The following is a 115,343-nucleotide window of genomic DNA, read 5'->3' as shown; positions in this document are numbered from 1 at the left end:
GGTTGATTTATTGATTTGGTCTGAAACCTTGAAGAAACGTTTAAACCACCACAATAAAAAACCTGCTACCACAAATAGAATCAGGATGAGCCATAGTGACTTACTGTCGGAACCAAATACCGATGCGTAGATCGTCAGGGCAAAGATCGGTAAAACTTCACCAAGGGCAGCAATTAACAGGATGGTTTGGCCAAAGGCGCTTCCAGTGACGTCTTTTTCCTTTAAGGCTGCGATGACAACACCAAGTGAAATGGTAGCAAACAAGATTGAAGCTAACCAGAAGTCACTAAATAGTCCAGTTAGTTTACAGAAGTATCCTAGGATTAATGCTAGAATGATAACCGTTGCATACCCCATAAAGGCTAGTTGAACGGATGAAAATCGTGGAGCAGTTTTGCTTGATTTTTTTTCTAGTTCACTGGGATTTTTGTTTTTGGGTTTAAATAAGGAAAAATCGATTTCCATTCCACTCAAAAACAGCAGAACGATCACACCAATCTTGGAAAGAATGGATAAAATGTTTGAGTCGGAAACGATGTTGAATAAACTGGGTCCTAATATGATTCCAACTAAAATTTCAACGACTGCGGTTGGCAGCATTGAAATGTGGAATCGTGCCATAACTAATGGAGTTATTAGGGCCGCAAGTAGAACAATTACTAATGAGATTGAGTCCATATTACGATCACCTTGGTTTATATATTTTGTTCAGTTGAGTTAATATGTTAGAATATTTAATCAAGTTTAGCAAGCAGGAGGGATTATCCGTTGGAAAATTCAATTAAAGATGAAGAACAGAAACACCTTGATTTTGTTGAAAGCAAAATTGAAATGGCAGAGGTCGATGCTGCTAAAAAAATTAAAAAAGCGAAGGGTGACCAATCGGAAATCCAAAAGAACTTTTTTAACGATGTTCGTTTAAAGACAAGTACATATAGTGGACAGATGGAGACGGGTGTCTCGGTTAGACAGCAACAGCAATTACTTTCGGAACGTGAGAACCGCTGGAAGAACGCCGCAAGGGATCTCGATACGCTAAAACGGCTGGATCAAAATCCCTACTTTGCTCGAATTGATTTTCACGAAGAAGGCGAGAAACACACTGAAACCATTTACATTGGCCTAGCGTCATTTACCGATAATCCTGACGATTATCTGGTGTACGACTGGCGGGCACCTATTTCTAGTATTTACTATGATAGTGGAATTGGTGAAATGACGTATGATTCACCGGCTGGTCCCCAAAAGGTTGACGTCAAGTTAAAGCGACAGATTGAAATTAAGAACGGTAAGATTGAAACCATCTTTGATACAGACGAAGCCCTTGGAGACAACTTACTTCTGGAAAATCTCAGTCATCAGTCTGATACCAAAATGAAGAGCATCGTTACCACGATTCAAAAAGAGCAGAACCAGATCATTCGTGATACTGATTCTGATTTGCTTTTTGTTCAAGGAGCGGCCGGGTCAGGAAAAACGGCTGCTGTTTTGCAACGAATTGCATACTTACTTTATCGTTATCGTGGTAATTTGAATTCTGGACAGGTAATTTTATTTTCCCCCAACCAACTTTTTAATGACTACATCAATGAAGTCCTACCCGAGTTAGGGGAACAAAATATGGTTCAGATGACGTATTACCAGTACACCAACCGACGAGTTCCCCACTTGGAGGTTGAAACCATTGGTGAACGTTTTGTCGAAACTCATGAAAAACACCAACAAAAGGTGGTTGACTTCAAAAACAGCTTGGATTTCTTTGATCTAGTTGGAAAGTACGCCCACCATTTAAATAAGGAAAACTTTCAGTTTAAAGACATTAAATTTGAAGATAATGTCTTTATTTCTAAGGAAGATATTAGCGAAATTTACTACAGTTTTAACGAGAACTATAACTTACGGAATCGTTTGGAAGCTACCAAGGAAGAACTGAATAAGATTTTAAATCGTCACATTGGGAGTGAGATGAAAAAGAAGTGGGTCGAAGAAACCATTGAAGGACTTGACCAGCAACAACTTCAGGCCATTTACGCTAAATATGGCGAAAGTATGGATAATCCCGATAAGGAATATAACTTTTTGGCTAAAAAGATTGTCCAAAACGCTTTTAGAAACGTTAGAAAGGCCATTACTCGCGGTCGATTTGTTAGTATCAATCTTCAGTTCGTTAATCTAATCAGAAACGTTCCTAGAATTACCGACTTGAGCAAGTATGGAATTGATGAACAGGAATGGAATGACGGGGTTGAAAAATCAATTGAGCGATTAAAGAATGGCAAAATTAGTGATGCTGATATTTCAATTTATCTTTATTTGTATGATTTAATATCTGGGAAACGTCCTGATATTCACATGCGTTATTTATTTGTCGATGAAGTTCAAGACTATACCCCATTTCAGTTGGCTTACCTCAAGTTTAATTTTCCAAGGGCTAAGTTTACTTTACTGGGAGACCTCAACCAAGCGATCTTCACGCATGAGAGTAGTAACAGCCTTTTGCGGGAAATGAAGACGATGTTTGATCCTGAGAAGACCAAGGTAATCGAACTTAATAAGTCTTATCGTTCAACTGAACAAATCACTGATTTTACCAAGCATTTGATCCCAGATGGCAGTACGATCCAGTCGTTTGCTAGAAGTGGCGAACTTCCTAAAATTAACGTTGTCAAAGATTTTAATAATGGAATAAACGTTTTAAAGAATACGATTCAGGTAAATGATCAGGCGAGTGATACCACGGCCGTCATTGCTAAATCGTTAGATGAGTGTCGACGAGTTCATGATGAGCTAAAAAAAGATGGGATTAAATCCACGTTGATTCAAACCGAAAATCAGCGGTTGGTCAAGGGTGTTATTGTTGTTCCGGCCTATCTAGCTAAGGGACTTGAGTTTGACGCCGTTGTAATGTGGAATGGTTCTAAAGAAGAATATCCAACGGAGCGTGATGACCAGTTAGTGTACACAATTTGTAGTCGTGCTATGCACCGCCTGGACGTGATTTCAGTTGGGGAGTTATCACCAACGTTTAAGGACGTTCCAAAGGATGAGTATGATTTAGTAACCAAGTAGGTGAGTTTTGTTGAAGGATTTCTATGAATTTAGTAAAAATGAATGGAAACAGTTTTATCCAAATGAATCTGCTCCAATTACACAGGCTAATTTGGAAAGATTAAAGGCCTTTAATGATCAGATCTCACTTGACGATGTTTCTGATATTTACATGCCATTGGTACGCTTATTAGAACTGGCTTCTAAGCATTACCAAGATTGGGAGCTTACTGAAAGTGATTTTCTAAAACGTAAAACGCCTAAAATTCCATTTATCATCGGAATTTCGGGAAGTGTAGCTGTGGGGAAATCAACCGCAGCGCGTCTGCTTCAATACCTTTTTACCGATTTATTACCAGATATGAAGACGCAACTAATCACGACTGATGGTTTTTTGTATCCAACGAAAGTCTTAAAAGAAAAGGGCATTCTTGATCGTAAAGGGTTTCCTGAAAGCTATGACATGGAATCATTGATTCAATTTTTGGTTAAGATTAAGGCTGGTGTGAAAGAAGTAAAAGCACCAGTCTACTCTCATCAAACGTATGACATTATTCCTCATCGTTATGATGTCATCACTAATCCCGACATTTTAATCATTGAAGGAATTAACACGCTTCAAATTCCTGATCATCAGAAACTCTATATTGGTGATTTTACTGATTTTTCGATCTATATCGATGCTAATCCAGATCTGATTGAGACTTGGTACCTTAATCGTTTTAAGAAGTTAATGAAAACGGCTTTTCAGGATCCAACTAATTATTACTATAAGTACGCAAAAGAGGAGCCAAAACAGGCGGTTAAAATGGCGGGAAACGTTTGGAAAACCGTCAATTTACCGAACTTAAAGGAGTACATTTTACCAACACGTGAAAGAGCCAACCTTATTATTCATAAAGGTGTGGGGCACATCGTTGATAAAGTTTATCTTAGGAAATATTAAAATAAAAATCGCTCGATCGTTATAATTCAATGATTGAGCGATTTTTTATTGAGAAATAGATTAAATGGTTGCAAAGTTTACAGATGTAGATTATGATTAACATTGAATTTACAGATGTAAACCATGAATTGGAGGTGAATTATTTGGATCAAACCAAAAAAATTGAAGAAATTACGCCCGCTGAATGGCAAATTATGCGGTTGATTTGGACGATGGGAGATAGCTCATCACGAAAAATCATTGACACGATTACGAAAAAACGTGATTGGAAAGAGTCAACGATTAAAACGTTACTTAGTCGATTGGTTAAGAAAGGTTTGTTAACTCGTTCTAAAAAGGGAGGCTATTTCGTTTATTCGCCCACTGTTAACGAACAGAATGCGATGAATCTAAGTGCTGAAGAACTTTTTGAACAAATGTGCGACATGCGTAAGGGCCAGACCATTATGGATTTGATTAACCAAAGTAAGATTAGTAAGAGTGATATTCACAAGTTGGGTGAAGTTTTGAGCCAAAAGCTAAAAACCGCCCCCGATAAAGTGGATTGTAACTGTTTACCAGGCGATATGGGCATGGATTGTCAATAGAAAGGAGCTTTTTAATGAAGGATATGGACAATGGAAAACATGATTCAATGGGGAAAATGAATATGAATCATGATAACCATAATATGAAAAATATGAACCCCAAAGACAGTGATAATAGTCAAATGAACATGAAGGGTAATTCTAAAATGAAAATGGACCATGGTTCGATGAAAATGGATCATGGATCTATGAACATGGGAAACGGTTCAATGGATATGGGTGGCGGCCACATGATGAACATGGGAAACTTCAAACGGCGCTTTTGGATTTCATTGATTATTACGATTCCCATCTTATTACTTTCTCCGTTTATGGGGATGAAGTTGCCGTTTCAGATTACTTTTCCGGGGTCTGATTGGATTGTAATGATTCTTTCAACCATTCTGTTCTTTTATGGTGGTCAACCATTCTTTAGTGGAGCCAAAAATGAGTTGAAAAGTCATGCTCCAGCAATGATGACGTTGATTACACTAGGTATTTCAGCTTCGTACTTTTATAGTTTGTATGCTTTTATTATGAATACCTTCATTAATCCAAACGGTCATGTGATGAATTTCTTCTGGGAACTAGCAAGCTTGATTGTCATTATGCTACTAGGTCACTGGATTGAAATGGATGCGGTCATGAATGCTGGCGATGCGCTTAAAAAGATGGCTGCACTACTTCCAAGCACAGCCCATTTGGTTGAATCTAACGGAGAAACTAAGGATATTCAACTAGACCAGTTAAAAGCCGGCGACATTGTTTTGGTTCAACCGGGTGAAAAAGTTCCAGCTGACGGCGTGGTTGATTCTGGAACTAGTGCTGTAAACGAAGCCTTAGTAACTGGTGAGTCGAAGGCAGTGACTAAGAAAAAGGGAAGTAAAGTAATTGGTGGATCCGTCAACGGTGATGGTAGTATGCAAGTCAAAGTTACCGCCACTGCTAAAGATGGATACCTAGCTCAAGTTATTAAAATGGTGCAAGCCGCTCAAAAGGAAAAATCAAAAGCGGAGACGTTAGCTGACAAGGTTTCGCGCTGGTTGTTCTATGGCGCCCTGATCATTGGAATTTTAGCATTGGTCGTTTGGACGATTTTAAGCGGATTAAGTTATGGACTGCAACGAATGATTACGGTCCTGGTTATCGCATGTCCCCACGCTTTAGGTTTAGCCATCCCACTAGTCGTAGCTAGAAGTACCTCAATTGCCGCTCAGAATGGACTGTTAATCAGAAATCGTCAGTCAATTGAAGAGGTTAAACGTTTGGATTACGTCTTTATGGATAAGACTGGGACTCTGACTGAAGGAGTCTTTCAAGTCAATGATGTAATCTCTGATTCCGATATGAGTAACGAAGAACTTCTGACTAAATTTGCTGATCTTGAAGCTAATTCTAGTCATCCTCTAGCAGCTGGAATCCTAGCCAAGGCTAAAAAGGAGCAAGTTTCCGTCGTCCCAGCCAAGAACGTCCAAGCCATTCAGGGAGTTGGACTAACGGGACAAATTGACGGAAAAGAGTATAAGATTGTGACAGCTAAGTATCTGACTGATAATCACATGGACTACGATCATAAACAATTTGATAATCTTGCTAGTCAAGGTAATTCGATTAGTTACTTGGTAAGTGATGATAAGGTGCTTGGGGTGATTGCCCAAGGAGATGTTCTTCGTCCTAAGTCAATTGACTTAATTAAGGCACTTAGAAGAATGAACATTACCCCCGTAATGCTCACTGGTGATAATGACTTGGCTGCTAAGCGAGTTGCTCATCAATTGGGTGATATTGATTATCGGTCCGAACTACTTCCACAAAATAAGGAAGAAATCATCAAAGAGTATCAGAATAAGGGTAATGATGTCATGATGGTTGGTGACGGTATCAACGATGCTCCGAGTTTATCACGTGCTAACATTGGAGTGGCCATCGGTGCTGGAACCGACATTGCCATCGAATCGGCTGACGTTGTACTGGTTAGAAGTGATCCAGAAGATATCATTGACTTCTTAGACCTTGCCAGAGCAACTAACCGGAAAATGGTTGAGAACCTCTGGTGGGGAGCTGGCTACAATATCATTGCAATGCCACTTGCTGCTGGGATCTTAGCTCCAATTGGAATTATCCTTTCGCCAGCCGTTGGGGCCTTGATTATGTCAGCTTCAACCATCATTGTGGCTGTGAATGCTTTCACCCTTCATATGGGAAAGATTAAAGAATAAACAATTAATTAGTCGATTAAGCAAGAGTGGCTTTCATTTGCCACTCTTTTTTTGTATAATCGATCCATTAAGTAATAAATTAAGTAACAAGGGATGGTGGGTGTTCATGGATCAACAAAAGAAAAAGTATTCCCCAATGATGAAGTTTTCGTTGTTGGCGGTTTCGTTAGTTTTAGCGTCATCACTGTCAGTTTCAGCGGAAGTACCACAATGGCAGCGTGCATTTCCAGGGCATTCATATTCAAGTATTGAGTTAATTGCCACCATGCCAGCTTTAGCAGTGATCATCTTCCTGCTTGGAAGTAGTTGGATTGCTAAAAAGATTGGTGCCAAAAGAACCGTTATACTCGGGTTGCTGGTCAGCGGAATCGCTGGAGTGATTCCCATTTTTGTTACTAATTATTATGTAATGCTTATTTCACGATTTGCTTTTGGAATTGGACTTGGTTTGTTGAATGGACTGGCCGTTAGTCTGATTGGAACCTTCTTTAAGGGAAAAGAAAAGAATCAACTGATGGGAGTTAGAAGTGGATTTGAGATGTTGGGTAATGCCATTTCAGCGTACGTTGCTGGTGCATTACTAGTTGATTTTGGTTGGCATAGTGCTTTTCTAATTTATACCTTGGCATTTCCGGTTGCCATCTTGTTTTTCTTCTTTGTTCCGTCACCACCAAAAGTGGAACATTATCAAGCGGAACGAAAAAACAAATACTTTCCAAAGATTAATACTGATGTTCTTTTCTGGACCATGCTACTTGCTGGATATCAAATTACGTATGTGGGTGCCACCGTTCGAATTGCTGAATTTATTGAAGGAACCGGGATTGGTTCCACGCAACAGTCAGCGGTTGTTATCAGTATTGCCCCAATCTTTGGTTTAGTTGGTGGTATAGTCTTCAGTATGGCACTGATGAAGTTGAAGAAATATTTATTGCCTGTCGGAATTATTGCTAGTGGATTTTGTCAGCTATGGATTGGGTTATCACACTCGTTCTTTAGTGCGGCGCTTGGCTTTTTCCTAGTAACTTTTCTTGATGCGATTGTGGTTTCCTACATTTTAAACATTGCAACTGAAATTTCATCCAAAGGAACTTTGAACTTAACCACTTCAATCTTGTTGATTGGTAGTAATTGTGGAATCTTTTTAGCGCCGATTGCTTTAGGTGGGATTGATTCGGTATTTAGTTCCAATAAGCCCGCATTAACCTTTGTAGTTTGTGGAATTATTCTACTAGCTATGGGAGCCGTTGGTGTATGGGATATTAAATTTTTACGCAGAAAAATATTTAATTAGGGCAGTGCATTTGATGCATCGCCTTATTTATTTTGGTCAAAGGAGCAAAAAACCATGAAAGTTAATTTTAAAAGTTCTCATACTAGTCCCATATCGCTCAAGGCCTTTTTGAGTCAACATGGGATTAGTCATCGGATGTATGCAGACTTAAAGCGAGCGAAAAATGCTTTTAAGATTAATGCTAAGACCGTCAAGCCGTCGGTTAACGTTTCCTTTGATGATGTCGTCTCTGTTTTTCTCCCAAATGAATTATCTGATCCACGAATTGCGGTTAGTTTTGAACCAATTAATGTAATTTACGAAGATGAGAATTGGCTAGTGGTTAATAAAGAAGCTGGGTTAACGTCGGTTCCAGGTCCAAGCAACCAATCCGATACACTGGTGAATCGGATTAAGGGCTATTTAATAAACGAAGAGGCCGCAAATTTACGACCGCACATTATTACACGTTTGGATCGGTTTACTAGTGGAGTGGTCTTAGTTGCTAAAAATCGTTTGGCAAATAGTTATGCCAATGAAGAGCTGAATCGTCATGAAATTGATAAGCGATACCTAGCAATCGTTTCTGGCAAAATGACACAAAAGCACGGGCTCATTGACCAGCCAATTGGGCGAATTGGTGATAACTTTGCGAGACAAGTGACTACGTCGGGAAAGGCCGCACAGACGGAATACTGGGTTAAAAAAGACTTAAGTGATGCATCACTATTAGAAATTAAACTTCATACTGGGCGTACCCATCAGATTCGGGTTCACATGACATCGATTGGTCACCAGCTGCTTGGTGATGAACTTTATCATGGTCCACTTGATCGGGGAATTAAACGCCAGGCGTTACATGCTTTTACGCTTTCTTTCTTTGATCCGTTTCAAGGACGGCAGTTAAATTTTGAAGCCAAGTTGCCTGATGATATGGAAAAGATAATTTCCAAAAATTAGTATGTAAATTTTTTAAAATTTGCTACAATAAAGTTAGTAAAGTAAGGAGAATGTTACGTGGAAGATAACATCCAGTTAGGTGAAAAATCCTTTGATAAAATGATGTTTGTACTTAATAAGCCGGTGAATGAGAAGAATCACCTTGACTATAAGTTCAAAGACTATGAGATGCAGCAAATTGCTGACGACATTTGGGCAATGCCTGCTTACATGAAAAAAGACGATGATTTTACCATTTTCTTCATTATCACCAGGGTTAATAGTGGCGAGATTGTGGTAGCAATGGCAACTGGTCAGTCTGGTAAAAAAGGTCAGTTTAATCTGTCACGACCAGTTAATACGGGTGCCGGATTAAACGAATTATATAAACACGATCAGGACCAAGCGAAAGAAGCTCTTCACTTTTTGAATTTAATTTCAAAAGCTGGCGAGGGTGAATGGCGAATGGTAGAAGACTAAACAGAAAATAGGAGAGTTAACATGGCTCAAATTTATTTAGCAAGTCCATTTTTTAGTAACGAACAAATTCAAAGAATTGAAGTTGTTGAACACGCATTAGAGGCAAATCCAACGGTGACTGATTTTTATTCGCCACGTAAACATCAGGACGCTGAAAATGAGCAGTTTACCCTTCCATGGGCGAACGAGATCTATCATCGTGACATGGAAAATCTAGAAGCAGCTAAAGCAGTGGTGGCTGTGGTTGATTTTGGTGGTAGTAATGTTGATAGTGGTACTGCGTATGAGATTGGTGCGGGGGTTCAAATGGGAAAGCCCGTTGTGGTTTTTCAGCAAAAGGATGAACCACTTAACCTAATGATCTCAGAAAGTTTGCATGCTTACCTGAAAAACGGCGAGCAACTCCAGGCTTATGATTTTACTAAGATGCCAGAGAGTCACTATACAGGGAACATTTTTTAAGTCGAATTAAAGGAGAAAGATTATGAATAATGATCAATTATCTGGAATGAGATTTTTCGAAGTAACGGTGTTAAATGCAGTCATTACGATTCTTGAATTTTTGGGTGGGATCTTCTCGGGAAGTTTGTCACTTCTTTCGGACGCCTTCCATAATTTGGGGGATTCCATTTCAATTGTATTGAGCTATATTGCTCATCGAATAAGTAAAAAACAACAAACCAAACAGAACACTTATGGCTTTAAACGAGCTGAAATTATTTCGGCGTTCTTGAATTCATTGTTTTTGATTTTAATTTCGCTTTTTTTGATTATTGAAGCTGTTAAGCGAATTTCACATCCAGAAACAATTAATGGGCCAGTAATGCTGGTGGTTGCAGTTGTCGGAACTGTGGCCAACTTCTTTTCTGCTTTTTTGTTAAATAAAGGCGCTAAGCACAACTTGAACATGAGAGCTACCTACCTCCACTTGTTGAGTGATTCGTTGTCATCGCTTGGAATTATCATTGGTGGAATCTTAATTGCTTTCTTGAATTGGACAATTGTGGATCCAATTGTGACCATCTTAGTGGCACTTTACATTATGTGGGAGAGTTGGCCCATCATTAGGAAAACGGTGGGGATTTTGATGGAAAGTGCACCCAAACTGAATTACGCTGCCATTAAAAAAGATCTATTAAAAATTGATGGAGTAACCGGTGTTCACCACGTGCACGCGATGATGGTGGATGAAAACAGCATCGTTTTTTCGGCTCACGTTAATATGAAAAATATGCCCTTAGATCAGGTCCAATTAATTTACGATAAGATTAATAAATTATTAAAGAGCAAGTATCACATTGACCATGTCACGATTCAACCAGAAGTTGACCGGGGAAGACATGATGATTTATTTTATGATAATGGCAAAGACATATAAAAAACAGTTTCTTTCTACTAAAGAAAGAAACTGTTTTTTTGTGATTTTAAAGTGATTTATAAAGTGCTGTCTGGATCTAATTTATTGGTTTCGTTAACATACCATTCTGACCAATCCGTGGTGGGGTTACCGTTTTCAAAGTAAGTCTGACTTAATTTACTTAAAAGGATTGCGAAGTCACCATAGTCAAGTTCAATGATGTCAGCGACAACATCTCGTGGACTATTATTACTCAGAGTGACGATTTCACGGTTTAAATCAGCAATTACACCAGATTCACCGTCAAAAGTACTCATAACTTCCAGGTTGTTGTTCCTAAATAGTTTGATGTAGAAAGGAACAAAATCGTTAACAACCTTTTTTTGAGCCTGCTCACTTAAATCACTAAACTTTACATTGTCACTCATATTTTTCCTCCTGTATGATACCGTTACAAATCTAATTTAATTATATCTGTCTGGATACCATTCGTAAAATAGTTTTTTGTAACGAAAACTCAATGAGATTTTTTACTTATATTTTGATATGCTAGAAATATTAAAGAAAAGGGGTGAGTCGCATGTTTGGGAAGAATCAACTGGATCCGGATTCGCGTTTTCGTAATTATAGTGACTTGGTCATTAAGACCTGTATGTTGGCGGGTAAAATCATGATTGAAAATGGGTCAGAAATGACACGAGTTAATGACACCATTAAGCGAATCGCACGAAATGCTGGGATGCCAAACTTGAAGACTTACATTACGATTACTGGAATTATGATTTCCGTTAATGATAATTCAGAAACTCAGATTACTGAGATTGATAAGCGGGCTTTTGACTTAAGAAAAATCACGGCTGTGAACGATTTATCGCGACGCTTTGCGGAACACAAGACAACGTTAGAGCAGTTCTATCAAGAATTGCAACACGTTAGTGATCTGGATACTTATTTTCCGTATTGGATGAAAATGTTAGCGGCTGCGGTCCTTTCAGGATCCATTGAAGTGGTTTTTCGTGGTGATTATTCGGTATTCTTTATTACCTGTCTGATTGGGATGTTAGGTTGGATTATTTTTGACTATTTGAATCGTATCGTGAAAGTTGAGTTTATAAACGAATTTACTGCGGCCATTTCAATTGGCATGTTAGCCATGCTAGCCCGAAAGTTGGGACTTGGAAGTGGTGTGGATAATATGATTATTGGGAGTGTGATGCCGCTTGTTCCTGGCGTCCAAATTACTAATGCGGTCCGAGATTTAATGTCTGGCAACCTTGTTAGTGGACCAGCTAGAGCAATGGAAGCCATTATGGGAGCTTGTGCTTTAGGATTTGGAGTGGCACTTGCTTTGAAGTGGTTTGGATAGGGGTGTTTATGATTGAAATTTTAGTGAAAATAATTGGAGTTTACGTTGCCACCCTTTGTTTTGCAATTTTGATCAACGTGCCACCGCGTGCTCTTAATCTAGGTGGATTGGTGGGGGTTGCCAGCTATTTAGTGTACCTAACCTACAATTCGATTTTTGGTGGTTACGTTGGTGGAAACGTCTTTGGAGCGTTTACGATTGGGATCTTGGGAATGCTGGCAGCTCGGTACAAAAAAATGCCAATCATCGTTTTTAACATTCCAGCGTTAGTTCCGCTTGTTCCCGGTGGACAGGCGTATGAAGTTATGAAATACATTGCAACAGGCAACACGCACTTAGCGTTTGTTTACTTAATGCAAGTTGCGATGATTGCAGGAGCGTTGGCGATTGGGTTCTTACTAGCCGAGTTGGCGATTCAACTGTTCTTTCACATCACCCATCTTTTGAAGGGAATCGTATCTTAATTGAAAGTAAAAGCCACATTGACAAGCGGCCAATGTGGTTTTTAGTTAGTTTGAAGCTGTTTGACAAAGTCTTGATAATCCTGCTCCTCACCGGTATCGGTGATTTGAATATTATCGAGGTTGGCGTTTCTTAGATCACCTTCACTAATATTTAACTCATTAGTAAAAGTCGCATTTCCAATCAAATGAAGATCGTAGTGAACCCCACTGCGTTTTATGTGAGTTTTTACCATCCCACCTGGATTATAAATATTGACGGTTTCGTCAAAGTCCGAATCATGAGTTAAGATTTCGTAAATTAGACTAGTGGCCGTCATTCCAGTCCCACAGGCATTTGTAAGACCTACACCCCGTTCGAAGGTTCGAACGAAAAGTTCATTTTGATCCATAACGTTAGCAAAACTAACGTTGACACCGTCCGTAAAGTACTTGTTTTTTCCGTTTAGCATTTTGCCTAGCTTAACTAAATCGTCTGATTTAACTTGATCCATACTCATAAAACTAATGAGATGAGGATTAGGCACTGCGACCGCTGAATAATCTAATCCAGAAATGAAATCATTGACTGGCTGATCTAACAGTGGGGTTTTGATATTTTCAAGGGGCAGACTCTTAGCGTCAAATGAGATTGGTGAGATCTGAACACTAAAGGCGGGAACTCCAGGTGCAATGTCACTCTCTTTTGTCACATCTAGATCTGCATCGTTGGTTTCAACCTTGAAAGCATCCTGACCAAACTTTTGTGACAAGTACCGAGAAACGGTCCGAAGTCCGTTTCCACACATTGAAGCTTCACTGCCATCGGCGTTAAAGACTCGCATTTTTCCCAGTGCATTGGGATGGCTTGATGAATCAACCACCAAGACCCCATCGGCACCGTTTAAAATCTGATTTTTGGGGTCTGAAATGGTTTGAGCAAGTTTTTTAAGTTGTTGATCGTTTAGTTTTTGGTCTAGTTCAGTTTGATCCAAAATAAAGAATTGATTTTCGGATCCGTGTACTTTAAGTAATTTAGTCATAATTTAGTCTCCTAATAAATTAGTCGGTTGTTGTCAAAGAAGTTTCTGTAAATTAGCTTGACGGCTTTATCTGAATCTTTAATGTCAGTTCCAAGCATCACGGAAATCTTGGAAGCTCCTTGATTAATCATGTGAATGGAGATGCCATTGTCGGTTAGTGGCCGAATGATTTTTTCAATGGTGTGATTATCAGACTGCATTCCCTCGCCAACGATCATGATGATGGCATAGTCATTAATCCAACGAATTTGATCGGGATGAAGGGCATCTTTGATTTCTCTTGTAATTTCTTTGACGATATGGTCATTTAGTTGGGCCTTATCAAAGATAATGGTCAGGTCATCGATTCCAGAAGGCATGTGTTCGTACGACACGTTGTATTTGTACAGAATTTTGAGAATCTTAAGGGTAAAACCCACTTGTTTGTTAAGCAGGTAGCGATGAATGTACAGTGCTGAGAAGTGCTTGGCACTGGCTACCCCAGTAATTACGCGAGTTGGTTGAAATTTATTTTCAGGAACAATCAGGGTTCCGGGTAAATCAGGGGCCGATGTATTTTTCACGTTGATCGGAATTCCGACCTGAATTGCTGGAATGATGGCTTCATCATGAAAGACTGAGAAACCAGCATACGAGAGTTCTCTCATTTCTCTATAAGTCATTACGTCGATAGCTTTCGGGTTTTTAACCACCCGCGGGTCAACCGAATAGATCGCGTTGACATCGGTAAAGTTTTCGTATAGATCAGCTTGAAGCCCACGAGCTACGATTGAGCCGGTAATATCGGAACCACCCCTTGAAAAGGTAGCGATTTGATTATCATCATTGACCCCAAAAAATCCTGGAAAGATCATTTTTTCTTTAACGTCACGAAATCTTCTGATGTTTCCGTAGGTAACGGGATTGATTTGCGCATCGGCAACGTCGCCGGTGACTTTAAAACCAATTTCTTTTGGATCCATAAACCTTGCAGGAATTTTAAGTTGGTTTAAAATCATCGTCAACATTTGCGCGTTGAGGTATTCTCCCTGAGCTTTAAAGGTACTCATTAGATGAGCAGAATCCAGAAACGATTGATTAGGTAATTCTCTTAACTGTGAGACAATTTGGGTAATCTGTTTCGTCTGAACGTTAAATGATTCACCAATTTCTTGATAGCGATCAATAATTTGATTAAGAATGTCAGAAAAGTCTTCATGGTCAAGAACTTTGTTAGCATACTCGATTAATAAGTCGGTAACTTTCACGTCACCTTTGAAGCGAGTTCCGGGAGCAGAAACAACGACTGCCTTCCGATCTGGATCTGATTTGATGATATTAATTACCTTTTGAAATTGGGCTCCGTTAGCTAGTGAGCTCCCACCGAATTTGGTTACTTTCATGAATTATTCATCCTTAAGAATTTAATTAAATTGAATTGTAGCATTAATTTTTAATTTATCAATCTTGGAATCCAAAATATGTGAAATAGTTATTAATTTAGATGATATTAATTGACGAACAGGTCAAAATGGGTTATATTTTTAACAAATTTAAATAGAGGTTGCAGGTAACAAGATTAGCTAATGGAGATTTACTCGTCGAAGAAGTTAGTGAAAGGGTTGTTTGCCGAAGCACTCTGTCAGAGTAGTGGCACTGGTGCTGGGACGTGATTTAATAAATCGCGGACTGTCGCAGATATTCTGCGGGGAGCTATTCAAGAATATTTGATCAAATAATGTCAAATTAATTATTTTTAGATCTTTTTGTTCAACTCCTGAGCAAAAAGATCTTTTTTTATAAATTATTTAAGAGGTGCGAGATGAAGTCGGTTATTGATAAGCAAGATATAAGAAATCATGATTTGTACATTGGTGGGATTAAGGCCAGTGATTTAGCAAAAGAATATGGAACACCCCTAGAGGTTTATGACGTTAGTAAGATCAGGAGTCAAATTGAAAAATTTAAACGGGTTTTTGAGGACCGTAAAGTTAAATACTCGGTTAATTATGCTAGTAAGGCGTTTGCCACGGTTGGAATGTATCAAATTGTGAAGCAAGAGGGAGCTGGAATTGACGTAGTTTCCGGTGGTGAGTTGTACACTGCGCTTCAAGCTGATTTTCCGATGGCACGGGTCAGTTTTCACGGCAACAATAAATCAAAAGACGAACTAACGATGGCTGTTAAAAACGGAGTGGGAACGATTATGTTGGATAATTTCCATGAAATTGAGTTACTCCACGACGTGCTAGAAGAGCAAGATAAAAACATCGACGTGATGTTACGGATTACCCCTGGTATTTCAGCTCATACTCATGAGTACATCCAAACGGGTCAGGTCGACAGTAAGTTTGGGTTCGATCTGGCATCGGGACAAGCTGATGAAGCTTTACAAAAGGTCCTTTCTGAGAAGCGAATGAATATGAAAGGGGTTCATGCTCACATTGGGTCTCAGATTTTTTCACCCGAAGGCTTTGTGGGAGCGGCCGATAAACTTGTTGATGTAATGAAGCACTGGCATGACAATTTTGATTACACGACGCAAGTAATCAACGTTGGTGGTGGTTTTGGTATTCAATACACCGATGAAGAACATCCCGTCGCCCCAGAGGACTTCGTCTCAGCCATTGTGGATGAGATTAAACAAAAAACAACTGAGGCTGATTTACCAACTCCATCAATTTGGATTGAACCGGGACGTTCAATCGTCGGGTCAGCGGGTTATAGTTTGTACACGATTGGTTCCAGAAAAGATGTCCCCGGGATTAAGTCGTACGTTTCCGTTGATGGTGGGATGGGTGATAACATTCGGCCAGCTTTATATGAAGCAGACTATGAAGGCGCTCTTGCAGGCAATGTTGATGGAAAGCCGGTTGAAACCGTCCGAATTGCCGGGAAATACTGTGAATCAGGTGATATCTTGATTAAGAATCAACCGCTCCCAAAGAGCCAACCGGGAGACATTTTTGTAATCTTCAACACCGGGGCTTACGGATACTCAATGGCTTCCAACTATAATCGAAATCCACGGCCAGCCGTTGTGTTTGTTGAAGATGGTAAAGCACAGTTAGCGGTCCAACGTGAGAGTTATGCGGACATGACCCACTTAGATAAGAAATTAAAGGAGAACTAGAAGATGGCACAATTAGATGCACAGTCAATCATTAAATTTATTTCTAACTCAGACAAAAAGACCCCAGTCAAGGTTTATTTGAAAGGTAAGTTAGGAAAAATCAAATTTCCTAAGGGAATTGAGAATTTTACCACTAACAAAACTGGTGTCATTTTTGGCGACTGGGCTAACGTTTCTAAATTTCTTAAAAAGAATAAAAAATTAATCAGTAGTTATGAAATTGAAAGTGATGCACGAAATTCTGCCGTTCCATTACTTGATACCAAGAATTTGGACGCTCGGATTGAACCCGGTGCGATTATTCGTGATCAGGTTTCAATTGGAAAGCATGTTGTCATAATGATGGGAGCATTAATCAACATTGGAGCTGAGATTGGTGATGATTCCATGATTGACATGGGGACCATCCTGGGTGGTCGTGCGATCGTTGGAAAGCATTGTCACATCGGTGCTGGTGCTGTTTTGGCCGGTGTGATTGAACCAGCTAGTGCTAAACCGGTTCGAATTGACGATAACGTCTTAGTTGGTGCTAATGCGGTTGTGATTGAAGGCGTTCATGTTGGTGAGGGTGCAGTGATTGCTGCTGGCTCAGTGGTTTTGCATGATGTTGAACCTAATACCATGGTAGCCGGGGTTCCTGCTAAAAAGATCAAGGACATCGACACTCAGACCAAGTCTAAGACTAAACTTGAAGACGACTTAAGGAAGTGATGAATGTGTCAGATAATACGACCAAGTTGAGTGACGATGATCTCCTTGAAATTTATCGTCATCTTCACCAAATCCCAGAATTAGCAATGCATGAGTTTCAGACCCATGAATATCTAAAAGAAGTCATTGATAAGTTTAAAACGGACTACATGGAAGTTAATGTACCAGAAAAGTTACCAACGGCGATTTTGGTGCTGGTCCATGGAACTGATCCCAAGCGTACCATTGGATACCGAACGGATATTGATGCGTTACCAGTTAAGGAAAAAACGAATTTAACGTTTGTGTCAAAAAATGATGGTGTGATGCATGCGTGTGGTCATGATATCCACATGACGGTTGCGTTGAGTATCCTGAATTACTATGCTGCTCATCAACCCCAAGATAATTTGTTAGTTTTTTTTCAACCAGCTGAAGAAAGTGAAAATGGGGGTAAAGTGGCATACGAGGACGGTATTTTTACCGGGAAGTGGCATCCAGATGAATTTTATGGTCTACATGACAACCCCCAGCTTCCGGTTGGGGCAATCGGTTGTCGGATGGGTACACTGTTCGCTGGGACAACCGAGGTCAACGTTGACTTGATCGGAAAAAGTGGTCATGCTGCTTATCCGCAGGATGCAAACGACATGATTGTGGCCGCCAGTCAATTTATTAATCAGGTTCAGACGATTGTATCAAGGAGTGTTGATCCGATTGAAGGCGGGGTTGTTACCTTTGGAAAAATGGAAGCCGGTACCATTCGAAATGTGATCGCTGGTCATGCTCGAATTGAAGGAACGATTCGGGGTCTGACCCAGAAAATGATTGAGTTGATTGATAAGCGGTTGAAAGAAGTCGCTAATGGGATTTCAGTGAGTTACGACTGCCAGGTTAAACTCAACCTGAATCAGGGCGGTTATTTGCCAGTCGAGAATAATTCGAAGTTAACCAGTAATTTTATTGATTACATGGAAAAGCAAAAAAACGTTGATTTTATTAACACGATGCCCGCAATGACGGGAGAAGATTTTGGTTATTTGTTGTCAAAAATCCCCGGAACAATGTTTTGGTTGGGAATTGGTGACCCAAAGTCTCAGCTTCATGAGGCGACGCTTACCCCCAATCCAAAGGCAATTGCGATTGGAAGTAGAGCCATTATCGGATTTTTGAATTATCGAATGCAACAAGGAACAAAAAAATAGGGGAGATCATAATCATGGTAGAAAAAGCAGATTTATTAACGGCCATCGTCACCCCGTTTGGCAATGACGGTGAGGTTGATATTACACGGCTTAAGAAGCTGATTAAACATTTGGTTGATACGGGGACCAATGGATTTGTGGTCGGCGGAACGACTGGTGAAACTCCGACATTATCTGAAGACGAAAAATTAAAACTGTACGGTGAATTTGGCAAGATTGTGGGCGATCAGTATCCGGTAATTGCAGGGACTGGTTCAAACAATACCCGACAAACGGCTGAGTTTAACCAGAAAGTGATGCAATTAGATGGGATTGATTATGGCTTGGTGGTTGTGCCTTATTACAACAAACCCGACCAACGGGGCATGAAGGAACACTTTAAGTACGTTGCCGATCATTCAGATAAACCAATCATCATCTATAACATTCCTGGACGAACGGGCGTGAACATGAATAAGGAAACGGTCGTGGAATTATCCGAATACAATAACATTGCTGGAATTAAGCAGTGTGGCTCACTTCCTGATATGGAATACATCATTTCCAACACTCCAGATGATTTTCTGGTTTACAGTGGTGAAGATCCACAAGCACTAGCAACTAAGATGCTTGGTGGTGATGGAGTGATTTCGGTTGCTTCCCATGTCTATGGTAAGCAATTAAGGGGAATGTACGATGATTTAGATCAGGAGGATTACAAAGCAGCTGGCAAGCTTCAACGTTGGTTAACACCAAAGATGCAGGCGCTATTTATGTATCCTTCACCATCACCGACTAAAGCAGCTTTAAATGCTAATGGTTTAAATGTGGGTGGTTGTCGTTTACCAATTGCAACCCTAAATCAAGATGAGAAAAAAGAATTGGCAAAAGCACTAGACGTTGATTCTTTAGGAGACATTTTAAATGATTAAAGTATTAGTAGCGGGCTTTCGTGGCTCAATGGGCCAAAAGGCCGTTAAGATGATTGAAAAGAATGGTGATTTTAATTTGATAGGCGTATATGACCCGAAAGCGAACGATTTGAGTCCTGAAAGTTATGATTTACCAAAAGACGTAAAAGTTTATAACGATTTTAATCAGATTAAAGGGCCAGACGTAGACGTTTGGGTTGATTTTACGGTTCCAAAAGCAGCTTATCCCAACACTAAATTTGCCCTGGATAATGGGATTCATCCGGTTATTGGAACCAGTGGGTTAAGTGATGATCAACTAGCTGAGTTGCAAAAATTAGCGAACGATGAAAATGTGAGTGGGATTATTGCCCCTAACTTTGGAATTTCGGCGGTATTGTTAATGAAATTTGCTAAAGAGGCAGCTCAATATTTCCCTGATGCTGAGGTGATCGAGATGCATCATCAGGATAAAAAGGATGCTCCGTCTGGGACCGCTATTAATACCGCAAAGTTAATCAGTGAGGGAAGAAAAAAACAACCAGAATCCGTTTCAACCGACGAAACCCTAAAAGGTGCTCGCGGAGCTGAGTATGATGGAGTTCCGATTCATTCCGTTCGACTTCCCGGATATGTTGCTCATGAACAGGTGCTGTTTGGCGGAGATGGTGAAGCACTCACCATTCGTCAAGATTCCTTTGATCGTGATTCATTTATGAATGGTTTAAAGGTTGCCATTGAAAGAGTTGACGGTTTAGATGGGTTAGTTGTTGGATTAGAAAATATTTTATAGAGGGGCAAGTAGTAATGAAAGAGTATAACGTCGCAATTTTAGGTGCCACTGGTGCCGTTGGAACACGTCTCATGGATAAGTTAGCTGAATCAAGTATCCCGGTTAAAAGTCTTAAATTGTTGGCTTCTAAAAGATCCGCTGGGAAAAAGCTCGAGTATAAAGGCGACGAGTTAACCGTCGAAGAGGCCACTCCCGACTCATTTAACGGTGTTGATTTAGTCCTTGCTTCAGCCGGAGGTTCGGTTTCCAAAAAATTGTTACCAGAAGCCGTGAAGCGTGGTGCCGTTGCGGTTGACAATACAAGCGCGTTTCGAATGGACCCGGATGTTCCCCTGGTTGTGCCAGAAGTGAATCCGGATGCTTTAGAGAATCATCATGGGATCATTGCCAATCCAAACTGTTCCACCATTCAAATGGTAGTGGCGTTAGAGCCGATTAGAAAGCAGTTTGGGTTGAAACAAATTATTGTTTCTACTTATCAAGCTGCTTCAGGTGCCGGTCAGAGTGGACTTGATGAATTAAAAGATGAAGCGCAAGAACACCTTGATGGCAAAAAGATGGATGCTCACATTTTCCCAGTCAAAGGTGAAAAAGAACATTATCCGCTCGCGTTCAACCTCTTGCCCCAAATCGATGTGTTTGAAAAAGACGGTTATACTCACGAAGAGTGGAAGATGATTCACGAAACGAAGAAAATCATGCTGAATGATATGGATTCTGGAGATATTAAGGTGACCGCTACCTGTGTCAGAGTTCCAGTGGAGATTTGTCACGGTGAGTCAGTTTATTTCACGGTCAAGGATGAAAAAGCCGCCAGTCGTGAAAAGATCCAAAGAATTTTAAATGATGCTCCGGGAGTAACTCTTAAAGATGATCCCAAAAAACAACTCTACCCACAACCAATCGACGCTGCTGGCAAAGAAGATACATATGTCGGAAGAGTTCGACCGGACCAAGAAAATGGTGATGCCTATAATATGTGGGTGGTAGCCGACAATTTATTAAAGGGTGCTGCACTAAATACGGTTGAAATTGGCGAAGAATTAGTTAAAAGAGATTTGATTTAATGATTGAATTTCTTGATGATGATAGGGAAGAGGATTAACATGCCTACTTTAAATGAAAACTTGCAAAATCGGTTTAACAAGAATTTAACTCAACTGCAACCATCAGCAATTCGAGCTTTTTCGGAGTCGATATCTGATATTGACGGATTGATTATGCTATCGGTGGGAGAACCAGGATTTAACACCCCTGAACACGTTAAAAAAGCAATGATGAAGAGTATTGAAGATAACCACTCGCATTATTCTCCTCATAAGGGAATCAAATCCTTAAGAGATGCCATCAGCAACTTTATGGCAAAAAAATATAATTTAAAGTATGATCCTGATACTGAAGTAATGGTTAATATGGGAGCAACCGAAGCGCTTGCCTCGTCGATTCTTTCCACGGTTAATCTTGGCGATGAAGTTTTGATTCCAGCACCTTTCTATCCCCTATACGAGTCATTAGTACGTTTTGCTGGTGGGAAACCCGTGTTTATTGATACGTCCACTTCTGATTTTGTTTTAACACCTAAAGAATTGGATGAGGCACTCTCAAATCATCCCAGTGCTAAAGCGTTGATCTTAAATTATCCAAATAATCCAACGGGGGTTGAATACACACCAGAGCAGTTAAAAGCACTTGTTCCAATTCTTAAACAACATTCACTCTTTGTGATTACCGATGAGATCTATAGTGAGTTAACCTATGGTATTAAACATCATTCACTGGCAGAGTATTTACCTGATCAAACGATTGTAATTAATGGAGTGTCTAAATCTCACGCAATGACTGGTTATCGACTGGGGTTCACGGTTGGACCCGCTGAATTTATCACTCAGGCTAATAAGATGCATGGTTATTTAGTTTCTTCACCATCAGACCCTGCTCAGTATGGTGCACTTGAGGCACTTAAGAATGGGATGGATGATGCTTTTTCGATGCGAGATGAATACCAAAAGAATCGGGATGGGGCCATTTTTCAACTAAAGAAGATGGGGCTTGATCCGATTGATCCTACCGGAGTGTTTTATATTTTCGTAAAAATTCCAGCAAATTATGGAAATGATGACGTTCGTTTTGCCAAGGATTTAGCGCAAAACGCTAAAGTTGGGGTAATTCCCGGATCAGCGTTTGGTGACGGTGGTAAAGGCCACGTTCGGATTTCCTACGCTGCTTCTAGTGACGATTTAAAGGAAGCACTAAGTCGGATGGAAAATTATTTAAGTTAATGTAATTATTAAAAAAGCGGAATTAGACATTTGTCTAATTCCGCTTTTGTTTAAAATTGTTTAAAGATGCAGGTAAGTTCCAAGGAAAAAACTAATCATCAAGATGATGAAGACGATGGTAGTAATGATGACGTACATCTTATCGTGTTCTTTATAGAATGAATAGATTGATACGACCACCCTTAGAACTGGCGTTAGGATCAAAGCAAAAACGCCTAACATCATGATGGAATAGGGTTTTAATTGAATGATTCCCTTTAGCAGTTGACCAAAGGAGGTTAGGTAATAGTGACTGCCAAACCCCGTTGTTCCGGTAACAAGGTACAAGAAAAGTCCAAAGACCATGATGATGACGGAAATAATCACGCCGATACGCATGATTTTTCCGATAAGTTTTTCGATTCGAATATTTTCAGCTTCTTGATTTTTTTCACTTTGATTTACATTATTTTGAGTGCTCATGATAAGAAGTTCACCCCAAATCCTTTAAGAATCATTTGAACGCCAAGGTAAATTAGGATGGGAATAAAAATAATTCGAATTAATTTGGAAGGCATGATTTGCATCACACGTGACCCGACGGTTGCTCCAACGATAATTCCGAGCGCCAGTGGGACGGCAATCTGAGGCAAAATTGATCCGTTAAAAAAGTAAATGGTGGCACTCGCTGCTGCCGTGACCCCCATCATTAAATTACTGGTGGAACTCGATGGTTTGAGTGGCATTTTCATAAAAGTGTCCATCGCAATCACCTTAAAGGCACCGGATCCAATTCCCAGTAAACCACTGGCAATTCCGGCACCAAACATTACGGTTAAACCAGCTGGAACGTTTGTTACCTTATAGTCAATCTGCTTTTTTAGGTTTTTATCGTAGTAAGAACCATTTAGTTTGAGTTCTTTTGCAATTTTATCTTCACTGGTTGTATTCGTTTGAACCTGTTTGCCCCAAATCTTTTTAACCATATTTAGACCGGAAAAGAAGAGTAACAGGCCAAACAAAATGTAGAGAAAGATTGGATTGATCACTCCAGTTAGTAAAGCACCAGCAACGGCCCCAATGGAAGTAGCAATTTCTAGAAACATGGCTACCCGTAAGTTTAAGACGTTGTCTTTTAGATAGGCGATCGTTGCTCCTGAACTGGTAGCAATCACGGCAATGATACTTGCACCAATCGCATACTTAATGTCAAGATTAAATCCGATGGTTAAAACCGGTGTAATGATCATCCCACCACCGATTCCTAGGATTGAACCCAGAACACCCGCAAAAACTCCTACCAGTAACATGATAATAAGGCTATGAATCATTAATAAAACTCCAATCTGTAAAATTCATGGTGCAATTATATCACACTAATCACGGCGATTTTGGTGCTTCTCTCAATCGGCTAATCGATATTATGTTATACTTTTTTTATATGAATTCTTGGAGGTATGGCGTTTATGATGATTGGAAGGGACGTTAGTCGTCCGTACAAATTAACAATTGCGTTTCTCTTATCGTTAATCCTGACGATTGGAGTCAAAATGAGTTTTGGCTACGTTGACTTTTTAGATTCAATGATAATTGGAACCATTCAAGGGTACCCGTCTTCATTTGAAGAAACCATTTTCTCAATGATTAGTTTTGTCGCGAGTCCCAAGATGGATATTGTGTGGATACTTATAATTGCTGTTTTGTTGTGGTGGTTTAAGTATAAAATACCGGCATTCTTTTCGCTGGTACTGGTTTTTGGTGGAGATGCCATTGGATTTGTGATTAAACACATCGTAGCCAAACCCCGTCCCTCAATGCATTTGCCGGGGGACACTGGCTTTAGTTATCCTAGTGGACATGTTTTAGGAGCTTTTCTAGTGATTAGCGTCCTGTGGATCATAGTGGTTCCAATGATTAATCGACAATCAACTAAATGGATTATTAGAACTATTTTAGCAATTGTTCTTTTCCTAGTGATGATCTCACGGGTTTATCTGAATGCCCATTTTCCTTCAGATACCGTTGGTGCCGCCTTAATTGCTTACACATGGCTTCAAGTTTGTGAATATGGGTACGTAAAGTGGGCCAAGGAGCTAAGTACAACAAAGATTTTTCAGAATACAATTTACTAATTTCATGAAAGTGATTGATAATCGTTAACTTATCACTTATACTTTACTTATAATGAAATATGAATTCTAAGAAGAGGCGCGACTTTTATCAGTAATTTGCCAGAGATTCACTTAATCGATGAGGGCTTATGAAAGGGAAAGTTGCCGAAACTGATCACGTGGTAAATGATTGGTTGGGTTTTGATTTAATAAGTCAAGGACTGTCGTGTGTTGCACGGAGAGCTTTCTAAGATTACGATTAGTAAGAATTTGTGGACTCTTTTGGAAGTTATTCAAGAGGGTCTTTTTCTTTGTCGTTTTGTTATTGGGTTTCTTCTTAATTATTTAGGAGGAGAATTTATGTCTGAAAAAAATGGAAACGGACAGGTGAAGCGGGGATTAAAGTCTCGTCATGTGTCTATGATCGCCCTTGGTGGTTGTATTGGAACCGGTCTTTTTGTGACTAGTGGTGGAGCAATTCACAATGCTGGTCCCGGTGGTGCGTTAGTAGCATATGTATGTATGGGAATCATGGTTTATTTTTTGATGACTAGTTTGGGAGAAATGGCCACTAATATGCCAGTCTCTGGATCATTTGCTACATATTCAGCTAAGTACGTTGATCCAGCTTTAGGGTTTGCAATGGGTTGGAACTACTGGTTTAACTGGGCAATTACGGTGGCGGTTGACGTTAGTACGGTGGCAATCGTCATGCAATTCTGGCTGCCACATTTTCCGAGTTGGATTTGGAGTTTAGCGGCTCTGTCACTGATTTTGTTGATTAACATCTTGTCCGTCAAGGCGTTTGGAGAAACTGAGTTCTGGATGTCTTTGATCAAAGTGATCACGATTTTTATCTTTCTAGCCGTCGGAATTTTGACCATTTTTGGAATTATGGGTGGTCACTTTATTGGAATGAGGAACTTCACCTATAAGCAGGCTCCCTTCGTAAATGGGATTCCCGGCATTCTGAGTGTTTTCGTAATTGCTGGATTCTCATTTCAAGGAACTGAGTTAGTTGGAATTACAGCTGGAGAGTCAGAAAACCCACGGGAAACGGTCCCAAAAGCGATTCATGAAGTATTTTGGCGCATCATTTTATTCTATATTCTGGCAATTGTTGTGATTGCTGCAATTATTCCATATACTAGTCCCGATTTGTTGGGATCAAGTGCTTCAGATGTTGCCATTAGTCCGTTCACGATTGTGTTTGAACGTGCCGGATTAGCTGGAGCTGCAAGTATTATGAACGCGGTCATCTTGACCTCCGTGATTTCTTCAGCCAACTCTGGAATGTATGCCTCAACGCGAATGTTGTATTCGATGGCCGATGAAGGTTATGCTCCAAAAGTTTTTGGCAAAGTATCTAAGCGTGGAATTCCGGTATTAGCGCTCCTAGCAACCATGGTGATTTCGTTGTTGACTTTTATGACAAGTATCTTTGGATCTAAGATTTACATGTGGTTAGTGGCTGCTTCCGGGTTGACTGGATTTATTGCTTGGTTCGGGATTGCTCTTTCACATTATCGATTTAGAAGGGCGTTTATAAAACAAGGACACAAAGTTTCGGAACTTAAATACCATGCGACTTGGTTCCCGGTTGGTCCAATTATCACTTTAATCCTGTGTATCGTTGTTATTTGTGGTCAAGATATTGGTGCCTTTGCTCACTTCAACTTATTTGAGATTGCGGTCACGTATATGAGTGTTCCGTTGGTTATCATCTTGTATTTTGGGTACAAATTTGTTCATCATACCCATATCATTCCCCTCGATCAAGTGGATGTCTCGCCTTCAGAAGATTATACGGATGAAATTAAAAAGAATGAAAGCTAGTCTTAAATTCATGATTTTTAAATGGTACAATTACAATTGCAAATTCTTTAAATTAGTCTAAGGGGATCAAATAAATGATTGTATTATCAGGAACTATTGGAGCAGGGAAGACCACGTTAACGACATTATTGGCTGAGAAACTAAACTCACCAGCATATTACGAGTCCGTTGATGATAATAAGATTCTTCCGTTGTTTTACAAAGACCCAAAAAAGTATGCTTTTTTGCTTCAGATTTATTTTTTAAATAAACGTTTGGACAGCATTAAAGAAGCTTCTTCTGATAAGTACAGTGTGATGGATCGTTCAATCTTTGAAGATTCATTACTGTTTCATCTAAATGCTGACCTTGGTCGAGCAACTGAAACAGAAGTTCAAATTTATGATTCTTTATTAAAGAACATGATGGAACCGATCCCTAACGGTAAATATAAGAAAATACCGGACCTACTGATTTACATTGATATTTCTTTTGATACGATGCTTAAAAGAATTAAAAAGCGTGGAAGAAAATACGAACAGATCGATAATGACGCTAGTTTGTATGAATATTATCGTGAGTTAAACCATAGATATTCGAAATGGTACGAGGATTATAACTTATCTCCTAAGATTAGGATTAACGGGGATAAGTATGATTTTGTCGAAGATGCGGACGCCAGAAACAAAGTTTTAAAGAGACTTTCTGACAAAATTCAAGAAGTATTAGGATAATTTCAGAGATTATTGTATAATTGACGCAACAAATAAACGTGACGTGCCCATTAAGTAGAATCACAGAGAGACAATGTTGGTGAAAATTGTCATTTGAAAATTCCAGCACGTATTTCGGGCGGCCAATCCCGCACGGCAATTACCGTTATTAATTAATCGAGTGCCTTAATTGGAACTTGGGTGGTACCGCGAAAAGACTTTCGTCCCAATATGACGAGGGTCTTTTTGTGTCTTTTAAGGGAGGAAATTAAAATGTTAGATATGAAGTTGATTAGAAGTAATCCGGACTGGTATAAAGGAAAGTTAGCCGAGCGAAATGTGCCTGGCAAAGTGATTGACAATTTACTTAGAAAAGATTCAGAACGGCGTGATCTAATCGTTAAAAGTGAGTCGCTTAAAGCGGAACGAAATGAGGTATCTGAGAAAATTTCACAGCTCAAGCGCAATAAAGAGGACGCAAATGATCAAATTACCAGAATGCGTGAAGTTGGAAAAGAGATCAAGTCGCTGGATGAAAAGCTAGAAACTATCAAAGCCGAACAACATGATATTGAGGCTCATTTACCCAATGTTCCTGCTGATGAAGTTCCCGTTAGTCTCACCGAAGAGGGTTCAAAAGAGTTAAGACGAATTGGTGAACCACGGAAGTTTGATTTCACCCCTAAACCCCACTGGGAAATTGGCGAAGACTTAGATATTTTAGATTTCAAGCGAAGTGCTAAGGTATCAGGAAGTCGTTTCGTATACTATCTAGGTGCAGGAGCCAAATTAGAACGTGCGGTATATAATTTCTATTTGGATCAAAACACCGATGCTGGCTACACCGAAGTCTTACCCCCATACATGGTTAATTCTGATTCAATGTTTGGGACCGGGCAGTTTCCTAAATTCCTAGAAAATAAGGCTGGATTTGAGATTAAAGATAGTGACTTGACCATGATTCCGACTGCTGAAGTTCCACTGGTTAATTTCTATCGCGACGAAGTCATTTCTGAAGAGAAGTTACCAGTAAAATTCACAGCCTTGACCCCAGCGTTTAGATCAGAAGCAGGAAGTGCCGGAAAAGATACCCGGGGCTTAATTCGATTGCATCAGTTTAACAAAGTTGAAATGGTTCAGTTTACTAAGCCCGAGGAGTCTTGGAATGCTTTAAAGGAAATTACGCATCAAGCAGAAACATTACTTCAGAAACTTGGTCTGCCTTATCATGTCATCACGCTAACGTCAAGTGACATGAGCTTCACTGCCGCCGAAACTCATGATCTTGAAGTATGGATGCCAGCTCAAAATCGGTACCGCGAAATTTCAAGTTGTTCTAACACGCTTGATTTTCAGGCAAGACGGGCTCACATTCAGTACAGAGATGAGAACGGCAAATTGCAGTACGTTCATACGTTAAATGGTTCTGGCTTAGCCGTTGGTAGAACGGTTGCAGCTATCCTTGAAAACTATCAAAATGAAGATGGAACGGTGAATGTGCCCGAAGTTCTTCAACCTTATATGCATGGGATGAAGAAGATTGTAAAAAATGAAAAATTTTAACAAAAATAGTAGAAATCAATAAGACATTCCGGTATAATAATATTTGTTGTATGACTGGTTTGAGAAGAATTGATCGTTGAAGCGTAACCAATTTGTTCTTGACGCTTAAACATCAAAATGATATTATTTAATAGTTGTCGTTGTGCTTTATCGCAATGATATCTATCAATGGAGGATTAGCTCAGCTGGGAGAGCATCTGCCTTACAAGCAGGAGGTCACAGGTTCGATCCCTGTATCCTCCATTTGAGCCGTTAGCTCAGTTGGTAGAGCATCTGACTTTTAATCAGAGGGTCGGCGGTTCGAACCCGCCACGGCTCATTGCCAGTAACACATTATTATGCGGGCGTGGCGGAACTGGCAGACGCGCTAGATTTAGGTTCTAGTGTCTTAGGACGTGGGGGTTCGAATCCCTTCGCCCGCATTGATTTTTCGCCGACTTAGCTCAGTTGGCTAGAGCGCTTCACTAGTAATGAAGAGGTCGTAGGTTCGAATCCTATAGTCGGCATATGCGGAAGTAGTTCAGTGGTAGAACGCCACCTTGCCATGGTGGAGGTCGCGGGTTCGAATCCCGTCTTCCGCTTTTTTTGTTATCATACTGCCGGAGTGGCGGAATTGGCAGACGCACAGGACTTAAAATCCTGCGGTCAGTGATGACCGTACCGGTTCGATCCCGGTCCCCGGCATTTAAAATTTAAAACAGTAAGAGAGTCCTATTACTAGGACTCTCTTTTTTATTTAAAATATTGATTCAAGGTAGAAATACGGGTCCGACAGCGCTATCATAGAGTTAAATTGATGTTGTGATGTGGGTAATAAGTTGATTTCAAGTTACATGACAAGTTAGAATTACGATAACGGTATGATTGATCAAATAAAGGAGAAGCGATATGAAACTCGAGAAAAAATCGCCTTATGGGCTTAATAACGTAAGTGCTTTACTTAATGACGTTTCAATGAATGATGATCAATTAATTCATGTTGGTGAGAAGATGAGTAATGATGCCAACATGGAAGCCATGCGGAATTTCAAAGCTAGAAAGCGGGACATTAAACCAATTTTGACTGAGCGTGATTCACTGCTACTTAGTGGACTTTTAGGATTAAAACGAGAACGAATGGCCAAAAATCCATTTTCTTTTTATCGCGGAAGCGTTGAGCTGATGAATCATGATTTAGGTACTATTCCCATGAGTGATATCAATCTGTTGATTGCAGGTGACGCTCACCTTGGCAACTTTGGTTTTTATGGTTCTCCAGAGCATCAACTTTTGTTCGATTTAAATGATTTTGACGAATCTCACGTAGGTCACTTTGAAGATGACTTATTACGTTTTCTGGTAAGTGCTTTACTTGTTGCTAAGCAACAAGGATTTGATATCACAAATGAAGTTAATCCGTTTTTAAGGGGTGTCTTGGAGGCTTATCGTAGTGCCTTGGTCAGGATGACGGAGATTCCAGCCATGGATAAACTGACATTGCCTAATTCCATCAGAAATATTTCTAAGATTTTTGGTACATTAAAAGACGGTGAGAAGCATTTTAAAAAATCGTTTCAAAAAATTACCGCTAAGAGTATTAACAAGGCCCTTAGAAGTACTTCTGACTACGCTGTGGAAAAGTATACAACCGTTCTTAAAAACGGGGAACGGCGCTTTATTGATAATGAACCGGTTACGGTTCACATTGGGAAAAAAGATTATCAAAAAATTAGTGATGGACTCGATCGTTACTACAATCATACTAAAAGTGATATCCGTTTCTTTCTCTCTAACTTCCAGATCGTTGATATTGTAAGACACAGTGTGGGAGTGGGAAGTGTTGGCACCCTTTGCTTTTTAGTTTTACTAGAGGACGCTAACAATAATTACTTGGTTTTGCAGATTAAGCAAGCCCTTCCAATTTATAAAAACAATGTTATTGGTATGAACAAAAATGATTCATTGGGTGAAAATATTGTTGATTGTCAGCTGATTCTTCAAACTGCCTCGGACCCATTTTTAGGGTGGTTTAATACTAGTAATAAGAGTTATTACGTTCGTCAGTTTAAGGACATGAAAGGTTCCGTAAATCTTAATAAGTTGGATTTAGACGCTTTTAAGGATTACGTGTTAGTTTGTGTGATTTTACTTGCACGAGCACACAGTCAATCACCAACGTTTCCGATGATTATCGGGTACCTAAAAAATAGCGACAAGGTCAAAAAGTCATTCATTGAGTTCGCCAATGAATACATGAAACAAGTTGAGATTGATTATGATACGTTTATTAAGGATTTGAAATAACATGAAGAGAAATGAAGAGTATGTTGACTCGTGCTATAACCGGGATTTGAGTTGGACTTTATTTAATCGAAGAGTGATTAATCTAGCCACTGAATCGTTCACTCCGTTTTTGGAAAAGCTGAAGTTTTTAGCAATTGGGTCAAATAATTTAGATGAGTTTTATAGTGTCAGGGTTCCAAGCGTTCAAGGGCAAATGGAGCTTAGTGATAATGGAATTGAAAAGAAGTCTGGACTTCACTATAGTCAGATCCTCGATCAGATTCATGATCGTAATGATGAAAATTTTAAGATCCAATACAATGATTACGATAAATTAAATCAAGAATTAAAGGAGAGAGATGTTTGTTCGATTGAGTCTTATGCAGACCTTAATGACAAACAAAAGGATCAAGTCAATCAATACTTTATTAAGAAGATTCAACCATCACTTTCCTTTAAAGAGTTTGATGAAAATTATGATTTAAAGTTTCTTTCTAACAAGCAAATTGCGATTGGCGTCTTAGTCAAGGGTGATGATAAAAAAGCCATTCGGATTATCCCCATTCCTTCTAAGTTTGACCGTTTGCTTTCGGTTAAATCGAACGGGATTGATACGTATATCTTACTTGAAGATTTGATTAATCATAACCTCAAGCGTCTCTTCAATGGAAAAGAAATCACCGGAACGGTCGTCTTTAGAGTCACGAGAGACCTTGATGCCACCTTAGATGTTGAAAAAGAGGATAATAATTTTGAAACAATCTCTCGGATGCGTCAGTATCTTGTTGACCGTGAAAAAGGAAAGGTAACTCGATTTGAAGTTGAGGAATTTGATGGTAATACTGACGATGATTTCTTAAATGATTTTATTGATAAGTTTAAGATTGAAAAGAATGCTATTTTTAAAATTCCTGGTCCCGTTGATTTAACTTATCTATTTGAGATCGTCAGTAAGTATTCGCCTGATTATCCAGAATATTGTTACGCAAAATTTAATCCTCGAACTTGGCCGACTTCCGCCTCAATCCTTTCGTACTTGGATCAAAAGGATCTCCTTATCCAATATCCATATGATTCGTTTAGTCAGTTTTTGCAGTTCTTAAAAGAAGCGGTCGAAAATCCTAAAACTGTTGCGATTAAACAAACCCTGTATCGGGTTTCAAAACACTCTGAAGTGGTTGATTTACTAGCAAAAGCCGCTCAAAAGGGAATTAAAACCACCGTTGTGGTTGAATTAAGAGCTCGTTTTGATGAAAAGAACAATTTGAAAGTAACTGAAAAACTGAAGAATGCTGGTGTTCATGTTATTTTTGGAAAAAAAGACATGAAAGTTCACAGCAAAACTTGTTTGGTTTTAACAAAAGATGGCGATCATCCAAGGGGTTATATCCAGGTTGGAACGGGAAACTACAACATGCAGACGGCGAAGGGATTTGTCGATCTTAGTTTCTTTACCAGTAAGGATGACTATGTTCAGGATTTGGCGAAGTTTTTCGATTATTTACAGGCTCCGGACGCTGCTCAGCCAAGTTATCAAGTGTTATCGGCATCTCCCCATCAAATCCAGGATCAAGTGATTGATGGGATTCAAGAAGTTAAAGAAAGCTATTTAAGAACTGGAAAGGGAGCAGTCTTCTTAAAGATTAATTCGTTGACTGATGTAGAAGTGATTTCAGCCATTTACGATGCAGCTAGAGTGGGTGTACCATTTAGGCTCGTTGTTAGAGGAGCTTGTTGTCTTAAACTTGGAATTTGCGGGAAAAAAGAAAAAATTGTAGTTTCGAGTATTGTTGGTGAATTTTTGGAACATAGCCGAATTTATGGATTCTTCACTCAGGATGATTCCAAATTGTGGATATCTTCTGCTGATTTAATGACAAGAAACATGGATAACCGAGTCGAGCTAGCGGCGCCAATTCTTGATCCAAAACTAAAGCAACAGCTTTTAAACATCATCGACATTTACGCTCAAGATGATGTGGATGGGAGCTTTTTAAAGCCTGATGGTGAGTACTTTAAGTTCAAGCATCCCAAGGGGAGGTCCGCCCAACAAACCTTCTTAAAAATTATCGATGATCCCAAATTAAATAATAAAAAGCACGTTTCTAAACGTCATGACATTCGGATTAACGTTAAAAACGATTCCAAATTAAAAAACGAGTGGTTTTATGTTTCGATTCTAGTCGTTACGATTATCGTAGTAGTGGGCGTGCTATTGTGGTGGTGAAAATAACCAGATGTTTCTGGTTATTTTTTTATTTTTCTTTTCCAAAATCGGATACTTCTGGTATAATAATATATGTTCGCTGATGAATGTGAACGTTTAATGCTTATATGCACCTATAGCGCAATTGGATAGAGTGTCTGACTACGAATCAGAAGGTTGTAGGTTCGACTCCTACTAGGTGCATTCATCGGGAAGTAGCTCAGCTTGGTAGAGCACCTGGTTTGGGACCAGGGGGTCGCAGGTTCGAATCCTGTCTTCCCGATTTTTATATACTTTTTAATATTTAAGCATCGGGAAATAGCTCAGCTTGGTAGAGCGCCACGTTCGGGACGTGGAGGTCGCAAGTTCGAATCTTGTTTTCCCGATTTTTTTATTACCTTGGTTTCCAAGAGTATTTACTTGGAATTTACAAATCTTCTTTGTATAATAATAGTCAACATTAGTCAGAGATGAGATGAGTTTATGGCAAGCCGTAATATATCGGACATTATTGAAGATTATTTGAAGGATATGCTAGGTGATAATGATCAAGAACGAGTCGAAATTCGTCGATCAGACATTGCCAATCATTTTGACGTGGTGCCCTCGCAAATTAACTATGTAATTAAAACACGTTTTACGTTGCGTAATGGTTATTTAGTTGAGAGCAAACGTGGTGGTGGTGGTTACATCAGGATTGAAAAAATCAACTTAATGGATAATTCGGATGTCCTAGACAGTTTGATTGATTCAATTGGTGATGAAATTTCCGAAAAGGATGAAGAATCAATTTTAACCACCTTATATGCTAATGGAGTCATTACCGAGAAAGAGGAGAACATGATTGCTGCTATTTTAAAGAAAGAGGCAATTAGACTGCCTGATCAAGCAATGGAATATCAGGTTAGAGCGAGTGTTTTAGAGGCTTTACTTTACCGGCTTAAATATGAGTGTTAGTTTGATTATGGATTATGATTTAAAGAGAAATGAAGGGAGATTTGCATATGCATAATTTATTTACCCCTAGTGCAAAAAACGTTTTGGTAATTGCCCAAGAACAAGCTAAGAGTTTCCAGCATCAAGCTGTCGGAACCGAACACATGTTACTGGCACTTACCATTGAGAAGAATGGGATTGCTTATCAAACTCTCCAACAACTTGCCGTCAGCGAGGCGGACGTTAGAGAAGAAATTGAGCAGTTGGCTGGATACGGTAATTTAAAGGTCGATGGAAACACGTATCTGCCGTATTCTCCAAAGATGAAAGAAATTTTAGCTTTAGCTGGAAAGATTGCCAAGCAGTATGGATCAACTAAAGTGGGTACTGAGCACATTTTGCTAGCTTTAACTAGTGATGATGCGATGCTCTCTTCAAGAATTTTGACTAACTTGGGAGTTAGCCCAGAACAAGTCCGAAAAGTAACGATCCGAAAGATGGGGGTTGCAGATACTAATATGGCTTCTGAAAATAATTCGAATGGTGAGTCAGAACAAAGTGAAACTCCAACTTTAGATTCACTGGCACGTGATTTGACTAAAGCTGCTCGAGATAATCAGCTCGATCCAGTGGTTGGACGCACCGCTGAAGTTCGTCGTGTCATCCAGGTTTTAAGCCGAAGAACTAAAAATAATCCAGTTTTAATTGGTGAACCTGGTGTTGGTAAGACTGCCATTGCTGAAGGTTTAGCGGAAAAAATTGTGAATAAATCTGTTCCTGCGGATATGCAAAATAAGCGGGTAATGGAATTAGACATGGGATCACTGGTTGCTGGCACTAAGTATCGTGGCCAATTTGAAGATCGTTTAAAGAAGGTCTTAAAGGAAGTCGAAGATAGTGGCAATGTCATTCTCTTTATTGATGAGTTGCATACCTTGATTGGTGCTGGTGGAACTGAGGGATCAGTTGATGCTTCAAATATTTTAAAGCCATCTCTTGCTCGTGGTCAGGTTCAAGTTATTGGTGCTACTACCTTAGATGAATATCAGAAGTACATTGAATCTGATGAAGCATTAGAACGTCGTTTTGCAACGGTTGAAGTTGAAGAACCAAGTAAGGATGAATCACGTAAGATTCTTAAGGGATTACGTACCAAATACGAAGAACACCATCACGTTCAAATCACCGATGATGCCATTAATGCAGCCGTTGATTTATCTAGTCGTTACATTAGTGATCGTTACCTTCCTGACAAAGCAATTGACTTGATGGATGAAGGTGCAGCTAAAGTTAGACTGGATTTAACTGGAAAAGATGACAAGTTAGCAAGCGCTGAATCAAAACTTAGTTCCGTTAAAAATGATAAGGACAAAGCCATTGAGGAACAGCGCTTTGAAGATGCGGTTTCAATTCGTAAGCAAGAACAAAAGTTACAAAAAGAGATTGCTGATTTAACCCAAAAACAGCGTATTAAAGAAAATGACGCTAACAAGACCCATAATTATCAATTAAAAGAAAATGCTGAAGATATTGCTCAAATTGTTTCTGAATGGACCGGGATTCCCGTTACTCATTTGAAACAGTCTGACAAGAAGCGTTTGGTAAACTTGGAAAAGATTTTACACGAACGAGTTGTGGGACAAGATGAAGCTGTTTCGGCAGTTGCAAGAGCAATTCGTCGGGCACGAAGTGGACTTAAAGATCCAAACCGTCCCATTGGGTCATTCATGTTTCTTGGGCCAACCGGAGTTGGTAAAACTGAACTTGCCAAGGATTTGGCAAAAGCAATGTTTGGTTCTGAAGATGACATGATCAGAGTTGACATGAGTGAATTCATGGAAAAATATTCGACTAGTCGAATGGTTGGGTCTGCCCCTGGTTACGTTGGCTATGATGAGGGTGGTCAACTTACCGAAAAAGTTCGAAAGCATCCCTACTCAGTTGTTCTACTTGATGAGGTTGAAAAGGCTCATCCTGACGTCTTTAACTTGCTACTTCAGGTTCTAGATGATGGGTACTTAACCGATGCCAAGGGCCGAAAGGTAGACTTTCGAAACACGGTTATCATTATGACTTCCAACATTGGTGCCACCGAGCTTCAATACAAGAACACCGTTGGATTTGCCGCTGAAAAATCGGGTAATGATGATAATTACGATGCTATGAAGGCCACGATTCAAGAACAGTTGAAGAAATTCTTTAAACCAGAATTCTTGAACCGAATTGATGATACGGTGATCTTCCATTCCTTGACTAAGTCAGAATTACACCGGATCGTTAAGTTAATGTCTCAAGAACTGATTGATCGTGCCAATGGATTAGGTTACAAAGTTAGAATGACTCCAGCTGCCATTGATTTAGTTGCTGAAGTTGGCTACAATCCAACCTATGGTGCTCGACCAATTCGAAGAGCTTTGCAGGATAAAGTTGAAGATCCATTGAGTGAAGACTTGCTAGCGGGCAAGTTCAAACCCGGTGATCAGATTACGATCGGTGCGCATAAAAACAAGATTACGATCAATAGACGTGAAGTTAAGAATCCCAAAGAAGAAATTCTAAGTAAATAACGTTAAAACTCTCAGTAAATTTTTACTGAGAGTTTTTGTGCATATTAATTGACTTTTACTTTGATTCTTTGTATTATGTGTAGAGTATGCAACTGGGAATTGAAATGAGTCGTTGCGATCTATTGTCCGTGATGGCGTTTATAAGAACCAAAAGTAAGATTTAGATCTTATTTTTGGATTTTTTTTGCTCAAAAACCAGCAATATGGCTTTTTGTAACAAAAACGTAACATTTCTTTTTCGTGGAATTTTAGGGAGAGGTGAATAACTTGGCAGGACACATTGTAAAGTATGGAAAACACAGGACCCGTAGAAGTTATTCCAGAATTAAGAAGGTATTGGATCTTCCAAATTTGATTGAGATTCAAACAAATTCTTATAACTGGTTCTTAGACGAAGGTTTGCGTCAAATGTTTAAAGATATTATGCCAATTGAGGATTTTCAAGGAAAGCTTTCACTAGATTTCGTTGATTATAAACTATTGGAACCTAAGTACACGGTTGATGAAGCACGTGCTCATGAGGCAAATTATTCAGCCCCATTACACGTTACTCTCAAGTTAACCAACCATGAAACCGGTGAGATTAAGACTCAAGATGTTTTCTTTGGTGACTTTCCACTTATGACTGACCAAGGAACTTTCATCATTAACGGTGCAGAGCGTGTTATCGTTTCTCAATTAGTGCGATCACCAGGTGTTTATTACCATAAAGATCTCGACAAAAATGGTCGTGAAATTTACAGTTCAACTGTGATCCCCAACCGTGGTGCTTGGATGGAATTTGAAACTGATGCGAAGAATATTTCATACGTTCGAATTGATCGTACTAGAAAGATTCCTTTGACTGAATTAGTTCGTGCCCTTGGTTTTGGCTCAGATGATGAAATTACTGAGATTTTTGGAAATACTAATGATAGTCTCTCACTTACCCTTGAAAAAGACGTTCATAAGGATGCCGATGATTCTCGTGTTGAGGAATCATTAAAGGATATTTACGAACGCTTGCGTCCTGGTGAACCAAAGACAGCTGAGTCAGCAAGAAACTTGTTAACCCAAAGATTCTTTGATCCAAAACGTTACGACATGGCACCGGTTGGTCGTTACAAAACAAACCAAAAATTGAGCATGAAGACTCGTTTAATGGGATTAGCTTTGGCCGAAACCCTAGCTGACCCAGATACTGGTGAAATCATCGCTAACAAAGGTGATGTGATTGACAAAGAATTGATGGAAAAGTTGAAGCCGTACTTGGCTAACAAAGATTTTAAGGCTTACACCTTTAATCCTTCCGATCAAGCTGTCGTAACTGATCCAGTTACTGTTCAAGTAATTAAAGTATATTCAAATACAGATCCAGACAAAGTCGTTCCTGTAATTGGTAATGACAATATTGATCTGGACTATAAACACATTACCCCAGCGGACATCTTGGCTGAAATCAATTACTTCTTGGATCTTCAAGAGGGAATTGGATCTGTTGATGATATTGACCACTTGGGGAACCGTCGTGTTCGATCAGTTGGTGAATTACTTCAAAACCAATTCCGAATTGGTCTTTCACGGATGGAACGAGTTGTTAGAGAAAGAATGTCCATTCAGGATGCTTCAACGGTAACGCCGCAACAACTAATTAATATTAGACCAGTGGTGGCCTCTGTTAAAGAATTCTTTGGTTCATCACAGCTTTCACAATTCATGGATCAAACGAACCCGTTAGGTGAATTGACCCATAAACGTCGATTATCTGCTTTAGGACCTGGCGGTATTACTAGAGACCGTGCTGGATATGAAGTTCGTGATGTTAACTACACTCACTATGGTCGAATTTGTCCAATTGAAACTCCCGAAGGTCCTAACATTGGATTGATTAACTCACTTTCAAGTTATGCTCGGGTTAACAAGTATGGATTTATCGAAACCCCATACCGTCGTGTTGATTGGACTACTCATAAGGTTACCGACAAGATTGATTACCTAACTGCTAATGATGAAGATAAATACGTGATTGCACAGGCGAACTCTCCATTAAATGAAGACGCAACCTTTCAAGACGATCAAGTTATGGCACGTGATAAGTCCCAATACGTTGAAACTAATTCAAAGAACGTTGACTACATGGACGTTTCACCAAAGCAAGTTGTTGCGGTGGCAACGGCATGTATTCCGTTCCTAGAAAATGATGACTCAAACCGGGCCCTAATGGGTGCTAACATGCAGCGTCAGGCTGTTCCTTTGATCAGACCACACGCACCACTTGTTGGAACTGGGATGGAATATCAAGCTGCTCATGATTCTGGAGTTGCTAAGATTGCTAAGTATCCTGGAACCGTTGAATATGTTGATGCAAGAGAAATTCGGGTAAGACGTGATAATGGCACTTTAGATACGTACAAATTGATGAAGTTTATGCGTTCTAACGGTGGTAAAAACTATAACCAAACTCCAATTGTAAAAATTGGAGATCATGTTGATGCTGATGAAATTATCGCTGATGGCCCAGCAATGGAAAATGGTGAATTGGCCTTAGGTCAAAACCCAACCGTTGCCTTTATGACATGGCAGGGTTATAACTTTGAAGATGCCATTGCCATTTCCGAACGACTAGTTAAAGATGATGCTTACACTTCAATTCATATTGAAGAGTATGAGTCAGAAACTAGAGATACCAAACTGGGACCTGAAGAAATGACTAGAGAAATTCCTAACGTTGGTGAAGATGCACTAAAGGATCTTGACGAAGATGGAATTATTAGAGTCGGTGCCGAAGTTCATGACAACGATATTTTGGTTGGTAAGGTAACCCCTAAGGGTGTTACTGAATTATCTTCTGAAGAGCGACTACTTCACGCTATCTTTGGTGAAAAGGCTCGAGAAGTTCGTGACACGTCACTTCGAGTACCTCATGGTGCCGGTGGAATTGTTCAAGACGTTAAAGTCTTTACTAGGGAAAACGGCGATGAATTAAAGCCCGGTGTAAACAAGATGGTTCGAGTTTACATTGCCCAGAAACGTAAACTTCAAGTTGGAGATAAGATGGCTGGAAAACATGGTAATAAAGGTACTGTTTCCGTCATTATTCCTGAAGAAGACATGCCATATATGCCAGATGGTACCCCAATCGACATCTTATTGAGCCCCATGGGTGTTCCATCACGGATGAACATTGGACAGGTGCTTGAATTGCATCTTGGAATGGCTGCTAAGAAGCTTGGAATTCACGTTGCCACCCCAGTCTTTGATGGTGCTCGTAGTGAAGATATTACCGACGCTTTAAAGGAAGCTGGTATGCCAGCTGATGGTAAGACGGTTCTGTATGATGGTAGAACCGGTGAACCATTTGACAAACGAATTGCTGTTGGAGTTATGGGTTACTTGAAACTTAACCATATGGCTGAAGACAAGATTCATGCAAGAGCCATTGGACCTTACTCACTAGTTACGCAACAACCACTTGGTGGTAAAGCTCAGTTTGGTGGACAGCGTTTTGGTGAAATGGAAGTTTGGGCTCTTGAAGCTTATGGTGCCGCACACACCCTCCAAGAAATCTTGACTTACAAGTCAGATGATGTTGTCGGACGGGTTAAGACCTACGAAGCAATTGTCAAAGGTGATCCAATTCCTAAACCAGGTGTTCCTGAGTCATTCCGAGTATTAGTTAAAGAATTACAAGCATTGGGACTGGACATGAAGGTTCTCGATGCCGAAAACAAACAAATTGATTTGCGTGACATGGACGATGACGAAGACGTTGTTAACGTGAACGCATTGAGTAAGTTTGCTCAAAAACAAGATGATAAAAATGAGAAGGATAAAGAAAAGAAAGATGAAAATGAGAAACAAACTCCAACTTCATCTGATGCCGACTCAAAAAATGATACAAATGACGACAATAAATAATAAAGGAGGGTACGCCAATGGTTGATGTTAATAAATTCAAAAGTATGCAAATTGGTTTAGCTTCACCTGAGACCATTCGTAGTTGGTCATATGGAGAAGTTAAAAAACCAGAAACGATTAACTATCGAACTTTAAAGCCTGAAAAGGATGGATTGTTTGATGAAAGAATTTTTGGTCCAACTAAGGACTGGAAATGTGCCTGTGGAAAATACAAGGGTGTCAGATATAAGGGCATCGTTTGTGATCGCTGTGGTGTTGAAGTCACTCGTTCAAAAGTTAGACGTGAACGAATGGGACACATCGAATTAGCAGCTCCTGTAACCCACATTTGGTATTTCAAGGGAATCCCTAGTCGAATGGGACTAGTTCTTGACATGAGTCCACGGGCTCTTGAAGAAATCATCTACTTTGCTTCATACGTTGTTACCGATCCAGGTAACACACCAATGGAGAAGAAGCAGTTGCTTTCAGAACAAGAATACCGTGACAAAAAGCGTGAATACGGCAATCGTTTCCACGCTGAAATTGGTGCGGAAGCTATCAGAACTTTATTAAACGACGTTGACATCGATAAAGAAGTCAAAGAGTTAAAAGATACGCTTAAGAAAGCAACGGGACAAAAGCGAACTCGTGCCGTTCGTCGTCTAGATATTCTTGAGGCCTTTGCTACTTCTGGCAATCAGTTGTCATGGATGGTAATGGATGCAATTCCAGTTATGCCGCCTGACTTGCGACCAATGGTTCAACTTGAAGGTGGTCGTTTTGCTACTTCTGATTTAAATGATTTATATCGTCGGGTTATTAACCGAAATAACCGATTAAAACGATTGTTAGACCTGAACGCTCCTGGCATTATTGTTCAAAACGAAAAGAGAATGCTCCAGGAAGCTGTCGACGCTTTGATTGATAATGGTCGTCGTGGTCGTCCTGTTGCAGGACCTGGTAACCGTCCCCTTAAATCACTTTCTCACCTATTAAAGGGTAAACAAGGTCGATTCAGACAGAACTTGTTAGGTAAGCGTGTTGATTATTCTGGTCGTTCAGTTATTGACGTTGGTCCTAATTTAAAACTAAGTCAGATGGGTCTTCCAGTATCAATGGCATTGGAATTATTTAAACCCTTCATTATGCATGCGCTAGTTAAACGTGGTCTAGCTTCTAACATTAAAAACGCTAAACGTCAGATCGAACGTCAAGACGACGCTGTCTTTGAAGTTCTCCCTGATGTCATTAAGGAACATCCAGTTCTTTTGAACCGTGCTCCTACTTTGCATCGACTTGGAATTCAGGCTTTTGAACCAGTTTTGGTTAGTGGGAAATCAATGCGTTTGCATCCATTAGTTTGTGCTGCGTATAATGCTGACTTTGATGGTGACCAAATGGCCATTCACGTTCCACTATCTGATGAGGCTCAAGCTGAATCAAGATTATTGATGGCTGCTGCTGGACACATTTTGGCTCCTAAAGATGGTAAACCAGTTGTTACTCCTTCACAGGATATGGTTATTGGTAACTACTATTTAACCCTTGAAGAAGCAGGGGCTGAAGGTGAAGGAATGGTATTCAACGATCCTGATGAAGTTGAATTAGCTTACCGTGATGGAAAGGTTCATTGGCATACCAGAATTGGTATTCCAGCGAGCGCCTTCCCAGACAAACCGTTTACTGACGATCAAAAAGATAAGATTTTAGTAACGACGGTTGGAAAGGTTATTTTCAATGGGATTCTTCCAAAGAAATTTACCTATTTGAACGAACCAACTTCAACTAACTTGCACGGATACGTTCCTGACAAGTATTTCTTGAAGCCTGGTGAAGACATTCATGAACACTTGAAGAACGCTGAATTGGTTAAACCGTTTAAGAAGGGCTTTTTAAGTGACATCATTGCTGAAGTTTACAGTCAATACCAAGTTACTGAAACTTCAGAACTTCTTGATCGAATCAAAGATTTAGGTAATGATAAATCAACTAAGTCTGGTTTGACGGTTGGTATTTCTGACATTACTGATTTAAAGGAAAAGCCAGAAATTGTTGCTAACGCCCATAAGAAAGTTGATACCATCACTAAACAATTCCGTCGTGGTTTAATTACTAACCAAGAACGTTATGAACGAGTTGTTAGTGTTTGGAATGATGCCAAAGACGAAATTCAAAACAAATTAATGAAAAACTTCGATCCCCAGAACCCAATCTTTATGATGAGTGACTCTGGTGCTCGTGGTAACATTTCGAACTTTACTCAGTTAGCTGGGATGCGTGGTTTGATGGCTTCACCTAATGGTGAAATCATGGAACTTCCAATTACCTCTAACTTTAAAGAAGGACTTTCAGTCTTGGAAATGTTCATTTCAACCCACGGTGCTCGTAAGGGTATGACCGATACGGCACTTAAGACTGCTAACTCTGGTTACTTGACTCGTCGACTTGTTGATGTTGCCCAAGATGTCATTGTTAGAGAAGAAGACTGTGGAACTGACCGTGGTCTTGTTGTTCGTGCCATTACCGAAGGGGACGAAATGATCGAACCATTGTATGATCGAATCCTTGGTCGTAACGCAATGAAGACCGTTAAGAACCCTAAGACTGGTAAAGTGATTGTTAAAAAGAATGAAATGATCGATGAAGACGTTGCTCAAGAAATTGTGGACGCTGGAATTGATTCAGTTGAAATTCGTTCCGCCTTCACATGTAATACTGCTCATGGTGTTTGTGAGAAGTGTTATGGTCGAAACCTTGCTACTGGTGACGAAGTTGAGGTTGGTGAAGCTGTTGGTACCATTGCGGCCCAATCAATTGGTGAACCAGGTACTCAGTTAACTCTTCGTACTTTCCATACCGGTGGTGTTGCAAGTAGTTCAGATATTACCCAAGGACTTCCTCGTGTTCAGGAAATTATGGAAGCACGTAATCCTAAAGGTAAGGCAATCATCAGTGAAGTTACTGGTACGGTTGAATTAATTGAAGAAGATCCTGCTGAAGGTATCAAGGAAGTTACCATTAAAGGGAAGTCCGATACTCGTAAATATAAGGTTCCAATTAAGGCCCGAATGAAGGTTTCAGAAGGCGATCAGGTTCGTCGTGGTGATGCTTTAAATGAAGGTTCAATTGATCCAAAGGAATTGCTTAAAGTTCGAGATGTTTTGTCAACTGAGACTTACTTGTTAACTGCGGTTCAAGAAGTTTATAGAAGACAGGGTGTTGAAGTTAACGATAAGCACGCTGAGATCATGGTAAGACAGATGTTACGTAAGGTTCGTGTCATGGACCCAGGTGACACTGACATTCTCCCTGGTACTTTGATGGATATTGATGATTTCAAGGATCGTAATAAGGATGCTGTGATTAGTGGTAAAACACCTGCAACGGCTCGTCCTGTATTACTCGGAATTACCAAGGCGGCGCTTGAAACTAACAGTTTCTTGTCAGCTGCATCATTCCAGGAAACCACTCGTGTTCTTACTGATGCCGCAATTCGTGGCAAGGTTGATCCATTAGTTGGTTTGAAGGAAAATGTTATCATTGGTAAGTTGTTACCTGCTGGTACTGGTGTTGGGAAATATGAAAACATTGAACCAGAAGAAGAGGGTAAGACTGATACCAAGGGTGTTACTTCATTAAGTGATGTCGAAAAAGAAATGCAACAAAAAGATTCAAGTAAAAACTAGTTATTAAACTAAAAAGGGAGTTCATCAATGATGAACTCCCTTTTTGATACATATTAATCAATCTTTTTTAAAACTTACTTCATTATTATCAAGGGATGAAATACGAGCAAGCGATTCTAAGTGAATGCCATGATCCTTGATCCACTTAGCGCCCGGTTGAAATGATTTTTCAATTACAATGCCGACTCCAACTAGATTGGCTTGAGCTGCTTCAACGATCTTAATCATCCCTTTAGTGGCTTCGCCATTTGCTAAGAAATCATCAATGATTAAGACGTTATCGTCAGGTGAAAGGAATTTTTTCTCAATAAAAATGCGGTTAGTTTTTTGTTTGGTGTATGAATATACGTCAGCCGAATAGGCTGCATCGTTTAAAGTTGATGGCTTTTTCTTTCGCGCAAAAACGACGGGAACACCCAATACTAAGCCAGTCATAACGGCTGGAGCAATTCCCGATGATTCAACCGTGATGACTTTAGTAATATTATCGTTTGAGAAGCGTTTGACGAATTCTTTGCCAACTTCGTACATCAAATTAGGATCAATTTGATGATTTAAAAACGAGTTGACCTTTAAAATATTTCCAGGAAGGACTTGGCCTTTATTTTTGATTGCTTCTTCTAATTCTTTCATGATTACTCTCCCATTTAAAAAGACCCTAATATAGAAGTTTAGGGTCTTTTTTCCTAATAGTTTGGAATTATGGTTCCAAGTAGAGACTGTCGACCCATTACGACTATATATTAGAGCTTCACTTATTACGTTAATCATAATTTAATTTCTAATTTTAAGCAAACCAAATTAATATAATTAGAGTGGCAATGTAAATGAATGGAATAAAAGCAATCGCACGTTTTTTAAATAAGATGGCATAAATGATCGCTATGATTGACCCGGTTAAAACGACTAGATTGGTAACCGTAATTCCGTATGCAATTAAAAGGATTAAGAAGAGATCCAAATCCCCGTTGCCAATGAAATGGAAGTAATGATTTATTATTATCAATATTAAATATCCAATAATATAAATTCCAGTTGTCTTTGTTAGAGGATTAGAAATTATAAGAGCTATCATTACTGCAATCAGTGAATATGCCGTAGGGAAATGGTAGGTTAATAAATCAAAAGTTGCCATAACCTGCATGAGTAAAAGTAGCGATAAATTTTCGAGGTTATCTAAACAAACAGGTGGAAATATAGTAAAAGCGGTGGCTCCGGTTACTTCAAAATACAGTAAATAAAGTGGTAATCGAGTTGAACATGTCCGACACCTTCCGAATTGAATCATGTAACTCACGATCGGGATGAGTTCGTACCACTTTAGAAACTTGCCACAGTTACTACATTTAGAATGACCGAAGATAAAGTTTTCGTGCGTAATGGTTCGATCAACCATAACGTTTATAAAAGATCCAACGATGCTCCCTACAATAAACCAATAAATTTTCATTAACAAAACCTCCACTAAAAAGTACGGAAATTAATTGAAGTCTTATTGACACGTCTTTTTCTACGTGGTATTCTACTTATTGTGCTTATAAACAACTAAGCGATTTTTTTAACTTCAAAAAAGAACCGCCTGGATGTGTGGACTTAAAAAAATATATTATATTAGGAAAGGGAGGACTTTTTAGATGCCTACAATTAACCAATTGGTTCGTAAAGGTCGTAAATCTAGAACTTCTAAATCAAAATCCCCAGCTTTAGGCTTCGGATATAACAGTTACAAAAAGAAAAACACACAGAACCCTGCACCTCAGAAACGTGGAGTTGCAACCCGTGTTGGTACTATGACTCCTAAAAAGCCTAACTCTGCTTTACGTAAGTATGCTCGTGTTAGACTTTCTAACTTGATTGAAGTTACTGCATACATTCCCGGAATTGGACATAACTTGCAAGAACATAGTGTTGTTTTAATTCGTGGTGGACGTGTTAAGGATTTGCCTGGTGTTAGATATCATGTTGTTCGTGGTGCATTAGATACTGCGGGTGTAAGTGATCGTCGCCAAGGTCGTTCTAAATACGGTACTAAGAAACCTAAGGAATAGACAATTAATTAAGTTATTATTGAGGAGGACTTTTACATGCCTAGAAAAGGAAAAGTGCAAAAGAGAGAAATCCTTCCTGATCCAATCTACAACTCAAAGTTGGTTTCTAAATTAATTAACCATTTGATGTTAGATGGTAAAAGAGGGACTGCATCAGAAATTTTATATGGTGCATTTGACATGATCAAAGAACAGACTGGTAACGATCCAGTTGATGTGTTTGAAGAAGCAATGAAGAATGTTATGCCAGTTCTTGAAGTTAAGGCCCGTCGTGTTGGTGGATCTAACTACCAAGTTCCAATCGAAGTTCGTCCTGATCGAAGAACTACTTTAGGCTTACGTTGGATTGTTAACTATGCAAGACTTCGTGGTGAACATACCATGACTGAACGTCTTGCAAAAGAAATCATCGATGCTTCAAACAACACCGGTGCAGCAGTTAAGAAGCGTGAGGATACTCACAAGATGGCCGAAGCTAACCGTGCTTTTGCACATTATCGTTGGTAATCAGCTTTTAGTTTTTAACTGTAAGTGGGTGGCTAAAGTGATTTAGCCACTTTTTTAAAATAATGAAATTGTGAATGATTGAGAGGAGTTAAATAATGGCTAACAAGCGAGAATTTCCGTTAGACAAAACTCGTAATATTGGTATTGTTGCCCATATTGATGCCGGTAAAACTACTACTACTGAACGTATCTTGTACTATACCGGTCGTATCCACAAAATTGGTGAAACCCATGAAGGGGATTCACAAATGGACTGGATGGAAGAAGAAAAAGAACGTGGAATTACTATTACTTCAGCTGCTACCACTGCTGAATGGAAGGGTTACCGTGTTAACATCATTGATACCCCAGGACACGTTGATTTTACTGCCGAAGTTGAACGTTCATTACGTGTGCTAGATGGTGGTATTGTTGTTTTGGATGGTCAAGCCGGTGTTGAACCACAGACTGAAACCGTATGGCGTCAGTCATCAGACTTTGCTGTTCCACGAATTGTATTCATTAATAAGATGGATAAAGTTGGTGCTGACTTTGATATGTCAGTTAAAAGTTTGCATGACCGTTTAGGTGCTAACGCCCAGGCCGTTCAGATGCCAATTGGTGCTGAAGCTGACTTTGCTGGTGTGATTGATTTAATTACCATGCAAGCCTATGTTTATGATGAAGATAAAGAAGGTTCAGAATGGGATGTTGATGAGATTCCAGCTGACATGCAAGAGGAAGCTCAAAAGCGTCATGATGCTTTGATTGAAGCCGTTGCAGACGTTGATGACGCCGTAATGGAGAAGTTCCTTGATGGTAAAGAAATTTCACAAGAAGATCTTAAAGCTGGAATTCGTCGTGCCACTTTGAATCTTGATTTCTACCCAGTCTTTGCTGGTTCAGCTTTCAAGAACAAGGGTGTTCAGATGTTGATGGATGGAGTGGTTGACTACTTACCATCACCACTTGATGTTCGTCCTTACACTGCTACTGACCCAGATGATGACGACAAACAAGTTGACATCCGTGCTAACGATAAGGAACCATTTGCTTCATTAGCATTTAAGATTGCTACCGATCCATATGTTGGTCGTTTAACTTATATCCGTGTCTATCGTGGTACCTTAAAGGCTGGTTCATACGTTTTGAATGCTACGAATGGCAAACGTGAACGTGTTGGTCGTTTACTACAAATGCACTCCAATAATCGTCAAGAAATCCCAGAAGTATTCTCAGGTGATATTGCAGCTGCAATTGGTTTGAAGAATACCACTACTGGTGATTCTTTAACCGATCCAGACCATCCATTACGTCTTGAATCAATGGAATTCCCAGAACCAGTTATCCAAGTTGCCGTTGAACCTAAGACTAAGGCTGATCAGGATAAGATGAATGATGCTTTGCAAAAGTTATCTGAAGAAGATCCAACTTTTAGAGCTGAAACTAATCCAGAAACTGGCCAAACTTTGATTGCCGGAATGGGTGAACTTCAGTTAAACATTTTGATTGAACGGATGAGACGTGAATTTAATGTTGAAGCTAACATTGGTGCTCCCCAAGTTGCCTACCGTGAAGCATTTACTAAACCAGTTAAGGCCGAAGGTAAGTTTATTCGTCAGTCTGGTGGTAAAGGTCAATATGGTGATGTTTGGATTGAATTTACACCAAATGACGAAGGAAAAGGATTCGAATTTGAAGACGCCATCGTTGGTGGAGTTGTTCCAAGAGAATTCATTCCTTCAGTTGAACAAGGTCTAAAAGAAGCCATGGAAAATGGTGTATTAGCCGGATATCCATTGATTGATTTGAAAGCTAAATTATATGATGGTAGTTATCATGAAGTCGATTCAAGTGAAGCTGCCTTTAAGATCGCTGCTTCCATTGCTTTGAGGGAAGCTGCTAAGAAGGCTGATCCAGTTATTCTTGAACCAATCATGAAAGTTGATATTCGTGTTCCAGAAGAATACATGGGTGACGTCATGGGACAAGTTACCGCACGACGTGGAAACGTTGAGGGTATGGAAGCTCAAGACAAGGCACAAAACATTCATGCAATGGTTCCACTATCAGAAATGTTTGGTTATGCTACCGATTTACGTTCTGCTTCTCAGGGACGTGGAACATTTGTTATGAGTTTTGATCATTACAGTGCTGTTCCTAAGAGCATCCAAGAAGACATCATTAAGAAAAATGGTGGAAATAGTAAAGAAGAAAAGTAATTTTTTGTAAAAGTTCTAGAAATTGAAAAAGTTTCTGGAACTTTTTTTATACTTAATATGATGAGAAGCCTTGAAAAATAAGAGAATATCGGGTATGATAGCTAAGTACTCGGTTTTGGGGGGGATAGACTGTCCAAAATTAGTACAACATTTAGCTTTGATGTGGGAGGTTGCGACACACCCGGCCGCTTTGCCATGCGAGGATGTGCCGGTAATTTCCACGGAGCTAGTCTTATTTTGAAAATAGACGAAGGAGGGAAAAACATGGCAAAAGAGAAGATTCGTATTCGTTTGAAAGCTTATGAACACCGTATTTTAGATCAAGCTGCTGACAAGATTGTGGCAACCGCACAACGTACTGGTGCTACTATTTCTGGTCCAATTCCATTACCAACGGACAGAACTCTATATACCGTATTGGCATCACCATTTAAGTACAGTAAAGCTCAAGAACAATTTGAAATGTTAACTCACAAGCGTTTGATTGATATTTTGAATCCAACACCTAAAACTGTTGATTCATTAATGAAGTTAGACTTGCCAAGTGGTGTTGACATCGAGATCAAACTATAATAATTACAGAATATCGGAGGTGTACTCATGGCTAAAAAAGGAATCTTAGGTAAAAAAGTCGGAATGACTCAAGTTTTTACTGATAACGGAGAACTCGTTCCAGTTACTGTTGTTGATGTAACTCCTAATGTTGTCTTACAGGTTAAGAACAGCAAATCAGATGGTTACGATGCAATTCAACTTGGATTCGATGACAAGCGTCCAGTATTAAGCAACAAACCTGAACAAGGTCATGTTAAAAAAGCAAAAACTACTCCTAAGCGCTTCATTCGTGAAATCAGAGATGTTGACTTGGGAGATTACAAAGTTGGAGACGAAGTTAAAGCTGACGTATTTCAACCAGGTGACGTCGTTGACGTAACGGGTACTACTAAAGGTCATGGTTACCAAGGTAACATCCACAAAAATGGACAACGTCGTGGACCTGAAACTCACGGATCAAGATATCACCGTCGTCCCGGTTCATTAGGTGTCATTATTAACCGAGTTGTTAAAGGAATGAAATTACCAGGACGAATGGGTAACAATCGCGTTACCATTCAAGACCTTGAAATCGTTAACGCTGACGTTGATAACAACGTACTACTAATCAAGGGTAACGTTCCTGGTGCAAACAAATCATTAGTAACAGTTAAAACATCTGTTATTGAATCAAGAAAATAAGAAAGGAGGAACCGTAGATGGCAAGCGTAACATTATACAAACAAGATGGTAGTAAACAAGGAACAGTTGATTTAAACGATGCTGTTTTTGCCGTTGAACCAAATGAAAACGTTGTTTATGACACTGTCGTAATGCAAAGAGCATCACAACGCCAAGGTACTAATGGTGTTAAATCTAGAGGTAAAGTGCGTGGTGGTGGTAAGAAACCATGGCGTCAAAAAGGTACTGGTCGTGCTCGTCAAGGTTCTATTCGTGCCCCACAATGGGTTGGCGGTGGAGTTGTCTTCGGCCCAACTACTCGTTCATATGCATATCACCTTCCAAAGAAGGTTACTAGATTAGCTGTTAAGTCAGTTCTTTCTGAAAAAGTTGCAAATGATGATTTAGTAGTAGTAGATTCATTAGACTACAAGGCTCCAAAAACTAAAGATTTATCAGATCTTTTGAAGAAACTTGACGCATCAACTAAAACATTAGTAGTTTTGGAAGATAACAATGAAAATGCTGCACGTTCTGCAAGAAACATCGAAAATGTGCAAGTTATTAATGCTAAAGGTGTTAACACACTTGATGTATTAAACAACAACAAGGTTGTTATTACAAAGGCTGCTCTTTCTCAAGTAGAGGAGGTGCTCGCATAATGGAAGCACGAGATATCATTTTACGTCCGGTAGTTACTGAAGCTTCAACTGATGTAATGGACGACAAAAAATATACTTTTGATGTTGATGTACGAGCAACTAAGACTCAAGTTAAAAATGCTGTTGAAGAGATTTTTAACGTTAAAGTTGTTAAAGTTAATATTATGAATGTAAAAGGTAAGAAAAAGCGACAAGGTCAATATGTTGGACGTACTAAGAAACGTCGTAAGGCTATTGTTACTTTGTCCAACGATTCTGACGAAATTAAAATTTTCTCAGAAGAATAATCTTTGAATAGGAGGGAAATAACGTGGCTCTAAAAAAGTACAAACCAACTACTAATGGCCGTCGTAATATGACTAGTATTGACTATAGTGAAATTACTACTAACGTGCCAGAAAAAAGTTTAGTTGAGTCAAATGCTCACAGCGGTGGTCGTAATAGTCAAGGTAAGATGACTGTTAGACATCGTGGTGGCGGAAACAAGCATCGATACCGTCTTATCGATTTCAAACGTGATCATGATGGTGTTCCTGCAACCGTTAAAACCATCGAATATGATCCAAATAGAACTGCAAATATTGCTTTAATCGTTTATGAAGACGGAATTAAATCATACATCATTGCACCTAAAGGATTAAAAGTCGGAGACGTTGTTGAATCTGGTAAGGATGCTGATATTAAGGCTGGTAATACCCTTCAATTAGCTGATATTCCTGTCGGTTCAACCATCTTTAACATTGAATTGAAACCTGGCAAAGGTGGACAACTTGTTCGTTCTGCTGGAGCTTCAGCACAGTTACTTGGTAACGAAGGAAAGTATGCATTAGTTAAATTACCATCTGGTGAAGTTAGAATGGTACTTTCAGTTTGCCGAGCTACTATTGGTAGTGTTGGTAATGATGAACATGGATTAGTTGTATGGGGTAAAGCTGGTAGAACTCGTTACCGTGGTCAAAGACCTCACGTACGTGGATCTGTTATGAACCCTAACGATCACCCACATGGTGGTGGTGAAGGTAAGGCTCCAGTTGGTTACCCAAGTCCATTGTCTCCATGGCATAAGAAGACAACTGGTAAGAAGACTAGATCAAAGAAAGCACGTTCAAACAAGTTTATTGTTAGACACCGTAAAGGTTCAAAGATGTAGTCTGAATTATTTATTTATTGAGTAATCGCAGAGGAGGTTTCATAATGAGTCGAAGTTTAAAAAAGGGACCTTTTGCCGATCAATCATTATTAAAAAAGATCGATGCACAAAAAGATCAAGATAAAAAATCGGTAATTAAAACATGGTCACGTCGTTCAACCATTTTCCCAAGTTTTATTGGATACACCATTGCTGTTTACAATGGTAGAAAACATGTCCCAGTTTATATTCAAGAAGACATGGTGGGGCACAAGCTCGGAGAATTCGTACCTACGCGTACTTTCCATGGACATGGAAATGGCGACGCAGATAAAAAAACAGTTTAAGCAAGGAGGATAACCAATGGCTGAACAACAAGTTACATCAGCAAAAGCTACTGCAAAGACTGTTCGTATCGCCGCTCGTAAGGTTCGCCTTGTTGTAGATCTTATTAGAGGTAAAAGCGTATCAGAAGCTACTGCAATTTTGAAATTCACCCCTAGAGGTGCTTCACCAGTTGTAGAAAAGGTTTTGATGTCAGCTGTAGCAAATGCAGAAAATAATTTTGATTTAGATCGTCAAGATCTAGTTGTTAGTGAAGCATATGTTAACGAAGGACCAACTTTAAAACGTTTCCGTCCCCGTGCTAAGGGTTCTGCTTCACCAATCAACAAAAGAACTAGTCACATTACAATTGTAGTGTCAGAAAAGTAGGAGGGATAAACGTGGGTCAAAAAATTAATCCAAATGGTTTACGAATTGGCGTTAACCGTGGTTGGCAAGCTAAATGGTATGCTAACGACGATAAATTCGCTTCATACTTAAACGAAGATTTAAAAATTCGTAACTATCTAGCAAAGAGACTCGCTGATGCTTCTGTATCAAGTGTTGACATTGAGCGTGCTGCAAAACGTGTTAATGTTTCTATCCATACTGCCAAGCCAGGAATGGTTATCGGTAAAGGTGGAGCAGAAGTTGAAAGTCTTCGTAAAGAATTAAACAAATTGACGGGACGTCGGGTTCATGTCAATATTGTTGAAGTTAAAAAACCTGATTTAGAAGCTGATCTTGTTGGTGAAAACGTTGCAAGTCAGCTTGAAGGTCGGGTAGCATTCCGTCGTGCAATGCGTCAGGCAATGCAAAGAGTTATGCGTTCTGGAGCTAAGGGCGTTAAAGTTCAATCTTCAGGTCGTTTAAATGGTGCTGATATGACACGAATTGAAAGATATTCAGACGGAAGTGTTCCACTTCATACACTTAGAGCTGATATTGACTATTCATGGAATGAAGCAGATACTACTTACGGTAAAATCGGTGTTAAGACTTGGATCAACCGTGGTGAAGTTTTGCCCGATAAACCGGAGGAAAAAACTGAAAAAGGAGGGAAATAAGCATGCTAGTACCTAAACGTGTTAAGTTCAGAAGACAGCACAGAGGTAAGTTGCGTGGTCACTCAAAGGGTGGAAACACTGTTACTTTTGGTGATTATGGTTTGCAAGCACTTGATTCACATTGGATCAGTAACCGACAAATCGAAGCTTGCCGTGTTGCCATGACTCGTTATATGAAACGTGGTGGAAAAGTTTGGATCAAAATTTTCCCTCAAAAATCATATACTGAAAAAGGTATCGGTGTTCGAATGGGTAAAGGTAAAGGTACCCCAGCTGGTTGGGTTTCAACTGTCAAGCGCGGAAAGGTTCTTTTCGAAGTTGGTGGTGTTTCCAAAGAAACTGCTGAAGAAGCTTTACGTTTAGCTTCAATGAAGTTGCCTGTTAGAACCCGAGTTATTAAACGTGAGGAAGTAGGTGGCGAATCAAATGAAGGCTAAAGAAATTAATGAATTAACCACTGATGAAATGCGGGCTAAGGAACAAGATTACAAGAAAGAATTGTTTAATCTTCGTTTTCAATTAGCCACTGGTCAATTGGAAAATACTGCTAGATTGAAGACTGTCAGAAAGACAATCGCTAGAATCAAGACAGCACTTAGACAACAAGAACTGAAGAAATAGAATACGATAGAAAGGAAGGTTAATACTTTATGAGCGAAGAACGTAACGAACGTAAAAGTTACAGAGGTCGTGTGGTTTCAGATAAGATGGACAAAACCATTACTGTTGTCGTTGAAACTTACAAGACTCATCCAACTTACGGGAAACGTATTAAATATTCTAAGAAATATAAAGTTCAAGATGAAAATAACGAAGCAAAAGTTAACGATATTGTTGACATCATGGAAACTCGTCCATTGTCTAAGACTAAGCGCTTCCGTCTAGTAGACGTTGTTGAAAAGGCAGTTATTATCTAGCTTTTTTATCTATCGTATTCTGATTTTAAGTTGAAGGGAGGACACTAACCATGATCCAACAAGAGAGTCGTTTAAAGGTTGCTGACAACTCTGGAGCACGTGAACTTTTGACTATCAAAGTCCTAGGTGGTTCAAGAGTTAGATATGCAGGTATCGGTGATGTGATTGTTGCTACTGTTAAACAAGCAACACCAGGTGGCGTTGTCAAAAAAGGAGACGTCGTTAAGGCCGTTGTAGTCAGAACTAAGTCTGCTGCACATAGAACTGACGGTTCATATATTCGTTTCGACGAAAATGCCGCTGTTTTGATTAACGATGATAAGAGTCCTAAAGGTACCCGTATTTTCGGTCCGGTAGCTCGTGAATTACGTAGTAATAATTTTATGAAGATCGTTTCATTAGCGCCTGAAGTACTTTAATACTATTGGAAAACAAGGAGGTGCCAGGATTATGTTCTTGAAAACTGGTGACAAAGTTCGTGTTATTAGTGGTAAAGACAAGGGTAAAGACGGCAAAGTCGTTAAAACCATTGCTGCTAAGAACCGTGTAGTTGTTGAAGGAATCAACAAGATCAAGAAACATCAAAAAGCTTCACAAGACAATCCCCAAGGTGGAATTGCTGACGTTGATGCTCCAATTGATGCTTCAAATGTAATGTTAATTGATCCATCTACTAACGAACCTACAAAAGTAAGCTTCGTGGTTAAAGATGGTAAAAAAGTTCGTATTTCAAAAAAATCACAAAAACCAATCGATTAGGATTGGAATTGAAAGGAGGAAATTAATCGCATGGCAGCTCGCTTAGAAGAAAGATACAAAGAAGATATTCTCCCAACGCTCGTTAAGAAATTTGATTACTCATCAGTTATGGAAGCCCCAAAACTTGACAAGATCGTTTTAAACATGGGTGTTGGTGATGCTGTAACAAATTCTAAAAACCTTGATGAGGCGGTTCATGAATTAAGTTTAATTTCTGGACAAAAGCCTATCGTAACTAAGGCTAAAAAATCAATTGCCGGTTTCCGTCTTAGAGAAGGAATGCCAATTGGTGCCAAAGTTACATTAAGAGGAGAAAGAATGTATGACTTCTTGGATAAGTTAGTTAATGTTTCATTGCCACGTGTTCGAGATTTCCACGGTGTAAGCAACAAATCATTTGATGGTCGTGGAAATTACACATTGGGTATCAAAGAACAACTAATTTTCCCAGAAATTAATTACGATGATGTTAACCGTGTTAGAGGTTTAGATATCGTACTTGTAACAACCGCTAATACGGATGAAGAATCACATGAATTATTAGCTCAATTCGGAATGCCATTCGCTAAATAGGAGGTTTAATATTGGCTAAAAAATCATTAATTAAAAAAAGTGAACGTCCAGCTAAGTTCTCAACACAGAATTACACTCGTTGTGAACGTTGTGGTCGACCTCGTGCGGTTTACCAAAAGTTTCACTTATGCCGAATTTGTTTAAGACAACTTGCCCATAAGGGTCAAATTCCTGGCATGAAAAAAGCTAGTTGGTAAAATAATAAAACTGAAAAGGAGGTTTCACGTTTATGTCCATGACAGATCCAATTGCAGACTTTTTAACTCGAATTCGTAATGCCAATATGGCTAGACACGATTCAGTTGACGTTCCTGCATCAAAAATCAAAAGAAACATTGCTGAAATTTTGAAGCGTGAAGGCTTTGTACGCGATGTGGAATACATCGATGACGATAAACAAGGTGTTATCCGTGTATACCTTAAGTATGGAAAAGATAATCAACGTGTAATCACTGGTTTGAAGCGAATTTCAAAGCCAGGATTACGTTCATATGTTAAATCAGATGATGTTCCTAAAGTTTTAAACGGTTTAGGAATTGCTATCATTTCAACTTCAGATGGTGTTATTACTGATAAAGAAGCTAGAGACAAAAAAGTCGGTGGCGAAGTATTAGCATACGTTTGGTAAAAATTAAAAAAGAATTGGAGGTGTTAATATGAGTAGAATTGGTTATAAAACTGTTGATCTTCCAGACGGTGTTGAAGTAAATCATAGAGGTACTAACGTAACTGTTAAAGGACCAAAGGGTACTTTAAATGCTACAATTTCACCAGAAATTAAAATGCAAGTTAAAGGTAACGAAGTGAACTTCACTCCAACTGGTAAGTATGACAACAAAGAACGTGCCCTACACGGTACAACACGTGCTAACTTCAATAACATGGTTGAAGGTGTTACAAATGGATTCCACAAGACACTTAAGCTAGTTGGAGTTGGATATCGTGCTCAATTAAAAGGTAGTACTTTGACTCTAAACGTTGGTTACTCAAACCCCGTTGAAGTTCAAGTTCCAGAAGATCTTACCGTAGCTGTTCCAGATAACACTACTATTAACATTAGTGGGATCAACAAGCAACATGTTGGTGATTTTGCTGCCGAAGTTCGTTCATACCGTTCACCAGAACCTTACAAGGGTAAAGGAATTAGATATGAAAATGAACATATTACCCTCAAGGAAGGTAAGACTGGTAAGTAATTTAACAATATAAAAAATAAGAGGTGACTATTTTGATTTCCAAACCAGACAAGAATAAAACACGTAAAGTTCGTCATAATCGTGTTAGAAGTAAAATTTCTGGTACTGCTGAGTGCCCACGTTTGAACGTTTTCCGTTCTAATAAAAACATTTACGCTCAAGTTATTGATGACGTAAAGGGTGTAACGCTAGCTAGTGCCTCAACTGTTGACAAGGAAGTTTCCGGAGACAACAAATCAGAACAAGCCGCAAGCGTTGGTGCTTTAGTTGCTAAGCGTGCAGTTGAAAAGAATGTTAAGAATGTTGTTTTTGATCGTGGTGGATACTTATATCACGGACGTGTACAAGCCCTTGCAGATGCAGCACGTGAAAATGGACTTGAATTTTAAAAAAGGAGGAATATAACGCACATGGCAAAGTTTATTAATCCAGACAAACTGGACTTAGAAGATAACGTTGTTGCTATCAACCGAATTACTAAGGTTGTTAAGGGTGGTCGTCGACTACGTTTTGCTGCATTAGTTGTTGTTGGTGACAAGAATGGCCACGTTGGCTTTGGTACTGGTAAAGCTCAAGAAGTTCCTGAAGCGATCAGAAAAGCCGTTGATAGTGCCCAAAAGAACTTAATTGAAGTTCCAATCGTTGGAACTACTATCCCTCACGAAGTTATCGGTCGTTTCGGCGGTGGAAAGATTATGTTGAAGCCTGCTGAAGAAGGTTCCGGAGTTGCTGCCGGTGGTGCCGTTCGCTCAGTTATGGAATTAGCTGGTGTAAACGATGTTACTAGTAAGCGTTTAGGCTCTGATACACCTGTAAACGTAATTCGTGCAACTTTTGAAGGTCTTAAGGAACTTAAGAATGCTGAAGAAATTTCATCATTACGTGGTGTCTCATCAGATCACTTAACCGAATAATAAGGAGGGGTTAGAAGATGGCTCAATTAAAGATTACTTTAGTTCATAGTGCTGCTCACCGTCTCCCTAAACAACGTAAGATTGTTAAGGCCCTTGGATTGGGACGAGTAAATAGTAGTGTTATTAAACCTGATAATGAAGCAACTCGTGGAGCTCTATTCAAGATTGCTCATTTAATTAAGGTTGAACAAGTTGATTAATATTCTTTAAAAGATAGGGAGGTGCAATTTAATGAAGTTAAATGAATTAAAAGCTGCTGACGGTTCACGTTCATCAAGAACTCGTTTAGGTCGTGGTCTTGGTAGTAAAGGTAAGACTTCAGGTCGTGGCCAAAAAGGTCAAAAGGCTCGTGGCAAAACTCGTGTTGGTTTTGAAGGTGGCCAAATGCCTTTATACCGTCAAATTCCAAAACGTGGATTTACCAACTTCAACAGAAAAGTTTTAGCGATCGTTAACTTAGCTGATTTAGATAATTTTGATGATGGCTCAGAAGTAACTCCAGATGTATTGATTCAAGCTGGAATGATTAAGGGCTCAAATGATGGCGTTAAAGTTCTTGCAGATGGCAAGTTAACTAAGAAGCTCACTGTTAAAGCTAACAAATTCTCAAAGAGTGCTGAAAAAGCAATTGAAGATGCCGGCGGTAAAGCTGAGGTGATTTAATGTTCACTACCTTAAAGAATGCCTTTGAAGAAAAAGATATTAGAAAAAGGATTTTATTTACCCTTTTTATATTGGCAGTTTTCCGTTTAGGTGCTTACATTACTGTGCCTGGAATCAATGCGGAAGCTTTGCAAAGTGTTGCATCCTCAGGTTTAGTTAATGTATTGAATATGTTTAGTGGTGGTGGATTAACTAATTACTCATTATTTGCAATGGGAGTTTCACCATACATTACTGCACAAATTGTTGTTCAGTTACTTCAGATGGATATCGTTCCTCGATTCGTTGAATGGGGAAAACAAGGTGAAGTCGGAAGGCAAAAACTGGATCAGGTAACAAGATGGTTAACGATTGTTTTGGCATTTGTCCAATCAATTGGTATTACTGCTGGATTTAATGCTTTGAGTAGTCTTCATTTAGTTAAGAACCCTGGAATGGGAACGTACATTAGTATTGGTTTAATTTTGACTGCTGGTACAATGCTCACTACGTGGATGGGCGACATGATTACTGACAAAGGAATTGGTCAGGGAGTTTCAATGATCATCTTTGCTGGAATTGTTGCTGAAATGCCAAGTGGAATTATGAGTGTTTATCGTCAATACGTTGAAGGTACACCAATGAATGAAATTTGGAAGCCAGCTCTTTTCATTATTGCCTTGATTATTGTAATTTTGATTATTGTTACCTTTGTTACTTGGGTACAACAAGCCGAACGTAGAATTCCAATTCAATATACTAGAAGAACATCAGGTTCACCAGACAGCAGTTACCTTCCCTTGAAGGTTAACGTCGCTGGAGTTATTCCAGTTATTTTCGCAAGTGCATTTATTTCCACTCCTCAAACGATTTTGATGTTTTTCACCAAAAACTTTCAAGGATCCGGATGGTATGAATTTTTAAGTAAGTTGTTTAACATGCAGACCCCACTTGGAGCTGCGTTTTACACCCTCTTAATTGTTGTATTTACTTTCTTCTATGCGTTTGTTCAAGTTAATCCACAGAAATTGTCGGAAAACTTACAAAAACAAGGTAGCTACATTCCGGGAGTATGGCCTGGTCGTGAAACTCAGTTATATATTTCTCGATTGTTGATGAGACTTAGTACCGTTGGTGCTTTGTTCTTGGGTGTTGTTTCTCTAATTCCATTGATTGCACAAAATGTTTGGAACTTAAACGAATCAATTGGACTAGGTGGTACTAACCTCTTGATTATCGTTGGAGTTGCTATTGAAACCATTCAACAAATTAGAGGATTAATGATGAGAAAAGAGTACGTTGGATTTATTCAAAGTACTCCGGATGATAACAAGTAGTGGAGGAATTTAAATGTCAATGAATTTATTACTAATGGGTCTTCCAGGAGCTGGAAAAGGTACTCAAGCTGAATTCATTGTTGAAAAATATGGGATTCCACATATTTCAACTGGAGACATATTTAGGGCAGCAATGAAAAACAAAACTCCCATGGGAATTAAGGCTCAACAATACATCGATAAGGGTGAATTAGTTCCTAATGATGTTACCTGTGGGATTGTTGAGGATCGTCTTAAACAACCTGATACTGACAAAGGTTATTTGTTAGATGGTTTTCCTAGAAACATTGATCAGGCTAAAAGTCTTGAGGAAATGACTAGGAAAATGAGCAAAGAGTTGAATGCAGTTATTAATATTGAAGTCGATCCAAGTGTTTTAATCAAACGTTTGTCGGGTCGTTTCATCTGCAAAAACTGTGGCGCAACTTATCATAAATTATATAAAAAACCTATAGTTGATGGTACTTGTGATGTTTGCGGTGCTCACGTCTTCTATCAAAGAAGTGATGATAAACCTGAAACTGTCAAGAATCGTCTGAAAATCAATGAAAAGAGTAATGCTCCTTTAATTGACTTTTACAAGGATCGCGGCATTTTGCATTCAGTTAAGGGTGATCGAGATATTGCAGACGTTAGTAACGACATTGAGAAAATTCTAAGCAATTTAAATTAGTAAATTGTCGTTTGATTGCTGGAATGTCAGTGATGTGGTATATTATAGTTTGTGTGTCTATTTGTAAGTGATACTTACGAGTTTAGTAATTTTGGAGGATTATTCGTGTCTAAAAATAATGTAATTGAAGTTGAGGGTAAGGTTTCAGAGACTTTACCTAATGCAATGTTTAAGGTCGAGCTTGAAAATGGTCATGAAATTTTGGCACACGTTTCTGGCAAGATCAGAATGCATTACATTCGGATCCTACCAGGAGATCGTGTAACCGTTGAAATGTCACCGTATGATTTAACAAAGGGTCGAATTACTTATCGATTTAAGTAAACCCTTCATATAGGAGGTTATAAAAAATGAAAGTACGTCCATCAGTAAAAAAAATGTGTGAACATTGTAAGATTATTAAGAGAAAAGGCCGTGTGATGGTGGTTTGCCCTGTAAACCCTAAGCACAAGCAAAGACAAGGAAAATAAATAAATTAAAATTATAGGAGGTGGACTTTAATGGCTCGTATTGCCGGAGTTGATTTACCACGTGATAAGCGAATTGTTATTGCGTTAACATACATTTATGGTGTTGGAAACACAACTGCTCAGCAAGTTTTGAAAAAAGCTGGGGTATCAGAAGACGTTCGTGTACGTGATTTAACACCTGATCAAGAAGATAAGATCAGAGAAGCTCTTGATGGTTACACAATCGAAGGTGACTTACGTAGAGAAGTTACTATGAGTATCAAGACTCTTCAAGAAATCGGTTCATATCGTGGGATGCGTCATCGTCGCGGTTTACCTGTTAGAGGTCAACACACGAAAAATAACGCACGTACAAGAAAAGGTAAGAAAACCACAATCGCTGGTAAAAAATAATAAAGAAGGAGGCTATCAGTTTCTATGGCTAAAACTAAAAATACTCGTAAGCGTAAAGCAAGAAAAAACGTTGAGTCTGGTGTAGCACACATTCACTCAACTTTTAATAACACTTTGGTTATGATTACCGATGTTCAAGGGAATGCTATTGCTTGGTCATCAGCTGGTGCATTGGGATTCCGTGGAAGTCGTAAGTCTACCCCATTTGCTGCTCAAATGGCTGCTGAAGCAGCTGCTAAGACTGCAATGGAACATGGAATGAAATCAGTAGAAGTTGCTGTTAAGGGTCCTGGATCTGGTCGTGAGTCAGCTATTCGTGCTTTACAAAGTACTGGTTTGGAAGTTGCTGCAATTCGTGATGTAACTCCAGTTCCACACAATGGTTCTCGTCCTCCAAAACGTCGTAGAGTTTAATATTTAATGAACGTTAAAGTTTTAAATTACTCAATGCGTTTTGAAAGGGGTAGAGACTACAATGATTGAATTTGAAAAGCCAAACATTCACAAAATTGAAGAAACAGACAACTATGGTGAAATAGTTGTAGAACCACTCGAAAGAGGATATGGTACCACTTTAGGCAATTCACTTAGACGTGTCTTGTTGGCTTCATTACCAGGAGCTGCGGTTACTAGCATCCAAATTGATGGTGTTCTACACGAATTTTCAACTGTAAAGGGTGTAGTTGAAGATGTTACTCAAATTATCTTAAACGTTAAAAAGATTAATTTGAAAATTAACTCAGATGACAATGAAACAAAGTCAATGAGTATTAATGTAACTGGACCAGCCGATGTAACCGCAGGTGATATCGTAACTGATAGTGATGTTGAAATTTTAAATCCGGATTTGCACATTGCAACGGTTGCTGACGGAACTACATTCCACATGAACATGACTGCCAACAAAGGTCGCGGCTACGTTTCTGCTGAAGAAAACAAAGCCAAAAACGATGGTATGCCAATTGGTGTTCTACCAGTTGATTCTATTTATACCCCAATCGAACGTGTTAATTATCAAGTAGAAGATGCACGTGTTGGTCAACGTGATGATTACGACAAATTGACGTTAGACGTTTGGACTAATGGTTCAATTACACCTTCTGATGCAATTAGTTTGGCAGCTAAGATCTTAAATCAACATTTCCAATTATTTATTGATTTAACTGACAGAGCAAAGAATGCCAATGTTATGGTTGAGAAGGAAGAAAGCCATAAAGAAAAAATGCTTGAAATGTCAATTGAAGAATTGGATCTTTCAGTTCGTTCTTACAATTGTTTGAAACGTGCTGGAATTAATACTGTTCAAGAATTAACTGATAAGTCTGAAGCTGACATGATGAAGGTTAGAAATCTTGGCCGTAAGTCACTCGATGAAGTTAAAGAAAAATTAGCAGCATTAGGACTATCTTTACGTAAAGAAGACTAAAAAGGAGGATATCCGGTTATGAGTTATCGCAAATTACAACGTACGAGTGCTCAACGTCGTGCTTTGCTTCGTAATTTGACTACTGACTTAATTGTTAACGGTCAAATCAAAACAACAGAAGCTCGCGCTAAGGATGTTAGATCATTAGCCGACAAGATGGTTACCTTGGGCAAGAAGGGTGACTTGAATGCTCGTCGTCAAGCTGCAGCTTACTTGCAAAACACCATTGCTGATGTAAAAGAAGACGGAGATAGTATCAAAGTAACTAGTGCATTACAAAAGTTATTTGACGAAGTAGCACCAAAGTATACGGACCGAAACGGTGGTTACACACGTATTCTTAAAACAATGCCTCGTCGTGGTGACGGTGCACCAATGGTAATCTTGCAATTTGTCGAATAATTTCGATATTTGTTAAGAATAATAAATATTTCACTATAGGAATCACTAAGGTTAAAGGTATAAAGTGTTACGATGATGGATTTTCCAAGTCTAGCTTGAATGTGGTTAACTCCATGCGCCTTAATCTTTTAGTGATTTTTTTATACATAATTTTAATAATAGGAGAGCTGATTCCATGAATCCAATCATTAATGTTTCCAATCTTTCTTTTAGGTATAATAATGAAGATGATCATAAGGTATTAGATGATGTCTCTTTTCAGTGCGAACGAGGTGAATATATTTCATTAATCGGTCGGAACGGGAGTGGTAAAAGTACCATTGCCAAACTGGTTGATGGTCTTCTAACTCCTAGTGAGGGAGAAATTGTGGTAGATGGGATCAGGTTGGACTCTCATGGTAATGACCGCGAAACAAGAAAAGCAATTGGCTTAGTTTTTCAAAATCCAGATGATCAATTTGTTGGTGCCACGGTAGCAAGTGACGTTGCGTTTGGACTTGAAAATCGGGCGGTTCCAAGAGAAGCGATGAAGCCAAAAGTTAAATCGGCGTTAGAAAAGGTAGGAATGTGGGAATATCGAGACGAGATTCCCAGTAGTCTTTCTGGTGGACAGAAGCAACGGGTCGCAATTGCAGGAGCAATTGTGCTTGATCCTAAAATTTTAATTCTAGATGAAGCGACAAGTATGCTAGATCCTTTAGCTACTAGACAAATTCATCAAGTTGTCAACAAATTAAATCAAAAACAAAATATGACAATTCTCTCGATTACGCATGATATCAATGTGACGGCTAAATCCGATCGGATATTAGCACTTAATAATAATAAAATTGTATTTGACGGAAAACCAAGTGCTTTTTTTCAGAAGCATCAATTAATTGCTGATATGGATCTAGATCTTCCCTTTAGTGAGAAGTTAAGGCAGAAATTCCTTGATGCAGGATATGACATTACTGACAAGTACATGGATGATGAGGGGATGAGCCAATGGATAAGCACATTATTTTAAGTAACGTTGATTTTGTCTATCAACCCGGTCTGCCATCAGAAAGACAGGCTTTAAGTAATGTCAGTTTAAAGATTAATAAGGGTGAATTTTTGGGTGTTGTTGGAAAAACTGGTAGCGGAAAGTCAACGTTAGTTCAGATGATTAACGGATTATTGAAACCGACTTCAGGGAGTGTTACCGTTGGCAAAATCAAAATTAACAGTGAAACTAACAACCATAACCTAAGTGAGCTCAGAAAAAAAGTCGGGATGATTTTCCAGTTTCCGGAAAAACAACTGTTTGAAGATAATGTTCTAAAAGATGTATCTTTTGGTCCACTTAATTTTGGCGAAAATGAAGCAGTTGCAAAAAAGAGAGCCATTCAGGCGCTTTCGATTGTTGGCATTAATAAAGAACTGTATTCTCGTTCACCCTTTGAGTTGTCTGGCGGTCAAATGCGTCGGGTCGCAATTGCTGGAACGATTGCATGTGATCCAACCGTTCTCATTTTAGATGAACCAACGGTGGGATTGGATCCTAGTGGCAAGACTGAGATATTAAAGATTATCAAGCAACTAAACAAAAATGGAGTAACCATCATCATGGTTACTCACGATATGGATGTGGTGGCACAAAATGCTACCCGTGTTGTGGTTATGAATGATGGAAAAGTGTGTTCTGATTCAACTCCCAGGGAATTATTCAGCAATTACAAGTTAATCGATCAAAATTCATTAGCGCTTCCTGATTCTGTCCAGATATACTATGATTTAATTAATCGAGGCATCAGATTAAAAAAGATTCCGTTAACAGCGGATGAAGTTGTTAACGAAATTACGCAAAAACGAAGTGGAGTGAAGTAGAATCGATCAATTTGTGTTTGGAAAATACTTTCCTGGAAATTCATTCATTCATCGTTTAAATCCAGCGTTTAAGATTTTAGGCTCCGTTATCATTATTACGCTTATTTTGATGTGCAATAATTGGGTCAGTTATGGATGTATGACGCTTTTTACGTTGGTACTGATATACTCATCTCATTCTCGAATTAAGATGCTTCTAAAGGGGATCAAACCCATTCTGTGGCTAATTATTTTTACGGTCTTGATTCAAGTGTTTTTTGGCCATGGCGGAACGGTTTATTTTCATTTATGGTTTATTTCCATCACTTCGTCGGGAATTATTAATGCGGTCATGATATTTATTCGATTGGTCCTCATTATCACGATTGCTACTATTTTGACCATCACAACCAGTCCATCGATGATTGCACTTGGAGTTGAGACGATTCTGAGACCGCTTAAGTGGGTTAAGGTTCCCACTGAAACGATTGGGATGATGGTTTCAATTGCACTGCAATTCATCCCCACCCTCATTGATGAGTTAAATGACATTATGAACGCTCAGAGAGCACGGGGCGTCGATTTTGGTAAGGGTAAATTAATGAAAAGGGCTAAAAGCCTAATATCGCTGATTATTCCTTTGTTTGTTTCTTCTTTTCGTCATGCTGAACACCTTGCAGATGCCATGGAAGCTCGTGGATATTCTGATGAGGTCAAGCGAACTCATTATCAGCTCGTCTCTTGGACGGTCCTTGATTGGGTTGCTTTAGGGGTCATGATGGTTTTAACGGTTGTAATTATTTTAGTGAGGAATTAGATGAAAACTCGGTATAAAATTACATTTGCATATGATGGGACTAAATTTGCTGGCTTTCAAATGCAGCCAAAGCAGCGAACGGTGGAAGGAACTTTAACTAATATTATTAACAAAATGGCCCAAAAAAGTGGCAAGCATGTTTTACTTTATGGATCTGGAAGAACTGACGCAGGTGTTCATGCCCTAGGTCAGGTTGCCCATTTTGACTTTCCTTATGATCTAGGTGAGGAAAGTATGCTAAAGGGACTAAACAGTATGTGTCCTTTGGATATTGAAATAATAAGTGTGCAGAGGGTTAATGCTGATTTTCATGCTCGTTATGATGTAACTGGGAAAAAGTACTTGTATCGGTTGGATTTGGGGCGCTTTACCAATCCATTTAAAAGAAATTATACTGCCCATTGGCGTTTTCCCGTTAATTTCAATTGGATCGAAGAAGCCATTCATGATTACGTTGGCAAACATGACTTTTCGTCTTTTGTTGCTTCTGGTGCAAAGGAGGGGAGTCGGGTTCGTACAATTTTCTCAGTTGATGCTAACTTAGATAAAGTTACTAATGAGATGCAGTTCGAGTTTTATGGTGATGGTTTTATGTATAATCAAATTCGGATTATGGTTGGGGTGCTGATGGAGATTGGACGGGGAAAGCGGCCAGTTCATGATATCCAACGATTGTTCAAAGTGAAGGATCGAAACGAAGCACGTTTAACAATGCCAGCTAATGGCTTGTACTTAAAAAGGGTTTATTATCCAGGAGATGATCCAAAACATTCAAAACGAAAACATCATCCAGATGATTAAAATGAATTTGACTTTCAGAAGAAATGTTAGTACTATTGTAACTGGTATTGTTTGCCCCACGATAAGCCCCGGAAACTTATTAGGTGTCGAACAAACACGGAAACATGGAGGAATTAAAAGTGCATACAACATATATGGCTAAACCCGGCGAAGTAGATCGCAAGTGGTACGTTATTGACGCAGATGGCGTTGAATTAGGTCGTCTCTCAAGTGTCGTTGCTTCTATTTTACGCGGAAAAAACAAACCTACATTTACGCCAAACGTAGATACAGGTGACAATGTTATTGTAATCAATGCATCTAAAGTTGCATTGTCTGGTAAGAAAGCTAGTGGCAAGATTTATTATCACCACACATCTTACATTGGTGGACTTAAGTCAATTACTGCTGGTCAAATGAGAGCAGAGAAGCCTGATCGACTTATCGAAACTTCAGTTAAAGGTATGCTTCCTCACGGTACATTAGGTCGTCAAATCGCTAAGAAACTTCACGTTTATGCAGGTGAAGATCACACTCATGAAGCTCAAAAACCAGAAGTTCTTGATATTAAGAACCTAATTTAAGGAGGAAACACAATTGGCTAAAGTACAATATACCGGCACAGGTCGCCGTAAAGATTCAGTTGCTCGTGTACGCTTAGTACCAGGTACTGGAAAAGTTGTAATCAATGACAAAGATGTTGAAGATTACATTCCATTTCCTAATTTAAGAGAAATCATTTTACAACCATACAATGTTACTGAGACACTTGGTAACTATGACACATTAGCTAACGTTAATGGTGGTGGATATTCAGGACAAGCTGGTGCTGTTCGTTTAGGAATTGCACGTGCTTTACTTGAAGTTGATCCAGACTTTAGAGAATCCCTCAAGAAGGCTGGTTTATTAACACGTGACCCTCGTATGAAGGAACGTAAGAAACCCGGCCTTAAGAAAGCTCGTAAGGCTGGTCAATTCTCAAAACGTTAATCAGAAGATTATATTTTGTCGCTCATGTCCGCATGAGCGCTTTTTTATTAAATGGGTGAATTTAAAATGAAAAAGACACGAAATTATCATATTGCAATTTTGTCAGTTTTTATTGCCATTATTTTGATTCAAAATTTTGTTCCTATTTTAGGATATATTCCGGTTGGTCCACTAAGCATTACGTTAATTCCAATTACCGTGATTGTGGCAACCTTAGTGCTTGGTTTAAAGGATGGCTTTATTCTTGGCACGCTCTGGGGTGTAATTGTGTTTGTCAGGGCCTTTACGTGGCCTACTAGTCCAATTGCTCCACTTGTCTTTGAGAATCCGATTACGGCCATTTTACCGCGGGCCCTAATTCCGGTAGTTGCTTACTTTTCCTACAAATGGTTAAAAAAATTACTTAATAATAAGCTTTCACTTGTGATTGCATGCGCTTTGGGTTCCATGACCAATACAATTTTAGTGCTGTTATTTATTTATATTTTTAATCGAAAGCAAGCTCCAATCCTATACCATGTGAGTGTTGACAAAATTATCTATGCCTTATTAGGGGTAGTTGGAACCAATGGTCTGATAGAAATGATTATTACAGCAATTGTTTGTCCAATTATCATTATTTCGTTAGATAAAGTAATCCAAAAATAAAAAGCAGATCATTACGATCTGCTTTTTGTTACTTTGATGCGTCCGATGATTTTTTGTCACCATCTTGTTTTGAATCGTCATCTGGTCCCTCATCAGGATCTTTTTGAATTCGTGGAGCTTGCTTAATCATTTTAAGATCTTTGTGATTAATAACGGTCTTGTTATGATACTTATCAATTATTTCTGGATCATCAGATTCAAATGTAATCAAAAAGGCATTATTGTAAGCTTTATCGATATAACCAGTAAAATCATTCTTTTCAAGTTTAAACGATACTTCATCGCCAACTTCAAAGGGTGATTTTTCGGTCTCCGTTTGTTCATCGTGTTTCTTTGCCAAACTGACCACCTCCAATTGTATTCAACTAATGAAATATAAACGAATAATTAACATTTGTCAATTTTTAACATTTTTGTAGTACAATTTAAACAGTAAATTTATTTGTAAGGAGGGTTAGTTTGGCTAGGAAAAAGAAGCAAAAGCAAAATAAGTTAGTTGCTTATGTCCTGACCGTGCTAATCCTGTTAGTCATGTTCGTTGGTGCTGTGATGATTTTAGGCAATTCTCATTTTAACCCGCAGTATGAACAAAATAATGTTAGTGTTCAACATAAGGAATTTATCAACAAGATTTTACCGAAGTCAGTTGAGATGCAACGGAAGTATAAAATTTTGACTAGCATTACCCTTGCTCAGGCTATTTTAGAATCAGATTGGGGCCAGAGTACTTTGGCTTCAAAGTATAATAATCTTTTTGGTGTTAAAGCGGGTGCTGGACAAAAGAGTGTCACTTTGGACACGACTGAATATACGAGTGGATCACCCGCAATGGTTCACGGAAGTTTTCGCGTTTACGATAATTGGGATGAGTCAATTGAAGATCATGCTGTTTTACTAGCTCATGGAACAGACTGGAACCCCATGCAATATAAAGAAGTTGTGTCGGCGGACAATTACGTTGATTCTGCCAAGGCTCTCAGTACCGATGGATATGCAACAGACCCGGCTTATGCAGACAAAATAATTAAAATCATTAAAAAGTATCATCTTAATCAATACGATAAACAATGATGTAGCAAAAGATTTATTGGAGGTTAAACTATGGATTCAGTATTACTCTACCCAGGAAGCACAATTGGAATTATTGGTGACTATTTTAGTAGTACGCAACTAGTTAACGTGGCCCGCGACGCGGGATTGAAAATTGCCACCTATAGTTCTAATTCAGATAGCGAGATCGCTAGACAATCTGATTACGCATTTACAGGTGACGTTAATGATGTTGATACTTTAAGGGAATTTTCTGAGAAGTGTGATTTAGTTACATACGTTTCAAATGACATTGATCCTCAGGTTATTAGTGAAATCGAAAAGTATACTTATGTTCCTCAAGGCGAATCCCTTTTAGAGATTAGTCAGGACCGTGTGATGGAAAGGGCCTTTTTTGATCAAATTAACGTCAATACGTCACCATACGTCACTATTATTAACTTGGAAGATATCTATCAAGCAATTGATTCAATTGGATATCCTGCAATTTTAAAGCCAATTCAACGACACATGACTAATAACCAACAACTAGTTATTAACGAATCAAATGATATTGCACTTGCTTCTGATATGTTAAAAAGGGGTCCATATATACTGGAATCTTACGTTCCTTACCGTTTCGAATACGCAATTATTGCTACTAAATCAGTAAAAGAAGATTTACAACAATTTCCCGCCGTTAAAACCAGTTATTTAGGGAACATGCTCCAAACGGTAAGTACTGATACTTCCAAAACAGATTCTAACGTTATTAACGAAATGATTAGAATTGTTAATCAAATCGGCAAAAATGTTAAATACGTTGGTTCATTTGAGGTATCGTTCGGTGTAACGGCTGATCAAAACATTTACGTTACAAACATTGATCCAACCGTTAATAATGCCGGTTTTTTGTTTAATTTAGCTACTGATATCAGCGAGTATGATCAACATCTTCGGGCCATTTCAGGGTTGCCATTAGCTAAGATTAATAAGATTAGTGATGTGGTTGCTCGTTTGTTTACGAAAAAGCAATATGAACAGGTTCTTAGACAACGAATCCTTCAACCAAACTGGCAATTTTATTTTAATTATCACAATAATGCACGTGATGATGATGTGGTTGGAGTGATTTTAATTCCAACCAATTCGGTCGAAGAGACGTTTAATCGAATTGTGAATACAGGAATTTGGACCAAAAATTAAATGTTATTAAAATTGAAGAGTCGGCAATTTGTCGGCTCTATTTTGCTATAATTAATGATGGATTTACAAAGCGAGAGGATTGGTTAACGTGTCAAAGACAGACCTACTAAAGACAATGAACGATAAGCAACAAGAGGCGGTAGAACAAACTGAGGGTCCACTTTTGATTATGGCTGGTGCTGGAAGTGGTAAGACCAGGGTGCTCACTCATCGAATTGCTTATCTAATTGAGAAAAAAGGTGTGATGCCATGGAATATTTTGGCGATTACATTTACCAACAAAGCTGCTCGCGAAATGAAGGAACGTGTTAGTAAATTACTTGGCGTCGGTGGTGACGATGTTTGGGTATCAACTTTTCACGCACTTGGCGTGAGAATCTTGAGACGTGACATTGATAAATTAGGTTATAATCGTGCTTTTTCTATCACTGATTCAGGAGAACAAAAGACCCTTGTAAAACGAATTTTAAAAGACTTAGATCTAGACCCGAAAAAGAATGATCCAAGGGCTATTTTAAGTGCCATTTCAAATGCTAAGAATAATTTACAGACTCCACGAGATTATCAAAAGTCACATTCAGCTAACAGTCCATTTGAAGAAGTGGTTTCACAGGTATATTTCGAATATCAAAAGCGACTTCAAGAAAATCAAGCTGTCGATTTTGATGATTTGATTATGCTTACGATTAGATTGTTTAAACAATATCCAGAGGTTTTGAATTATTATCAAGATAAGTTTCATTACATCCATGTCGATGAATATCAGGATACCAATGAAGCACAGTATAAATTAGTATCAATGCTTGCCAAAAAGTATCAAAATTTGTGTGTAGTGGGTGACGCTGATCAGAGCATTTATGGTTGGCGTGGTGCTAACATGAATAATATCTTGGATTTTGAAAATGACTATAAAAATGCACACGTTGTGAAACTGGAACAGAATTATCGTTCAACTAAGAATATTTTAAGTGCCGCAAACGACGTTATTCAAAACAATGCCGAGAGAAAAGATAAGAATTTGTGGACGGAAAATGATACTGGCGAAAAAATAACGTACTATCGTGCTCAAAGTGAGGCTAGTGAGGCCCATTACGTGGTGTCTAAGATTAAAGATGAGGTCAGTAAACATCATTATTCTTATAATGATTTTGCGGTCTTGTACCGGACGAATGCCCAGTCTCGTGTAATCGAAGAGACCTTCTTGAAATCAAATATTCCGTACACGATGGTTGGTGGGCATAAATTCTACGACCGTAAGGAAATCCGGGACATTCTTTCGTATTTGACTCTCATTGCTAATCCTAGTGATTCATTAAGTTTTGAACGGGTTGTTAACGTTCCTAAGCGCGGAATTGGTAGTTCAAGTGTGGAAAAGTTGAGAATGTTTGCAGCAGATAATGGATGGAATCTACTAGAAGCAGCTCAAAATGTTGACTTGGCCAATAATATCTCCAGTCGTGCTCGAAATGCCATTGCTAATTTTGCTAATGTCATATCAAACGTTCAAAAAAAGCAAAAGGATATGACCGTTACGGAAATTACCGAAGCACTTTTGGATCAATCTGGATATATGGCTGATCTAAAGAAAACCAATTCACTGGAGTCACAGACACGGATTGAGAATATTGAAGAATTTCTTTCTGTCACAAAAGATTCTGATTTAAAGTATGATGAACAGACTGGTAGTAGTGATAGTCGTTTGACAGATTTTTTGGCGGATCTGGCCCTTGTATCGGCTCAAGACGATGTTGATGAATCGGCTAAACAGGTGACTTTAATGACTTTGCATGCTGCTAAAGGACTTGAATTTCCAGTCGTCTTTATGGTTGGGATGGAAGAAGGAATTTTTCCTCTTAGTCGAGCTACTGAAAAGGAAAGTGAGTTAGAAGAAGAACGACGGTTAGCCTATGTGGGAATTACGCGGGCTCAGACCAAACTCTATATGACAAATGCATATTCACGAATGTTATATGGTAGAATGCAAAATAATCCCGAGTCACGATTTATGGATGAAATTAATTCGGATGTATTGGATAATGAGAGTTCAATTCCAACGGGACCTAAGACTCCATTTGACACCAGTAGTGAGTATAATAAACGAACCAATCGAGCCTTTAGTGAACCATATCATCGACCTAACAAACGAGTCGAAAAACCCCAAGGAACTGGTGCTGACAAGAAGTCATGGAATATTGGTGATAAAGTCAAACACAAGGCGTGGGGAACTGGAACTGTTGTTAAAATTAATGGAACCGGTGAAGATATGGAACTTGACATTGCCTTTCCAGAAAAAGGAATTAAACGTCTATTAGCTGCATTTGCACCCATAACAAAAATTCAATCGATTAAGTAAGGGAGTGGTAAGATTGTTTAAGATTCCAATGGATCAGGTTAATGAAAGTGAAGCAAAAAAAGAGGCCTCAGAACTAAGACCAAAGTTAATTAAGTGGGGAAAACAGTACTATGAACAGGATCAGCCAACCGTAGAAGATGCGGAATATGATCGAAACTATGCTCGCTTGCAGGATCTGGAAGCTAAGTTTCCAGCAATTATCACTCCTGATTCACCGACTCAGCACGTTGGTGGGGCAACTTCGAATGAATTTACAAAGGTCAATCACGAGATTCCAATGCTTTCACTGGGTGACGTATTTTCACCCCAAGAGCTTAAGGATTTTGTGATTCGACTCAAGCACAATTATCCTCAAGATACTGAGTATAATTGTGAGTTGAAGATCGATGGACTAGCTATTTCACTTCGTTATGAGCATGGGGTGTTCGTGCAGGGATCGACTAGGGGAAATGGACAAATTGGTGAGGATATCACTGAAAATTTAAAAACCATCCCATCAATCCCTAAAAAATTAAGTCGACCCATTGATATTGAAGTACGTGGCGAATGTTATATGGGAAAAGAAGCCTTTTTAAAGTTAAATGAACGACGACAAGATGACGGAAAACCAACGTTTGCTAATCCGAGAAATGCTGCTGCCGGGAGTCTTCGACAATTGGATCCAAAAGTTACTAAGGATCGCCACTTAAGTACTTTTATGTATAACGTTGCTAATTATGACGATTTAAAGGCTACCACTCAAAGTGGACTTTTAGAGGAACTAAAAGAATTAGGCTTTACCATCAATGAGCATTATCAAGTGGCTGACAATATGGATCAGATTGATGCTTACATTAAAAAGTATTCAGCAGCAAGAGATAATCTCACCTTTGGTATCGATGGCATTGTGATTAAGACCAATTCGCTTCCTTTACAAATGGAAATTGGGCATACGGTTAAAGTCCCGAAGTGGGCGATCGCTTACAAGTTTCCGCCAGAAGAAGTTCATACTAAAATTAAAAAGATTGAGTGGACCGTTGGAAGAACGGGAGTGGTAACTCCTACCGCAATCATGGATCCAGTGCAATTGGCCGGTACTACCGTTTCAAGAGCGTCACTTCATAATCCTGATTATATTGAGAAAAAAGATATCCGTGTCGATGATACAGTTGTTTTGTATAAAGCTGGCGACATTATTCCGGAGGTTGAAAGGTATCTTCCTGATTTAAGGCCAAAAGATTCTAAGCCATATGTTATCCCAGATCGATGTCCTTCATGTGGTGCTAAATTAGTCCACTTAGATGGTGAGGTTGCCTTACGTTGTATTAATCCGAAGTGTCCAGCACAGCTGGTGGAACAAATTAATCATTTTGCTTCTAGAAATGCAATGGATATTGATGGTTTGGGTCCTAAGATTGTGAAGCAGTTGTTTGATAAAAAAATGGTCTCGGATGTGGCCAGCTTGTATCACCTTAGTTATGATGAACTACTAACTCTTGATAAGTTTGGTGACAAGTCTGCTAACAATTTACTTTCTGCCATTGATAGTAGTCGGAGCAATTCACTTGAAAGATTGCTTTTTGGATTGGGCATCAGACACGTCGGTGCTAAAGCAGCGCGATTAATTGCTGCCCACTTTAAAACCATGGATGCTCTCATGAAATCAAGTGTCGAAGAAATCGCCTCAATTGACACCATTGGTCAAGTTATTGCTGATAGTGTTCATACTTATTTTGAAAACGCTGATAGTAGAGAATTAATTGGCGAACTCGTTGATGTTGGTGTTAATATGGACTATGTAAATAATGAAGAGATAGTACAACCAGATAACTTTTTCAATGGTAAACGAGTTGTATTGACCGGAAAGTTGGTTGATTTAACTAGGGGTCAAGCCAGTGAATGGCTTGAAAACCATGGAGCGGATGTCACAAGTAGTGTTTCTAAAAATACCGACCTAGTAATTGCGGGAGAGGATGCAGGTAGTAAGCTAACCAAAGCTCAATCTCTTTCGGTTCCGGTTTGGGATGAAGATCATTTTAAAAATGAAATGCAAAAAGAATGATAAGAAGTCGGAGGAATTTAAGTTGAGACGCTTAAAAGTAATTTTAATGGTGGCGGCTAGCGCATTAATGTTAGTAGCTTGTGGGAGTACTAACAAGAGTACCACTAATACAAATAATAAGAATACACAATTAACCGGGGAAACTGGTGGTAAGAATTATCAGAGTGTTATTAAGGATGGACATTATCAAACTAGTAAATCGCGTGGAGTTGACATTCAACAAAATGATAATCAGTTTAACTTGAAAGGATTTCAGAACGGTTTGCTTGGAATTTCCAAGCAGAATTTTTCGACTGATAAGTATGTTTTTCAGGAGGGACAATACATCTCTACTGACACTGCCGAGAAGTGGCTTGATCGTAAGTCAAAGCAAAACCCGGAGGGACTAAATCCATCGCAACAAAAGGGAAAAGTAACCCCAATGTACTTGCAACAAATGGATGAACAAGACTTCTTAGTTCCAAATGGTAATAAAATGACCATGAAGGGTATGACCATTGGCCTTGGGATCAATTCAGTGTACTACTACACTAAACAGAAGTATGGGAGCCAGTATCAACAGAAGATCCCCGATGATGTGGTTGAGAAACAAGGTAAGGAGATGGCTAACACGATCCTTAAACGATTGAGACAGAATAAAGAATTAAAGAATATTCCAATCGTGATTGCATTGTACAAGCAAGCTCCAAACGATAGTTTGACTGGTGGTAATTTCTTTGCCTCATCGGTTAACAATCCGGGCACGACGTCTGTAAACTCATGGAAACCAATTAATGAAAAATCATATGTGTTCCCGATTGCCAATGGTTCTAAGGGACCTAATACGAATGATTTATCTGCGTTTAATCAATTTAAGTCACAGGTTCAAAATTTCTTCCCTAACTTGAGTGGGATTACTGCACAGGCTCAATACAAGGGTAAGCAACTTCAAGGAATGCACATTAACATTACAACTCAATTTTATAGTCAAACTGAAATCATCAGTTTTACTCAATACCTACAGAATGCTGCTCAAAAATATCTTCCTGGCAGTGTACCAATTGATATTACCGTAAAATCAACTGATGGAATTCAAAGTTATTTGAACCGAAATGCGGGAGGAAAGTCCTTCAGTTCGCATGTGTTTAATAGCTATTAAGATTTAGTGATTTAGTAAAAGAGGGGATAAAATGGCTGATAAGATTACGGAAGAACAAACCCAACATATTGCTGGGTTAGCTAAGCTTGAATTAAAAAAAGATGAATTACCTGAATTCACCCAACAATTAAATGATTTGTTGAAAATGTTGGATACACTTGAAAAAGTTGATACATCGGGTGTTGAGCCCACTTATACGGTAACGGATCGAATTGACGTTACTAGAAAAGACGTGGCAGAAGATTGGCACGAACAAGATGCTTTGTTAAAGAATGCTCCTGATATTCAAGATGACTTAATTAAAGTTCCAGTAATTATTGACGAAAGTGAGGATGAATAATAATGAACTATTTAGATAAGGATTTGCGTTCACTTCACCAGATGTTGGTAAATAAGGAAATTTCGGCCGTTGACTTAGTAAAAGAGACCATGGACAACATCAAAACTACTGACCAAAACATTGATGCTTTTAATAATCTAAATGATAAAGCGCTTGAAAATGCTAAAGCCATTGATGAACGTGGGATTGATCCTAATAATATTTTAGATGGGATTCCGTTGGCTTTGAAAGATAACATCGTTACTAAAGAATTACCAACTACTGCATCTTCAAAAATGCTAGAAAATTTCACTTCAATTTATGATGCAACGGTGGCCAAGAAACTTTCTAATGCTGGTACCATTAACGTTGGTAAAACCAACATGGATGAATTTGCAATGGGAAGTTCAACTGAAAATTCAGCCCTTAAAACCACTCACAATCCGTGGGATTATAGCAAAGTTCCTGGCGGTTCGTCCGGTGGTTCGGCTGCCGCAGTTGCTTCCGGTGAAGTTCCAGTTGCACTTGGATCAGATACCGGAGGTTCAATTAGACAACCAGCTTCATTCACGGGAATTGTTGGAATGAAGCCAACCTATGGTCGAGTATCACGTTTTGGACTTATTGCGATGGCTTCAAGTTTTGATCAAATTGGACCTCTTACTAGAAGTGTCTTTGACAATGCTCTGGTTTTAAACGCAATTTCAGGTCATGACGAACACGATTCAACTAGTTCAAAACAGGAAGTTCCTGATTTCACCGAACACATTAAAGATGGGGTCGAGGGGATGAGAATTGGCATTCCCAAGGAATACGTTAATAAGTTATCTCCTGATGTTTCAAAAGCAATCAAAAATGCCGCAGAAACGTTTAAAAAATTAGGTGCAAAGGTTGACTGGGTTTCGATGCCTAATTCTAAATATGGTGTTATTGCTTATAATGCGCTTCAAACCGCTGAAGCATCTTCTAACCTAGAAAGATTCGATGGGATTCGTTATGGATATCGAGCATCAGATGCTCAAACACTTGATGAATTGTACGTTAAATCACGATCAGAAGGGTTTGGGGATGAGGTTAAGCGACGGATTATGCTAGGGACCTTATCGCTTTCTTACGATAATGTTGATAAATATTATAAACAGGCTGCTAAAATTCGGACTTTAATCATCAATGATTTTAAAAAGGTTTTTGCTGACCATGATTTAATTTTGAGTCCAACATCTCGAGTTACTGCCTTTACAATTGGAGTAGAAGATCAAGATCCCATTGAAATGTATATGAATGATATTTTGACGATTCCAGCCAATATGGCTGGAGTTCCTGCTATGTCACAAATTGCTGGATCCAGTAATGGTTTGCCAATCGGAATGCAATTAATGGGGAAACCGTTTGATGAGAGTACCATTTATAAAGCAGGATACGCTTTTGAACAGAATACTGATTTTCACAAGCAAACACCAAAGATGGGAGGTAAATAGTCATGAATTTTGAAACGACCATTGGTCTAGAAGTCCACGTTGAGCTTAAAACTAATTCAAAAATTTATAGTCCATCTGCTGCACAGTTTGGAGACAAGCCCAATAGTAATACTAACGTGATTGACTGGGGCTATCCTGGAACGCTCCCAGTCGTTAACAAACAGGTCGTTGCGGATGGTATCACAGCGGCGCTAGCTTTACATGCTCATATTGAAAAGCACCCTCATTTTGATCGTAAAAATTATTTCTACCCGGATAATCCGAAGGGGTATCAGATTACTCAAAACGAGAGACCCACTGCTAGAAACGGATGGATTGAAGTCGAGACCGAAAATGGTAAGAAAAAAATTGGAATCGAAGAGATGCATATTGAAGAAGACGCTGGTAAGAATACCCATGAACAAAAATATTCTTACGTTGACTTAAACCGTCAGGGGACTCCGCTTATTGAAATTGTCTCTAAGCCTGAGATGACAACTCCGCAACAGGCATATGATTATCTGGAAGGATTAAGACAACGGATTCAATTTACCGGAATTTCTGATGTCAAGATGGAAGAAGGGTCAATGCGGGTTGATGTTAATATCTCAGTTCGACCCATTGGTAGTAAAGAATTGGGTCAAAAGATTGAATTAAAGAACTTAAATTCATTTAATCATGTCAGAAAATCACTTGAGTACGAAGAACAACGTCAACAACAGGTGTTGATGTCCGGCGGTCAGATTAATTCTGAGAGTCGTCGTTTTGATGAATCTACTGGTAAAACTGAGTTAATGCGTGTCAAAGAGGGAAAAGATGATTATCGTTACTTCCCAGAACCAGATCTTCCAACTTTGAGTATTTCTGATGAATGGATTAATGAATTAAAAGAATCCATGCCTGAGATGCCTATCAAACGTCGTAATCGTTACGTTAATGAATTAGGGATCACTGATTATGATGCAATGGTTATCACTCAGACCAAAGAAATGTCTGATTTTTATGATAAAATGGTTAAATTAGGTGCTGATCCTAAATTAGCCGCTAACTACCTTCAAGATAACGTCAATGCGTACTTGAACGATAATCAAGCTAACTTGGAAGACACCAAAATCACGCCTGAAGCGATGGCTACCATGATTAAAATGATTATGGACGATACCATCTCAAGTAAAATGGCTAAAAAAGTATTTAAGGCAGTTACTAAGGGGCAAGATCCAAAGAAATTCGTTGAAGAAAAAGGACTGGTCCAATTATCTGATCCTAAAAAACTGCAACCAATTATTGATGGGGTCTTAAAAGATAACCAACAGTCAGTTGATGATTATCATAATGGTAAAGATCGAGCTGTTGGATATTTGGTTGGACAAATTATGAAACAAACTCATGGACAAGCTAATCCGCAAGTTGTAAACAAATTATTGAAAGGTTCTTTAGATAAATAGGGTGATGTAAGAATGGTCAAAAAAGCACGAGTAATTTACAATCCAACGTCTGGACGTGAAATGTTAAAACCGCAGTTGGTTAATATTTTGGATGTTTTGGAGAATGGTGGATATGAAGCCAGTGCTTTTGCGACCACTCCCAAACCACACTCAGCACGTGATGAAGCCGCCCGTGCATCTGAAGAGGGATTTGATCTCATCATTGCGGCAGGTGGAGATGGGACCATCAATGAAGTAATTAATGGCATTGCTCCACGTGATTATCGACCACAATTAGGAATCATTCCCGCTGGAACTACCAATGATTTTGCGCGTGCATTGCACATTCCTCGAGATGATTACGTTGAAGCTGCTAAAGTGATCACTAAGGGCAATGTTTCAAAGATGGACGTTGGTAAAGCATACAATGATGAAGTGACTAATTATTTCATTAATATTGCGGCTGGTGGGTTTATGACAGAATTAACTTACAATGTTCCTTCTGATTTAAAGACTATTTTTGGGTATCTTGCATACCTGGTAAAGGGAGCAGAAATGTTGCCAAATGTGAAGCCAGTTCCGATGTTATTAAAGTATGATGGTGGAGAATATCGTGGGAAGGCTTCAATGTTTTTTTTAGCCATGACTAATTCAGTGGGTGGTTTTGAACAAATTGTTCCAAACGCAACCATGGATGATGGTAAATTTACCATGATTATTGTTAAAACCGGTAATTTAGTTGAAATGTTGCAATTAATTGCTAAAGCGTTTAATGGCGGTCGGCACATTGATGATCCTAGGATTATATACAAAAAGACCAATACATTTGAGGCTTTTCCTGGGGATGATAGTCGCTTACAGATTAATCTTGATGGCGAATACGGTGGTGATGCTCCGATGAAGTTTGTCGATCTAAAGCAGCGAATTAGTATTTATTCCAACCTTAAGACTGATGATATCAGTGAGTCGGCTAGTGTCGCTCCTCAGGTCAAAAATGTTGAAAAGAAGTTCGTCAGAAAAGTCGATGAACTTCCGTCTGATAGTAAAAAATAAGTTTTGCCGTGTAACGGCAAAACTTTTTAGTAAGGAGAACAAATGAGCGCTAAAAAAGAAGCTCCAGTACAGAAAAACCAAGACCTCACGGTAAACGTGATTGATTTGACTTACCAGGGAATGGGGGTTGGTAAGGTTTCCGATTTTCCGATTTTCATTGAGGATGCTCTTCCAGGTGAGAAAGTCCAGATCAGGGTGATTAAAGTTAAAAAGAACTTCGCCTTTGGAAAATTAGAAAAGATTATCGAACCAAGTCCCAATCGAGTTCAAGCAATTGATCGACGGTATACGCAGTCTGGGATTGCTCCATTACAACACCTTGCATATCCAAAACAATTAGAGTTTAAACAACATCAGATTGAGGAATTGTTTAAGAAGGCTCATTTAAACGTTGCTGTTGCTCAAACAATTGGAATGGATAATCCATCAAAATACCGAAATAAGGCTCAGATTCCGGTTAGGAAGATGAATGGTCAATTGGAAACGGGTTTTTATCGGCGCCACAGTCATGATTTAATTCCAATTGAAGATTTTTACATTCAAGATCCCCACATCGATGAAGCCATTATTAAGGTTCGGGATGTTTTACGAGCTTATCATGTTAGTGCTTACAATGAGGCAACTCACAAGGGTTGTATTAGGAATATTATGGTCCGTTATGGAAAAGCAACCGGCGAGATGATGGTAGTTTTGGTTACCAATGGTAAAAACTTGCCACATAAAGATGAAATTATTAAATCCATTAATGATCAGTTGCCTGATTTAGATAGTTTAATTCAAAATGTTAATGATTCTCACGGGAATCGACTGATGGGGGACACGAACATCCTGTTATCAGGTAAAGCTTACATCAAGGATGAACTCTTAAACACCAAGTTTTTGATTTCACCAATGTCGTTTTACCAGGTTAATCCGGTTCAGACTGAAAAACTTTATTCTTTGGCCATCGATAAGGCGCAATTATCGAAAAATGATGTGGTGGTTGATGCGTATTGCGGGATTGGGACAATTTCACTGGCAATGGCACCAAAAGTTAAGCATGTGTACGGAGTTGATGTGGTTGCTGAGGCAATTGAAGATGCCCGAAAGAACGCTAAATTAAATCATATTGATAATGTTAGCTTTGTGGTTGCAAAGGCTGAGGATCAGATGAAAAAGTGGGCAGAGCAGGACATTCGACCAAATGTCGTGGTAGTTGATCCGCCAAGAAAGGGCCTTGATCCAACCTTTATTGCTAGTGTCTTAGAGATGAAGCCAGAACGATTAGTATATGTTTCATGTAGTCCTGCTACTCTTGTACGGGATTGTCAGGCTCTAATTGATGGTGGCTATGAAATTAAACAACCCGTTCAACCAGTGGATCAATTTCCGCAAACACCGCATGTTGAAAGTGTAACGGTGTTGGAAAAGAGTAAATAAAAAGAATCTAGCTCGCTAGATTCTTTTTATTTTTCAGTTGAAATTTTGTTTTTCATCATTTTATGCCAGTAATAAACTGGAATTCCTATTAAAGTGGCTATGATACCAATGATAGCCAAAACGGTTTGGGTCAGGATCGTTGAAACTAAGATAAAGATCCCCCCGACTAGTGCGAGAATTGGGACAATTGGATACCAAGGTACTTTGTATGGGCGAACCAACTCCGGTTCACGCTTTCTTAAGATGAATAAAGCAACGAACAAAAGGCAATTAAATATCCACATCACGAAAACTAACATATCAGTTAGCATATCAAAACTACCCATGAAAATCATAACGACAGCGATCATAAACATAAATAATCCCGAAATATATGGGGTAGCAGTGTGTTTAGAAAGTTTTGCAAAGTATTTACTAAATGGTAATTGATCGTCTTTACCCATTGCATACGGAACTCTGATCCCGGTTAAGATGTAACCATTCATAGCGCCATAAACGGAAATTAAGATGCCAATGGTCACTAGTTTTCCGCCAATGCCACCAAATAGTTTCATGGCAACTTCATAGGCGGTGTTTTGATTTCCTGCAATTTGGTCAAGTGGCATATTTTTTAAGAAAACCCAGTTTACCAAAACGTAGATGATCATAATAAAAGTTAAACCCAAAATAATGGCCTTAGGCAGGTCCTTTTGGGGATTTTTCATTTCGCCGGCGATGCTTCCGATGTTGATCCATCCATCGTAGGCAAACATTGTGGCCAGTAATCCGCCACCAAAAGCAGTTAATAGGTTAGTGGAGCCATGGTTTTGGATTGGAGGCCAAAAAGATACGTCAACGTGACCCGGGAGTAATAGTCCAGCAATTACAATGATAAAGATAGGAATTAATTTGACAATTAGTGTCAAAGATTGGACTCTTCCGGCCACTTTTGATCCTAAAAGGTTAATTAACGTAACACCTAATGCACAAATAATTGCAATGGTAATTGAGAGTGATGTTGATAAGTGAAACAAATTAATTAGTTGAGTGGAGAAAACAATTGAGAGAGCCGCTAAGTTGGCCGGAAAATACACAAGGATTTCGGCCCATCCCAGTAGGAATCCAGTTAGCGGTCCATAAGTATACTTTAAGTATTGAATGGTTCCTCCAGTTTTAGGAATGGCCGCAGCCAATTCTGAAACCGTTAGTCCACCACAAATTGTTAAAAGGCCACCAATGATCCATGCTAGGATGGTGAGAGTGACAGAATGAGTATTAGATACGACACTGGCAGTTTTGAAAAAGACTCCAGCACCGATCACGGTTCCCATGACGGTTGACAGGGCAGCACCGATTCCAATGTTTTTCTTTAAGTTGCTTTGAGGCATTTGATCCACTCCTTTTTGCGTAATGGTTAATTATAGCATGGGGCCAAATCGAAGTCAGTACATAAAATAAAAAAGCATCCAATTGGATGCTTTTTAGTGATATTGATTTAGTCTTCGTCTTTTGGACCGGTTTTCCAATCATTTTCATGTTCACGTTGGTAATTAGCAATGTTCTTGTATTCTGGTTGAAGATGACGACTTAGACGAATGTAAATTGGGATCAATTCACGATAAGCTTGGTAATTCTTTGGATTTGGTTTATGAGTATTGGTAACCCCAACAAACTTGCTGACGTCGTAAAGGCTGTCAATCATGCCTAAACTGTACATTCCAAGGGTAGCAGCTCCAAGAGCCGTACCTTCGAAGCTTTCTGGAATGTTGACGTCTTGTTCAAAGATGTCGGCTAACATTTGGCGCCAAAGTTCTGAACGAGCAAAACCACCAGTTGCTTGAATACTCTTTGGTTCGCCAACAACTTCTTCAAGGGCTAACATAACGGTGTAGAGGTTATACACGATTCCTTCAAGAGCAGATCGAATCATGTGGGCACGAGTGTGTTTTCTGGTCAAACCGAAGTATGTTCCACGAGCGTCGGCATCCCAGATTGGAGCTCTTTCACCACCCAAGAACGGTAAGAAGATTAACCCTTCGGATCCTGCTGGAATCTTAGAAGCAATTTCAGTTAGAAGATCGTAAGCATCAATATTCATCTGTTCGGCAGTGACTTTTTCTGGCAAGCAGAGTTGATCACGAACCCAACGGAAGACAATTCCACCGTTATTAACGGGTCCACCGACAACCCACATATTCTTAGCTAGGTAGTAACAGAATACACGACCCTTAGGATCAATCGTTGGCTTGTCGTTAACGACACGAACGGCACCAGAAGTTCCAATTGTGACAGCTACTACACCAGGTTTAATGGCGTCTACCCCTAAGTTAGCCAGAGGACCGTCAGAAGCACCAATGATAAATGGTGTATCTTTATCAATTCCGATTTTATTGGCGTATTCTTCGTTTAAGCCCTTTAATTGATAAGTGGTGTCTACTAATTCAGGCAGTTGATCACGCTTGATGCCAGCAACTTTTAAGGCTTCATCGTCCCAGTCCATGTCAAAAATATTGAATAGGCCAGTTGCATTAGCGATCGAATAGTCTTCTTTTAGAACCCCAAATAATTTATAGTTGATGTATTCTTTAACACCAACAAAATAACGGGCTTTTTTAAACAATTCAGGCTTTTCATTTCTGAGCCACATGGCCTTTACAAGTGGTGTCATTGGATGAGTTGGAACACCAGTCTTTTTGTAAAGTTCCATTCCAATGCCGTTTTCTTTTAATTTATCTGCGTATTCAACGGCACGATTATCTGCCCAAGTGATTGCGCGGGTGAGTGGCTTGTGGTTCTCATCCAAGAGGATCAAACTGTGCATTGCACACGAATATGAAACTCCCTTGATGGTGTCTTTTTTAGGGTCTACTTTTTTAAGAACATTTTGTAGACCTTGAATCATCGCTGAGAAAATCTCCTCTGGATCTTCTTCTGCCATGTCGGCAGTGTCTTGATACAAAGTATATCCATCGTTTGAATAACCTTTAACTTCACCTTTGTCATCGTATAAAACGGTTTTGACACTTGTAGTTCCGATGTCGACCCCAATTACGTTTTCCATTATAATCTTTCCCTTCCATGCTAGTTGATGCACTCTATGACAGATTTCATGCCAACTTTATTAAGTGATCGAGTAAAAAAATTATACTACTTATAACGCTTTCATTATATTGAAATCAACGTTTGAATTCAAGCGAATATCAATAAATAGTGATAATATTGATTTATAATTATACTAATTATAAGAAATGATTGAGGAGGTCCAAATGACTGAGATTAACCGGTCCAACCTTCGAAAAAAAGTAAGAAAAGAAAAATTAACTAGGTGGGCATTAATTGGACTGGTTAGTGTACTGCTACTAGTTATCGTTATTTCCATTTGGATGTACTTTGCTCATAAAAATCGTGATCGCGAATTACTTTTGAAAAAGTATCCAGTTCAGGGTGTGACGGTAAATCAAGACGATGGGTACATCGATTTTACGGCACTTAAACAGAAAGGCCAAAAGTTCGTGTACATTCGTTCTACTCAAGGAGCAAGCTTTGCTGACGATAATTTTGACAATAATTACAATCGCAGTCAGGGATCTGGTTTAAAGATTGGGGTTTATCATACCTATGGATTTAAGAGTAGTATTGAAGACCAAGAGAGTAATTTTATAACTCAAGTCAAAGATAATACCGGGACGCTTCCAATCGTCATTCAAGTTCAATATTACTATCCGTATGATGAAAACAACGTGAATTTAAAGCAACAAAAGAAACGGATTAATGAATTTGTTCAGTTTTTGTACCAGAGATACGATCGACCTGTTATTATTAATACTAACGAGAAGATGTACCGAGAATTTAGATCAATTCCACACGCCGCTTTTTGGTTAAATAATGAAAGCGATGCAAAGAAACCGCACGTGCGCTTTATCAACATGAATTCTTCCGATCATTTAAACATTGATGGGCAGAAGGGAAGCTTTGATTCCGTAGCTTTTAATGGGAACCAGAAGCAGTGGAATCAGTATCTAGGTCAGGTAAATATTGTGAATAATGAAGAAGTACAATGGGAGAATTATAATGATTAAATTAGGAATAATTGGAACTAACTGGATCACACAAAAGTTTGTTGATGCTGCTGTTAGTACTGGCAAGTATAAGTTGAACGCTGTTTATTCAAGAAAATTAGATACGGCGCGGAAATTTGCTCAGCCAAATGATTGTGACAACATTTTTGATGATTTACAGGTTTTCTTTGAATCTGACAAATTCGACACCGTTTATATTGCTTCACCAAATGCCATTCACTATCAACAAGTCATTGAAGCACTTAAGCATGACAAGAATGTCATTGTTGAAAAGCCTGCTTTTATTGGACCATATCAATTCCAGTCTGCCATCGACACGTTAAAGCAACATCCCAAAGCTCGCTTAATGGAAGCAGCACGGAACATTCACATGCCTGCTTTTAAAGCGGTTCAAGATCAAATTGATGATATTAAAATTGATGGGGCAGAATTTACTTTTAGCAAATATTCTTCTCGATACGATAAGGTTCTTAAGGGTGAAGTTCCGAATGTCTTTAACCTTAAATTTGGTGGCGGAGCCTTGGAAGACCTCGGAGTTTATCCTGTGTATGATGCCGTTGCTCTATTTGGATTACCAAGAACACAGATGTACTATCCTAAATTCATTGAAACCGGAGCTGATGGTGGTGGAGTCGCTGTTTTAAACTATGGCACTTTTGATGTTACTTTAAACTTTAGTAAGGTGACTACTTCGTATCAACAATCAGAGATCTACTGTGGAAAGCAAACGGTCTTAATTGATAATGCTGGTGAGTTTACGGCAGCTAAATTAATGAATGAGGGTAAAGAAAGTGAGATTTCTCCTCTTTATACCGACAATCCGATGATTCCAGAAGCAAATGATTTTGCTGAAGTCATAAATCATCCAGGGAATCCTGTTTACGAAAATCGATACGTTGGAGGACTGAATTTAATGCAGAAAGTTAATGCTTTAATGGGACGTCTTGCTGATAGTGCTGGAATTCATTATTTACAAATAGGAGAATAGTGTGCTCGAACAATTTGTTAAGCGTTTTGAAAAATTAGGATATGAAAAACAGACCCCAATCCAAAAAGCAGTCTATGCACCGATGATTGAGGGTGAAAATGACATTGTCGCACTATCACCAACTGGTTCTGGCAAGACCGTGGCGTTTACAATGCCGATTTTGGCTAATTCGATGCCAGGGGTTGGCACACAGGTCATTGTGATCGAACCTACTCAAGAACTGGCGATGCAAGTGGCAGGTGTGATTAGAGATTGGGCGGTTTCTTTTAAAGTGAAAATTTTGCCATTGATTGGTGGAGCAAACGTTAAACGGCAACAAGAACAGTTAAAAAAACATCCAGAGATTGTTGTGGGAACTCCCGGAAGAATTCTTAGCTTGATTAATGAACGAAAATTAAAGGTTAATGACGTTGAAACAGTGGTCATTGACGAAGCTGATGATTTGCTCAACGATACTTCTTTAGATCAGGTTAAAAATATTATTGCTGCAGTTCCAAGAGATGCTCAGGCTGCCTACTTTTCTGCTACAGACACTGATGTTTTGTATCATCTAAAGGAAAAAATGGGTAAAAGTGCCGACATAATTGACGTTAGGGATATTGATCAAACCAGAGGTAAGGTAACCCATGGCCTCTTTCAAATCTCACGAGCCAAGCGAAATGAAATGTTAAACCGGTTATCTAAAATGCAAGGTTTTAAAGCATTAGTATTTTTTAATCAGACTGATACGCTTAATCGGGCTTTTAATTTCTTCAAACACGAGGGAAATGGCAAGGTACAAAAATTAGCCGCAGGTGAAAGTAAACAGAGCCGCAAAAAGGCGCTGGATGATTTTCGTTTGGGAAGAATTAAATTATTATTAACGACTGACGTGGCTGCAAGGGGACTTGACATTGCAAAATTACCAGCTGTGATTAATTATGATTTGCCAAATGAATCGAATACCTACATTCATCGTGTTGGTCGAACGGGCCGAATGGGTGAGCCAGGGTTAGTAATTAATTTTGGAGATGACCATGATCTTCGCGATTTAAAGCACGTTTTAGATAATAGTGAATATGAATTAAAACCAATTTATTATTTCAATGGGGAGATCGTTGATCACATTGATGACTCACAGTTAGAGCATCAAAAAGAAATCAAACAACAGGCACTGACTAAAAAAAGACAGGTGCACGAAGCTATCCAGGCTAAACCAAAAAAGAATAAACACCGAAAACGAAAACAAAAAGATAAGGGTAAACCAAGTAGTCATAAAAATCACCATTAGTTTGGTTCTTTACTAAATTTTTTATTCGTGAGAGAATAGAAAATGTTTTTGGCCCCATAGCACAACTGGATAGGGCAACCGCCTCCTAAGCGGTCGATCTCAGTTCGAGTCTGAGTGGGGTCATTTATATGCGCTAAAACACTTCATCTAAATGAGGTGTTTTTTATTTGGGCAAATGTTGCTGATAATAATTAATTAATTGATTTTTGGGCTTATGGGCGATTATAATGTGTTCTACACGGATTTATATTTTAGGAGGAAATTATATTGAATATCTTAATTGCTTTACTCCCAGCGTTAGGTTGGGGTCTTCTTCCTATTGCAACTGGGTTAATCGGTGGTAAACCAGTTAATCAGTTGATGGGAACTACATATGGAGCGTTAATTATTGCCATCCTTGTGTTTATTTTTAAACAGCCAGTGATCACCATGCAGGACTTTTGGTGGTGTTTACTTTCAGGGATGGCTTGGGCAGTTGGTCAAATGACTCAGTACATGGCCTTTACTCAAATTGGTGTATCACGAACGATGCCAATTTCAACTGGTTTGCAGTTAGTTGGTACTTCAGTTACCGGAGTAATCTTCTTTGGTGAATGGGCTGGCTTAATTCCCAAGCTAGCTGGTTTTGGATCAATTATTTTGATTATCATTGGGGTCTTACTAACAACTTTGAAAGACAATGGCAGTAATGAACCCAAGACGGCTGAAGAGAATGCCGCTCAGCATACTCGGAATGGTTTAATTCTGTTAGTAATTGGCATGTTTGGATATATCGGTTACTCTGATTTTCCAAGGATTGCTAATACCAATGGTTGGTCAGCCTTTCTGCCCCAGACGATCGGGATGGTCATCATGGGAACGATCTTTGTTATTATTAGTGCTTATAAAACCAAGGTTAATCCGTTTAAACAAGCTGTTTCATATAAAAACATTATTACCGGATTTTTGTTCGGATTTGGTGCCTTCTTCTATCTAATCTCGACTGAATTAAACGGAGTGGCCACTGGATTTACGATTTCACAGATGTGTGTTGTCATTTCAACCTTTGGTGGAATTATAATTCTTCACGAACACAAGACAAAGAAAGAACTAGTATTTGTCACACTTGGAATGATTTGTGTCATTCTTGGTGGTGTCATTACAAGTTTTATTTAAAATTTTATCTTTTCAAAAAAGGACACATTTGGTGTCCTTTTTTTGTGACTTTGAATATCGGTTTGATTTAAAAGGTAGTATATTGAACTTGAAGAGAATTATTAGAAATTATTTTAATTCGGGGGATTAAGTTTGAATATTTTAATTGCATTATTACCAGCTATTGCTTGGGGTATCTTACCAATTTCAATCGGTTTGCTAGGTGGAAAGCCAATTAATCAACTAATGGGTTCTACATATGGAGCCATTTTAATTGCTGTTATTGTCTATTTCATTAAGCAACCAGTGATTTCAAAAGAAGTTTTTTGGCTTTGTCTTCTGTCTGGGATGGCATGGGCAATTGGACAATATACTCAGTACACTGCATTTTCACTGATGGGAGTTTCGTTGTCCATGCCAGTGTCAACTGGTCTTCAGTTGATTGGCAATTCATTAACTGGAGTAATTGTTTTTGGTGAATGGGCGGGTTTGATTCCAAAGTTAGCTGGATTCGGATCGATTATTTTAATTATTTTGGGTGTTTTACTAACTACCAAAAAAGACAGAACGTTAGCACCAAAAACTGAGGAAGAAAAGCAACAGGTTAATATTAGAAAGGGTATTTTAGTTTTAATCGTCGGAACTTTTGGGTATGTTGGCTATTCGGCATTCCCAAAAGTTGCTAATACTAATGGATGGGCAGCGTTTCTCCCTCAAACCATTGGAATGGTCGTGATGGGAACTATCTTTGCCTGCTTTATAATATTTAAAACCAAGGTTAATCCGTTTAAAGAAGTGGCTACCTATAAAAATATTATCAGTGGTTTCTTGTTTGGATTTGGTGCTTTAACCTATTTGATTTCAACCGAATTAAATGGAGTAGCAACTGGATTTACGATTTCGCAAATGTGTGTTGTCATATCAACCTTTGGTGGAATCATCTTTTTACACGAACACAAAACTAAAAGAGAACTTTTATATATTACCATTGGAATGATTTTCGTCATTATCGGAGGAGTCATTACTAGTTTTATTAAGTAAAAGAAGAGGTGGCTAGTGCTATTTTAAAGCTTAATTTTAAAAGATGGTGTTGAAAACTGGCATGAAACCGTATACAATTAATTTATAGCGTTGTTTTAATTTAATAATTGGAAAGAGGAAAAGAAATGTCATACATGCCCTTCATAGTGTTGATTTTAGGAATCGCACTTCTCCTTTTCATGATCATCAAACTTAAGCTAAATACTTTTGTTTCCTTGATCATCACAGCTATTTTAGTTGCGCTTGGATTAGGAATGAACCCAGCATCAATTGCCGATGCCATTAAGACTGGTATTGGTAGTACATTAGGTGAATTGGCCATCGTCTTCGGATTCGGTGCCATGATCGGTCGTTTGGTTTCTGATTCTGGTGGTTCGTATCGAATTGCCAAGACGCTGATCGACAAATTTGGAAAGAAGCGATTACAGATTGCAATCGTAATTGCTTCGTTCATTATCGGAATGTCATTGTTCTTCGAAGTTGGATTGGTATTACTTACTCCAATCGTCTTCGCGGTTGCCCTTGAAGCCGATGTACCATTTGTTTATCTAGGAATTCCAATGGCGGCTGCATTGTCAGCAACCCAGGGATTCTTACCACCACAACCTGCTCCAACTGCTGTTGCCACAGCCTTGGGCGCTAATATTGGTGAGGTATTGCTCTTTGGTATCATTGTTGCAATTCCAGCTGTTTTAATTGCGGGTCCTGTCTTTACGAAGTTTGCTGAAAAGTTTGTTCCGAGCGCGTTCGTAGTCAAGAAGAGCCTGCCAGCTTTTGGTGAAGTTAAAGAATACAAATTAGATGAAACTCCTAGTTTTGGTCTTTCGGTTTTAACTTCATTATTACCAGCTATTTTCATGGCGGTTAATACCATTTACCAGTTAGTTTTCCATGGCGGGAAAGCAGTTGCTAAGCCATCAGGATTTGATGCTATTATCTCGATGTTAGGTAACCCAATGATTGCCATGGTAATCGCTTTAGTATTTGCCATCTGGTCAATGGGCTTCCATCGTGGTAAGAAAATGAGTGACGTTTCTAAGAGTATTGAAGCCTCCGTTAAATCAATTGCCATGCTTCTATTGGTTATTGGTGGTGGTGGTGCCTTTAAGCAAGTCTTGATTGATGGTGGTGTTGGTGATGCCGTTAAGAACATCATGATGCACTCATCACTATCTCCAATCATCCTTGGCTGGTTAGTTGCCGTTATTCTTCGTGTATCGCTAGGTTCAGCTACGGTGGCTGGAATGACTGCTGCCGGACTTGTTATGCCACTGATGTCTTCATTGAACGTTAACCCAGTAATGATGGCCTTAGCCATTGGTGCTGGATCACTTGCCGCATCACACGTTAATGATGCCGGATTCTGGATGTTCAAAGAATACTTTGACTTAACTATGAAACAAACTTTCTCAATTTGGACGGTGTTAGAAACCGTGATTTCAGTTGTGGGGCTAATAATGGTCTTGATTCTGAATGGAATTCTGGGAATGTTCTAAGTTAGTTAATAAATTCAAAAAGACTTCACTTTATGATGTGAAGTCTTTTTTGTATAAAAAAGCCACCTATAATTTATAGGTGGCTACCGGTTAAACTATGCTTCGTCCTTAATAATGTACTGAGGACGGTGTTTCGTTTCTAAATAAATTTTTCCAATGTATTTTCCTAGAATGCCCAAACAGAAGAGTTGGATTCCACCGATTAGGAGAATAATTGATACTAAAGAAGGCCAACCAGATACGGCTCCTCCAAAGAATAATGCCCTGATAACGACAAAAGCAATCCCAACGAGTGAGAATAAAAATGAGATTATCCCAACGTAAGTGGCAAAGGTTAGTGGGGCATCAGAGAAATCAATAATTCCTTCCATCGAGTATTCTACCAATTGTGAGAAAGACCAATGAGTTTCTCCAGCAGCCCGAGGGACCCCTTGATACTCTAAATATTTGGTGTTAAAGCCAACCCAAGCAAAGATTCCTTTTGAGAATCGATTGTATTCTGTTAGTTCATTTACTGCATCGACGTAACGTCGAGACATTAAACGATAATCTCGAACGTTAGGCTTAATTTTAACGTCTGACATTTTATCGATGACTTTATAGAACATCGAAGAACAGAAAGCTCGTACTGGATTCTGCTTTCTGCTTGTTTGGACGCAGCCAACGCAATCATAGTCCTGGGTCTGAATGATTTTAAGCATTTTAGGAAGGAGTTCCGGCGGATCTTGGAGATCAACGTCCATTAGTGCAATGTAATCGCCTTTGGCATTTCTTAGCCCAGCAGCCATTCCGGCTTCTTTCCCGAAGTTTCTTGAAAATGAGATGAAGTGAACGGTGTCAGGATGTTTTTCGTGAAGATTTTTAATGATCTTAAAGGTATTGTCACTTGATCCATCATTTATAAAAAGGTAATCAGGCTCATACTTTTCACCGTCTTTATTCATTTGTGCAAAAACCTTTTCCACAGTTTTGTAGAAAAGTTCAATTGATTCCTGTTCATTATAACAAGGAACAATCAGACTAATTTTTTCCAAAATTAATTACTCCTTAGTACTTGGCAATTAAACTTTTAAATTCAAAAATACATTACCAATTATTTACAGATTGTTTAATATCATTTTATCATTATTTAAAGTGGTTTGGCATCGGAATTGGGTAAATCTTTTGATATACTTAAGGTACTAGGCAAATGGGAGGGATTAAGTGTGACCAGACCAATTAAAGTTATGACTGTTTTTGGAACTCGACCGGAGGCCATTAAGATGGCTCCAATTATTTTAGAGATGAAGCGAAATCGAAACAAGTTTAAACCAATCACAGTGGTCACGGGTCAACATCGTGAAATGCTGCAGCAGGTTCTCGATATTTTCAAAATCACTCCCGATTATAATTTAAACATTATGAAGAATGATCAAACACTTGGAGATATTACTGTTTCTGTGATCACTAAGTTAAGTCCAATTATTTCTAAAACTAATCCAGATATTATTCTAGTTCATGGTGATACTACGAGTACGTTTGCCGCTTCAGTGGTTGCTTTTTATCATAAAAAAATGTTAGGTCACGTTGAAGCAGGGCTGCGTACTCATAATAAATATTCCCCATATCCAGAGGAAATGAATCGTCAATTAACGGATGTTTTAGCTGACTTGTACTTTGCACCCACGGAGTTAAGTAAGCAAAATTTAATAAAAGAGAATCATCCGGGGTCAAACATCTTTGTTACAGGAAATACTGCCATTGATGCCCTTCATCAAACGGTGAGTGATAATTATCATCATTCGATCTTAGATAACATTGATGATGGACAGCGGATCATCTTACTTACAATGCATCGGCGCGAAAATCTAGGTGAACCAATGAAACGAACGTTTCAGGCAATTAAACAAGTGGTTGATTCACATCCTGATGTGGACGTGGTTTACCCGGTTCATCTTAATCCAGTGGTTCAAAAGATGGCCCAACAGATTTTTAAGGGCGATTCTCGTATCCATTTGATTGCACCTTTAGATGTGGTTGATTTTCATAATATGGCTGCTCGGAGTTATTTTATTATGTCTGACTCTGGTGGGGTTCAAGAAGAAGCTCCTTCACTTGGAAAGCCCGTTTTGGTTCTTAGAGAATCGACTGAACGCCCCGAAGGAGTTAAAGCGGGCACTTTGAGATTAGTTGGGACTGATCCTAAGGCCATTAAAGATGCGATGGAGGACTTACTTGATAATCCAGATGAATACCGAAAGATGGCTGATGCTCATAATCCTTATGGGGATGGAACGGCAGCTAAGCAAATTTTATCTGCAATTGAGGCAACTTTTAAAGGAGAGTCCTAGCTTGTGGAACTAAAAACAAATCAAAAAGTAATTTCATTTGTTAAGTTAGTTATGAAACATTTTAAGATGGGGAACGTTTCTGATTCTGCCATCGTCTTGGCGTATTATTCCCTCTTATCACTGTTTCCAATTTTAATTATGATTGGTAGCATTATTAAACTTTTACATGGAGATCCTAATGATATCTTAATGTATATCAGAACCGCGGTTCCGTCATCGATTTATACGATGCTTTTGCCCATGATTAAGTCAGCTTTTGATAATAATAATAGTGGTGGTAGCTTATCGATTGGGTTGTTGCTGGTAATTTGGTCAGCTAGTCAGGCGATGGCAGCATTTCAACGAACGGTTAACCGAACTTACGGAGTAGCTGACACTCAGAATGCCATCACGAATCGTTTAATTTCATTTGTGTGGATGCTTTTACTGGTACTCTTATTGATTGTTTTAATGATTTTGCAAGGGTTTGGTCAAGAAATTATCACGTACTTGGGACCAATTCTGCATCTTTCAACCATTGCAACGCAAGTGGTGGCATCCATTCGAATTCCATTTATTATTTCTGGGTCTTTCATAGTTGTGATGCTTTTGTACTATTTTGTGCCAAGTGTTAAGACCAAGATTCGTTATACAATTCTAGGATCAGCGATATCTGTGCTTGGTTTAATGATTTTGTCACAAGCTTTTTCGCTAATCATTGAGTACTTTTTTAGAAATATTACCGCTTATAAGACGTTAGGAACTTTTATAGTAGTGATGTTGTGGTTATATTTTATTGGACTCGTGCTGATGTTTGGTGCCGTTATTAATGCCAGTATCCAAGAGTACTTTACTGGTAACATTGAATCAACAAACGGATCCGTTCGGTCTATTATTTCTAGTGCACGTAAATTTCGTTCCAAAAAGAAAAACACCACCCAGGATTAGGTGGTGATGTTTTTTGCTAAATTATTTTTCGGTGGATTTCACCAGTTCACGAGAAAACTGGTCAAGAACTTTGATGTCATCTTCATCAGGTTCAAGATTGATTTTGACGCTTTTAGCTCCTTGAGTAGCGTTAGTTTTCCTTAAAGCTTTGGTAAATGCGTCGACGGCAACGTTATAATATTCTTGATAAAAAACGTCTCCAGAACCAGCCACTCCAAAAACTTTTCCTTTTAGGTTCAGTGAATCTAAATCTTCAAAAAAGTCCATCCCTTCTTCAGGGAGAGCTCCTTCGTCGTAGGTGTATGGACATATAACAATAATATCGGTATCTTTAAGTTCGTCCGCGTCGGTTTGAGAAATTTCAGATTCTTCGACATCTACGCCAAGGTCCTCAAGTCCCTCGGTGACGATATCAGCAACGTCTTCGTTATTACCAGTAATGGTGGCGTAAATCACGTGTGCTTTTGGCATGAGTGAAACCACTTCCTTTGTAGTGTTTTCAAATAAGTATATCAGAATAGTTTCAAATTGTTAATTTGATGGGAGTTAGCGCTGATGGATAAGCAAAATGCAAATAAATTAAGGGTCACTAAGGTTGTTTCGCAAAAAAGACCGGGGAGATATAACGTATACATCAATGATCATTATGCTTTTCCTGTGAGTGAAGAAGTAATGATTCAGTTTGGGATCTTTAAGGGATCTGAGTTAAGCCAAAGTGAGATTGACAAAATTAAGGCGGCGGACGATGTTTCAAAGTTATATAATAAGGCTATTGATTTTATTTCGTATCAGACTCGTTCAAAAAAAGAGGTTAAAGATAAGTTAAAATCATATTCAGACAACCTTGAAGCAGTCGATGAAGCGGTTGAAAAACTAGAACAGATTAATCTACTTAATGATGAACATTATGCTGACACCTATGTCAAAGGAATTGTTGAACAACAGAATAAGGGTCCCATGGCTGTTTCAAGGTATTTAAAACAAAAGGGAATTGCAGATGAATACATAAATGAGGCAATTTCAGTTAATTATTCGAGCGAAATGACGCTTAAAAATGGTAAAAAGCAGGCCCAAAAAATCTTTGCTCATAATCAGCGATATCCCTTTAACAAACGAATGCAAAAAACGAAGACGGCTTTATACCGAAAGGGATACTCATTTGATGATATTGATAGAATCATTAGTGAATTAGACTTTCAAGGTGATGTCGATCATCAAAATGAGTTACTTGCTAAAGAGGGTAACAAGGCTTGGAATAAGTATAAGAAGTATAATAATATGAGTCGACGTCAGAAAGCCAAGCAGTCGTTATATCGTAAGGGCTTTGATCTTGATGATATTGATCAATTCTTGGACACAAAAGAAAATTAATTGGAGTGAATCAAATGAATAGATTTAAAAATTCGGCTTTATTTTTTTGGACGGTTGAGATTCTGATTGCAGTTGGAATCGTTTATTTATGTTCCAAAATTAGTTTTGTTTTTTCGCCGATTGTAATTTTTGTGTCAACGATCTTCGTTCCACTCTTGTTAGCGGGATTCTTGTATTACATGTTAAATCCGATCGTTAACCTTCTAATGAAAATAAAAATCACAAAAACAAAACACATTAATCGTACCTGGGCCACCGCCATCGTATTTTTGATTGTGATTGGGGTTATTGTTTACATGGCGTTTTCATTTGTACCACGGTTGATTACTCAGGTGGCTAACATGGTAGGGGCAGCGCCTGAATTTGCTAAACAAGGGCAGGAATTACTAACTAAAATCACGCGTTATGGATTTTTAAAAAAAGTGGACTGGCGTCCCATTGTTAACAAGATTCAGTCCTCATATTCATCGTATTTGAAAACAGTTCTGGCCAATTTGACGAATAGTGCGGGAACGATTATTTCGATGGCAACGAACGTGGTTATCACGGCAATTACTGTCCCTGTCATTCTGTTTTACATGTTAAAGGATGGAAACAAACTACTTCCAAGCATTGAAAAGTTAACTCCCGGACTTTCCAAACACCACAGGAAACAAACGGTGACGCTACTTAAAAAAATGAATCATACCCTCTCACGTTACATCGGTGGCCAAGTCATTGAGTGTCTGTTTGTTGGAACGTTTACCACTTTAGGATACTTTCTGATCGGACAAAAGTATGCTCTTTTGCTCGGGGTTTTTGCCGGATTATGTAATATCATCCCGTACGTTGGTCCCTACATTGGAATTATTCCATCACTTTTTGTTGCTTTTTCAGATAATATTATGCAAGTTATCTGGGTAATTGTGGTAGTCATTATTGTTCAACAAATTGATGGAAACTTGGTGTACCCGAATGTGATTGGGAAATCGTTAAAGATTCATCCACTAACTATTATTATCATTTTACTTGCAGCTGGTCACATTGCTGGGTTGTTTGGGATGATTCTAGCCATTCCAGTTTATGCGATTGCGAAGGTTGTGATTGAATATTGTTACAATATTTGGTTAGTTCAACATGACGATTCGAATTCCACTAATTCAGCAAAAACTAATTCATCTGAAAATGAGCCAAATTAAACTTTAGTTATGGATCGTGAATTTTATTGACGATAATGGAAGATATGCTAACATTTAATTGTTGATAAGTAGGAGTATTAATTATGGTCTTCTGACAGGAGATATTATGACGAAAGTAATTACGTATGGCACATTTGATCTGCTTCACAAGGGTCATGTGCGTTTATTAAAACGTGCTCGTGAATTAGGTGATTCATTGACGGTCGGTCTTTCGACGGATGAGTTTAATGCCGTAAAGGGGAAACGTGCTTATAATTCTTATGAGGATCGTAAGTACATTTTAGACGCTATCCGCTACGTTGACGAAGTAATTCCTGAAAAGGGATGGAACCAGAAGATTCAAGATATTAAAGATCATAAGATTGATATCTTTGTTATGGGTGACGATTGGAAGGGTAAGTTTGACTTTCTTAAAGAGTATTGTAAAGTGATTTATTTGCCGCGAACCCAAGGAATTTCAACGTCTAAGATCAAGTCTGATTTAGGCGTCACGAGCCAAAAGGATTGGAAAGATTAGTTTAAGTCCCAGGATTCTTCGTTTTATTTCTTAGAATGTTTTAGTTTAAGGGGAGCAAAATGAAACAAGCACTTTTTTTGGTAACTTCAGTTCATGGAGCTGAAAAGCCCCGATTTAAAGAACGATTGGAAAGAATGATCGATGACGGGAATTCAATTAAAGTTGTAATTTCCATTTTAAACTATGATCAATCACAGTACGTGGCCACTTTAATTAGAAAATTATCTGATTCTTTTCATCAGCAAGTGCAATTAGAAATCATCCAATTGTTTGACGTTTTTAGTAAACAACGTGGAATTTTTGATCAAAATCATGATTTAAATAACGATTTAACTCAATTTGACGTTCACGACAGAGTGGTTAAGGGTCAGCCCGTTCAAGTCTACAGTGACCATAATGGGGTGGTTCGAGCTGAACGAAAGGAAATTTTGGCTGGGTCAGGTTTATTTAAAGTGATCTTTTATGATGGGCCCTACGTTAGTAAAACGATTTATTATGACAATCATGATAACGCTGCTGCTGTTTTCAAACGGATTAATGATGAACATCAAGTAATTAAATTTTTAAATCAACGTGGTGACGTGGCATGTCGGGTGGATCAAAGTAACGGTGGAGCAGCTCAGATTTTTTATCTTAGTAAAACCTCGGTTGTTTCACCTCCAGAAACAAGTTTAAAGATTGCTAGACCAACTAGTGATTTAATCGATTATGATGTTAATCTTGGTAATTTGAAGTATTTGTCTAAAGGTTCAGATGCTCGATCATATGTCATTTCAGACTATGGCAATGCAAGCCGTTATAGTGATATTTCAGCATTTAACGTTGCTTTAGTTAATAAGTATGCTGAAGGTAAGGAGACTACCATTTTTATCGATTTGGATGATATGGTTAACTTTTCTAAATATCTTGGTCAAAACGTGATTTTCAACTATTAAGGAGAAATAATGCGAGCAATACTTTCTAACGTTATACCAAAACAAACAAAGTTGAAAATTGAATTTGAGTTAATTAATCCTAGTTACGCTGATGAAGATGCAACTGTTACTTTGATTGAAAAAGAAAGCTTAGCCTCAATCACCGTCCCTGTTCTTAAAGGGGATGTAAGTGGCAATGAGGCAGCAATTATAATTGATCCAAATAAATTTCACTTTGACTCCGTGGGACAGGATGAATTTGAATGGCAACTCTATTATTCGTGTGGTAATAGTGACCATCGAACCCTTATTCAAGTTGAAAGTGAATACGTGAATGCCGTTCGGCGGATTGGGTTAAATGCTTATTATCAATATGAGATTGACCCGTCTGGCATGGCAGTCTTTTATGTCAGAACGAACCGATCTAAAAAGCAATTTGTGATGAACTCGGTTAATTTGCTTGGTGGCGGTAATTTACGATTAACGGGGTTTAACCACATTGACGGTAAAAAACTTGATCAGATGGCAATTATGATTAAGCAAGCAAGTGATCAAAGCAAACGACTTTATCCGATTACCGATTCACCTTTTCAAGGGATTTTTGCGATTACCATTCCGCTTAAAGAGCTAAAGGATGAAGATACATATCGTTTGTATATCAGGTATGACTATCATGGTAAGCATTTTCAGCAAAGATTGGTGATGGATGTTTCGCTTTCATCGTTTAAAACCGTTTCTCACTTAGGTGATAATCGTGAATTAGTATTAAAAGAGGGAAAGCAAGGTCAACTTCGTGTTATTAAAAGAAGACGGCCGTCTCCTACAAAAAGACTTACTAAGTTTTACGGAAAAGCTAAGCATTTGTGGAAATCGTTTAAAATCTTATTAAGTAAAGTTAATCGTTTGCGCTTACGAAAGTTGTTTAAACGGGGGCATACACCATTTGCTACTACGACGATCGTGTTTGAGAGCTTTGGTGGACGTCAAGTGAGTGATAGTCCTTATGCTATCTATCAGGTGTTTAAAAAATTACATCCTAAGATTAACTTTGTGTGGTCCATTCAAAAGTCACAAAAGCAATTTTGTAAGGATCATAACATTAATTATGTAATTAAAAATACGGGACGTTGGGTTCGTACCATGGGAAAGGCTAAGGTATGGATTAGCAATGCTAGATTTCCTGCCTGGGTCGTTAAACCAGACTATGTAACGTATGTTCAAACTTGGCATGGCACACCATTAAAGAAGTTAGGGTTAGATATTGAACGAGTTTCAATGCCTGGTACGACAACCAATAAGTACCATGATAACTTTGTTAAAGAAGCTAATCGTTGGGATGCATTGATTTCACCAAATGATTTTTCAACCAAGGTCTTTAGAAGTGCCTTCGGGTATGAAAACAAGATTTTAAAGGTGGGATATCCAAGAAATGATGAATTGATTAACGGGAATAATCCTACTGAGATTAATAAGATTAAGGATCGATTGGGAATCCCACGGGACAAGAAAGTTGTCCTATATGCTCCTACTTACCGAGATAATCAGTTTGAGAGCAAGGGGAAATATACTTTTAAGCTACCGTTTAGTTTGGAAGAGTTCAAACAACACTTTGGAAGTGATACTGTCCTAATTCTACGGATGCACTACTTGATTTCGAATGCATTAGACGTCTCTGATTACAAAGGGTTCGTCTATGACCTATCGAACTATTCCAACATTTCTGATTTATATTTAATTTCAGATTTGCTGGTAACCGACTATTCCTCAGTCTTTTTTGACTACGCTTACCTTAAACGACCAATTTTGTTCTATCCTTATGACTATCACGTGTATAAGAATGAGTTGCGTGGCTTTTACTTGAATTATGAACGAGATTTGCCTGGAAGGATCGTCTATGATTCTGATGAGTTAATGAAGGGAATCTCAACTGATTTAAAAGACGAAAACGTTGAAAACGATCCTAAATTTATGCAATTTTACAATCGCTTCTGTCGGATTAACGATGGACTTAGTTCGATTAAGACGATTGATTATGTGATGCAACAAATTCGTTAAAAATAATCCGGAGTTTTCCGGATTTTTTGTTTGTTTGATGGTATACAATTAATCTATAACAGAAAGGAAGTAAAGATGAAAAAAGCAGACCTAGAAAAAGAAGTCGATAAACGAAGAACGTTTGCCATTATTTCCCATCCTGATGCTGGGAAAACCACTATCACCGAACAGCTACTCCTCTTTGGTGGGATTGTTCGGGAAGCTGGAACCGTTAAGGCTAAAAAAAGTGGAAATTTTGCTAAGTCAGATTGGATGGAAATTGAACAGAAGCGTGGAATTTCAGTTACTAGTTCGGTTATGCAGTTTGATTATCAGGGAAAAAGGATTAACATTCTTGATACACCGGGACATGAAGATTTTTCAGAAGACACATACCGGACTCTTATGGCAGTGGATTCTGCCGTGATGGTGATTGACGCCGCTAAGGGAATTGAACCGCAAACTAAAAAGTTATTTAAAATTTGTAAAATGCGTGGAATTCCAATTTTTACTTTCATGAATAAGCTTGATCGTGATAGCAAGGATCCCATGGAATTAATTGATCAATTGGAAGATGTACTGGGAATTGAGGCTTATCCGATGAACTGGCCCATTGGCTCTGGTCGAATTTTAAAGGGGCTGTACGACCGTTATGATCATCGAGTTGAACTTTATAAACCAGAAACGGATGGTCAGAACTTTATTAAACTAGATGATGATGGCAATCTTATTGGAGATAACTCACTAGCAGACGATAGCATTTATCAAGATGCTAGAAGTGAAATGGATTTAATCTCTGAAGCTGGGAATCAATTTAGCAGAAAAAAAATTGCCAAGGGTGATCAAACACCAGTCTTCTTTGGCTCAGCGTTGGTTAACTTTGGGGTTAAAACTTTTTTAGACGCTTATTTGAAGCTCTCACCAGCTCCAGGTCCTCACAAAACTCTTCAAGGAAATGAAATTGAACCAATGGCACCAGAATTTTCTGGATTCGTGTTTAAGATTCAGGCTAATATGAATCCACGTCATCGTGATCGAATTGCCTTTGTACGAATTTGCTCTGGTGAATTTCAAAAGGGCATGGATGTTACCCTTGATCGTACCCAGAAGCCGATCCGTTTATCAAACGTTACTGAATTTATGGCTAATACGCGTGAAAACGTTCAAACAGCGGTTGCTGGAGATATTATTGGTCTTTATGATACTGGTAATTTTCAGATTGGCGACACCATTTATACCGGCAAAAAACCGATTGCGTTTGAAAAGCTGCCACAGTTCACTCCAGAACTATTTATGAGAGTTTCAGCCAAAAACGTTATGAAGCAGAAGTCGTTTCATAAGGGCATTCAACAATTAGTACAAGAGGGAGCCATTCAGCTCTACACTAATTACAGTACGGGACAGTATATCTTGGGAGCAGTTGGTCAGCTTCAGTTTGAAGTATTTCAGTTTCGAATGAAAAATGAATATAACTCAGATGTTGTGATGGAACCAATGGGGCATAAAATTGCCCGGTGGATTGACCCTGACCAGCTGGACGAAAAGATGTCTTCGTCTAGAAATATTTTAGTACGGGATCAAAAGGGGGATCCGTTATTCCTTTTTGAAAATGAGTTTGCAGAACGCTGGTTTAAAGATAAATATCCTGATGTCAAGTTAACTGCCAAGCTTTAGGATTGAATTGACGTAATATTCGATATAAACTAGTTTTTGTGAAAGGTGGATATGAATTATGAAAAAGTTAAGTGCTTGTACCAGTGTGATGGTTGGTAAAGACGCTAGTGTTGATGGGTCAACGATGATTTCTAGAAATGATGATACCTTTTTACCATTAACTCCTCAACGTTTTTATGTTCAACCTGCATATCATAACGAGGACAAAGTTTGGAAATCCAACCAAAACGGCTTTACTGCTCCAATGCCAAAGTCGGGTTACCGAATTTTGATGACACCGAACGCTGACGTTAAAAAAGAAGGCGTTTATGCTGAAAGTGGATTTAATGAAAAGAATGTTGCAATGAGTGCCACTGAAAGTGTTTATGGAAACGAGCATGCTTTAGCTCATGATCCGCTTGTTCAGCATGGATTAGCTGAAGATTCTTTACAATCGATGGTTCTCCCTTACATTAATTCTGCAAGGGATGGAGTTGCTTATCTTGGAAATTTAATCAAAAAGTATGGTTCACCAGAGGGAAATGGTGTCCTTTTTAGTGACAAGAACGAAGTCTGGTATATGGAGATCGTTACTGGTCACCACTGGGTTGCACAGCGAATTCCTGACGATTGTTATGCGGTCGTAGCAAATGAGGTTGCGATTCAACAGGTTGATTTTGATGATCCAGAGAACTTTATGTATTCCGATGGGTTACAAGAGTTTGTTGAAAAGTACCAGTTAAATCCTGATAAAGAGGGATTTAACTTTCGACATATCTTTGGAACTCATAATGAATTTGATCACCATTACAACACACCTCGAGTTTGGTATGGTCAAAAGGTGCTTAATCCCGAGATTGAGCAGGAGCCAACCTCAAATGACCTCCCGTTTATTAGAAAAGCAAGCCGTAAAATTGAAGTTAGTGATGTTGAGTTTATTTTGAGTTCTCATTATAACGAAACCAAATATGATCCATTAGCTAAGGATCCAAAAGAATCGAATACTCAGTTTAGACCAATTTCAATGAATCGAACCCAAAATTCACATGTTCTGCAAATTAGAAATGATGTAAGTGATAAATGTTCGGCAATTATGTGGCTAAATTTTGGAATTCCCGCCTTTAGTCCATATGTTCCTTTTTTTGCTAACGTTGACGAGACTGATCCAAGTTATGAGGTTACCTCTCTCACGATGGATGATAAAAGCGCATACTGGATGTATCGTAAACTATCGATGATCGTTGAATCTCATTACAGTAATTTTATTCAACAGGATCGTGATTTTAAGAAACATGCTAACGAGTTATTTTTAGGGCATATATCAGATACGATGGGTCAAGCTGCTAATATGAATGATCAGGACGCATCTGAATTTTTGAAAGATCAGAATCAGCAATTGGTCAAAGAAATGAGGAGTCGAACCTATCAATTTATGCATGAATTGATGGAAAAGGGTCTTACACTCTCTAAATTGACATATAACATGGACAAAAATTTGTAAAAAAAATCCCACTCAATAAGAGTGGGATTTTTTTAGGTTAGACGTTTGTCATTGTTATGGGTGCGAATCGTGGATCGTTTTTTGATCCATTGTGATCCGCCGAGATTTAACCAATCATCTTGATTAGTTCGAATTTCTGTAAAGACACGCCAAGTTGATCCAGCCGGTAAAATTTGATCGTATCTTTGCTTTCGCACCGGTGAATCATAAACGGCAGTGGGGATTTTCATTTTGACTAAATAATTGACTGACTGAACCACTTTCCAGTTAGAACGTCGGTAATATAAGATGATATTTTTGGTTTTATTTGTGAATTGACCGGTTAAGTCACCAACCGATAGGTGAAGCTGGTAGTTAGGAATCACAGGAGCCTTTAGTGTAAACTGCTGGTTTAATGGACCATTCACGATTTTGGGAGGGAGAAGCAAGCGAAATGAATCAAAATCAAAGCAGTAAACGCTAACTGGTTGGCCTAACTTAGGGATGTAATGAAACTTGATTAGTTGTTTTTTTGCTTGCATTTTTTTAGTCATTCCATCAACACTAACTAATATGTAGTTTTTTATTTTGGGAACGATGAAATTAATTGGATCGCCAACTGAACCACTAATGATTTCAGTTGATTTTAATTGATTCCTGTTTTGATCGACAAATTCCATAAAAACTGTACTTGGGGTTCTGATAACCTCTTTTTTAGGAGTTGATTGATGATTTTCGGCAGGTAATGGGGTGGTGGTATGAATGGATTTTGGTTTGTTTAAAGAAATTTCGGATGGATCTATGGAGGTTGTCGTCTTTTTAACGTTGTTTTGTCTGATTGGTCTTTTCATCCGATGTTTTGAATGCTTGTAGTTATGATTATTTTTTGAAAAGATTTTTTTCATCCAATTAAACATAATTTTCCTCCAAAGATAGTTTATATTGATTTTACCATTTCTGGAAATAAAAAAAGACCTAGATTAGAATTCTAATCTAAGTCTCTTTCACTACTTAGTACTAATAACGATATTGTTGTTCTTGTCTGTATCAGCAACAAGATTGTTAGTTTCTGGATGATTCAAGAAGTAGTCGGCCGTTTGGTCTTCTAACTGTTCTTGAATTACTCGTCGAAGCGGACGGGCACCCATTGACGGATTGTAACCGAGTTCGACAATTTTTGCTTTGGCCGATTTGGAAACATCAATGTGAACGTTTCTTGACGCTAACATGTTATTCATATCTTTAATCATCAGATCGACAATTTGATTTAAGTTATCCTTAGAAAGCTGGTTGAATTCGACGATGTCATCAAAACGATTGAGAAATTCAGGCTTGAAATAAAGTCCTAATTTATCCATCACAGAATGAGTTTTACCAGTTGCTTCTGGTGTAAACCCAACGCTTGCTTCGGCATCGCTTCCAGCATTACTAGTCATGATGATGACAGTGTCCTTAAAGGAAACCGTTCGACCCTGTGAGTCAGTCAAACGACCGTCATCTAAGATTTGTAAGAATGTGTGGAGAACGTCTGGATGAGCTTTTTCAACTTCATCTAACAGAATCAAGCTATACGGATTACGACGGACTTTTTCGGTTAATTGGCCAGCTTCATCGTATCCAACGTAGCCAGGCGGTGAACCAATCAATTTAGCAACTGATTGTGGTTCACGATACTCTGACATGTCAAATCGAATCATTGAATCTTCGGATCCAAATAATTCTTTGGCAAGTTGTTTAGCCATCTCAGTCTTACCAATCCCAGTGGATCCAACGAATAGGAATGAACCAATCGGACGACCGCTACCATTAAAACCAATTCGATTTCGTTTAATGGCTTTAGCAACTGAATCAACAGCCTTGTCCTGTCCGATCACATGTTGCTTTAAATTTGGAGCTAAGTCCTTTAATTGTTGTTGTTCTTTGGTTTGTAGTTCTCCAACTGGGATATTGGTCATTTCTTCAACAACTTGTTGCATATCATTTTCGGTAACGGTGTTGTGTTTCTCACTTGTAGCACCCTTATCCTTATTTTGATGAAGTCGTTTGATCTTATCACGGTAGTAAGCGGCCTGTTCGTAGTCTTCTTTATCTAAAGCCGTCTTCTTTTCGTTTTCAGCACTGTCAATCTCTTTGTCAATTGTTTTTGGATCAACAATGTTTAAAGTTAAATTCTTTCTGGAACCAGTTTCATCAAGTAAATCAATTGCCTTGTCCGGAAGGTAACGATCACTGATATAACGATCGGAAAGGGTAGCTGCCGCTTTCACTGCTTGATCGGTATACTTGACTAGATGATAGTTTTCATAACGATTTTGTAGACCCTTTAGAATCTTGATGGACTGATCAACCGTTGGTTCTTTGACCATGATTGGTTGAAGTCGTCTTGAAAGAGCAGAGTCTTTTTCAATGTCACGGTATTCTTTTAGGGTGGTTGCTCCAATTAATTGAAAGTCCCCACGAGCGAGAGCGGGTTTTAAGACGTTACCTGCGTCCATGCCACCTTCAGCATTACCTGCACCCATGATTTCATGAATTTCATCAATGAATAAGATGATGTTACGGTTTGACTGAACCTCTTTAATTAATTGTTGCATTCGTTTTTCAAATTGACCACGAATACCTGTGCCTTGAACCATTGAAACCATGTCTAATTGAATTACCTGTTTGTTTTGAAGTTTTTCTGGAACAGTACCATCAGCAATTTTTTGAGCGAGGCCCTCAACAATTGCTGTTTTTCCAACTCCGGCTTCACCAATCAAGACCGGGTTATTCTTGCCTCTACGATTTAAAACTTCGATTGCTCGAGCCGTTTCTTTATCACGACCGATTACTGGGTCAAGTTTTCCGGCTTTAGCTTTTTTAGTTAAATCAGTTCCGTAAGTTGAAAGAATTGATTTTGAACCATTTCGGCCGTTGCCGCGTCCACTTTGTGGTGGAACTTGATAATCATTGACTTGGCCATTTTGCATGGCACGAAGAAAGTCATCTAGACTACCAAATCCGTATGAACCTTGTCCTTCCATAGTTTAAGCCTCCTTTTGCTTAACTAAATTGTCAGACGAAAGTCTGACCTTTATTGACCATTCATGAATATTATACGCACTAATAACATTCAATCAAGTATTTTGACTGATCTAGAAATTATTTTAATGTGGTAACATTGAAACCGATTAGGAGGCAATAATTATGGATAAAAACGAAAATGACTTTACCGGACTCTTAAACCAATTAAAGGATGGAAAAATCAAAGATTTGACGGTTGAACCAAAGGATTTTCCGAAATTTCAGCAGGCTTTTATGAGCTTTCCAACACGGAAAAGAATCGTAGGGAAAGCCAGCGAAAAGGGCATTTTAACCTATCATTATTCGTCTGAAAATTAGCGTCATAACAATTATGTAAGCGATTTATGATAATTACTTGTTTTTTAGATGATAAATTGATATTCTTAAACTGTAAATAGAGTTAAATAAACGATTAAAGGAGTGCGTTCATTATGGAGAAACGTCAATTCAAAATCACGGCAGAAACTGGCATTCATGCTCGTCCAGCAACTTTGTTAGTTCAGACCGCTAGCAAATTTGATTCAAATATTAGTCTTGAATATGGTGATAAATCTGTAAACTTAAAATCAATCATGGGTGTTATGTCATTAGGAGTTGGCCAAGGTGCTGATATTACTATTTCAGCCGATGGTGACGATGCTAAAGAAGCCCTTGATGCAATTGCTAAAACCATGAAAGATGAAGGATTGATCGACTAATATGACTACCTTTAAGGGTATTGGTGTTAGTGATGGGATCGCATTTGGAAAAGCTTATTGTTTAACTAAACCAGATTTAACTTTTAATAAAGAAGCCTTTTTGGGTATAGACGAAGAAAAAGCACGCCTTAAAAAAACGTTTCAAGATACCAAAACTACTATTATAAAAATCAAACAAAGTAATAGAGTTGAAATGGCTAAAAAATATCTTGATATTTTAGATTTTTATTTAGAAGTTTTATCTGATCCAGAGTTGATTAATGAGGTTAAAAGAGTCATAACAGAAGAAAAAAAGAATGCTGCATTTGCATTGAATCGTGTATTCAATCAATATGCAGCTATTTTTTTGAATATGAATGATCCGTATTTAAGGGAACGGGTTCATGATATTGAAGATATCAGAGACCAGCTTTTGGGACGTCTACTTGGCGTCGATACTCCCGATCTATCACTTATTAACCAGCCAGTTATTATTGTTGCTAATTCCATTTCTCCAACTCAGATTGCACAAGTTCAAAAGAAAAATATTAAAGGGATTGTTACAGCTGTTGGAACCAAGAATTCTCATGCAGCCATTATATCTAGAAGTATGGACGTTCCAGCTGTACTAGGGTTGCAGGACAGCCTAAATCATTTAAAAAATGATGAACAATTGATTGTTGACGGAAGTAGTGGAAACGTTATTGAAAGTCCCAATTCAGATGAAATCGAGAAATTCCAGACAAAGCTTGAAAAATTTAGAAAACAAAAAAGGTCATGGGAAAAGTTCAAGGGCCAATCGACCAAGACATTAGATGAGCACCCTCTGCTATTGGGGGCTAATGTTAGTAACGAAAATGAAGTTGATAATGCTTTAGAAGTTGGGGCTGATTCAATTGGATTATTTCGTACCGAATACATTTACATGGATTCTGACCATCTCCCGAGCGAAGACGAACAATTTTTGATGTACAAAAACATTGTTTCAAAAGTAAAAGGAAAGCAGTTAACTTTTAGAACAATGGATGTTGGTGGAGATAAACTAGTTAATTATTTGCCTAATATTTCCCATAATGAGACGAATCCCTTTCTTGGCTATCGTGCCATTCGTTATAGTTTAGGTGAAAGCAAGGTTTTTCGCACTCAAATCAGGGCACTCCTTAGATCTTCAGCTTATGGACCAATTCGGATCATGTTTCCTATGATATCAACGGTCTCAGAGCTGGATCAGGTTCTTTCGATTTACACTGAAGAACGCCAGAATTTGATTGATAGAGGAGTTAAACTTGGAGATGTTCAATTAGGAACGATGATTGAAGTTCCAGCGGCAGCAATTATGATTGATAAGATCATTTCAAGAGTAGATTTTGTAAGTATTGGCACTAATGATCTAGTTCAGTACACGGTTGCTGTTGATCGTTTAAATGAGCGTGTCTCCTATTTGTACCAAGCTTGTGATCCAGCCGTGCTTCGTTTAATTGAAAGGGTCGTTAGGATCGTTCATAACGCTTCTAAGACCGTGGGTGTTTGTGGTGAGGTTGCGTGTGATCCACAGGTGATTCCTTTTTTGATTGGGTTAGGAGTGGATGAATTATCAGCCACTCCAACTCAAATTTTAAAAACTAAAGCATATATTAGTAAAATTAATTCGAAATCAGCAAGTAAGTTAGCTGATAGTGTCGTTAAAAATGCAGATACCACTGGTGACGTTAATAAGATGATTGATGACTTTATCTCTAAGATGCCAGAGTAGATGGTTTACTTAGGTTTGAGTAGTTAGGTACAAAGTTGCAAACCATGCGGGAAACCCATATAATTACATTTGTTTAACGTTAAAGAGAGAGGGGAAAACAACGTGAATATTGGTTTGTTTACAGATACTTACTTTCCACAAGTTAGCGGAGTTGCTACGTCAATCAAAACGTTAAAAGATGAGTTAGAAAGGCGTGGAAATCATGTCTATATTTTTACTACAACTGATCCTAACGTTGAAAAAAATGATGACGATGAAAAAGACATTTACCGTTTTTCAAGTGTTCCCTTTATTTCTTTTACCGAAAGAAGAATCGCCGTCAGAGGAATATTTCAGGCTTATCAAATTGCTAAGCAATTAAAATTAGATATCGTTCATACCCAAACTGAATTTTCACTTGGAATTATCGGAAAGTTCGTTGCTAAAAATTTGAATATTCCTTGTATTCACACTTATCACACAATGTATGAAGATTATTTGCACTATGTTGCTAACGGCAAATTATTAAAACCAGTACACGTAAAAGAAATGATGTTAGCTTTTTGCCATCACATGGACGGTGTGGTGGCACCAAGTAAGCGTGTCTTGGACAAGCTTACTGATTATGGGGTTAAGAGTCCCATTCGAATTATTCCAACTGGGATTGACGTTAAGCATTATGAAGAAAATGACCATGTTGATATTAGAAAAAAATTAGGCATTAGTGATGAGATCCCATTGATGGTTTCCGTTAGTCGAGTTGCGTATGAAAAAAACATCTCCGAAATGATCGATGCACTACCTAAAATTTTGGATCAAGTTCCAAATGCTATGCTTGTAATTGTGGGTGAAGGACCTGCCGAAGATGATTTAATGAAGCAAGTGTCTGACATGAAACTTAACGACCATGTTATTTTCACCGGAGAAATTAATAATAATCATGTCAATGATTATTATCGAATGGCAGATGTTTTTGTTTCTACGTCTAATTCTGAGTCTCAGGGGTTAACGTACATTGAAGCAGTTGCTGCTGGCACCAAAGTTGTCGTTGCAAGAAGTCCGTACACCGATGACTTAATTGATGATAAATCAATTGGAATGACGTTTGAGTCAGAAGAAAGGTTTGTTTCTGAAACGGTGGATTATTTGCAAAACCGAGGTGAATATCCCGATTCCAAAAATGTCCGTGAAGAGAAATTACACGAAATTTCAGCTGAGTATTTTGTGGATCAGATGTTGAGCTTTTATGATGATACAATCAAAGAGTTTGATCAAACTAAAGCTAAGCAAACTAACACATCTGACTGAGGAGTTTTGTTGATGTTAAAGATCGATATGTTTTCAACTGCTGACAAAGTAAAAGGTCAAGGAGTTGGTAGTGCATACATTGAGTTAATTAAGATGTTAAAGAAACATTTTCCAAACGAGTTTGACATTGAGATTAATAAATTTAATCAAGCGAACATTAGTCATTATCACACCATTAATCCAACGTTTTATTTGTCTACATTTTCAAAAAAAATGGGACGAAAGATTGGATACGTTCATTTTTTGCCGGAAACGCTTGAGGGGAGTTTAAAAATTCCTACTCCATTTCGACAAATTTTTTATAAGTATGTAATTGCCTTTTATAAACGGATGGATCATATTGTCGTTGTAAATCCAACTTTTATACCTAAACTTGAAAAATATGGGATTGATAAAAAGAAAATTACATATATTCCAAATTTTGTAAGTAAAAAAGAGTTTTATCCGGTTTCAAAGAGCCAGAAAGAAGCTCTTAGAAGTAGTTATGGTTATCAAACAAAACGGTTTACGGTGCTCGGAACCGGTCAAGTTCAGACCAGAAAGGGCGTTCTTGATTTTGGTAAATTAGCAATGCAAAATCCAAACGTTCAATTTGTTTGGGCAGGAGGATTTTCATTTGGAAAAATGACAGCTGGATATTCTGAGTTGAAAGAATTGGTTGATAATCCACCTCAAAATCTGAGTTTTCCCGGAATCGTTGATCGTAAAGAATTAGTAAATTATTATAATATGGCTGATTTATTTCTTTTACCGTCGTATAATGAGTTATTCCCGATGTCTGTTTTAGAGGCATTCTCGTGTGGAATTCCTGTTATGTTGCGGGATTTATCCCTTTATAAAAAAATTATTGACGGGTATTACATTTCAGCAAATAATGAGGCTGAAATGGATAAAAAACTTAAGATGTTGTTAAATGATCCTAAGCTTCTTAAAGCATATGCTGAAAAATCACTTAAAGCATCTGATTATTATTCCGAGGATCATCTAGCCAAGATTTGGCATGATTTTTATTTTGACCAGGCGAAAAAGGGGTAATTGAATGTCCAGGAGAAATAAAGTCTCACTACTTATCATGATTGCCCTTGGATTACTTATTTCATGGTATGCAGCTAGAGACATTAAGTTTAGCGTTCTTATAAGAGATATTGTTGAGATTAATCCATGGTGGTTATTAGTTGCTTTAGGGTGCATTTTGCTTTATTTTGCTCTTGAATCCGTGATTACTTACATGTTAGTTCGAAATAGTGATCCTAATTTTACTTTTCGGGATGCAATCCGGGTACCCTTAGTGGAGCAACTTTTTAATGGGATCACTCCGTTTTCATCTGGTGGTCAACCGGCTCAACTATTTGTTTTAATTCAATCGGGAGTTGATGGTGGTCGGGCTAGTTCTGCACTACTTATGAAGTTTGTTGTTTACCAAGCCATGATAGTAATTAATTTTTTTATTGCGTTAATAATCGGTTTTAACTACGTTATTGATAAAATGCACGCTCTGGCATGGTTTGTTGTGTTCGGATTTGGAATTCACATGTTTGTGATCGTCTCACTACTTATGATCATGTATTGGCATTCATTTACTAAAAAATTTGTTAATATTTGTATCAAACCAGTGAAATGGTTTGTAAAAGATGCTACATTTTATAAGTTAGTAAATACATTAAATAAGAAGATTGATAATTTTTACAAAGAGAGTGTGAGAATTGGTCACCAAGGGAAGTTGATGGCTAAAATATTCATAATCACTTTTTTTCAGTTGCTTTTTTATTACTTAATTCCCTACTTTATTATGCTTTCGTTAGGTTATACCAATGCTAACGTGGTAATGGTAACCAGTCTCCACATTTTGATTGTGATGATTATCTCTATTTTTCCCATTCCTGGAGGAGCAGGTGGAGCTGAGTATAGCTTTGAGATGATTTTTAGAAGTTATATTACTAATGGAAGTAAGCTAGTACTTGCGATGATCCTGTGGCGGATTCTTACGTATTACTTAGGTTTGATTTTGGGAGCCTTTGCCCTCGTGATGAAGCCAAGTAAAAAGGCGCAAAAGAATAGGAAAATACTAAAAAGCGAAAGTCATAAGAGTTTTGGAGGAAACTAGAATGTCTCGAATATTAAAAAGCATTCGTAATTTTTTTAATACTACTATCGGTTTCTTCGTGCTGGTAGTCGTTTTATATTGGATAACTACTTTGGTTGTTTATAACGTCGACTTTAGTTTGGGTGTTAAGGGTGGCATGCAAGCCTTTTTGATGATTGTTAATCCAATTCCATCAGGACTGCTCTTGTTTGGGATTGCTTTATACTTTCGCGGCAAGCTTTCTTATTGGCTGATGCTGATAATTGATTTTCTACAGTCGACTTGGATGTTTGCTAATGTTTTATATTATCGAGAATTCTCTGACTTCTTGTCAATTGGTATTATTAAAGGAACCGGAGACGTCCAAAATAATTTGGGCAAGAGTATGATGGAAATTCTTCATCCAACGGATTTTTTGATTTATTTGGATGTTGTGGTTTTAATCTTACTATTAGTCTTCAGGATTATTAAAATCGATTACCGTCCCTTTAAGTATCGCTATGCCATTGGAATTACTTTACTTTCGATTTTGCTTATGGGGGGAGAATATTCTCTTGCTAATTCGGATCGGAGTGGTCTTTTAACTCGGACGTTTGATAATAATTATATCGTTAAATATTTAGGCTTAAATGAATACGCTGCTTTTAATGCATATCAAACTCACCAAGAGAGTTCTACGCGAGCGAAGGCGAAAGCTTCAGATTTGAATAGTGTCAAGAAATTTATTAATCAACATCAGACGTATCCAAGCGTTAAATATTTTGGGAAAGAAAAGGGTAAAAACGTTTTTATTATTCATTTGGAGAGTTTTCAACAGTTCTTAATCAACTATAAAGTTGATGGACAGGAAGTTACTCCGAATATTAATAAGTTTTATAGTGATAAGCATACGATTTCGTTTGATAACTTTTACCATCAAGTTGCTCAAGGTAAGACTTCAGATGCTGAAATGATGCTTGAAAATTCATTGTATGGATTGCCCCAGGGATCTGCGATGGTTACTTATGGTTCGCAGAATACTTTCCAGGCGGCTCCAGCAATTTTAGACCAAAAGGGTTATTCGACGGCTGTCTTTCATGGAGATGTTCCGAGCTTTTGGAATAGAGATAATACTTATAAGTCTTGGGGATATCAGTACTTCTTCGATAGCAACTACTATAAGAAGAAACCTTCGTATAATGTTGGATATGGAATGAAAGATAAGATTATGTTTAAAGATTCAGTTCCTTATCTTGAAAAGCTACCACAGCCGTTTTATGCCAAAATTATCACTTTGACTAATCATTATCCTTATGAATTAGATAAACAAAATGTTTCTTTTCCCGCTCTTAAAACGGGGGATAGTACCGTTGATCCTTATGTCCAAACGGCTCATTATTTAGATCAATCTTTTGGTGAGTTTGAAGCATATCTCAAGGCAACGGGATTAATGAAGAATAGTGTCATTGTTTTATACGGTGACCATTATGGGATTTCTAATAATCATCGTCCTGCAATTGCTAAGATGTTAGGTAAAAAGTCGGTTAATAACTATGATTTGGCTAACTTTCAGAAGGTGCCATTTATGATCCATGCTGATAATTTGGATGGGCACGTTGATCATACTTATGGTGGAGAAATCGATGTCTTACCAACGCTGCTTCATTTATTAGGAATTAAGAATGATGATATGATCCAGTTTGGACATGATTTGTTGGGGAATAATCCTAATCAAATTGTTCCATTTAGGGATGGAGATTTTGTAACTCCTAAATACACTAAGGTTGGGGGAACAATCTATGATTCTAAGACTGGTCAAGTTATTAAGCCGGATAAGCAACAACAACAGGAAGTAGATGGAATTCAGAACTATGTAACTAGTGATTTGTCTCTTTCTGATAGAGTTATCTATGGTGATTTACTTCGTTTCTATCATCCTAAAGGATTTAAGCCTGTGGATCGAAAAGACTATAATTATAAGCCGAAGAATGCAATGGAACAGTTGGATAAGGCTGACAAAGAACGTAAAACTGATCTAATTGATCAGAATGGTGGCAAATCCACGGTTCCGATGTATCATACTGATGCTCCTGAACTAAAATAATTAGAAAAAGCATTTAGATAAAGATCTAAGTGCTTTTTTTGTAAAAAAGTCTTGACGTAATTTTGTTTCCTTGGTATAGTAGTTCTTGTCGTTAAGTGCGCCAAAACAATTTGGTTAAAATTAGTCAAACTTTTCTATTGACAATAAATTAACCACATGGTATATTATTACATGCGGCGTTGAGGTACAATAAGACGACGTTGTGTCAGAGTAGATCTTTGAAAACTGAACAAGATTTTGATTACAAGTGTAAGGTAATTTTAAGTTGTAGAACTTAAAATTAA

114 protein-coding genes, 10 tRNA genes and 3 riboswitches (1 of these 127 running past the window's edge) are annotated in these 115,343 nt (G+C 38.5%); of the genes, 109 read left to right on the top strand and 15 right to left on the bottom strand.

Annotated features, from left to right (window positions below; genetic code table 11):
- Positions 1 to 678 carry the 5' end (the start) of a cation:proton antiporter domain-containing protein gene (locus AC6UD1_RS02530; RefSeq protein ID WP_500693506.1) on the bottom strand. Its footprint begins 1,188 nt before the window's first position, so the window shows 678 of its 1,866 coding nt (coding positions 1–678); the start codon lies at positions 676 to 678; its stop codon lies beyond the left edge, outside the window.
- A 90-nt stretch (positions 679 to 768) separates the two neighbouring features.
- Here AC6UD1_RS02530 and helD point away from each other — a divergent pair, with 90 nt between their 5' ends.
- The 9 genes from helD (at position 769) to AC6UD1_RS02485 (ending at position 10,849) form a co-directional block, all read left to right on the top strand.
- Entirely contained in the window at positions 769 to 3,069 is a 2,301-nt protein-coding gene (gene helD, locus AC6UD1_RS02525; RefSeq protein ID WP_500707210.1) for an RNA polymerase recycling motor HelD, read from the top strand.
- Between the two features lie 10 nt (positions 3,070 to 3,079).
- Positions 3,080 to 3,994: a type I pantothenate kinase gene (gene coaA / locus AC6UD1_RS02520; RefSeq protein ID WP_500707209.1), complete on the top strand. Its 915-nt coding sequence runs from the start codon at positions 3,080 to 3,082 to the stop codon at positions 3,992 to 3,994.
- Positions 3,995 to 4,137: 143 nt separating this feature from the next.
- Positions 4,138 to 4,581, top strand: coding sequence for a CopY/TcrY family copper transport repressor (locus AC6UD1_RS02515; protein WP_500707208.1), 444 nt, complete (start codon positions 4,138 to 4,140; stop codon positions 4,579 to 4,581).
- 14 nt (positions 4,582 to 4,595) lie between these two features.
- Entirely contained in the window at positions 4,596 to 6,779 is a 2,184-nt protein-coding gene (locus tag AC6UD1_RS02510; RefSeq protein WP_500693509.1) for a heavy metal translocating P-type ATPase, read from the top strand.
- Between the two features lie 106 nt (positions 6,780 to 6,885).
- Positions 6,886 to 8,073, top strand: a complete 1,188-nt coding sequence (locus AC6UD1_RS02505) for an MFS transporter (RefSeq protein ID WP_500693510.1) — start codon at positions 6,886 to 6,888, stop codon at positions 8,071 to 8,073.
- Between the two features lie 54 nt (positions 8,074 to 8,127).
- Positions 8,128 to 9,012: an RluA family pseudouridine synthase gene (locus AC6UD1_RS02500; protein ID WP_500707207.1), complete on the top strand. Its 885-nt coding sequence runs from the start codon at positions 8,128 to 8,130 to the stop codon at positions 9,010 to 9,012.
- Positions 9,013 to 9,069: 57 nt separating this feature from the next.
- Positions 9,070 to 9,471: a hypothetical protein gene (locus AC6UD1_RS02495; protein ID WP_500707205.1), complete on the top strand. Its 402-nt coding sequence runs from the start codon at positions 9,070 to 9,072 to the stop codon at positions 9,469 to 9,471.
- Between the two features lie 21 nt (positions 9,472 to 9,492).
- Positions 9,493 to 9,933, top strand: a complete 441-nt coding sequence (locus AC6UD1_RS02490) for a nucleoside 2-deoxyribosyltransferase (protein ID WP_500693513.1) — start codon at positions 9,493 to 9,495, stop codon at positions 9,931 to 9,933.
- A 22-nt stretch (positions 9,934 to 9,955) separates the two neighbouring features.
- Complete coding sequence (locus tag AC6UD1_RS02485; protein ID WP_500693514.1) at positions 9,956 to 10,849, top strand: cation diffusion facilitator family transporter; 894 nt, start codon at positions 9,956 to 9,958, stop codon at positions 10,847 to 10,849.
- A gap of 56 nt (positions 10,850 to 10,905) precedes the next feature.
- Here AC6UD1_RS02485 and AC6UD1_RS02480 read toward each other — a convergent pair whose 3' ends face one another.
- On the bottom strand, positions 10,906 to 11,256 hold the full coding sequence (locus tag AC6UD1_RS02480; protein WP_500693515.1) for a hypothetical protein: 351 nt from the start codon (positions 11,254 to 11,256) through the stop codon (positions 10,906 to 10,908).
- A gap of 152 nt (positions 11,257 to 11,408) precedes the next feature.
- Between AC6UD1_RS02480 and AC6UD1_RS02475 the strand changes: the two genes are divergently transcribed.
- Positions 11,409 to 12,194 carry a threonine/serine exporter family protein gene (locus AC6UD1_RS02475; RefSeq protein ID WP_500693516.1) on the top strand — a complete coding sequence of 262 codons (786 nt, stop codon included), beginning with the start codon at positions 11,409 to 11,411 and terminating at the stop codon, positions 12,192 to 12,194.
- Between the two features lie 8 nt (positions 12,195 to 12,202).
- A complete protein-coding gene (locus AC6UD1_RS02470) occupies positions 12,203 to 12,658 on the top strand; it encodes a threonine/serine exporter family protein (RefSeq protein WP_500693517.1) in 456 nt (151 codons plus the stop codon).
- Positions 12,659 to 12,699: 41 nt separating this feature from the next.
- Here AC6UD1_RS02470 and dapF read toward each other — a convergent pair whose 3' ends face one another.
- The gene (dapF, locus tag AC6UD1_RS02465; RefSeq protein ID WP_500707204.1) at positions 12,700 to 13,677 is read right to left on the bottom strand and encodes a diaminopimelate epimerase; all 978 of its coding nucleotides are present in this window, start codon (positions 13,675 to 13,677) and stop codon (positions 12,700 to 12,702) included.
- Positions 13,678 to 13,688: 11 nt separating this feature from the next.
- Complete coding sequence (locus AC6UD1_RS02460; RefSeq protein ID WP_500707203.1) at positions 13,689 to 15,059, bottom strand: aspartate kinase; 1,371 nt, start codon at positions 15,057 to 15,059, stop codon at positions 13,689 to 13,691.
- Positions 15,060 to 15,206: 147 nt separating this feature from the next.
- A riboswitch (Lysine riboswitch) is annotated at positions 15,207 to 15,380 on the top strand.
- Between the two features lie 98 nt (positions 15,381 to 15,478).
- Between AC6UD1_RS02460 and lysA the strand changes: the two genes are divergently transcribed.
- From lysA to AC6UD1_RS02425, 7 genes are read left to right on the top strand one after another with little or no spacing between them, the layout of a single operon-like run.
- Positions 15,479 to 16,789, top strand: coding sequence for a diaminopimelate decarboxylase (lysA, locus tag AC6UD1_RS02455; protein WP_500707202.1), 1,311 nt, complete (start codon positions 15,479 to 15,481; stop codon positions 16,787 to 16,789).
- 3 nt (positions 16,790 to 16,792) lie between these two features.
- Positions 16,793 to 17,500 (top strand): 2,3,4,5-tetrahydropyridine-2,6-dicarboxylate N-acetyltransferase, encoded by a 708-nt coding sequence (dapD, locus tag AC6UD1_RS02450; RefSeq protein ID WP_500693521.1) that lies wholly within the window; start codon positions 16,793 to 16,795, stop codon positions 17,498 to 17,500.
- Positions 17,500 to 18,684, top strand: coding sequence for an N-acetyldiaminopimelate deacetylase (locus AC6UD1_RS02445; protein ID WP_500707201.1), 1,185 nt, complete (start codon positions 17,500 to 17,502; stop codon positions 18,682 to 18,684). Before dapD ends, AC6UD1_RS02445 begins: the two co-directional genes overlap by 1 nt.
- Before the next feature lie 14 nt (positions 18,685 to 18,698).
- Positions 18,699 to 19,595, top strand: a complete 897-nt coding sequence (gene dapA, locus AC6UD1_RS02440) for a 4-hydroxy-tetrahydrodipicolinate synthase (protein WP_500707200.1) — start codon at positions 18,699 to 18,701, stop codon at positions 19,593 to 19,595.
- Positions 19,588 to 20,367, top strand: a complete 780-nt coding sequence (gene dapB, locus AC6UD1_RS02435; RefSeq protein WP_500707199.1) for a 4-hydroxy-tetrahydrodipicolinate reductase — start codon at positions 19,588 to 19,590, stop codon at positions 20,365 to 20,367. The genes dapA and dapB overlap by 8 nt, the downstream gene beginning before the upstream one ends.
- A gap of 14 nt (positions 20,368 to 20,381) precedes the next feature.
- Positions 20,382 to 21,434, top strand: a complete 1,053-nt coding sequence (locus AC6UD1_RS02430; RefSeq protein WP_500707198.1) for an aspartate-semialdehyde dehydrogenase — start codon at positions 20,382 to 20,384, stop codon at positions 21,432 to 21,434.
- Between the two features lie 39 nt (positions 21,435 to 21,473).
- Positions 21,474 to 22,646 carry an aminotransferase class I/II-fold pyridoxal phosphate-dependent enzyme gene (locus AC6UD1_RS02425; protein WP_500707196.1) on the top strand — a complete coding sequence of 391 codons (1,173 nt, stop codon included), beginning with the start codon at positions 21,474 to 21,476 and terminating at the stop codon, positions 22,644 to 22,646.
- Between the two features lie 60 nt (positions 22,647 to 22,706).
- Here AC6UD1_RS02425 and AC6UD1_RS02420 read toward each other — a convergent pair whose 3' ends face one another.
- A complete protein-coding gene (locus AC6UD1_RS02420; protein ID WP_500707195.1) occupies positions 22,707 to 23,108 on the bottom strand; it encodes a DUF1634 domain-containing protein in 402 nt (133 codons plus the stop codon).
- The gene (locus AC6UD1_RS02415) at positions 23,105 to 23,956 is read right to left on the bottom strand and encodes a sulfite exporter TauE/SafE family protein (protein ID WP_500693528.1); all 852 of its coding nucleotides are present in this window, start codon (positions 23,954 to 23,956) and stop codon (positions 23,105 to 23,107) included. Before AC6UD1_RS02415 ends, AC6UD1_RS02420 begins: the two co-directional genes overlap by 4 nt.
- Before the next feature lie 135 nt (positions 23,957 to 24,091).
- On the opposite strand from AC6UD1_RS02415, the gene AC6UD1_RS02410 reads away from it, so the two are divergent.
- The 19 genes from AC6UD1_RS02410 (at position 24,092) to rpoC (ending at position 44,363) form a co-directional block, all read left to right on the top strand.
- Positions 24,092 to 24,757, top strand: a complete 666-nt coding sequence (locus AC6UD1_RS02410) for a phosphatase PAP2 family protein (RefSeq protein WP_500695236.1) — start codon at positions 24,092 to 24,094, stop codon at positions 24,755 to 24,757.
- Between the two features lie 63 nt (positions 24,758 to 24,820).
- Positions 24,821 to 24,990: riboswitch (Lysine riboswitch) on the top strand.
- A gap of 106 nt (positions 24,991 to 25,096) precedes the next feature.
- On the top strand, positions 25,097 to 26,572 hold the full coding sequence (locus AC6UD1_RS02405; protein WP_500693530.1) for an amino acid permease: 1,476 nt from the start codon (positions 25,097 to 25,099) through the stop codon (positions 26,570 to 26,572).
- 74 nt (positions 26,573 to 26,646) lie between these two features.
- Positions 26,647 to 27,285 carry a deoxynucleoside kinase gene (locus tag AC6UD1_RS02400; protein ID WP_500707194.1) on the top strand — a complete coding sequence of 213 codons (639 nt, stop codon included), beginning with the start codon at positions 26,647 to 26,649 and terminating at the stop codon, positions 27,283 to 27,285.
- 252 nt (positions 27,286 to 27,537) lie between these two features.
- Positions 27,538 to 28,827, top strand: coding sequence for a serine--tRNA ligase (gene serS / locus AC6UD1_RS02395; RefSeq protein ID WP_500707193.1), 1,290 nt, complete (start codon positions 27,538 to 27,540; stop codon positions 28,825 to 28,827).
- A gap of 170 nt (positions 28,828 to 28,997) precedes the next feature.
- A tRNA-Val gene (locus AC6UD1_RS02390) sits at positions 28,998 to 29,070 on the top strand.
- A 3-nt stretch (positions 29,071 to 29,073) separates the two neighbouring features.
- Positions 29,074 to 29,146, top strand: a tRNA-Lys gene (locus AC6UD1_RS02385).
- 21 nt (positions 29,147 to 29,167) lie between these two features.
- Positions 29,168 to 29,249 (top strand) — tRNA-Leu (locus tag AC6UD1_RS02380).
- A 10-nt stretch (positions 29,250 to 29,259) separates the two neighbouring features.
- Positions 29,260 to 29,333: transfer RNA gene (locus AC6UD1_RS02375), tRNA-Thr, on the top strand.
- A 3-nt stretch (positions 29,334 to 29,336) separates the two neighbouring features.
- Positions 29,337 to 29,408: transfer RNA gene (locus AC6UD1_RS02370), tRNA-Gly, on the top strand.
- Between the two features lie 17 nt (positions 29,409 to 29,425).
- Positions 29,426 to 29,511: transfer RNA gene (locus AC6UD1_RS02365), tRNA-Leu, on the top strand.
- 204 nt (positions 29,512 to 29,715) lie between these two features.
- Positions 29,716 to 31,110: a DUF2252 domain-containing protein gene (locus AC6UD1_RS02360; RefSeq protein ID WP_500707192.1), complete on the top strand. Its 1,395-nt coding sequence runs from the start codon at positions 29,716 to 29,718 to the stop codon at positions 31,108 to 31,110.
- 1 nt (position 31,111) lies between these two features.
- Entirely contained in the window at positions 31,112 to 33,316 is a 2,205-nt protein-coding gene (gene ppk1 / locus AC6UD1_RS02355) for a polyphosphate kinase 1 (protein ID WP_500707191.1), read from the top strand.
- A 109-nt stretch (positions 33,317 to 33,425) separates the two neighbouring features.
- Positions 33,426 to 33,499 (top strand) — tRNA-Arg (locus AC6UD1_RS02350).
- A gap of 5 nt (positions 33,500 to 33,504) precedes the next feature.
- Positions 33,505 to 33,578: transfer RNA gene (locus AC6UD1_RS02345), tRNA-Pro, on the top strand.
- Positions 33,579 to 33,607: 29 nt separating this feature from the next.
- Positions 33,608 to 33,681, top strand: a tRNA-Pro gene (locus AC6UD1_RS02340).
- 97 nt (positions 33,682 to 33,778) lie between these two features.
- Positions 33,779 to 34,252, top strand: coding sequence for a CtsR family transcriptional regulator (locus tag AC6UD1_RS02335; protein WP_500693535.1), 474 nt, complete (start codon positions 33,779 to 33,781; stop codon positions 34,250 to 34,252).
- A 47-nt stretch (positions 34,253 to 34,299) separates the two neighbouring features.
- Positions 34,300 to 36,798 carry an ATP-dependent Clp protease ATP-binding subunit gene (locus AC6UD1_RS02330; protein ID WP_500707190.1) on the top strand — a complete coding sequence of 833 codons (2,499 nt, stop codon included), beginning with the start codon at positions 34,300 to 34,302 and terminating at the stop codon, positions 36,796 to 36,798.
- A 258-nt stretch (positions 36,799 to 37,056) separates the two neighbouring features.
- On the top strand, positions 37,057 to 40,695 hold the full coding sequence (rpoB, locus tag AC6UD1_RS02325; RefSeq protein WP_500695232.1) for a DNA-directed RNA polymerase subunit beta: 3,639 nt from the start codon (positions 37,057 to 37,059) through the stop codon (positions 40,693 to 40,695).
- Positions 40,696 to 40,712: 17 nt separating this feature from the next.
- A complete protein-coding gene (gene rpoC, locus AC6UD1_RS02320) occupies positions 40,713 to 44,363 on the top strand; it encodes a DNA-directed RNA polymerase subunit beta' (RefSeq protein ID WP_500693538.1) in 3,651 nt (1,216 codons plus the stop codon).
- Between the two features lie 57 nt (positions 44,364 to 44,420).
- Here rpoC and AC6UD1_RS02315 read toward each other — a convergent pair whose 3' ends face one another.
- Both AC6UD1_RS02315 and AC6UD1_RS02310 read right to left on the bottom strand, forming a co-directional pair.
- Positions 44,421 to 44,996 carry a xanthine phosphoribosyltransferase gene (locus AC6UD1_RS02315; RefSeq protein WP_500693539.1) on the bottom strand — a complete coding sequence of 192 codons (576 nt, stop codon included), beginning with the start codon at positions 44,994 to 44,996 and terminating at the stop codon, positions 44,421 to 44,423.
- Between the two features lie 37 nt (positions 44,997 to 45,033).
- Positions 45,034 to 45,129, bottom strand: a riboswitch (purine riboswitch).
- Between the two features lie 21 nt (positions 45,130 to 45,150).
- Positions 45,151 to 45,813: a prepilin peptidase gene (locus AC6UD1_RS02310; RefSeq protein ID WP_500706315.1), complete on the bottom strand. Its 663-nt coding sequence runs from the start codon at positions 45,811 to 45,813 to the stop codon at positions 45,151 to 45,153.
- Between the two features lie 184 nt (positions 45,814 to 45,997).
- Here AC6UD1_RS02310 and rpsL point away from each other — a divergent pair, with 184 nt between their 5' ends.
- From rpsL to AC6UD1_RS02115, 39 genes are all read left to right on the top strand, one after another.
- Positions 45,998 to 46,411, top strand: a complete 414-nt coding sequence (gene rpsL / locus AC6UD1_RS02305; protein WP_010022704.1) for a 30S ribosomal protein S12 — start codon at positions 45,998 to 46,000, stop codon at positions 46,409 to 46,411.
- A gap of 36 nt (positions 46,412 to 46,447) precedes the next feature.
- Positions 46,448 to 46,918 (top strand): 30S ribosomal protein S7, encoded by a 471-nt coding sequence (rpsG, locus tag AC6UD1_RS02300; protein ID WP_500693541.1) that lies wholly within the window; start codon positions 46,448 to 46,450, stop codon positions 46,916 to 46,918.
- A 95-nt stretch (positions 46,919 to 47,013) separates the two neighbouring features.
- The gene (gene fusA, locus AC6UD1_RS02295) at positions 47,014 to 49,119 is read left to right on the top strand and encodes an elongation factor G (RefSeq protein ID WP_500693542.1); all 2,106 of its coding nucleotides are present in this window, start codon (positions 47,014 to 47,016) and stop codon (positions 49,117 to 49,119) included.
- Positions 49,120 to 49,383: 264 nt separating this feature from the next.
- A complete protein-coding gene (rpsJ, locus tag AC6UD1_RS02290) occupies positions 49,384 to 49,692 on the top strand; it encodes a 30S ribosomal protein S10 (RefSeq protein ID WP_500693543.1) in 309 nt (102 codons plus the stop codon).
- A gap of 27 nt (positions 49,693 to 49,719) precedes the next feature.
- Complete coding sequence (gene rplC / locus AC6UD1_RS02285; RefSeq protein ID WP_500693544.1) at positions 49,720 to 50,355, top strand: 50S ribosomal protein L3; 636 nt, start codon at positions 49,720 to 49,722, stop codon at positions 50,353 to 50,355.
- Between the two features lie 17 nt (positions 50,356 to 50,372).
- The gene (gene rplD / locus AC6UD1_RS02280) at positions 50,373 to 50,996 is read left to right on the top strand and encodes a 50S ribosomal protein L4 (protein ID WP_500695229.1); all 624 of its coding nucleotides are present in this window, start codon (positions 50,373 to 50,375) and stop codon (positions 50,994 to 50,996) included.
- Positions 50,996 to 51,283 carry a 50S ribosomal protein L23 gene (gene rplW / locus AC6UD1_RS02275; RefSeq protein ID WP_500693546.1) on the top strand — a complete coding sequence of 96 codons (288 nt, stop codon included), beginning with the start codon at positions 50,996 to 50,998 and terminating at the stop codon, positions 51,281 to 51,283. The genes rplD and rplW overlap by 1 nt, the downstream gene beginning before the upstream one ends.
- A gap of 23 nt (positions 51,284 to 51,306) precedes the next feature.
- Positions 51,307 to 52,146, top strand: a complete 840-nt coding sequence (rplB, locus tag AC6UD1_RS02270; RefSeq protein WP_500693547.1) for a 50S ribosomal protein L2 — start codon at positions 51,307 to 51,309, stop codon at positions 52,144 to 52,146.
- 44 nt (positions 52,147 to 52,190) lie between these two features.
- Entirely contained in the window at positions 52,191 to 52,472 is a 282-nt protein-coding gene (gene rpsS / locus AC6UD1_RS02265) for a 30S ribosomal protein S19 (protein ID WP_010022714.1), read from the top strand.
- 16 nt (positions 52,473 to 52,488) lie between these two features.
- Positions 52,489 to 52,839 carry a 50S ribosomal protein L22 gene (rplV, locus tag AC6UD1_RS02260; RefSeq protein ID WP_010022715.1) on the top strand — a complete coding sequence of 117 codons (351 nt, stop codon included), beginning with the start codon at positions 52,489 to 52,491 and terminating at the stop codon, positions 52,837 to 52,839.
- A gap of 11 nt (positions 52,840 to 52,850) precedes the next feature.
- Entirely contained in the window at positions 52,851 to 53,516 is a 666-nt protein-coding gene (rpsC, locus tag AC6UD1_RS02255) for a 30S ribosomal protein S3 (RefSeq protein WP_500693548.1), read from the top strand.
- Between the two features lie 2 nt (positions 53,517 to 53,518).
- Positions 53,519 to 53,953: a 50S ribosomal protein L16 gene (gene rplP / locus AC6UD1_RS02250; RefSeq protein ID WP_500693549.1), complete on the top strand. Its 435-nt coding sequence runs from the start codon at positions 53,519 to 53,521 to the stop codon at positions 53,951 to 53,953.
- Entirely contained in the window at positions 53,943 to 54,137 is a 195-nt protein-coding gene (gene rpmC, locus AC6UD1_RS02245) for a 50S ribosomal protein L29 (RefSeq protein WP_010022719.1), read from the top strand. The genes rplP and rpmC overlap by 11 nt, the downstream gene beginning before the upstream one ends.
- A gap of 29 nt (positions 54,138 to 54,166) precedes the next feature.
- A complete protein-coding gene (rpsQ, locus tag AC6UD1_RS02240; RefSeq protein ID WP_039144781.1) occupies positions 54,167 to 54,433 on the top strand; it encodes a 30S ribosomal protein S17 in 267 nt (88 codons plus the stop codon).
- A 50-nt stretch (positions 54,434 to 54,483) separates the two neighbouring features.
- Positions 54,484 to 54,852, top strand: coding sequence for a 50S ribosomal protein L14 (gene rplN / locus AC6UD1_RS02235; RefSeq protein WP_039144780.1), 369 nt, complete (start codon positions 54,484 to 54,486; stop codon positions 54,850 to 54,852).
- A gap of 31 nt (positions 54,853 to 54,883) precedes the next feature.
- Positions 54,884 to 55,192, top strand: coding sequence for a 50S ribosomal protein L24 (gene rplX, locus AC6UD1_RS02230; RefSeq protein WP_500693550.1), 309 nt, complete (start codon positions 54,884 to 54,886; stop codon positions 55,190 to 55,192).
- 30 nt (positions 55,193 to 55,222) lie between these two features.
- Complete coding sequence (gene rplE, locus AC6UD1_RS02225; RefSeq protein ID WP_500693551.1) at positions 55,223 to 55,765, top strand: 50S ribosomal protein L5; 543 nt, start codon at positions 55,223 to 55,225, stop codon at positions 55,763 to 55,765.
- A gap of 11 nt (positions 55,766 to 55,776) precedes the next feature.
- On the top strand, positions 55,777 to 55,962 hold the full coding sequence (locus AC6UD1_RS02220; protein WP_010022727.1) for a type Z 30S ribosomal protein S14: 186 nt from the start codon (positions 55,777 to 55,779) through the stop codon (positions 55,960 to 55,962).
- A 32-nt stretch (positions 55,963 to 55,994) separates the two neighbouring features.
- On the top strand, positions 55,995 to 56,393 hold the full coding sequence (gene rpsH / locus AC6UD1_RS02215; RefSeq protein ID WP_010022729.1) for a 30S ribosomal protein S8: 399 nt from the start codon (positions 55,995 to 55,997) through the stop codon (positions 56,391 to 56,393).
- 28 nt (positions 56,394 to 56,421) lie between these two features.
- Positions 56,422 to 56,961: a 50S ribosomal protein L6 gene (rplF, locus tag AC6UD1_RS02210; protein ID WP_500693552.1), complete on the top strand. Its 540-nt coding sequence runs from the start codon at positions 56,422 to 56,424 to the stop codon at positions 56,959 to 56,961.
- 32 nt (positions 56,962 to 56,993) lie between these two features.
- On the top strand, positions 56,994 to 57,350 hold the full coding sequence (rplR, locus tag AC6UD1_RS02205) for a 50S ribosomal protein L18 (RefSeq protein ID WP_500693553.1): 357 nt from the start codon (positions 56,994 to 56,996) through the stop codon (positions 57,348 to 57,350).
- A 21-nt stretch (positions 57,351 to 57,371) separates the two neighbouring features.
- Positions 57,372 to 57,875, top strand: a complete 504-nt coding sequence (gene rpsE, locus AC6UD1_RS02200; RefSeq protein ID WP_500693554.1) for a 30S ribosomal protein S5 — start codon at positions 57,372 to 57,374, stop codon at positions 57,873 to 57,875.
- Positions 57,876 to 57,892: 17 nt separating this feature from the next.
- Positions 57,893 to 58,075 (top strand): 50S ribosomal protein L30, encoded by a 183-nt coding sequence (gene rpmD / locus AC6UD1_RS02195; protein WP_500693555.1) that lies wholly within the window; start codon positions 57,893 to 57,895, stop codon positions 58,073 to 58,075.
- A 31-nt stretch (positions 58,076 to 58,106) separates the two neighbouring features.
- The gene (gene rplO, locus AC6UD1_RS02190) at positions 58,107 to 58,538 is read left to right on the top strand and encodes a 50S ribosomal protein L15 (protein ID WP_500699278.1); all 432 of its coding nucleotides are present in this window, start codon (positions 58,107 to 58,109) and stop codon (positions 58,536 to 58,538) included.
- Complete coding sequence (gene secY / locus AC6UD1_RS02185) at positions 58,538 to 59,854, top strand: preprotein translocase subunit SecY (RefSeq protein WP_500699280.1); 1,317 nt, start codon at positions 58,538 to 58,540, stop codon at positions 59,852 to 59,854. The genes rplO and secY overlap by 1 nt, the downstream gene beginning before the upstream one ends.
- Before the next feature lie 13 nt (positions 59,855 to 59,867).
- Positions 59,868 to 60,527: an adenylate kinase gene (locus tag AC6UD1_RS02180; protein ID WP_500693558.1), complete on the top strand. Its 660-nt coding sequence runs from the start codon at positions 59,868 to 59,870 to the stop codon at positions 60,525 to 60,527.
- 105 nt (positions 60,528 to 60,632) lie between these two features.
- Positions 60,633 to 60,851 (top strand): translation initiation factor IF-1, encoded by a 219-nt coding sequence (gene infA / locus AC6UD1_RS02175; protein ID WP_010022742.1) that lies wholly within the window; start codon positions 60,633 to 60,635, stop codon positions 60,849 to 60,851.
- A gap of 26 nt (positions 60,852 to 60,877) precedes the next feature.
- The gene (rpmJ, locus tag AC6UD1_RS02170) at positions 60,878 to 60,997 is read left to right on the top strand and encodes a 50S ribosomal protein L36 (protein ID WP_010022743.1); all 120 of its coding nucleotides are present in this window, start codon (positions 60,878 to 60,880) and stop codon (positions 60,995 to 60,997) included.
- 30 nt (positions 60,998 to 61,027) lie between these two features.
- Entirely contained in the window at positions 61,028 to 61,390 is a 363-nt protein-coding gene (gene rpsM / locus AC6UD1_RS02165; protein ID WP_500693559.1) for a 30S ribosomal protein S13, read from the top strand.
- A 24-nt stretch (positions 61,391 to 61,414) separates the two neighbouring features.
- On the top strand, positions 61,415 to 61,804 hold the full coding sequence (gene rpsK / locus AC6UD1_RS02160; protein ID WP_010022745.1) for a 30S ribosomal protein S11: 390 nt from the start codon (positions 61,415 to 61,417) through the stop codon (positions 61,802 to 61,804).
- A 61-nt stretch (positions 61,805 to 61,865) separates the two neighbouring features.
- Positions 61,866 to 62,816: a DNA-directed RNA polymerase subunit alpha gene (locus tag AC6UD1_RS02155; protein WP_500693560.1), complete on the top strand. Its 951-nt coding sequence runs from the start codon at positions 61,866 to 61,868 to the stop codon at positions 62,814 to 62,816.
- Between the two features lie 18 nt (positions 62,817 to 62,834).
- On the top strand, positions 62,835 to 63,218 hold the full coding sequence (gene rplQ / locus AC6UD1_RS02150; RefSeq protein WP_500693561.1) for a 50S ribosomal protein L17: 384 nt from the start codon (positions 62,835 to 62,837) through the stop codon (positions 63,216 to 63,218).
- Positions 63,219 to 63,393: 175 nt separating this feature from the next.
- Complete coding sequence (locus tag AC6UD1_RS02145; RefSeq protein ID WP_500695228.1) at positions 63,394 to 64,227, top strand: energy-coupling factor transporter ATPase; 834 nt, start codon at positions 63,394 to 63,396, stop codon at positions 64,225 to 64,227.
- Entirely contained in the window at positions 64,206 to 65,069 is an 864-nt protein-coding gene (locus AC6UD1_RS02140) for an energy-coupling factor transporter ATPase (RefSeq protein ID WP_500695227.1), read from the top strand. The genes AC6UD1_RS02145 and AC6UD1_RS02140 overlap by 22 nt, the downstream gene beginning before the upstream one ends.
- Before the next feature lie 13 nt (positions 65,070 to 65,082).
- A complete protein-coding gene (locus AC6UD1_RS02135; RefSeq protein ID WP_500707189.1) occupies positions 65,083 to 65,865 on the top strand; it encodes an energy-coupling factor transporter transmembrane component T family protein in 783 nt (260 codons plus the stop codon).
- Positions 65,866 to 66,666 carry a tRNA pseudouridine(38-40) synthase TruA gene (gene truA, locus AC6UD1_RS02130; protein ID WP_500707187.1) on the top strand — a complete coding sequence of 267 codons (801 nt, stop codon included), beginning with the start codon at positions 65,866 to 65,868 and terminating at the stop codon, positions 66,664 to 66,666.
- 119 nt (positions 66,667 to 66,785) lie between these two features.
- Positions 66,786 to 67,229, top strand: a complete 444-nt coding sequence (gene rplM / locus AC6UD1_RS02125; protein WP_500693566.1) for a 50S ribosomal protein L13 — start codon at positions 66,786 to 66,788, stop codon at positions 67,227 to 67,229.
- A gap of 13 nt (positions 67,230 to 67,242) precedes the next feature.
- Positions 67,243 to 67,635: a 30S ribosomal protein S9 gene (rpsI, locus tag AC6UD1_RS02120; protein WP_010022758.1), complete on the top strand. Its 393-nt coding sequence runs from the start codon at positions 67,243 to 67,245 to the stop codon at positions 67,633 to 67,635.
- A gap of 66 nt (positions 67,636 to 67,701) precedes the next feature.
- Positions 67,702 to 68,283, top strand: coding sequence for an ECF transporter S component (locus AC6UD1_RS02115; protein WP_500696540.1), 582 nt, complete (start codon positions 67,702 to 67,704; stop codon positions 68,281 to 68,283).
- Between the two features lie 28 nt (positions 68,284 to 68,311).
- Here AC6UD1_RS02115 and AC6UD1_RS02110 read toward each other — a convergent pair whose 3' ends face one another.
- Positions 68,312 to 68,623: a DUF2187 family protein gene (locus tag AC6UD1_RS02110; protein WP_500693568.1), complete on the bottom strand. Its 312-nt coding sequence runs from the start codon at positions 68,621 to 68,623 to the stop codon at positions 68,312 to 68,314.
- A gap of 119 nt (positions 68,624 to 68,742) precedes the next feature.
- Between AC6UD1_RS02110 and AC6UD1_RS02105 the strand changes: the two genes are divergently transcribed.
- From AC6UD1_RS02105 to rlmD, 10 genes are all read left to right on the top strand, one after another.
- The gene (locus AC6UD1_RS02105; RefSeq protein WP_500693569.1) at positions 68,743 to 69,354 is read left to right on the top strand and encodes a glycoside hydrolase family 73 protein; all 612 of its coding nucleotides are present in this window, start codon (positions 68,743 to 68,745) and stop codon (positions 69,352 to 69,354) included.
- A 30-nt stretch (positions 69,355 to 69,384) separates the two neighbouring features.
- Positions 69,385 to 70,518, top strand: coding sequence for an ATP-grasp domain-containing protein (locus AC6UD1_RS02100; RefSeq protein ID WP_500707186.1), 1,134 nt, complete (start codon positions 69,385 to 69,387; stop codon positions 70,516 to 70,518).
- Between the two features lie 88 nt (positions 70,519 to 70,606).
- The gene (gene pcrA, locus AC6UD1_RS02095; protein WP_500696542.1) at positions 70,607 to 72,871 is read left to right on the top strand and encodes a DNA helicase PcrA; all 2,265 of its coding nucleotides are present in this window, start codon (positions 70,607 to 70,609) and stop codon (positions 72,869 to 72,871) included.
- A gap of 22 nt (positions 72,872 to 72,893) precedes the next feature.
- Complete coding sequence (gene ligA, locus AC6UD1_RS02090; protein ID WP_500693611.1) at positions 72,894 to 74,912, top strand: NAD-dependent DNA ligase LigA; 2,019 nt, start codon at positions 72,894 to 72,896, stop codon at positions 74,910 to 74,912.
- Positions 74,893 to 76,050, top strand: a complete 1,158-nt coding sequence (locus AC6UD1_RS02085; protein WP_500699295.1) for a CamS family sex pheromone protein — start codon at positions 74,893 to 74,895, stop codon at positions 76,048 to 76,050. Before ligA ends, AC6UD1_RS02085 begins: the two co-directional genes overlap by 20 nt.
- A 31-nt stretch (positions 76,051 to 76,081) precedes the next feature.
- Positions 76,082 to 76,390 (top strand): Asp-tRNA(Asn)/Glu-tRNA(Gln) amidotransferase subunit GatC, encoded by a 309-nt coding sequence (gatC, locus tag AC6UD1_RS02080; RefSeq protein WP_500693573.1) that lies wholly within the window; start codon positions 76,082 to 76,084, stop codon positions 76,388 to 76,390.
- A gap of 2 nt (positions 76,391 to 76,392) precedes the next feature.
- Positions 76,393 to 77,847 (top strand): Asp-tRNA(Asn)/Glu-tRNA(Gln) amidotransferase subunit GatA, encoded by a 1,455-nt coding sequence (gene gatA / locus AC6UD1_RS02075; RefSeq protein ID WP_500693574.1) that lies wholly within the window; start codon positions 76,393 to 76,395, stop codon positions 77,845 to 77,847.
- A 2-nt stretch (positions 77,848 to 77,849) separates the two neighbouring features.
- Positions 77,850 to 79,271 carry an Asp-tRNA(Asn)/Glu-tRNA(Gln) amidotransferase subunit GatB gene (gene gatB / locus AC6UD1_RS02070; RefSeq protein WP_500693575.1) on the top strand — a complete coding sequence of 474 codons (1,422 nt, stop codon included), beginning with the start codon at positions 77,850 to 77,852 and terminating at the stop codon, positions 79,269 to 79,271.
- Between the two features lie 12 nt (positions 79,272 to 79,283).
- Positions 79,284 to 80,303, top strand: coding sequence for a diacylglycerol kinase (locus tag AC6UD1_RS02065; protein WP_500693576.1), 1,020 nt, complete (start codon positions 79,284 to 79,286; stop codon positions 80,301 to 80,303).
- 42 nt (positions 80,304 to 80,345) lie between these two features.
- A complete protein-coding gene (rlmD, locus tag AC6UD1_RS02060; protein WP_500707185.1) occupies positions 80,346 to 81,722 on the top strand; it encodes a 23S rRNA (uracil(1939)-C(5))-methyltransferase RlmD in 1,377 nt (458 codons plus the stop codon).
- 26 nt (positions 81,723 to 81,748) lie between these two features.
- Here the strand turns inward: rlmD and AC6UD1_RS02055 are convergent, their stop codons facing one another.
- Together AC6UD1_RS02055 and gntK are read right to left on the bottom strand one after the other, a co-directional pair.
- Positions 81,749 to 83,089, bottom strand: a complete 1,341-nt coding sequence (locus tag AC6UD1_RS02055) for an APC family permease (RefSeq protein ID WP_500707184.1) — start codon at positions 83,087 to 83,089, stop codon at positions 81,749 to 81,751.
- A 107-nt stretch (positions 83,090 to 83,196) separates the two neighbouring features.
- Entirely contained in the window at positions 83,197 to 84,762 is a 1,566-nt protein-coding gene (gene gntK, locus AC6UD1_RS02050) for a gluconokinase (RefSeq protein WP_500696546.1), read from the bottom strand.
- Positions 84,763 to 84,967: 205 nt separating this feature from the next.
- On the opposite strand from gntK, the gene AC6UD1_RS02045 reads away from it, so the two are divergent.
- The 7 genes from AC6UD1_RS02045 to AC6UD1_RS02015 all read left to right on the top strand — a co-directional run bounded on the left by AC6UD1_RS02045 (position 84,968) and on the right by AC6UD1_RS02015 (position 91,709).
- Complete coding sequence (locus tag AC6UD1_RS02045) at positions 84,968 to 85,780, top strand: GH25 family lysozyme (protein ID WP_500707183.1); 813 nt, start codon at positions 84,968 to 84,970, stop codon at positions 85,778 to 85,780.
- Complete coding sequence (locus tag AC6UD1_RS02040) at positions 85,773 to 86,768, top strand: Gfo/Idh/MocA family protein (RefSeq protein WP_500707182.1); 996 nt, start codon at positions 85,773 to 85,775, stop codon at positions 86,766 to 86,768. The genes AC6UD1_RS02045 and AC6UD1_RS02040 overlap by 8 nt, the downstream gene beginning before the upstream one ends.
- A gap of 1 nt (position 86,769) precedes the next feature.
- A complete protein-coding gene (locus AC6UD1_RS02035; RefSeq protein WP_500707181.1) occupies positions 86,770 to 88,038 on the top strand; it encodes a DEAD/DEAH box helicase in 1,269 nt (422 codons plus the stop codon).
- Positions 88,039 to 88,088: 50 nt separating this feature from the next.
- Positions 88,089 to 88,161: transfer RNA gene (locus AC6UD1_RS02030), tRNA-Arg, on the top strand.
- 144 nt (positions 88,162 to 88,305) lie between these two features.
- Positions 88,306 to 89,193 (top strand): GRP family sugar transporter, encoded by an 888-nt coding sequence (locus AC6UD1_RS02025; protein WP_500693583.1) that lies wholly within the window; start codon positions 88,306 to 88,308, stop codon positions 89,191 to 89,193.
- A gap of 132 nt (positions 89,194 to 89,325) precedes the next feature.
- Positions 89,326 to 90,213, top strand: coding sequence for a GRP family sugar transporter (locus tag AC6UD1_RS02020; RefSeq protein WP_500693584.1), 888 nt, complete (start codon positions 89,326 to 89,328; stop codon positions 90,211 to 90,213).
- 134 nt (positions 90,214 to 90,347) lie between these two features.
- Positions 90,348 to 91,709: a gluconate:H+ symporter gene (locus AC6UD1_RS02015; RefSeq protein ID WP_500693612.1), complete on the top strand. Its 1,362-nt coding sequence runs from the start codon at positions 90,348 to 90,350 to the stop codon at positions 91,707 to 91,709.
- Positions 91,710 to 91,804: 95 nt separating this feature from the next.
- On the opposite strand, the gene AC6UD1_RS02010 is transcribed toward AC6UD1_RS02015, so the two are convergent.
- Entirely contained in the window at positions 91,805 to 92,743 is a 939-nt protein-coding gene (locus AC6UD1_RS02010; protein ID WP_500696551.1) for a glycosyltransferase family 2 protein, read from the bottom strand.
- Between the two features lie 192 nt (positions 92,744 to 92,935).
- Between AC6UD1_RS02010 and wecB the strand changes: the two genes are divergently transcribed.
- Both wecB and AC6UD1_RS02000 read left to right on the top strand, forming a co-directional pair.
- A complete protein-coding gene (wecB, locus tag AC6UD1_RS02005; RefSeq protein WP_500707297.1) occupies positions 92,936 to 94,039 on the top strand; it encodes a non-hydrolyzing UDP-N-acetylglucosamine 2-epimerase in 1,104 nt (367 codons plus the stop codon).
- A 3-nt stretch (positions 94,040 to 94,042) separates the two neighbouring features.
- Complete coding sequence (locus AC6UD1_RS02000; RefSeq protein WP_500707180.1) at positions 94,043 to 94,966, top strand: YihY/virulence factor BrkB family protein; 924 nt, start codon at positions 94,043 to 94,045, stop codon at positions 94,964 to 94,966.
- Positions 94,967 to 94,987: 21 nt separating this feature from the next.
- Here the strand turns inward: AC6UD1_RS02000 and AC6UD1_RS01995 are convergent, their stop codons facing one another.
- A complete protein-coding gene (locus AC6UD1_RS01995; RefSeq protein ID WP_500693587.1) occupies positions 94,988 to 95,437 on the bottom strand; it encodes a flavodoxin in 450 nt (149 codons plus the stop codon).
- Between the two features lie 84 nt (positions 95,438 to 95,521).
- Here AC6UD1_RS01995 and recX point away from each other — a divergent pair, with 84 nt between their 5' ends.
- The 7 genes from recX to AC6UD1_RS01960 all read left to right on the top strand — a co-directional run bounded on the left by recX (position 95,522) and on the right by AC6UD1_RS01960 (position 104,134).
- Positions 95,522 to 96,337: a recombination regulator RecX gene (recX, locus tag AC6UD1_RS01990; protein ID WP_500707179.1), complete on the top strand. Its 816-nt coding sequence runs from the start codon at positions 95,522 to 95,524 to the stop codon at positions 96,335 to 96,337.
- Between the two features lie 14 nt (positions 96,338 to 96,351).
- Complete coding sequence (locus AC6UD1_RS01985; RefSeq protein WP_500695208.1) at positions 96,352 to 97,515, top strand: AI-2E family transporter; 1,164 nt, start codon at positions 96,352 to 96,354, stop codon at positions 97,513 to 97,515.
- Between the two features lie 106 nt (positions 97,516 to 97,621).
- A complete protein-coding gene (gene tagD, locus AC6UD1_RS01980; RefSeq protein ID WP_500693590.1) occupies positions 97,622 to 98,032 on the top strand; it encodes a glycerol-3-phosphate cytidylyltransferase in 411 nt (136 codons plus the stop codon).
- A 59-nt stretch (positions 98,033 to 98,091) separates the two neighbouring features.
- The gene (locus AC6UD1_RS01975; protein WP_500707178.1) at positions 98,092 to 98,967 is read left to right on the top strand and encodes a hypothetical protein; all 876 of its coding nucleotides are present in this window, start codon (positions 98,092 to 98,094) and stop codon (positions 98,965 to 98,967) included.
- 9 nt (positions 98,968 to 98,976) lie between these two features.
- Positions 98,977 to 101,001: a CDP-glycerol glycerophosphotransferase family protein gene (locus tag AC6UD1_RS01970; RefSeq protein ID WP_500707177.1), complete on the top strand. Its 2,025-nt coding sequence runs from the start codon at positions 98,977 to 98,979 to the stop codon at positions 100,999 to 101,001.
- A 75-nt stretch (positions 101,002 to 101,076) separates the two neighbouring features.
- Positions 101,077 to 102,654 carry a peptide chain release factor 3 gene (locus tag AC6UD1_RS01965; RefSeq protein ID WP_500707176.1) on the top strand — a complete coding sequence of 526 codons (1,578 nt, stop codon included), beginning with the start codon at positions 101,077 to 101,079 and terminating at the stop codon, positions 102,652 to 102,654.
- 58 nt (positions 102,655 to 102,712) lie between these two features.
- The gene (locus AC6UD1_RS01960) at positions 102,713 to 104,134 is read left to right on the top strand and encodes a C69 family dipeptidase (protein WP_500707175.1); all 1,422 of its coding nucleotides are present in this window, start codon (positions 102,713 to 102,715) and stop codon (positions 104,132 to 104,134) included.
- A 32-nt stretch (positions 104,135 to 104,166) separates the two neighbouring features.
- Here AC6UD1_RS01960 and AC6UD1_RS01955 read toward each other — a convergent pair whose 3' ends face one another.
- Together AC6UD1_RS01955 and AC6UD1_RS01950 are read right to left on the bottom strand one after the other, a co-directional pair.
- Positions 104,167 to 105,030, bottom strand: a complete 864-nt coding sequence (locus tag AC6UD1_RS01955) for a MucBP domain-containing protein (RefSeq protein ID WP_500707174.1) — start codon at positions 105,028 to 105,030, stop codon at positions 104,167 to 104,169.
- A 90-nt stretch (positions 105,031 to 105,120) separates the two neighbouring features.
- The gene (locus tag AC6UD1_RS01950; RefSeq protein ID WP_500707173.1) at positions 105,121 to 107,136 is read right to left on the bottom strand and encodes an ATP-dependent Clp protease ATP-binding subunit; all 2,016 of its coding nucleotides are present in this window, start codon (positions 107,134 to 107,136) and stop codon (positions 105,121 to 105,123) included.
- 163 nt (positions 107,137 to 107,299) lie between these two features.
- On the opposite strand from AC6UD1_RS01950, the gene ykzS reads away from it, so the two are divergent.
- The 7 genes from ykzS to AC6UD1_RS01915 all read left to right on the top strand — a co-directional run bounded on the left by ykzS (position 107,300) and on the right by AC6UD1_RS01915 (position 115,059).
- Positions 107,300 to 107,494: a protein YkzS gene (gene ykzS / locus AC6UD1_RS01945; protein WP_500695201.1), complete on the top strand. Its 195-nt coding sequence runs from the start codon at positions 107,300 to 107,302 to the stop codon at positions 107,492 to 107,494.
- Between the two features lie 113 nt (positions 107,495 to 107,607).
- Entirely contained in the window at positions 107,608 to 107,874 is a 267-nt protein-coding gene (locus AC6UD1_RS01940) for a phosphocarrier protein HPr (RefSeq protein WP_500693598.1), read from the top strand.
- A gap of 1 nt (position 107,875) precedes the next feature.
- Positions 107,876 to 109,606: a phosphoenolpyruvate--protein phosphotransferase gene (gene ptsP, locus AC6UD1_RS01935; protein WP_500700773.1), complete on the top strand. Its 1,731-nt coding sequence runs from the start codon at positions 107,876 to 107,878 to the stop codon at positions 109,604 to 109,606.
- A 102-nt stretch (positions 109,607 to 109,708) separates the two neighbouring features.
- Entirely contained in the window at positions 109,709 to 110,893 is a 1,185-nt protein-coding gene (locus AC6UD1_RS01930) for a glycosyltransferase family 4 protein (RefSeq protein ID WP_500707171.1), read from the top strand.
- Positions 110,894 to 110,905: 12 nt separating this feature from the next.
- Complete coding sequence (locus AC6UD1_RS01925) at positions 110,906 to 111,928, top strand: glycosyltransferase family 4 protein (RefSeq protein WP_500693601.1); 1,023 nt, start codon at positions 110,906 to 110,908, stop codon at positions 111,926 to 111,928.
- A gap of 4 nt (positions 111,929 to 111,932) precedes the next feature.
- Positions 111,933 to 112,997 carry a lysylphosphatidylglycerol synthase transmembrane domain-containing protein gene (locus tag AC6UD1_RS01920; protein WP_500693602.1) on the top strand — a complete coding sequence of 355 codons (1,065 nt, stop codon included), beginning with the start codon at positions 111,933 to 111,935 and terminating at the stop codon, positions 112,995 to 112,997.
- A 1-nt stretch (position 112,998) separates the two neighbouring features.
- Complete coding sequence (locus tag AC6UD1_RS01915) at positions 112,999 to 115,059, top strand: LTA synthase family protein (RefSeq protein ID WP_500707170.1); 2,061 nt, start codon at positions 112,999 to 113,001, stop codon at positions 115,057 to 115,059.
- Positions 115,060 to 115,343 lie beyond the last annotated feature (284 nt).

This window comes from Fructilactobacillus sp. X8R1C1, from assembly GCF_059900945.1.
The sequence above is the reverse complement of the archived record's forward strand: the minus strand, read 5'-3'. Positions and strand labels throughout refer to the sequence as shown.

Excerpts from the sequence above, each read along its gene's own strand:
- gatB (WP_500693575.1), top strand. The coding sequence starts at position 77,850 with ATGAATTTTGAAACGACCATTGGTCTAGAAGTCCACGTTGAGCTTAAA.
- AC6UD1_RS02040 (WP_500707182.1), top strand. The coding sequence starts at position 85,773 with ATGATTAAATTAGGAATAATTGGAACTAACTGGATCACACAAAAGTTT.
- AC6UD1_RS02400 (WP_500707194.1), top strand. The coding sequence starts at position 26,647 with ATGATTGTATTATCAGGAACTATTGGAGCAGGGAAGACCACGTTAACG.
- AC6UD1_RS01920 (WP_500693602.1), top strand. The coding sequence starts at position 111,933 with ATGTCCAGGAGAAATAAAGTCTCACTACTTATCATGATTGCCCTTGGA.
- AC6UD1_RS01955 (WP_500707174.1), bottom strand. The coding sequence starts at position 105,030 with ATGTTTAATTGGATGAAAAAAATCTTTTCAAAAAATAATCATAACTAC.
- AC6UD1_RS02155 (WP_500693560.1), top strand. The coding sequence starts at position 61,866 with ATGATTGAATTTGAAAAGCCAAACATTCACAAAATTGAAGAAACAGAC.
- dapF (WP_500707204.1), bottom strand. The coding sequence starts at position 13,677 with ATGACTAAATTACTTAAAGTACACGGATCCGAAAATCAATTCTTTATT.
- AC6UD1_RS02505 (WP_500693510.1), top strand. The coding sequence starts at position 6,886 with ATGGATCAACAAAAGAAAAAGTATTCCCCAATGATGAAGTTTTCGTTG.
- AC6UD1_RS02055 (WP_500707184.1), bottom strand. The coding sequence starts at position 83,089 with ATGCCTCAAAGCAACTTAAAGAAAAACATTGGAATCGGTGCTGCCCTG.
- recX (WP_500707179.1), top strand. The coding sequence starts at position 95,522 with ATGGATAAGCAAAATGCAAATAAATTAAGGGTCACTAAGGTTGTTTCG.
- wecB (WP_500707297.1), top strand. The coding sequence starts at position 92,936 with ATGACTGTTTTTGGAACTCGACCGGAGGCCATTAAGATGGCTCCAATT.
- AC6UD1_RS02115 (WP_500696540.1), top strand. The coding sequence starts at position 67,702 with ATGAAAAAGACACGAAATTATCATATTGCAATTTTGTCAGTTTTTATT.
- AC6UD1_RS01915 (WP_500707170.1), top strand. The coding sequence starts at position 112,999 with ATGTCTCGAATATTAAAAAGCATTCGTAATTTTTTTAATACTACTATC.
- AC6UD1_RS02500 (WP_500707207.1), top strand. The coding sequence starts at position 8,128 with ATGAAAGTTAATTTTAAAAGTTCTCATACTAGTCCCATATCGCTCAAG.
- AC6UD1_RS02330 (WP_500707190.1), top strand. The coding sequence starts at position 34,300 with ATGCATAATTTATTTACCCCTAGTGCAAAAAACGTTTTGGTAATTGCC.
- rplE (WP_500693551.1), top strand. The coding sequence starts at position 55,223 with ATGGCAGCTCGCTTAGAAGAAAGATACAAAGAAGATATTCTCCCAACG.
- rpsK (WP_010022745.1), top strand. The coding sequence starts at position 61,415 with ATGGCTAAAACTAAAAATACTCGTAAGCGTAAAGCAAGAAAAAACGTT.
- gntK (WP_500696546.1), bottom strand. The coding sequence starts at position 84,762 with ATGGAAAACGTAATTGGGGTCGACATCGGAACTACAAGTGTCAAAACC.
- AC6UD1_RS01995 (WP_500693587.1), bottom strand. The coding sequence starts at position 95,437 with ATGCCAAAAGCACACGTGATTTACGCCACCATTACTGGTAATAACGAA.
- ptsP (WP_500700773.1), top strand. The coding sequence starts at position 107,876 with ATGACTACCTTTAAGGGTATTGGTGTTAGTGATGGGATCGCATTTGGA.
- AC6UD1_RS02145 (WP_500695228.1), top strand. The coding sequence starts at position 63,394 with ATGAATCCAATCATTAATGTTTCCAATCTTTCTTTTAGGTATAATAAT.
- AC6UD1_RS02315 (WP_500693539.1), bottom strand. The coding sequence starts at position 44,996 with ATGAAAGAATTAGAAGAAGCAATCAAAAATAAAGGCCAAGTCCTTCCT.
- AC6UD1_RS02310 (WP_500706315.1), bottom strand. The coding sequence starts at position 45,813 with ATGAAAATTTATTGGTTTATTGTAGGGAGCATCGTTGGATCTTTTATA.
- AC6UD1_RS02485 (WP_500693514.1), top strand. The coding sequence starts at position 9,956 with ATGAATAATGATCAATTATCTGGAATGAGATTTTTCGAAGTAACGGTG.
- rplF (WP_500693552.1), top strand. The coding sequence starts at position 56,422 with ATGAGTAGAATTGGTTATAAAACTGTTGATCTTCCAGACGGTGTTGAA.
- AC6UD1_RS01925 (WP_500693601.1), top strand. The coding sequence starts at position 110,906 with ATGTTAAAGATCGATATGTTTTCAACTGCTGACAAAGTAAAAGGTCAA.
- AC6UD1_RS01985 (WP_500695208.1), top strand. The coding sequence starts at position 96,352 with ATGAATAGATTTAAAAATTCGGCTTTATTTTTTTGGACGGTTGAGATT.
- tagD (WP_500693590.1), top strand. The coding sequence starts at position 97,622 with ATGACGAAAGTAATTACGTATGGCACATTTGATCTGCTTCACAAGGGT.
- AC6UD1_RS02335 (WP_500693535.1), top strand. The coding sequence starts at position 33,779 with ATGGCAAGCCGTAATATATCGGACATTATTGAAGATTATTTGAAGGAT.
- rplW (WP_500693546.1), top strand. The coding sequence starts at position 50,996 with ATGGAAGCACGAGATATCATTTTACGTCCGGTAGTTACTGAAGCTTCA.
- lysA (WP_500707202.1), top strand. The coding sequence starts at position 15,479 with ATGAAGTCGGTTATTGATAAGCAAGATATAAGAAATCATGATTTGTAC.
- rpsM (WP_500693559.1), top strand. The coding sequence starts at position 61,028 with ATGGCTCGTATTGCCGGAGTTGATTTACCACGTGATAAGCGAATTGTT.
- AC6UD1_RS02405 (WP_500693530.1), top strand. The coding sequence starts at position 25,097 with ATGTCTGAAAAAAATGGAAACGGACAGGTGAAGCGGGGATTAAAGTCT.
- AC6UD1_RS02140 (WP_500695227.1), top strand. The coding sequence starts at position 64,206 with ATGGATAAGCACATTATTTTAAGTAACGTTGATTTTGTCTATCAACCC.
- rplP (WP_500693549.1), top strand. The coding sequence starts at position 53,519 with ATGCTAGTACCTAAACGTGTTAAGTTCAGAAGACAGCACAGAGGTAAG.
- rplO (WP_500699278.1), top strand. The coding sequence starts at position 58,107 with ATGAAGTTAAATGAATTAAAAGCTGCTGACGGTTCACGTTCATCAAGA.
- rpsE (WP_500693554.1), top strand. The coding sequence starts at position 57,372 with ATGGCAAAGTTTATTAATCCAGACAAACTGGACTTAGAAGATAACGTT.
- rplX (WP_500693550.1), top strand. The coding sequence starts at position 54,884 with ATGTTCTTGAAAACTGGTGACAAAGTTCGTGTTATTAGTGGTAAAGAC.
- AC6UD1_RS01970 (WP_500707177.1), top strand. The coding sequence starts at position 98,977 with ATGCGAGCAATACTTTCTAACGTTATACCAAAACAAACAAAGTTGAAA.
- rpsJ (WP_500693543.1), top strand. The coding sequence starts at position 49,384 with ATGGCAAAAGAGAAGATTCGTATTCGTTTGAAAGCTTATGAACACCGT.
- gatC (WP_500693573.1), top strand. The coding sequence starts at position 76,082 with ATGGCTGATAAGATTACGGAAGAACAAACCCAACATATTGCTGGGTTA.
- rplV (WP_010022715.1), top strand. The coding sequence starts at position 52,489 with ATGGCTGAACAACAAGTTACATCAGCAAAAGCTACTGCAAAGACTGTT.
- rpmJ (WP_010022743.1), top strand. The coding sequence starts at position 60,878 with ATGAAAGTACGTCCATCAGTAAAAAAAATGTGTGAACATTGTAAGATT.
- AC6UD1_RS02085 (WP_500699295.1), top strand. The coding sequence starts at position 74,893 with ATGAAATGCAAAAAGAATGATAAGAAGTCGGAGGAATTTAAGTTGAGA.
- AC6UD1_RS02490 (WP_500693513.1), top strand. The coding sequence starts at position 9,493 with ATGGCTCAAATTTATTTAGCAAGTCCATTTTTTAGTAACGAACAAATT.
- rpmD (WP_500693555.1), top strand. The coding sequence starts at position 57,893 with ATGGCTCAATTAAAGATTACTTTAGTTCATAGTGCTGCTCACCGTCTC.
- dapD (WP_500693521.1), top strand. The coding sequence starts at position 16,793 with ATGGCACAATTAGATGCACAGTCAATCATTAAATTTATTTCTAACTCA.
- rplN (WP_039144780.1), top strand. The coding sequence starts at position 54,484 with ATGATCCAACAAGAGAGTCGTTTAAAGGTTGCTGACAACTCTGGAGCA.
- AC6UD1_RS02410 (WP_500695236.1), top strand. The coding sequence starts at position 24,092 with ATGATGATTGGAAGGGACGTTAGTCGTCCGTACAAATTAACAATTGCG.
- dapB (WP_500707199.1), top strand. The coding sequence starts at position 19,588 with ATGATTAAAGTATTAGTAGCGGGCTTTCGTGGCTCAATGGGCCAAAAG.
- AC6UD1_RS02470 (WP_500693517.1), top strand. The coding sequence starts at position 12,203 with ATGATTGAAATTTTAGTGAAAATAATTGGAGTTTACGTTGCCACCCTT.
- gatA (WP_500693574.1), top strand. The coding sequence starts at position 76,393 with ATGAACTATTTAGATAAGGATTTGCGTTCACTTCACCAGATGTTGGTA.
- rpmC (WP_010022719.1), top strand. The coding sequence starts at position 53,943 with ATGAAGGCTAAAGAAATTAATGAATTAACCACTGATGAAATGCGGGCT.
- AC6UD1_RS02180 (WP_500693558.1), top strand. The coding sequence starts at position 59,868 with ATGTCAATGAATTTATTACTAATGGGTCTTCCAGGAGCTGGAAAAGGT.
- AC6UD1_RS02460 (WP_500707203.1), bottom strand. The coding sequence starts at position 15,059 with ATGAAAGTAACCAAATTCGGTGGGAGCTCACTAGCTAACGGAGCCCAA.
- rplD (WP_500695229.1), top strand. The coding sequence starts at position 50,373 with ATGGCAAGCGTAACATTATACAAACAAGATGGTAGTAAACAAGGAACA.
- fusA (WP_500693542.1), top strand. The coding sequence starts at position 47,014 with ATGGCTAACAAGCGAGAATTTCCGTTAGACAAAACTCGTAATATTGGT.
- AC6UD1_RS02480 (WP_500693515.1), bottom strand. The coding sequence starts at position 11,256 with ATGAGTGACAATGTAAAGTTTAGTGATTTAAGTGAGCAGGCTCAAAAA.
- AC6UD1_RS02015 (WP_500693612.1), top strand. The coding sequence starts at position 90,348 with ATGCCCTTCATAGTGTTGATTTTAGGAATCGCACTTCTCCTTTTCATG.
- rpsG (WP_500693541.1), top strand. The coding sequence starts at position 46,448 with ATGCCTAGAAAAGGAAAAGTGCAAAAGAGAGAAATCCTTCCTGATCCA.
- AC6UD1_RS02065 (WP_500693576.1), top strand. The coding sequence starts at position 79,284 with ATGGTCAAAAAAGCACGAGTAATTTACAATCCAACGTCTGGACGTGAA.
- AC6UD1_RS01950 (WP_500707173.1), bottom strand. The coding sequence starts at position 107,136 with ATGGAAGGACAAGGTTCATACGGATTTGGTAGTCTAGATGACTTTCTT.
- rplQ (WP_500693561.1), top strand. The coding sequence starts at position 62,835 with ATGAGTTATCGCAAATTACAACGTACGAGTGCTCAACGTCGTGCTTTG.
- AC6UD1_RS02360 (WP_500707192.1), top strand. The coding sequence starts at position 29,716 with ATGAAACTCGAGAAAAAATCGCCTTATGGGCTTAATAACGTAAGTGCT.
- truA (WP_500707187.1), top strand. The coding sequence starts at position 65,866 with ATGAAAACTCGGTATAAAATTACATTTGCATATGATGGGACTAAATTT.
- AC6UD1_RS02420 (WP_500707195.1), bottom strand. The coding sequence starts at position 23,108 with ATGAGCACTCAAAATAATGTAAATCAAAGTGAAAAAAATCAAGAAGCT.
- AC6UD1_RS02475 (WP_500693516.1), top strand. The coding sequence starts at position 11,409 with ATGTTTGGGAAGAATCAACTGGATCCGGATTCGCGTTTTCGTAATTAT.
- ppk1 (WP_500707191.1), top strand. The coding sequence starts at position 31,112 with ATGAAGAGAAATGAAGAGTATGTTGACTCGTGCTATAACCGGGATTTG.
- AC6UD1_RS02100 (WP_500707186.1), top strand. The coding sequence starts at position 69,385 with ATGGATTCAGTATTACTCTACCCAGGAAGCACAATTGGAATTATTGGT.
- rpsH (WP_010022729.1), top strand. The coding sequence starts at position 55,995 with ATGTCCATGACAGATCCAATTGCAGACTTTTTAACTCGAATTCGTAAT.
- AC6UD1_RS02510 (WP_500693509.1), top strand. The coding sequence starts at position 4,596 with ATGAAGGATATGGACAATGGAAAACATGATTCAATGGGGAAAATGAAT.
- ykzS (WP_500695201.1), top strand. The coding sequence starts at position 107,300 with ATGGATAAAAACGAAAATGACTTTACCGGACTCTTAAACCAATTAAAG.
- dapA (WP_500707200.1), top strand. The coding sequence starts at position 18,699 with ATGGTAGAAAAAGCAGATTTATTAACGGCCATCGTCACCCCGTTTGGC.
- rpsQ (WP_039144781.1), top strand. The coding sequence starts at position 54,167 with ATGAGCGAAGAACGTAACGAACGTAAAAGTTACAGAGGTCGTGTGGTT.
- AC6UD1_RS02445 (WP_500707201.1), top strand. The coding sequence starts at position 17,500 with ATGAATGTGTCAGATAATACGACCAAGTTGAGTGACGATGATCTCCTT.
- secY (WP_500699280.1), top strand. The coding sequence starts at position 58,538 with ATGTTCACTACCTTAAAGAATGCCTTTGAAGAAAAAGATATTAGAAAA.
- AC6UD1_RS01965 (WP_500707176.1), top strand. The coding sequence starts at position 101,077 with ATGAAAAAAGCAGACCTAGAAAAAGAAGTCGATAAACGAAGAACGTTT.
- serS (WP_500707193.1), top strand. The coding sequence starts at position 27,538 with ATGTTAGATATGAAGTTGATTAGAAGTAATCCGGACTGGTATAAAGGA.
- AC6UD1_RS02425 (WP_500707196.1), top strand. The coding sequence starts at position 21,474 with ATGCCTACTTTAAATGAAAACTTGCAAAATCGGTTTAACAAGAATTTA.
- rpsL (WP_010022704.1), top strand. The coding sequence starts at position 45,998 with ATGCCTACAATTAACCAATTGGTTCGTAAAGGTCGTAAATCTAGAACT.
- AC6UD1_RS02415 (WP_500693528.1), bottom strand. The coding sequence starts at position 23,956 with ATGATTCATAGCCTTATTATCATGTTACTGGTAGGAGTTTTTGCGGGT.
- rpoC (WP_500693538.1), top strand. The coding sequence starts at position 40,713 with ATGGTTGATGTTAATAAATTCAAAAGTATGCAAATTGGTTTAGCTTCA.
- AC6UD1_RS02045 (WP_500707183.1), top strand. The coding sequence starts at position 84,968 with ATGACTGAGATTAACCGGTCCAACCTTCGAAAAAAAGTAAGAAAAGAA.
- rplC (WP_500693544.1), top strand. The coding sequence starts at position 49,720 with ATGGCTAAAAAAGGAATCTTAGGTAAAAAAGTCGGAATGACTCAAGTT.
- AC6UD1_RS01975 (WP_500707178.1), top strand. The coding sequence starts at position 98,092 with ATGAAACAAGCACTTTTTTTGGTAACTTCAGTTCATGGAGCTGAAAAG.
- AC6UD1_RS01940 (WP_500693598.1), top strand. The coding sequence starts at position 107,608 with ATGGAGAAACGTCAATTCAAAATCACGGCAGAAACTGGCATTCATGCT.
- AC6UD1_RS01960 (WP_500707175.1), top strand. The coding sequence starts at position 102,713 with ATGAAAAAGTTAAGTGCTTGTACCAGTGTGATGGTTGGTAAAGACGCT.
- rpsS (WP_010022714.1), top strand. The coding sequence starts at position 52,191 with ATGAGTCGAAGTTTAAAAAAGGGACCTTTTGCCGATCAATCATTATTA.
- rlmD (WP_500707185.1), top strand. The coding sequence starts at position 80,346 with ATGAGCGCTAAAAAAGAAGCTCCAGTACAGAAAAACCAAGACCTCACG.
- AC6UD1_RS02430 (WP_500707198.1), top strand. The coding sequence starts at position 20,382 with ATGAAAGAGTATAACGTCGCAATTTTAGGTGCCACTGGTGCCGTTGGA.